The following is a 115,343-nucleotide window of genomic DNA, read 5'->3' as shown; positions in this document are numbered from 1 at the left end:
GCCGATTTTTTTGCCTTTTAAATCATCTTTTGATTTAACTTCGCCATTATCAGCTTTTAAAATATATAAATTTTCTGTATGATAATACGGTTTTGTAAAATCAACCGCTTTTTTACGTTCAGGAGTTGCACTCATAGCAGCTACAATCGCATCTATTTTACCGCTTTTTAGCGCAGGGATTAGCCCATCAAAGCTCATATTTATCATTTCATACTCAAAGCCAACTCTTTTACTAAGCTCATTAACCAAATCTATATCAAAACCAGCTACTTTAGAGTTTTCATCTATATATTCAAATGGTGGATATGTTGCATTTGTGCCAAATTTTAAGACTTCGCCTGCATTTGCATAACCAAAACCAGCCACTAAAATGGCAACAGATATAAGAAATTTTTTCATACTAATCTCCTTTTTTTAATGATTTAAAACTTTGTTTAAAAACTCTTTTAAGCGCTCATTACTTGGGTTTGAAAAGACATTTTTAGGTGAGTCATCGACTGCGATTTTACCGCCATCCATAAAAAAAATTCTATTTGCAACATTGCGTGCAAAGCCCATTTCGTGGGTTACTACTAGCATTGTAAGTCCATCACGAGCTACATCTTGCATGATAGTTAAAACCTCGCCTATCATTTCAGGATCAAGTGCTGAAGTTGGTTCATCAAACAAAATAACATCAGGATTCATCGCTAAAGCCCTTGCTATAGCGATTCGCTGTTTTTGTCCGCCACTTAGTTTGTGCGGGAAGGCGTATTTTTTATCGCTTAGCCCAACTTTAGCTAGAAGTTCATCAGCTTTATCATGCGCCTCTTTTGGAGTGTAAATTCCAGCTTTTATAGGCGCTAGAGTTAAATTTTCTAAGACATTTTTGTTAGCAAAAAGATTAAAGTGCTGAAAAACCATACTAACTTTTTGGCGAATTTTGTTAATGTCATTTTTCTTATCCATGATATCAATGCCATTTATCTTAATCGTCCCGCTAGTTGGCTCTTCAAGACGATTTATACAGCGTAAAAATGTGCTTTTTCCGCCACCGCTTGGACCGATTATCGCGATGACTTCGCCCTTTTTTACCTCGGTTGAGATATCGTTTAAAACGGTTAAATTTCCGTAATTTTTATATAAATTTTCTATCTTAATCATTTTGATTTAACCTTGTTTCTAAAAGTTTTGCTAAAAGTGAGAAAAATTTAACACTTATATAGTAAATCACAGCCGCAAAAAGTATCGGTTGAGTCGTAAAAAGCGTGGCTTGTAGGCTTTGAGAAAACATAGTTAAATCAAAAATTCCTATCATTCCAACAACTGAAGTCTCTTTAAATAAGCTTATAAACTCATTTGCTAGAGCTGGTAAGATGTTTTTTATAGCTTGAGGAAAGACTATGCTTTTCATCGAGTCAGAGTAGCTTAGTCCCATAGCTCTAGCTGCTTCCATCTGCCCTTTATCAACGCTATTTATACCGGAGCGAACTATCTCAGCAACATAAGCAGAACTGTTTAGTCCAAGTGCGATTATAGCGGCATATATGCTGTTTGACCACGTAGCAAAGACAACAAAGGCAAAAACCATCAGTTGTATCAAAATCGGCGTTCCTCTGATGATATCGATATACTCATCTATAAGGAAATTTATCGGTTTAATCTCAAGAAATTTAATAAATGCAAGGATAAATCCTAGAACAATTCCTATAAAAATACCGCCAAGAGTTAGCTCTAAAGTGGTGAAATAACTGGTAAAATATGAATATTTTTGCGCATCGCTTAAATCTCGCGGATATGTATAATAAACTGCTAAAACAACAATAACTATAAAAAATATAATTTTTAAGTAACGCTCTTTCAATGCCTTCCTTATAACTTAATTTAGACTAAAAGAATACTTAAATTTTTATATTTTTTTGCTTAAAAGCTCTTATTTATAGTAAGATTTTATGCAAATTTTGTTAGAATTGCTTCTTTTTAGGAGGATATATGAATTTTTATACTTATTTGGCGATTGCGATATATTTTATCATTTTGATTATCATAGGCAGATACTCTTATAACAAAAACGCAGGCATAAACGAATACCTGCTTGATAACCGCCGTTTAGGTCCAGTCGTTACGGCTCTTTCTGCAGGAGCAAGCGATATGAGCGGTTGGATGTTGCTTGGACTTCCAGGAGCTTTGTATGCAACAGGACTTGCAAGCTCGTGGATAGCGATAGGACTTACGATTGGGGCGTGGTGCAACTATAAATTTTTAGCAAAAAGACTTAGAGTTTATACCGAAGTTGCAAGCGATAGCGTTACGATTCCAGACTTTTTAGAAAACCGTTTTAAGGATAAAACTAAGGTTTTACGCATTATTTCTGGGCTTTTGATTTTGATATTTTATACATTATATGTAAGTAGCGGGATAATCGCTGGAGGCAAAACTTTTCATAGCTTTTTTGATTTAAATTTTGTATTTGGTGCGATTTTTACACTTGTTATAGTTGTTTTTTATACATTTTTTGGTGGTTTTAAAGCAGTTTGCATAACCGATGCTTTTCAAGGAATTTTAATGTTTTTAGTCCTTGTTTTAATACCTATAGTCGGATACTTTGCGCTAAATTTAGGCGATGGAGTTTCGTTTTTTAGTGAAGTTAGCCGCATTAGCGAAAGTGAAGGAAAAAATCATCTAAATTTATTTCAAGGGCAGACATTTTTAGGAATTTTAGGGCTTTTAGCGTGGGGATTAGGGTACTTTGGACAACCTCACATCATAGTTCGTTTTATGGCGATTAGAAGTTCAAAAGAGCTTGATAGCGCACGACGTATTGGCATAGGCTGGATGGCATTAGGTCTTCTTGGCGCGATTTTAAGCGGGTTAATCGGCTATGTATATTTTCATCAAATTTCAGCTCCATTAAGCGATGCTGAAACTGTGTTTTTAGCTCTTGGAAAGACTTTGTTTCATCCTTTTGTTGTTGGAGTTATTATTTCAGCAGTTTTAGCAGCCATTATGAGTACTATTTCAAGTCAGCTTTTAGTCAGTGCAAGTTCAGTTACAAAGGACTTTATCTTTGCTTTTTATCAAAAAGATGTAAACGAGAAAACGCAAACCTTAGTTGGAAGATGTGCTGTTGTTGTAGTGGCGATTGTAGCGACTGTTATTGCGTTTGCTTCAAATGATACAGTGCTAAATGTCGTTGGAAATGCTTGGGCTGGATTTGGTGCTAGTTTTGGTGCGGTGCTACTTTTTAGTTTGTATTCAAAAAATATGAGCGCGTTATCGGCTCTTGTTGGTATGCTTGTTGGCGGGATTACGGTTATCGTGTGGATAGTGTTTGATCTTTCAAAAGATGTTTATGAACTGCTCCCTGGATTTGTCTTTTCGGCTATTGCTATTTGGTTGGTTAATCGATACAACTCGATTTTAGATAAGATGGCAGATGAGCCAAATTTAGCACAAATTAGCGCTGAGTTTGAAAAAATGGAGAAAAGAAGCCATGAATGAAAGTATAAAATGTCCAAATTGTGGCACGATAATAGATATCTCACAAGCCTTTGCTAACAAAATAAAAGCCGAGCATGAGCTTAAATTTAAAGCCGAAGTTGAAAAGCATAGAGCTGAGTATAAAAAATACCGTGATGAACTTGTAAAAAAAGAGAGCGAGTTTGATGAGAAGTTAAAAAATAGCCTAAATTTAGAGCTTGAAAAAGAAAAAGCTAAGCTTGAAGATAGCTTGAAACAAGAGAAAATCAAGCTTAATGAGAGCTTGAAAAACCAAAAAGAGACGATAAAAAAAGAGCTTGAAAAAGAGAGTTCAAGTATCATAGAAAGCCTTAAAAAAAGCCTTGATGAGATGAGTGAGAAAAATATCTTGGCAAACAAACAGCTGCTTGAGTTTGAAAATTTAAAAAGAGAAAAAGCCCAGCTTGAGAGTAAATTCGAGCTTGAGTATGCTAAAAAACTAAATGATAGTTTAAAAGCAAACAGTGAAGTGTTAAAAAAGCAGATTTTTGAGGAAAATGAGCTAAAGTTAAAAGAAAAAGATATCGAGCTTGAACGACTTAAAAAAAATATAGATGAGCTTAAAAATGCCGCTCAAAACCGTTCCCAGCAGCTTCAAGGCGAGGCGCAAGAGCTTGCGATAGAGGAATTTTTAAAAACTAAATTTCCATTTGATAGCATAGAAGAGATAAAAAAAGGTGCAAATGGCGCTGACTGCACTCAGGTGATAAATACTCAAACTCGCCCAAACTGCGGTAAAATTTACTATGAGAGCAAACGCACAAAGAGCTTTTCGCCCGGCTGGATAGAGAAATTCAAAGCTGATATGAGAGAAAAGGGCGCTGATATCGGCGTTTTGGTTACTCAAACTTTGCCAAGCGATATAAGTGGCGTTGGGCTTGTTGATGGGGTTTGGGTTTGTGGATTTAGCGAGTTTAAGCTTATATGCGAAGCGCTTAGGCAAAGTATTATAGAGATAAATTTTGCAAAAAATGTCAGCGAAAACAGACATGGAAAAATGGAGCTTTTATACTCATATCTTACAAGCAACGACTTTAAACTACAGCTTGAGGCGGTTGTTGAGGCATTTAGCTCACTTCAAACTGAGCTTGAGCGAGAGAAAAATGCAATGGCTAGAATCTGGAAAAGCAGAGAAAAACAGATAGAAAAGGCAAAAGATAGCGCTATATCGATGTTTGGTAGTATAAAAGGCATAGCTGGAAATGAGATAGGCGAGATTAAAACGCTGGAGTTAGAATACATCGAAGATGAGAGCTAGTGATGGCTTTTGCATGCGGTTTATTTAGAAGCTTGAAATGCGCTAAATTTTAAAGGCAAGCTATGAAAAGCTAACTTTTGCCATTCTCTTTGCTGGCATTAGACAAGATTTAGAAATTTAAAGTTTTATGAGATTAACAACAAAAAAGCTATAAAAAGTAAATAAATCATTTATTTAAAAACGGCTATAGCGCGTAAAAATTACAAAAAAGCTTGGTTTGGCTCTTAAAATAGATGATAATTTTAGTCATGGATAATTGTAGTTTATAATATGCTAGAATGAATTGTGATGTAGAGGTGCAAATTTGGGTTTTGCTTGTGATGTAGAGATGTAAATTTGGGTTTTGCTTTTGGCGTATTTTAATGCAAATAGTAGTTTTTAGACAATATCAACGAAAAAATTTTAATAATAGCTTTTGATAAATCAATACTGCCTGTTTTGTTTGATTATATTTTTATACTTTTGCAACAAATCAACTTTACTGCTATAAAAACAAGATATAGCGATATCGCTTACATGTGAATTTAGTCTGATAGCTGGCAAAAATTATAAATTTTGCTTTAAATTTTATAAATTTTAAAGCGGGAAAAACGGGTAAGTAAAAATTTTAAAATTTTAAAAATTTAGTCTAAAAACTAGTTTAAATTTGCTCTTAATCGCGTGATTTTAAATTCTCAAACAAATAATATCATCGATAAATTTAGGAAAATGAATATGTAAATTTTAGCTATTTTAAAGCTTTGTTTTTATATAATCTCATTTCCAACATTTTTGGCGGGTTCATAGCTCAGTTGGTTAGAGCATCCGGCTCATAACCGGATGGTCCTAGGTTCGAGTCCTAGTGAACCCACCAGACCACCTTTTTAAACGATTTTCCACAATTATTTTCAATAACATAACACCAAGCAAGCACCATAACATCAAGCTTTTACCATAGTTTCTAGTTTTTATTATATTTTACGATATTATTGAGTTTTTGACTTTATTAGCTTACTCTAATAGGTTGCCAAATTATTAAAAATCTTACTAAACTCGGCTAAATGGTTCTTGTCTTTCATTATTATTTAAATTTATATAAATTCAGATGAAATTCTTTTAATTTTTGACACACTTGCACCAGAAAGTAAATTTGCGGTGCATTTAACAAAAGCTATATTTCAACGAAAGATTTAGCCTTGCTTATAATGATTTCTATTGCCATCATAGCGGCATCTTTAATAATACCAAGTGCAAATTTATTTTATACAAAAAACTTTTTTAGAACTATTTGCCTTTGCATACTCCCAACAAGCACTTAGCGATTTTAAAAACAATTATTGCTTATCCACACTTTTTGTTACGAGCTTTCGGATAACAAAATATCTGCCACTTTTTTGCATATAAAATATATCAACCAAAATAACTTGAAATCAGGATTATTCTCTAAATTTCACAAAATTATCAAACTAAAATAGTTCAAAAAAACATATTATAAATGATATATAAATTTTACTTTTAATTAAATATAACAAATTTTTGATTTTATATATTTAAAAGCTAAAACATAAAAATCTCTTAGAATTTAACTAGCACAACCAAAGCTACCTTAAACTAATCCCAACAAACATCTAAATTTACAAATCATTTAGTGAAGATATGGTGCTTTCATCAAGTGGTATATAAGATACAGTTGGAGTATGCGTAAGGCTTCCAGCGTCCATTTTAAGGTATGGCTCAACCACAGATCCGCTCAAAACTCTATCGCAAAGCCCACTTCTATCGATATCAACTTGCATAACTTTCATACCAAGAAAGCTAAATTTCAAGCACTTTACGCCTTTGACGCTAAATGAGCTGTTTTTAAAATCCACATTTGTCATATCTTTTATATTACGCGAGTAGCGACCTTGCGAGAGGTTATAGGTGATAACATCGCTTAGTGCGGTTTTTAGATCAAGCTTTGCACTAGCAACCAACGCATCATCTCTTGAAGCGCTAAGTCGCGGCAGAGCAACTGCTGCTAAGATGCCTAAAATGGCGATGATAAATATAAGTTCAATCATACTAAAAGCTCTTTTCATAACGCGCTCCTTAAGGCTAAATTTTAAAATTTGGTTAAATTTTACATAAAATTTATAAACCTTAAATTTGAGTATTATCAAATTTATTTAAAAATTTACTATAAATTTAATTTTAAGCTAAATTTAACTTTCCTGTAATATTTCGGTCAGAAGAGGGGTATATAATTTTATAAACATTTTTAAGGGAGAGTGATTATGAAAAAGATTTTAACTTCGGCTTTGGTAGCTGGTATGTTATTAAGCGTTGGTGCGACTAGCGTTTTGGCAATGGGTGGTGCAAGTGGCGCTAGGACTGATTATATCGTTGTAAACAAGCTTGGTGAGGTTGTGGTAAACCCATTTAGAATCGCACCTTTAACAGCGATAATCAAAGATGGCGGATATGTTTTAAAAGATGTAACAGTTACAATCGTGCCAAAAGAGGGCGGTCAAACTATCAGCTATCAAGTGCTTGACTCACGACTTAAAAACTATGGCGGAATTCCTGTATTTGGTCTTTATCCAGACTATCAAAACACTGTTAAAGTAAGCTATACAAAGCTTTTTAAAGGCGAACAAATCAAAGAAGAGGCAGAGTATAAAATTTATGCTCCAGCAGTTTTTGTAGATCCTGATGGCACATATTTGCAAAAAGGCGGCTTGTTTTCAAGCGTAGATGTTAAAAAGGTAGAAAAAGGCTTTGAAGATAGACTTTACTTTTTTAACAACTTAGGAAACAAATCAACCAAATCAGCAAAAGCAGTGTGGAACAACCCAACTGGCGGTGCGCTAGAGTGGAACCAAACTCCACTAGTTTTCATCCTTGATACAAAAGGCGAAGTTAGATGGTACTTGCTTCCTGTAAAAGACTTGTATGATATAGACTCAGCTTATAAAGCCGGCATTATGATGGGCTTTAAGCAAAATGCTGATGGTGCGATGAGTTGGGGCTTTGGTCAAAGATATGTTAAATATGATATTTTAGGTAGAGAAATTTTTGATAGAAAACTTCCAGCAAGCTACTCTGATATGTCTCACTCAATCGATGATGCAGATAATGGCAACTTCTACATAAGAGCAGCAGGATTTAACGTAAAACGCCCAGATGGCAAAAACGTTCACACAGTAAGAGATATCATCGTTGAAGTTGATACTAACGGAAATGTTTTGGATGATTGGAGATTGTTTGAAATTCTTGATCCATACAGAGATACAGTTTTAAAAGTGCTTGATCAAGGTGCAGTTTGCCTAAATATCGATGCTTCTCAAGCCGGTAAAACAATGAGCGCTGATGATTTAGCAGCACTTGATACAAATGATAAATTTGGCGATATCGTTGGAAGTGGAGCAGGTAGGAACTGGGCGCATGTAAATAGCGTGGATTATGATCCAGAAGATGATAGCATTATCATCTCATCTCGCCACCAAGATGCGATTATCAAAATTGGTAGAGATAAAAAGGTTAAGTGGATTTTAGGTTCTCACGAAGGCTGGAGCGATAGATACAAAAAATACTTCCTTCAACCAGTCGATAGCAAAGGCAACAAAATCAGTTGTGGCGAAACTGGCTCAAAATGTCCAGGTTATGAGAACGAAAAAGGCGGATTTGACTTTACATGGACTCAACACACAGCGTTTAAAATCGATGAAAAATCAAAAGGAGACATTATATATGTAAGCGCATTTGATAACGGCGATACACGCGGTATGGAGCAACCTGCGCTTGCTGAGATGAAATATAGTCGTTCAGTTGTTTATAAAATAGATCAAAAAAAGATGACAGTTGAGCAAATCTGGGAATTTGGTAAAGAAAGAGGACACTCAATCTACTCTCCTGTAACATCGCTAACTGAGTATCAAGCTGATAAAAATAGCGTTGTTAGCTACTTTGCAACTTCAGGGCTAAATATCGATGTTGTTAGCGGGCTTTTACTATCAAACCCAAGTCCGACAATTTTCGAGCATAAATGGGGTTCAACTGAGCCATCAGTTGAGATTCAACTTCATGATTCTATGGGATATCAAGCATTTCCATTTAGTGTAAATAAAGCATTTGGCACAAAATAACTCCTATAAAGACTCCTTTTTAGGAGTCTTTTTCACACCGGTTTTAATAACAAATTTTTATCTATTTTGCTAGAATTTAGCAAGGAGTAAAATTTGAAAAAATTTATACCATTTATATCAAGAAAAATTGAAGATTTTAGAATTTATACAACTTTGATTATTTTTTCTATCTTTGTAGCAGTTACAGGCGTGCTTAGTTACGTAGAAATCAAAGGCGAGATTTCAAAGCTTGGTTCGCAGTTTAGATACTCTATGAGCAAGGAGATAACTTTTAGCACAAATGAGTGGATAAAGACAAGGATGGAGAAAATTTACTCTTTTGCATCTATCGTAAGCCATACTGATTTTATATATGATGAAGCTAAAATGTTTGCGTACTTAAGGCAGATTAATCACAACAAGCTCTTTTTTGATCATTATCAAATTCTTTTTATAAATGCTAAGTTAGCATTCGATGGCAAAGAAATTCCCATAAGCAAAAAGGAATTTGATGAGATAAAAATTAGAAAATGGTATAAAGATACGATTGATAAAAATACCACTACCATAACTGTTTTTGAAAGACACGAGCTACTAAAAACAGAGGTTATAAATGTCTGCACGCCGATATATCAAGAAGATGAAATCACGGCAGTATTTTGTGGTATCATAAAAAAAGATAAATTTTTTGACAAGATTCGCCCTCAAATTCACGCCTTTGTTGATAATGCATATATTTTTGATGAAAATGGAGATGTGATAGCTAGCATTAAGGCTTTAAAAAGCCAAAAAGAGATAAAAAAAGCCTTTTTACAAGCAAAAAAGCTAGGTTTTAGTCAAGATGGGTTTTTATATAACTCAAATTTCATAGGCATAACAAAACTTCAAAGCCAAAACTGGTATATCGGAGTTTCGGTAAATGAAGCTGCTATAACTTCAAGCACGCTTCAAATTTTACTTAAAAATGGAGTTATGCTCTTTGCTCTTTTTATCTGCTTGATACTGTTTTCAAATTTTATCCACACATTTATAAGAAACAAAATTCTAAAAAAGCAAAAAGAGTATGAAGTTATCCTATCTCACGAGCTTAAGATGAGTGAAACTGGGGAGCTGATTTCAGCGATTTCTCACCAGCTAAAACAGCCACTAAACTCATCAATGCTACTTCTTAGTAACACTTTAGCTTTAAAAAACGATGGCGAGATAAGCGATGAAGAGCTTTTAGAAAATTTAGAACTTTGCATAAAGTCAAACAAGATAATGAACGAAACGATTGAAAATTTTAGAAATTTCTATAAATTTAACGATGATATAAAGGAATTTGATTTACAAGAGTGCATTAAAAACCTACTTGGTATACTTCACGTGCAGTTTAGTAGATACAACATTGCTATAAAGGTTGAAAGTTTTGATATCAAGATAAAAAGCAACGAGAGTTTTTTGCAACAAATTTTACTAGTCTTGCTTCAAAACTCAAAAGATGCGCTAAGCGAGAAAAACAGCGATAAACTCATAAGCATAGACGCAAAGGTAAATGATGAGATGGTTGAAATTTATCTAAGCGATAATGGCGCAGGACTTAGCAAAGCAAAGGCAAAAACGATTTTTAACAAGTATAAATCAAGTAGTAAAACTAACGGTAGTGGCATAGGTCTTTATCTTTCAAAGATAATAGCGCAAAACAAGCTCGGCGGGGACTTAAGCCTGTATAGTTACAAGCTTCCAACCACTTTTAAACTAATCATAAAAAAATATATGGAGAAATAATGTCAAATTTAAAGCTGCAAATTTTAAAAAACACTTCCATTTTAGTAGTCGAAGATGATGAGCTAACAAGGATTGCCATCAGTGGTGGGCTTAAGCGGTATTGTGAGGCATTTTATATGGCAAAAGATGGGCTTGAAGGTTTGGAAAAATTCAAAGAGCAAAGAGTAGATATCATAGTAACTGATATCCATATGCCAAATTTAAACGGGCTTGATATGATGAATGAGATTTTAAAGCTTAAACCAAGCCAAAATTTTATCGTCATAACCTCTTATGATACAGATGAAAATCTCTTTGAAAGTATCAAAAAAGGTGCGATTTCGTTTATCAAAAAACCGATTTTAATGGAAAATTTACAAAATTCTATCGTTATGACAGCGGTTAAAAACGAGGAGAAAATTCTAAAACTAAGCCCAAATGTAGTGCTAAATTTAAGCAAAGAAAAAATCTTTTTAAACGGTAAAGAAATTTATCTATCTCGCCTTGAAAATGCGATTTTTTGGCTACTTTGCTATAACATTTCAAGTTTGGTGAGTTATGAGATGATAGAAGACTACGCATATGGCGGAAAAAGTATCAAAAGTGGTACTATCCATACTGCAATCGCGCGGATTAAAAAGCAGCTTGATGACATTGAGATACTGAATTTATCATGTCTTGGATATATGTTAAAAACCTCTTAGCGTAGAAATTTGGTTAAAAGTTAAATTTAGTTTTTGCGTTTAAATGCAGATTTGTCTAATTTTACTAGCTAAGTTTATCTTTACTAAATTTAGCTAGTAAAATATAAATTTAAATCTTTAAATTTAGTTAAAATCACTTTTTCAAAGCATAAAATTTATAAAATACCTTAAATTTATAAGCGTTTTACTACTAAATTTAGCTTTTAAAATAGCGGTTTTAATCGCTTAACTCATCTTTGAAACGATTTTTTAAGTTATTATCTCTTGTCATGCTAAAAGATGCCTCATAAAAAAACAAAAGCACTATAGAAATCCCAACAGTCAAAGCAGCTGCAACCGAAATCGTGATAAAAGAGTTGTTAAAAAACTGCACGATGTGATGAACCTTATCATTTTCATTAGGCGATTTCATAAACAAAAAAATAGCCAAAATAGACTTATAAGCATAAAGTCCAGGAATCATCGGCAAAAGTGATGGAAAGGCAACAACTTCAATGGGCGTTTTTAGCTTTTTACCAAAATACACAGCACAAACTCCAATCCCAATCGAAGCAATCAAAGTCGCCCCCGCAAGGCTAAAAAATCCAGTCTTAAGTAGCATCAAACGAGTTGCATAACCAAGTCCACCAAGCAAAGAGCAATAAGCTAGCACATGTTTTGGCGGACAAATCGCATAAGAAAATCCAAGCCCAGCAATAGCGGCAAAAATCACATCTATTAAAAACTCAATCATAAAAGCCCAACTTTCACAATACTTAAAGTTATATAAACTCCAATCGCCATACAAATTATCAAAATACACGCATTTACGCCTCTGCTTAGTCCGATTAAAACATTTCTATCAAGTATATCAAAGATAGAATTTAAGACCAAAATTCCTGGAAAAAGATATAAAATGCTAGAGCTTAGCGCTTCAGCTGGAGTTGTGCTAATGCCAAGCGCAAAAGCTCCATAAGCCACAAAAGATGAGACAAAAGAGCAAACAAGATATATAATTCTTATATCAAATTTACGTTTTTCTAGCAAATGTTTTATGATAACGCCGATTAATGTGCTTAAAACAACAAATCCAACACTTCCAACATCTCCACCAAAAAGATGACAAAACGCGCCAAATGCCACACTCATAAACAAAAGATTTGGACCAAATTTGGTGTTTTTAGTCTCTTTGATTTTATTAAAAATACAAATTGCTTTTTTAAGTTCGATTTTTTCATCATGAACTAGCCAGCTAAGACTGCCCAAATCACTCACAATAGCCAAATTTATAGCATGCGCGCAAGTCTCTTTGATATAGGTTCGCCTATTTGTATAATCATCTAAATCAGTCACGCTAATGGTTACATTTTTTAACAAAACAAAAATACTAACATCAAAGCCATAAGCATGCGCTATACGCCTAATGCACCGCCTAACTCGCTCGTTGTGGCTACCAACACTTATCATTAAATCAGCATAATCTGCTAAAAAGTTAGTTAAATCTAATATATCTGGTTTCATAGGCGTAATTATATGTAAATTTGGTTGAATGTAGTTTAAAATTTAAAATAAAATGATTATAAATTTTATATGTTTGATATAAAATTTACTTTAATACTTTAACTTTAAATATAAATTTATTTTACGCATAACATCGAATTTATAGGATTTATGCGTTATATAAAAAAATAATAAAGCTTAAAAATGACTTATGTCATTCAAAAAATATTTAAAATACTATATAATTCCAACATAGATTTCATTAAAAGGAGACTTGAATGAATAGGCGAGATTTTATAAAAAGTGCTGCAGCGACTGCTGCTTGCTCTAGTGTAGGTATATCTCTTCCATCAAATCTTTTAGCCGCAGCAAATGAGGCTGAAAAAAGTTGGCGTTGGGACAAATCAGTTTGTCGTTTTTGTGGGACAGGATGCGGTATCATGGTCGCTACAAAAGATGGTAAAATAGTTGCTGTAAAAGGCGATCCAGAAGCTCCGGTAAATCGTGGCTTAAACTGTATTAAAGGCTACTTTAATGCTAAGATAATGTATGGAGAGGATAGACTTACAACTCCACTACTACGAATGAACGCAAAAGGCGAGTTTGATAAAAAAGGTAAATTTGCACCAGTTAGTTGGCAAAAAGCCTTTGATGTTATGGAAGCTCAGTTTAAAAAAGCTTATAATGAGCTAGGGCCAACAGGAATCGGCGTATTTGGCTCAGGTCAATACACCATCCAAGAAGGATACGTTGCATCAAAGCTTATAAAAGGTGGATTTAGAAGTAACAACCTTGATCCAAACGCGCGTCACTGTATGGCAAGTGCGGTTGTTGGATTTATGCAAACTTTTGGTATCGATGAGCCAAGTGGCTGTTTTGATGATATTGAGCTAACTGATACGATTATCTGTTGGGGCTCAAACATGGCAGAAATGCACCCGATTTTATGGTCAAGAGTAAGTGATAGAAAACTAAGTGATCCAGATAAAGTTAAAGTTGTAAATATGTCTACTTTTTCAAGCAGAACATCAAATTTAGCCGATATTGAGATTATATTCAAGCCTTCAACAGATCTTGCTATTTGGAACTATATCGCTCATGAGATAGTATTTAACCATCCAGAGATGATAGATAAAGAATTTGTAGAAAAACACTGTATTTTCGCGGCTGGTCCAGTAGATGTTGGTTATGGTATGAGACCAGATATTAAACACAAAAAATATTTAAAATCAGAGTTAGAAACTGCAGCTAAACAAAAGTCAAAAGTCCTAAGCCAAGATGAAGCAACAGCGCTTTCATACTTAGGCGTAAAAGCTGGCGATGTTATGGAGATGAAAAACGCTGGACCTTCGGCTACAAACCACTGGGAAATTGATTTTGCAGAGTTTAAAAAAGGACTTGAGCCTTATACGCTTGATTTCGTTGCAGCAGTTGCAAAAGGCGATGATAACGAGAGTTTAGAAGATTATAAAGCAAAACTAAAAGCACTAGCTGATCTTTATATAGAAAAAAACAGAAAAGTAGTTAGCTTTTGGACTATGGGCTTTAACCAACACACAAGAGGAACATGGGTAAATGAGCAAAGTTATATGGTTCACTTCTTGTTAGGAAAACAAGCAAAACCAGGCAATGGCGCATTTTCTTTAACAGGACAACCAAGTGCTTGTGGAACAGCGCGTGAGGTTGGAACATTCTCTCACAGACTTCCATCAGATATGGTAGTTGCTAACCCAAAACACAGAGAAATCACAGAAAAAATTTGGAAACTCCCAAAAGGCACACTAAATCCTAAAAATGGCTCTCACTTTGTAAAAATCATGAGAGATATAGAAGATGGTATAGTTAAATTCGCGTGGGTTCAAGTAAACAACCCATGGCAAAACACAGCAAACGCAAACCACTGGATAAAGGCAGCTCGTGAGATGGATAACTTTATAGTTGTAAGTGATCCATATCCTGGAATTTCAGCTAAGGTTGCGGATTTGATTTTGCCAACTGCTATGATTTATGAAAAATGGGGTGCATATGGAAATGCTGAGCGTAGAACTCAACAATGGCGCCAACAAGTACTTCCAGTAGGCGATGCGATGAGCGATACATGGCAGATGATGGAATTTGCTAAGCGCTTTACACTTCAAGATGTTTGGGGCGAAAAAGTAGTAGATGCAAAACTAACCTTGCCAAGCGTTTTAGAAGAGGCAAAAGCTATGGGCTATAAAGAGAGCGATACTCTTTATGATGTGCTTTTTGCAAACCAAGAAGCAAAAGCTTATAAAGCAGACGATCCGATAATGCAAGGTTTTGATAACACAGAAGTAAACGGCGATAGCAGAAATGTAAAAGGCAGCGATGGCGAAGTTTTCAAAGGTTATGGCTTTTTTGTTCAAAAATACATTTGGGAAGAGTATCGTAAATTTGGTTTAGGACACGGACACGACTTGGCTGACTTTGATACTTATCACCGTGTGCGTGGACTTAGATGGCCAGTTGTTGATGGTAAAGAGACTCAATGGAGATTTAACACCAAATTTGACCCATACGCTAAAAAAGCAGATGCAAGTTCAGACTTTGCATTTTATGGAAACCAAGGTGCGCTAACAAGAGGCGATTTGCTAGGTTCAAAAACACAAGATAAATTTAGCCTTAAAAATAAAGCTAAAATTTTCTTTAGACCTTATATGGAGCCACCAGAAACTCCAACTAGCGAGTATCCATTCTGGCTTTGTACAGGGCGTGTTTTGGAGCATTGGCATAGTGGAACTATGACTATGAGAGTTCCAGAGCTTTACCGTGCTGTTCCTGAAGCGCTTTGCTATATGCACGAGCAAGATGCAGCTAAGATGAAAGTTGCTCAAGGCGATACCGTTTGGGTTGAATCACGACGAGGCAAGGTAAAAGTCAAGGTTGATTTACGTGGAAGAAACAAGCCGCCAGTTGGTTTAGTATACGTTCCGTGGTTTGATGAAAACGTCTTTATCAACAAAGTTTGCCTTGATGCAACTTGTCCTTTATCATTTGAAACTGACTATAAAAAATGTGCAGTAAAAATTTATAAGGCTTAGAACGCTCATGACAAGACGAGAACTTCTAAAAAGCGGTTTTAAAGTTATAAGCATAGCTTTAGCGGGTGGATTTGTTTGGAAGATGGCTAGCAAAAACGACTATAAAGTCTTTCTTAGACCACCAGGTGCGTTAGATGAGGCTAAATTTAGTTCAAAGTGCATAAAGTGCGCACTTTGTGTAAAAGCCTGTCCATACGATACTTTAAAACTTGCCAAATTTGGTGATAATATGACGGTTGGAACTCCGTATTTTACTCCAAGAGAAATTCCTTGCTACATGTGTGAAGATATCCCTTGTGTGCCAGCTTGCCCGACTGGGGCGTTAGATTCTAGCTTAGTTAGCAAAGATGACAAGCTAGACGCAAACTCAATTAGAGTTGGCGTAGCAGTCGTGGATATGCAAAACTGTGTTGCATACTGGGGAATTCAATGTGATGCTTGTTATCGTGCTTGTCCTTTGCTTGATAAAGCGATTTATCTTGAGTATAAAAGAAACGACAGAACCGCTAAACACGCTTTCTTGCTTCCAGTCGTAGACGCGGCATTTTGCACAGGATGTGGTAAGTGCGAACACGCCTGTATCACCAAAAAAGCAGCTATTTTCGTGCTTCCACGCGAAGTTGCTTTGGGCGAAGTTGGAGACAACTACGTAAAAGGCTGGGAAAAAGATGGCGATAGTAAGCTTCAAAACGCAGACACTAGCGTAAAATTACAAGAGAAAAAAGCGATAAACTACCTAAATAGCGAGGAGTTTTGATGAAGATAAATATCATTAGAAGAATTTCTCAAGTAGCGATTTTGCTCTTTTTTATACTAGGAAATTTGGGAATTTTGCCTATTTTAAAGGGCGATTTAAGCAGTTCTATGCTTTTTGGTAAAATTCCTCTAAGCGATCCTTTTGCCGTGCTTCAAATTTATCTTGCTACTTTTAGCATAAACTCAGTTGCTATAACTGGAGCTTTGATAATCTTTTTAGTATACGCATTAGTCGCACCAAGAGCGTTTTGTGCGTGGGTTTGTCCGATAAATTTAATAACAGACTTCGCATACTTTATAAGGAAAAAACTTAGCTACTCAAAAGATAGAAATTTTCTAAATATCCCAAAAAGTTTTAGATACTATTTTCTAGCTTTAAGCCTTATTTTAAGCTTTGTTTTATCAATGCCAGCTTTTGAAAATATAAGTTTTATAGGCGTAGTTCAAAGAGGCATTATCTTTACAAATTCAGTTGCCATAGGCGTTATCTTTGCTATTTTTGTTTTTGATACATTTATAGTAGATAGAGGTATATGTTCTCGCATATGTCCGCTTGGCGCATTTTACGCTGTGATAGGCAAATTTAGTCTTATTAGAGTTGAACATATAGCGCAAAACTGTACTAAATGTATGGATTGTAAAGTTGTATGTCCTGAGGTTGATGTGTTAAAAATGGTCGGTAAAAACGATGGTTTTGTTGCGAGTGAATGCATAAGCTGTGGAAGATGTGTAGATATCTGCCAACACAATGCACTAAATTTTAGTATAAAAAATAATAAGGAAGGTTGATATGAAAAAGGTGTTATTAAGCACTATGGCGGTTGCCGCTTTATGGGCTGCACAAATTGATGATGCAAATATCGGGCTAAGAAAAGCAAATTTGCTAGATGAAAACAAAGTTAAATTAGTAGATGTGAACTACACAGCCGACGCTCCAGGTCTTGCGACTAAGTACACAAGATCTTTTGAAAACGCTCCACCGCTAATCTCACATGATTTAGAAGGTTTAGTTCCTATAACAAAAGATTTAAATATGTGTATTACTTGCCATATGCCAGATGTCGCTAAAGATGTAGGCGCTACGTCTGTGCCAAAATCGCATTTGGTGGATTTACGCACAGGAAAGTCTGATAAAGGTCAGCTTGATGGTTCAAGATATGAGTGTACTATCTGCCACGTTCCACAAGCTAACATGCCAGTTTTAGTTAAAAACGATTTTGATCCTAAATTTAGAGAAGAAAGTTCAAAAACAAGCTCAAATTTACTTGACATTTTAAACCAAGGCGTTAAGTAGGTTTTGAGTTGGATACGCAAAAAAGAGGGCTTTTTGTAAAGAGCAAAAAGCCCATAACTCCGCCATATTTTAGCTCTTTGTTTAACTGCATAGATTGCCATGCGCCGTGTGTTTTGGCATGCGATAGAAATTTGTTAAGCTATAATGGCGATATGGTCGAGTTTAAAGTGTTAAATTTAGGTTGTAATTTTTGCGAAGAGTGCGCAAAAGCCTGTATGCAGACAAAAAGAGGCGTGCTAGATCTTAAATTTAGTAGTCAAATTCAAGCCAGCGCAGTTATAAACATAAACTCATGCCTTGCGTGGAATGATACGATTTGTTTTAACTGCTTGGATTCTTGTAGGTTTAAAGCTATTGAGTTTTTAGGCGTTTTTAGACCTATGGTTAGCCAAAAGTGCGTTGGTTGTGGAGAGTGTTTATCGGCGTGTTTTAAAAATTCCATCACGCTAAATGCCATTTAAGGAGATGTTATGAGAGTTTTAATCTGTTTTTTTGCTAGTTTGAGTCTGCTTTTTTCAGCCGAGCTTTTAAACGTGATAGAAACAAATTCTAATGTTATGAATATAAATTTAAAAAAGAATTTACTCTATATCTCAACTGATGGCGGAGAAATGCAAATTTATGATTTAGATTCAAATCAGTTTAGCAAAAGTTTAACCATACCAACGATAAAAACATATTTTAGCGATGAGCAAAAGGCTAAAATTTTTAGCACAGATGAGTTAAACGGTGTTATAGCGATGTTAGGCGAAGGCGATTATGGTAAAAAAGTTTTATTTATATATAAAGATGAAAAGCTAAAATCGCTAAATTTAGAAAACCAAAGTATCAAAAAAGCACTATTTATCGATGATAAAACTATGGTTTTTGCAAGTTTGAGTAACGAAATTTACTTTTATGATTTAGAAACAAAGAGTGTAACTTACTCACATAAATTCTCAACTTCAGCCCTAAATGATATGGAAATCTCTTTGGATAAAAAAATCATAGCATTAGGTTGTGAGAGTGGGAAAGTCTATCTTTTCGATGTGAAGGCAAAAAAGATTTCAAAAACGCTAGATTTGCACAAAGATAACATTTATGATGTCGCTATCTCGCAAAATGGCGTTGTCGTGAGTGGTTCAGCAGATAAAAACGCAGGCTTAGTAGCTAATGAAAAAACAAAAATGCTAAATGCGACATTTTTAGTTTACGCCGTTGGAGTGAGTCAAGATGGCACAAAAGCAGCTTTTATGAGTGATGAAAATAGCGATATAACTATATTTAACACACAAAATTTAAGCACTATCGATGTAGTTAAAACAGAGCAAAGCACGATAAATGGCATACTTTTTTACAAAAACAATATGCTTATAAGCTCAGCATATGAAAAAGATATTAAAATTTGGAGATATTAAATGAACATTTCAAGCCTAGTTATAAATTTAAAAGATGAAAAGCTAGCAAATTCCTTGCTAGAAAAGATTGAAACGCTAAAAGAGTGCGAACTTATCGCCTCGCAAGATAAAAAAGTAGTCATTGTCGTAACCACGTCAAATACAGATGAGCAACTAGCGATATTTAAAACCATAGAACGCTTTAGCGAAGTCGATACTATAGGCATGGTCTATAACTATGAAGAGTTAGATGAAGATATAGAGATGATTAAAAACGCGCCAAAAACTAGCAAGGTTTTAGATGATGACTTTGATGCTAAAGATGTAAAATACTCAGGAAGTATGCACCAAAAGACAAGCTAAATTTAGCTCTCTAACATCAAATCAATATTTAAATATATCAAAAAATCATTAAAGCATGTCTGGATTATAAATTTTTATCGATAGAAGTAAGATTGCTAAATAGATTTTGACATTTGCGATTTATAGCTTAAATTTACAAAAGCATATAGGTAGCAATCATAAAAATGGTAAAAATAGCGACTATCGCGTACTTTTTACTAAACCTAAAAATAAGCTATTTTTTAGATGAGCGAGAAAATTTTCAAAAGTTTATAATGCTTGCATGCTAGAGCCAAATATCTATTTTTACAACCGCTTGATATTTATATACGCTATTTTTATGGGTATAAAACTTAGAATAACAGCAAGTTAGATAAACCAAAATGCAACTTGTAAATTCATAGAACAAGAGTTTTGAAACGATTATAATAAATTTAATATATAAAAACGGTAATTATTACGATGACAAAAGCCAAAAAGAAACTTTTGCCATGTTTGAAAAATTTATTTTAATATTTATAAAAAGAGATAAAATTCTCATCGCCTTTGCGCTATCGCTTTACTTCGTAAAGTGCATGAAGCGCACTTTTAATGACTATAATATATTTATTAAACTCTTAAAAACTGCACTTCATATGGAAGTTATCAACAATAATTTGATAAGAGTAAAGTTATTAAATTCTTAAGCTCAAACAACTGCATTATCTTTGCCAACATATGACTTAAAACCAAAACTACATATCACGCCAACACTTTTTTACTTGCTACTTTTTCACATCTTTTTGGTATAATCCCACTTTTAATTCCCAAACCCAAAGGAACAAATTTGAAAGTCCTATTTTACGCTTTTATAACAGCATTTTTTATAAGCGGTTGCTCTATTTTTTCGCTAACTTCAGCCAAACCACAGACCCCACTCGCGCCAGATGGCGAGTATCTAGCAACTATAGATAAATTTACCATCACAACTTCCACGCCCAAGCTCTACACTTACTTTTTTACTTACAAAGGCAAAAGCCTAAAAGCCATCTCACCAAAGTATTACTACAAAAGTAACGATATAGCCCTTATCAAGGTTAAAAACTCCATTATAACATCTATGCTTTTACTCAAACGAGAGACAAAAAACAAACCCCAAACTCTCACTCAACCAGCGCCTTATAAAAAAGAAAAAATCATAAAGAAAAAAGTAGCCCCATCTAAGATTTCCATACCAAAAACACAAAGCATAAGCTTTTAAACGCAACCATTATATGGCATTGCCAAGTATTTACCTATATTAACTATAATTTTACTATCTAAACTAAATAAGTAAAGCTAAGAACTTCCTTTCAAACCGAGGAGAGCAGCTCTCCTCAACCTCCTTTTAAGAGCATTTCAAAAAGATTTTTAACCCAAACACTACATTTAACATAATCTTAAAATTCTAAGTCGAATTTAGATCTTCCAAATTTACTCATATCTCAAAAAGTCCTAAAATAAGGCGATTTTAGTAAACATTCGGTAACATTTTGGTGATTTTACGGTAAATTTAAGACTATTTTAAGCAAAACTACCAAACTTTTATGTTACTATTACGAGAACAAAAACTTATTTAAAAGGAGTTCTAATGAAATTAGTTAAACTTAGTTTAGTTGCAGCAATGGCTGCGGGCGTTTTCGCTACAACAGCATCAGCTGTTCCACTAGAAGAAGCTATCAAAAATGTAGATGTTAGCGGATATACAAGACTTAGATATACAAGTGATGACAAAGATTCTACAAAAAATAACAGTGAATGGAATTTTAAAGGCGTTGTAAACGTTAAAACACAAATCGACGACAACTTCTTCGCTGTTGTTGGTGTAAGATATGATGATACAGATACTGCACAAAGCACAAGCGGTGTAAATGGTAACAAAGCTGCTTCAAACCCAAGCAAATTTGAAATAAGCCAAGCTTACTTTGGTTATAACATCGGTAACACAAGCGTAATGCTTGGTAGACAAGTTGTTGGTGCATTCTTCACAGACGATATGTTTGGTGATGGTATCAAAGTAGTAAACTCTGATATACAAGGTTTAACTCTTGCTGCATTATATATGGATGCACTAGAAGATGATGGCGATATTAGCACACTTGACCTTGGTGCAGTAGCTGGTAAAAAAACTACAGATCATAACCTTTATGGTGTAGCAGCTATCGGCTCTTATGATCCAGTAAGCTTCCAACTATGGTATGCAGTTCTTGAGGATGTTACAGATTTATTTGCTATAGAAGCAGCTGTTAACTTTGATGTTACAGAAGATATCGCTCTTGGCTTAAAAGCTCAATATGGTTTCTCTGATTTCGATGGCGATTTCAAAGCTGCTCTTCCAGTAGCTGATGATGCTGATATCTATGGTGTAGAGGCTAGTACATCACTATTTGGTCTTGACTTCACAGCTGGTTATGTAGACTTCAGCACAGATAAAGATAAAGCATCTTTAGTGTCATTTGAAGATCAAGGTTCATTCATAAGCCCAGGTGAAGAGTTACTAGACTATACACTATTCTTTGGTGAGAATGACTACTTCTTTGCAACAGCAGCTTATACTATACCAAATACAGGTGTTATGCTAGGTATTGATTACTTAGATGGTGAAAACAAAACAACAGCTGGTAAAAAAGATATGAAAGAGACTGTATATAGAGTAGAGTATGCAGCAACTAAAAAACTAAAATTCAAAACTTGGTATTCACAAGTTAAAGATGGCGATGATGATAACAACAGATTTAGATTTGAAGCTAAATATTCATTCTAATCATTTATCATAATCTGATAAAATCATGGGCGAGGTTTTCCTCGCCCATTTTAAATTTAACTACAAGGCATTTTATGGAACTATTTAAACTTTCACTTTTAGTATCTTTTTCACTCTTTTTATCGCTAAACGCAGCTTCATCAGATGAAAGCTATGTATTTGAAGCCAAAGGCGAATTTGCAAAAGAGCTTAAATCTTTGGTAGAAAAGTATTCTAAAGATGAAAACGTAACAGTAAATGTCTATGAAAACTCAGTTCCACATAAAGACAGTAGATTTTTAAGCACTGGTGTAGATAGAAACATAGACTACACAGCCAAAGAAGGCGAGAAAATTTATAAAGCAAACTGCTTAGCATGCCATGGCGAAAAAGGCGAGAAAAGAACTTCTGCCACCGCAAAAAGACTTTCTAAGATGAGTGGCGAAGAAATTTACTATTCATTTCAAGCTTATGTATCCGACTTAAGTCATGGTGGCGGTCAGCGGATAGTAATGGCTCCAATCGCAGCAAGAATTTCATCAAAAGAGCTTGGATATATAATCGCCTATCTTAAAGGTGAAAACGACTTTATCTTTAAAAATGATGATTTGCAAAATACAAATATTCAAAGAAACCCTACAAATCAAGGCACATATCTAAAATAACTAAAAGAATTTAGCCATTGCTGGCTAAATTCTTTCAACTCAAACCACAACTCAAACCACAACTCAAACCACAACTCAAACCACAACTCAAACCACAACTCAAACCACAACTCAAACCACAACTCAAACCACAACTCAAACCACAACTCAAACCACAACTCAAACCACAACTCAAACCACAACTCAAACCACAACTCAAACCACAACTCAAACCACAACTCAAACCACAACTCAAACCACTTTCCAAGAATTTCATAAAATTACAAAATTATTTTTTGATTTCTTGTTTTGAAAGCTGATATTTTTTGCTTTGACTTTATCTAGTTTTTGTTACCGCATTAAATTTATTCAATTAATTTTCAGCTTCAAACATTTTTGTTATAAAAATTAAAAAACGAAAATTTTATAACTCTTGTAACTTCTTTTCTTATATAATTTTCCACCTAAAAATTTTTAAAAGCCACGCAAGCCACGAAAGAAATTTTATAAAACTACTAAAGCGATTTTTTGATTTACTATTAAAAGAATCGATATTTTTCTACTTTAATTTGAGCCGTATTTTATTTTGTATTAAAATTAATTAAACAGCTCAATAATTTCTTTCTTGTTATATAAGTTTCCACCTAAAAATTTTTAAAAGCCACGCCAGAAATTATTTTTGATTAAATATGCAAAATATAATATTTTTTTAGCTTTGATGTTAAACCAAATTTAATTTTATGCATTAAATTTTTGAAAACAACTCAAACAACTCAAATTTTATGAAAAATATAAATAAAATCGTTTAAAATTTTTAAAATTCTCACAAAAAAATTAAGTTGTTAAAATAGTTATTGTTTTTCATACTATGATTAAAGTTAAATTTATTTCTGCGTTAAACTTAATTAACCAGCTTAATAAATTCTTTTTTCTTATACAAGTTTCTATCTAAAAATTTTTAGCCAACCAAACCAACCAAACCAACCAAACCAACCAAACCAACCAAACCAACCAAACCAACCAAACCAACCAAACCAACCAAACCAACCAAACCAACCAAACCAACCAAACCAACCAAACCAACCAAACCAACCAAACCAACCAAACCAACCAAACCAACCAAACCAACCAAACCAACCAAACCAACCAAACCAACCAAACCAACCAAACCAACCAAACCAACCAAACCAACCAAACCAACCAAACCAAAAATTTTTATAAAATTTACAGCTTTAGTTTTTTGCTTTGAACCATCTAACAAAATTTTATATTTTTGCTTTTCTACTAAAATTTAAACTTTTGTTTTAAAACAATTTTCATTTTAGTTGATAATATAAACTTAGTATTTTAAAGATTTTAAATCGATTTATTTTAAGATAACTGATATTGTATATTAAATTTAGATAATTAGTCTATAAGCTAAATTCTCTTACTTTGAATATTAAGCAAATTTATATAATTTAATATCGTATTTAAATTTTAATAAGCTACCAGCTTGAACTATTTTTTTGTTATACAGGCTTCTATCTAAAAATTTTTAAAAGCAACAAGAAGCAACAAGAAGCAACAAGAAGCAACAAGAAGCAACAAGAAGCAACAAGAAGCAACAAGAAGCAACAAGAAGCAACAAGAAGCAACAAGAAGCAACAAGAAGCAACAAGAAGCAACAAGAAGCAACAAGAAGCAACAAGAAGCAACAAGAAGCAACAAGAAGCAACAAGAAGCAACAAGAAGCAGATTATAAATCTACTAAAACATTTTTTTAATTATCGTTAAAATAGTTATTGTTTTTCATACTATGATTAAAGTTAAATTTATTTCTGCGTTGAATTTAATTAAACAGCTTGATAAGCTCTTTTTTCTTAAATAAGCTTCCACCTAAAAATTTTTAAAAGCCACGCAAGCCACGCAAGCCACGCAAGCCACGCAAGCCACGCAAGCCACGCAAGCCACGCAAGCCACGCAAGCCACGCAAGCCACGCAAGCCACGCAAGCCACGCAAGCCACGCAAGCCACGCAAGCCACGCAAGCCACGCAAGCCACGCAAGCCACGCAAGCCACGCAAGCCACGCAAGCCACGCAAGCCACGCAAGCCACGCAAGCCACGCAAGCCACGCAAGCCACGCAAGCCACGCAAGCCACGCAAGCCACGCAAGAAATTTTTAATAGAACATTGTGTGCAAAATTTTAATAAAATTAAAGCTTAACTTTTTGTTTTAAATGGTACACAAGATTGTATTTTTGCTGTATTATTAAAATCAAATTTTATTTCAAAACGGTTTGCATTTTTTGTTAAAAATAATATAAATTTATATACTATTTTTAAAATTTTATACTAAATTTACGCAAACTAGATATAATCAACCCAACTTTAACACAAAGGAATCATATGAAAAAAATACTTCTAGCAGGCGTTTTAGCAAGCACTTTACTTTTTGCTGCTGAGCATAAACACGAAGAAGAGGCTGTAAATTTCGATCCTAAGTCGGTAGAACATCTTGTTATACCTATGAATTTACTTAGCGAAAAAGGCGATGTGAGTGTTGGCGAGGTTGTTGCTGTTAAGACTAACTATGGCGTAGCGTTTTTCCCGAATTTAAAAGGCATTGAAGCTGGAATCCATGGATTTCATGTTCATACAAACCCAGATTGTGGTGCGACAGACAAAGGTCTTGGCATGAAAGCTGGTGGTCACTGGGATCCAACTGATACTAAAAAGCACTCATTTCCTTGGGATGATGCAGGACATAAGGGCGATTTACCAGCGCTTGTAGCTGATAAAGATGGCAATGCTATCTACCCAGTCCTAGCACCTAAAATCAAATCTCTTGATGAGTTAAAGGGTCATTCTTTGATGGTTCATGTTGGTGGCGATAACCACAGCGATCATCCAAAAGCACTTGGTGGCGGTGGCGCAAGACTAGTTTGTGGTGTTATAAAATAATTTAACCGCGCTAAACAGAGCATAACAATTTTAATTGTTATGCTCGCACGCAAAACTCGCACGCAAAACTCGCACGCAAAACTCGCACGCAAAACTCGCACGCAAAACTCGCACGCAAAACTCGCACGCAAAACTCGCACGCAAAACTCGCACGCAAAACTCGCACGCAAAACTCGCACGCAAAACTCGCACGCAAAACTCGCACGCAAAACTCGCACGCAAAACTCGCACGCAAAACTCGCACGCAAAACTCGCACGCAAAACTCGCACGCAAAACTCGCACGCAAAACTCGCACGCAAAACTCGCACGCAAAACTCGCACGCAAAACTCGCACGCAAAACTCGCACGCAAAACTCGCACGCAAAACTCGCACGCAAAACTCGCACGCAAAACTCGCACGCAAAACTCGCACGCAAAACTCGCACGCAAAACTCGCACGCAAAACTCGCACGCAAAACTCGCACGCAAAACTCGCACGCAAAACTCGCACGCAAAACTCGCACGCAAAACTCGCACGCAAAACTCGCACGCAAAACTCGCACGCAAAACTCGCACGCAAAACTCGCACGCAAAACTCGCACGCAAAACTCGCACGCAAAACTCGCACGCAAAACTCGCACGCAAAACTCGCACGCAAAACTCGCACGCAAAACTCGCACGCAAAACTCGCACGCAAAACTCGCACGCAAAACTCGCATTTTTAAATTTGTTAAAATAAAATTTGATTATCGCTAGCAGTTCTAAAATGAATATAAAAAAACTTTGATTAAACTAGTAAATTCTGCTAGTAAATTTGAGTCATACTAAAATTAGCTTAAAAATTTTAACTCCCCGCCTGCAAAACTTAAAACAACATAGTGACCAAATTTATCTAAACTAAACATTTTAAACAAGCAAGAAAAACAAAAGAAGTAAAAAATTTACAGCACGAAAGCGAAATTCTCATATAAAAACAAAAATAAAACCGTATTTTAAAAGCTTTTGGCTAGGCTTTGATTCTCTCGCACGCAAAAAAATAAGTTTTATACTAACCACAGTTTTATCTTTTAGAACATGCTATAACACAATAAAATTTATAAATTTACACACTTTATATTTACTAAATTTATTTTTAAACAATATTTTTATAGTATATATATCAAGAAAAACAAAATTTTTAAGCTATCTTTAAATATATTTATAAATTTAAAAGATATATTATTTAGCATATTTTGTAAAAATATCATTAATTTACATTATAAAATATAGCTAAAATTCAAAACAAAATGCGCTTTAAATTCATAAAGCGCGTGTTATAAAATTTGCTAAATTTAGCAAAATACCTAAATCGTTTTTATCTTAGCTATCTCATCACGAAGTGCGGCTGCCTTTTCAAACTCAAGGTTTTTAGCCGCCTCAAGCATCTGTTTTCTAAGCTCTTTGATGATTTTAGCTCGTTCAGTTGCTGGCATTTTTTCCATCTTTTTAGCTTTATTTAAAAGTTCAGCCGCATCATCAACCTTTAAGCTATCTTCTATATTTCTAGTTGCAGAGTGTGGGATAATGCCGTGAGCGCGGTTGTATTCATCTTGATATTTTCGCCTATTTTGCGTGATTTCTATAGCTTCTTTCATAGAATTTGTAATCTTTTTAGCAAACATCACAACCTTGCCGTTTAAATTCCTAGCAGCTCGCCCCATTGTTTGGATTAGGCTTGTGCGTGAGCGCAAAAAGCCCTCTTTGTCTGCATCCATGATAGCTATCAGGCTAACTTCGGGCAAGTCTAGCCCCTCACGAAGCAAATTTATACCGATAAGCATATCAAAGTCGCCAAACCTAAGTCCACGTATTAGCTCGTTTCGCTCCACCGCATCGATATCTGAGTGCATATATTTTACTTTTATGCCAAGCTCAAGATAGTAACGACTAAGCTCTTCTGCCATTTTTTTAGTAAGCACGGTTACTAAAACACGCTCATTCCTTGCTATAACTTCTTTTGCCATGTCGTATAAAAGTTCAACTTGATTATCACTATCTTTTATCGTGATTTCTGGATCAAGCAGACCTGTCGGGCGCAAAATTTGCTCATAGATATGCCCGTTTGAAAGATTTAGTTCAAGCTCATTTGGTGTAGCAGAGACAAAGAGAAAAAAGCCCCTTTTGCTGATAAACTCATCAAACATCAAAGGACGGTTATCAAGCGCTGAAGGAAGCCTAAAACCATACTCGACAAGAGTCTCTTTTCGGCTTCTATCGCCTGCATACATACCGCGAAATTGTGGTAAACTCACATGACTTTCATCGACTATAACTAGATAATCAACCCCCTTAACTTCATAGTAATCAAAAAGCGAGTATGGAGTTTGCCCTGGCGCTTGTCCTGTTAGGTGGCGAGCGTAGTTTTCCACGCCTTTACACATACCAGTTGCATTTAACATCTCTAAATCAAACTCAACGCGCTGTTTTAGGCGCTGCGCTTCTACTAGTTTGTCGTTTTCGTTAAAAAACTTTAACCTTTTTTCAAGCTCGACTTCTATCTCTTTAATAGCGATTTTTAGGCGGTCTTCTCCTACTATGAACTGACTTGTTGCATAAAGGATAAATTTATTTACACTACTTCCTCGTTTGTTTTCTAAAACATCGAAGTGATACATCTCTTCAAGCTCATCGCCAAAAAACTCTAAGCGTATCGCTTCATCGCTAAAATAAGCTGGATAGATGTCGATTACATCGCCATTTACACGAAAATCTCCTCTATCAAAAAAGCTATCATTTCTTTTATATCCCATATCGACAAGTTTGCGAAGTAGGGCTTTGGAGCTTAAATTTGCTCCAACTTCAAGGATTAAAACCATACCTTGATACTCGGCTGGGTTTCCCAAACCGTAGTTTGCAGAGACTGAAGCTATAGTTATAACATCATCAAAACTTAGCAAACTTGCAGTCGCAGAAAGTCTAAGTCTTTCTAACTCATCATTTATCGAGCTGTCTTTTTCTATAAACAAATCTTGTCTTGGTATATAAGCTTCTGGCTGATAATAATCATAATAACTTATAAAATACTCAACATGATTGCGCGGAAAAAAGCCCTTAAATTCGCTATAAAGTTGCGCGGCTAGGCTTTTGTTGTGAGTCATGATAAGAGTTGGCATATTTAACTCTTTTATAACATTTGCCATAGTAAAAGTTTTGCCGCTTCCAGTAACTCCAAGCAGAGTTTGGTAGTGGCTGCCTGATTTAACCGAATTTACTATGCCCTCGATAGCCTTTTTTTGGTCATCACTTGGGCTAAATTTACTACTGATTTCAAAATTTTTCAAAACTTTCCTTTGTATTAAGCACAAATTTGCTACAATCCTTAATTATATCAAATTTAGAGGTAAGATATGTTTGAAGAACAAAAAGTAGTTCCAACGCTTAGCGATAAAGTCAAAGAGTTAATAGCAAAATACAAAGATGCGCTTGCTCAAAACGAACAATTACGAAACGAAATAGTAGCAGTAAAAGCCCAAAATGAGGCACTTTCTGCAGAGTTAGGAAAACTTGAAGAGGATATCGTATTTAAAACACTAACCGAAGATGAACTTTATAAAGAGATAGAAAATATTTTAGAAAAATGAAAGAATTAGAAGTCCATATCACAAGTAAATCTCTTTTTAGATCTTATAACATAAACTTAGATGATGAGTTTGCAGTTACGTTTGAAAAAGAGTTGAACTTGCTTATGGATAGCACCAAAAGCATCGATGCTAAGGATTTACTAAAGGCATTTGTACAAAAAAGTTATGAGAGTTATGAAAGAACTAAAGAGCTTAAAGAGCTAATCGAAAAACTGGAGAACAATGAATGAAGAGGGCATTTACTTTAAATCAAGTTATTTTTATCGTTATTTTAGGCTTTATCGGGTATAAATTTATATATCCTAAATTTCTAGCAAAAACAGAAGATGTAACTTCGTCTTTTGCTTCTATTAAAGAGCTAAGCACCGCTATAAACGACATAAGGCAGTATTATGCTAAGTATGGTGAGTTTTCTACTATAGAGATTATGACATATGTTAGAAATTTTGAAAACAACAGCGCGAAGTTAGAATTTAACAAACCAGTAAGATACGGCATAAAACAATCTGAAGGCACACACTACTGCACGCTTTTTGAGGTTAAAGAAAGCGATAGAAACAAAGAGATAGTTTTAACTCCAACTGATGATGGTAGTAAAATTTGCAAAGACTTTATCGCTGATGATAGATATAAAGCTTTGCAAAAGGTAAATTTGGATTTTTAAAAGATATAGCTATCAAGTCCAAATTTCATCATAGCGCCGATACACATGAGGCTTAGAAGACCGCCAAAAGCACCAGCTACAACATCATCTAAAACTACGCCTAAGCCTCCTGGAACATCTCTATCAATTCGACCTATAATCGATGGCTTGCAAATATCAAAAAGCCTAAAAAAGATTAGTGAAAGCAGTATGGCTAAGTATGAGTGAGCGCTTATGCTTAAAGCTATCCAAATTCCAACAACTTCATCTATGACGATGATTGAACTATCGTGAATGCCGACTTTTTTCTCATATGCGTTTATGATGTTTATAGAGATTAAAGCTAGGACAATCGAAAGTAAAAAAAGTGTTTCTATAGTAAGAAATTTAAGAATGACCACGCCAACTATTGCTCCAGCGATACTTCCCCACGTTCCTGGGGCTGGTTTTATAAGACCTGTATAAAAAAAAGTTAAAAAAAGTTTTTGCATTAAAATCCTTAAGTAAGCGAGCTGGTTTGGTATAAATTCGCCAACTCTTTATAAAATTCCTCATAACTATGAGTCTCTAAAATACCGTTGTTTGGGAAAAGCTCATCATACATTTTTTGTAAATTTGCAAACCTGTTTGGAAAAAGTTCACTCAAAATCATAGCAGAAATTTCTTTTCTCATCAAGATTGCCGGAGGTAAAATGCCATTTCTTAAAAGCGTTCTTATAGTCGAGCTATGATATTTGATGTGGTGGTGTTGTCCGTGCGGGCAAGTTTTTGTGCTGACTATGGTCTTACACTTATCGCAGTATACATACTCTGGCATGACTAGAATTTCTAAATTTAAATCTTTTCTAATCCTGTCTATTATAGTGTAAGCGCGATTATCATCATAAAACATCCCTATACCGCCGTGATTTTGCCCAATCACCACCTTTGTAACGCCAAAGTTATATGCTGCTATGCACTCAAGCTCTGGGTTTTTATGCTCTGTAAATAGTGATGTGTTTTTTAATGGGACTATGATGATTTTTTCTGTAGTGATAAAGTTTTCAACAAAGAATTTAAGCGTTTTATACCTTAAATCAAAAGAAAGTCTATCCTCTTTTGAGCTTCTAATAAGAAAGATAACAAGCAAATCCGCCTTGTCGATTGTGATTCTAACAAGCCTTTCATGAATTCGGTGAAAAGGGTTTGCAGTTAGCATTAAAGCGGTGATTTTTTGTATATTTCGCTCTTTTTTTATCCTTGCTATCTCATCTTTTGCTTTTTTTATCGTATTATCAAAAATTTTCACCTTGCCAGATAAACAAAAGCTTCCAACGCAGTCTTTGCTTTCCTTGTTAAAGATAGAATTTGCTCCAAATATATTTAAGTGTTTCCATGATTTTTTATATTTAAAAGAGCTTTTTACTTTTATCTCGCCAACCACAACGCCATCTTTTATAAGATTGATTTTATCTCCTTTTTTTGCGCTTTTTACAACTTCTTGGTTGCGGTTGCCACCAGGCGAAAAGATAAAAGCATATGGCATGGGATCTTTTTTAAGATATCCAGTTAAGGTAACTTCTGCAATCTCATCTTCATCCATCAAAGAGTTAAAACTACCTAAAATTTGGTTTTCTATCAGCAAAAGCGTGCCATACGCCTCTTGATTTATAAAAATAGTTCTATTTTTTTCTATCGATTCCATACTTTTTCCTCTTTTCCCATAGGGATTTTCTAGAGATTCCAAGCCTTTTTGAAAGCTCGGTGTCTGGAAACACGCTTTGATACGAAGTGATGATATGTTTAAAGTACTCATCGATAGATAAAATTTTATCCTCAAAACCACCTTTGCTATCTTCTTTTAAAACCACTTGTTCAAACGGTATATCTTCACTAAAATTTGTCGTGCTAACTACAACTTGTTTTTTTTGTATGATAGAAAAAAGGCGCATTTTTTCATCGTATTTAAGTGTGTGGAAATTTATAAGATACAGCGGACAGCAGAAATTTTCATTTTCTAAAATTTCAAGCGAATTTGGCATATCTAAAAAGATAAATTTAAAAGATAAATTTAAATTTCTTGACATTTCAAAGAGAAATTTATCTGCTAAAATTTGATTACTAGATACTATAAAAAATGGAAATTTTGTATTTTTTATCTCAAATTCTTGCGAACATATAGATGAAAAGTAAAACTCAAAGTATTTAGAAAAAGATTTATTTATATTTTTTAACTTATCAAATTCTTCAAAATGATCAAGCTTTCTAACTAGTTCTTCAACCATAAATGGTTTTTGTATATAATCATTCGCACCCGCTTTTATAGGTTTTGAAACGTTATCGTTGTTGATATAAGTGATAAGTAAAATTATAATTGAGTCTTTAAATTTATCAATCACAGCGTAGATGTTTTCGCCAAATATATTTGTAGAAAGTAGTACCGCGTCCTTTTTGCCTGCATTTAACACATCTTTTATATCGGTTAAAATTTCACACTCATGCCCTAAAGAAGTAAGCTTGCTAGCTATGCTTTGAGCTAGATAAACTTCGTTTTCTACTATTAAAATTCTCATAAATTTTTCCAATCCAAATACTTCAAACTAGCCGTCGCCATAACAGCCACGCCCTCACTTCTGCCGACAAAGCCTAGCTTTTCTGTAGTTGTAGCTTTTACATTTACTCTATTTATGCCTAGAATTTGAGCTACATTTTTTGCCATCTCTTTTTTATAAGTTCCTAATTTTGGAGCTTGAGCCATGATGGTTATATCGGCATTTACAACCTCATAACCAAAGTTTTTAACTCTTTTTAGCGCATCTTTTAGTAAATCCGCCGAGTTTGCGCCTTTAAATTTAGCGTCCGTATCAGGATAAAACTCTCCTATATCGCCTAGCCCACACGCTCCTAAAATAGCGTCTGTAAGTGCATGAAGTGCTACATCGCCATCGCTGTGAGCGATAAATTCATACTCGCAAGGCACTTTTATACCACAAAGCATAAGTCCATCTCCAGCTTGAAATTTATGCACATCAAAGCCATTTCCTACAAAAATATCGCTTGAAGCAGGAGCTAAATTCAGTTTTTTTAAGTCATCTTTTGTTGTGATTTTTAAAGCTGTGCTTTCGCCTTTTACAAAGCCAAGTTTTCCGCCCACGCTAGCAACTGCCATGCTATCATCTGTAAAAATTTCATCTTTTAAAAGCGCTTTTTTAAGTAGACTTGTCTTGCTAAGTTGAGGAGTTTGGATAAGTTTAATCTCATCTCTATTTATAATTTTATCATTTAGGTAAGTTGTATCATAAACCCCTATATATGGGCTTACACAGTCAAATTCCAAAGCTTTATCTATGATAGAGTTTAAAAGAGTTTCTGAAATTTCAGCCCTTGCTACATCGTGGACTAAAACATACATTGAATCTATAAAACAAAGAGCGTTTTTTAATGACTCTTGCCTGCTTTTTCCGCCTTTGGCATAAAAAAAGCTATCATCATAACTTTTCATATACTCAAGTTCATCTGAGTTTGCAACTACTATGGTTTTGCTAAATTTATACTTCGTTTTTAGCCTATCTGCTACGAATTTCCACAGTGGATCATGACCTACTCTAAGCCACTGTTTCTTAGCGCTCATTTGCATACGAGTAGAGTCTCCAGCAGCAAGTATAACTAACGATATTTCACACAAAAGATATCCTTTTTTACGTAAGTGTTACGATATTATACAATAAAAATTTATTTTTTATCAAGATTGTAAATTTTGCTAAATTTAAGTTAAGTTTTCATTTAAATAAGATAAAATAACTCCTTTATAATGCAAATCTCTTAATTAAATGATATATTTAGTAAAGTTAAGTATAATTTGCAAGTTATTTTAGATAAATTTATGGAGAGAAAAATGAATAAAGAAGAAGTTTTAGAAAAACTAAAAACTGTCATTTATCCGGGCTTTGAGAAAAGCATAGTTGATTTTGGTTTTGTGAAAAATATAGAAATTGGCGATGAGGTGTTAGTCGAAGTTGAGATTGTTTCAAGCAAACCAGAAGTTGCTGATAAGCTTAGAGTCGATATAACAAAAGTTTTAGGAAAAAACGCACAAGTCATTATAAAACAACCAAAAATTCCAGAAGAGAAAAGCAACACTCAAAGTGGCAAAAACATCGCTCCGCAAATCAAACATTTTGTTATGGTAAGTAGTGGAAAAGGCGGTGTTGGCAAAAGTACAACAACTGTAAATTTAGCTATTTCTATGGCAAAACTTGGTAAAAAAGTTGGCGTTTTAGATGCTGATATTTATGGTCCAAATATCCCGCGAATGTTAGGCGAGCAAAACACTCAGCCGACTGTGGTTGGTCAGACTTTAAAACCGATTTTAACTCATGGGATTGAGATGATGAGTATGGGCGTTTTAATCGAAGAAGGACAAGGGCTTATGTGGCGAGGCGCTATGATAATGAAAGCAATCGAGCAGCTTTTACGAGATGTTGGCTGGAGCGATTTAGACGTGTTATTTATCGATATGCCACCAGGAACAGGCGATGCGCAAATTACTCTTGCTCAAAGTGTTCCAGTGACTGCTGGTGTGTGTGTTACAACTCCGCAAATCGTCGCACTTGATGATACAGCAAGAAGCCTTGATATGTTTGAAAAACTTCATATCCCAATCGCTGGAATTGTTGAAAATATGAGTGGATTTATCTGTCCAGATAACGCAAAAGAGTATGATATCTTTGGCAAGGGCGGTTCGGCAAAGCTGGCAAGCAAGTATAAAACTGAAATTTTAGGTGAAATTCCAATCGAAATTAGCATTAGAGAAGGTGGCGATAGTGGAAAACCGATAAGTTTTTACGAGCCAAATAGCGTTAGCTCTAAAAGATACGAAGGTGCTGCAAACAGACTTTGGGAAATTATAGAAAAAATCGATGCTGATGAGTTGGCAGATAACTCTGCGATTCAGCCAGATAACAGTGGCAAAGCGCACTGTCATAGCTAAGGAAAGTTGATGAAAAAGATAAAAAATAAAGAAGATTTAAACAAATTTGTTGATAAAATCAAATCCCAAGATGGCTATAAAGAGCCTATCGCGTGGGCAGTAGCAAGAGTAGAAAAAAGTTTTTTAGATGAAGAAAAAACGCTTTGTGCAAATTATGCTGTTATAAACTATAAAGAAAATTATGCAAGTTTTGCGGTGCTATTTTGGGCGTTACAAGAGTGTGGAATCAAGGTTGATACCAAAGGTAGCGAGTTTGTAGCTAAGCTAGATAGAGATGTTGTTGATAAGGTTTTAGAAATTTTTGACTTTTTGGTTGATGAAGTAGATGGAAATTCTCATAAGAATTTGCAAAATTTTATGACAATAGATGAAATTTTATCAGAAGATGGTGAAGATAACTTTTGTGCGACATTTATTTTTGAAGATAAAGCGCCAAAAAGCGTTGAGAGTGTGTATTTAAAACTATACTTGCTATCTTTGGGAAAAGTTGCGTTAAGAAGTCTAAATTTAGATGGCGCGTTTGGAGTTTTACCAAATGTAGCGTGGGATTTGCAATCAAAGCCAATCGAACTTGAGTGGCTTAAAGAAAACGAAATTTGGCTTAAGATGAGTGGGGCGTATCCAACTATCCTAAGCGTGGATAAATTCCCAAGATTTTTAAGTCATATAGTACCAAATGATAGCGTTAGAGTCCTTGATAGCTCAAAAGTTCGCTTAGGTGCGCATTTAGCAGATGGCACAACGATAATGCCAGGAGCAAGCTATGTAAATTTTAACGCCGGAACTACAGGTAAAGCGATGGTAGAGGGACGAATCAGCAGTAGCGTTATCGTAGGAGATGGAAGCGATATAGGTGGTGGAGCTTCTATACTAGGAGTTTTAAGTGGAACTAGTGGAAATGCTATAAGTGTTGGTAAAAGAGCGCTTTTAGGCGCAAACTCTGTAACTGGAATTCCTTTGGGAGATGACTGTATAGTCGATGCTGGCATAGCTATTTTAGAAGGAACTAAAATTTATATCTCAAGCGTGGAAGCCAAAAAACTTCAAGAGGCGAATAAAGAGTTTAAATTTGATAAAGAAATTTTTAAAGGTTTAGAGCTTTGCAACCTAAACAGTTTGCACTTTAGACAAGATAGCCAAAGTGGGAAAATAACAGCATCGTATAACAAAAAAACAGTAAAATTAAACGAAAATTTACACTGATAAAGCACTAGTGATTTAAGGAAAATTATGGTAGAAGTAAAGAGCTTAACGATGAGATTTGCCTCACAAGTTTTGTTTGAGGATATAAATTTAAAGCTTGATCGTGGCAACAGATACGGACTAATTGGCGCAAATGGCGCTGGAAAGTCCACATTTTTAAAAATTTTAAGTGGTGAAGCCGAATGCAGTAGCGGTGAGATATTTATCGATACTGGGCTAAAGGTTGGAGTTTTAGGACAAGATCAGTTTGCTTTTGAAAATTTCACTTTAAAAGATGCAGTTTTATATGGCAACAAACGCCTATATGACGCTATCAAAGAGAAAGAAAAGCTTTATATGAGCGAGGAGTTTACAGATGAGATAAACAACCGCTTAAGCGAACTTGAGATGATAAGTGCTGAAGAAGATCCAACTTATGAGTATGAAACAAGGTGTGAGAAAATACTATCTAGCCTTGGGCTGTTTGATTATGATAAGCTAATGAGCGAGATTGAAACTAGCGATAAATTTAAGGTTTTACTAGCTCAAGTGCTGTTTCCAAAACCAGATGTACTTTTCTTAGATGAGCCTACAAACAACCTTGATATCGATGCTATCGCGTGGCTTGAAAACGAGCTAAATCGCCATGATGGAACTTTGGTTGTTATAAGCCATGATAGGCACTTTTTAAACAGAGTCTGCACTCATATCTTAGATGTGGATTTCAAAAAAATCCGCGAATTTAGTGGCACTTATGATGACTGGTATATCGCTTCAAATTTAGTCGCAAAACAAGCTGAAATGGAGCGCGATAAGAAGCTAAAAGAAAAAGAGGATTTAGAGAAATTTATAGCTAGATTTAGCGCAAACGCAAGCAAAGCAAAGCAAGCAACAAGCAGGCAAAAACGCCTTGAAAAGCTTGATGTAAGTGATATCGCAACCTCTTCAAGAAGAGATCCAAGCATACTTTTTAGACTAAACCGCGAGATAGGAAACGAGCTAGTTGAGTTAAAAGAGATTAACAAAAGTTTTGATGACAAAGTTATCTTTAAAAACTTTAACTTTAAACTCGAAAAAGGCGATAAAGTTGCAGTCGTAGGCTCAAACGGCGTTGGTAAAAGCACGCTTTGTAAAATCATAACAGGTGAATTAAAACCAGATAGTGGAAGCGTTCACATAGGCGCAACTATCGAGCTTGGATATTTCGCGCAAGATACAAATAACAAAATTAAAGGAAATTTAAAACTTTATGAGTATCTTCAAGATGAGAAAAACAAAGATTTAGATGAGATTAGAAAATGTCTTGGAAGAATGCTTTTTAGTGGGGCTGAACAAGAAAAAGCCGTTGGCGCGCTAAGTGGAGGCGAAAAGCACAGAGTTGCCTTAAGTCATCTTATGCTTTTAAAACCAAATTTACTAGTTCTTGATGAGCCAAACAACCACCTTGATTTAGAAGCTATCATCGCACTTGGCGAGGCGCTTTATAAATTTGAAGGAAGTGCGATTTGTGTAAGCCATGATAGAGAGTTAATCGATGCGTTTGCAAACAGAATACTTCATTTAAAAGGCGATGGCGAGATAGTCGATTTTAGAGGAAGTTTTGAAGAGTATAGAGAGAGTTTAGGTGAAAATTAAAATAAATGGAGAGTTCGCTGAAGTTAGCGAAGGTTTGAGTGTTTTTGAGTATCTAGAGCAAAATGGTTTTTGCTTAGATAGAGTTGCTGTTGAAAAAGATGGCGAGATTTTATCAAAAACGCTGTGGAAAGCGACAAATTTAAGCGATGGTAAAAGTTACGAAATAGTCGAATTTGTCGGTGGTGGTTGAAAGTAAAATGCTAAATTTAGAAAAGCAGTTAAAACAAACAGATCTAAACTCAAGAAATCCAAAAGATGTAAATCAAGCGGTTAAAAACGCAAGAGTTGCCATACTTGGACTTGGTGGGCTTGGCTCAAATATCGCTGTTATGCTAGCTCGCGTTGGAGTGGCAAATTTGCTTTTAATTGATTTTGATACAATCGAAGCAAGCAACCTAAACCGCCAAATTTATACAACTGAAGATATCGGCAAGCTAAAAACGCAAGCGCTTAAAGAGCATATTTTAAAAATAAATCCTTTTGTAAATGCAACGACGCTAAATTTAGTCTTAAACAGGCAAAATTTAGATGAAATTTTAAAAGATGAGAGTATTATTTGCGAAGCGTTTGATAAAGCTGATACAAAGGCGATGATAGCAGAATTTGCGTCAAAAAATTTAGATAAAACTTTTGTTATGGGTTCTGGAATGTCTGGATATGAGAGTTCAAATTTGGTTAAAACTACTAAATTTGGCTTAAATATATATATCTGTGGCGATAAGAAAAGTGATATGAGTATCGGCATAATGGCGCCTCGTGTGATGATGTGCGCAGCTCATCAAGCAAATATGATTTTGCGAATTATCATGAAAGAATTTAAAGCTTAAAAAGATAAGGAAAAAGGTATGAAAGATAGTTTTATACTAGGGGATAAAGAGTTTAGTTCGCGGTTTATTTTAGGTTCTGGCAAGTTTGATCCAAGCCTAATCGATGCGTGTATAAAAGAAGCCAACACGCAAATCATCACTCTAGCGCTTAGAAGAGTTGGCGAAAGCAGGGTGGAAAATATCTTAAACTACATACCAAAAAACATCACGATTTTACCAAATACAAGTGGCGCAAGAAACGCTGATGAGGCGGTTCGCATAGCAAGACTTTCAAGAGAGCTAGGCTGTGGTGACTTTATAAAACTTGAAGTGATAAGAGATAGCAAATATCTTTTTCCAGATAACAACGAAACGCTAAAAGCGACTGAAACTCTAGCTAAAGAGGGCTTTGTGGTGCTAGCTTATATGTATCCAGATTTAAATTTCGCAAGGGATTTAGTAAATGCTGGAGTTGCTTCGGTTATGCCGCTAGCTTCGCCGATTGGGAGCAATCAAGGCCTAGTTATGAAAAGAATGATAGAGATTTTAGTAAGCGAGATAAAAACTCCAATCATCGTTGATGCAGGTATCGGACGTCCATCTCAAGCGTGTGAGGCGATGGAGATGGGATGTGCGGCTGTGATGGCAAATACTGCTATTGCTACATCAAGCGATATAGTTATGATGGCAAGAGCGTTTAAAAATGCCATTGTAGCTGGAAGAGAGGGCTATCTTGCTGGTTTTGGAAGTGTAAAAAGCAAAGCAAGCGCTAGCTCGCCACTAACTGGCTTTTTAAGGGATTAGTCGTGCAAAAAAGCGATCATATGGCATATCTTGAGGGTATGCAAGATATTGGTAGTGAGATTATGGATGAGGTTTTAGCCGCTCGCGCTGAGTTTGACTATGCTAAATTTAGCAAATTTGATGTTTTAAAAGCTATTGAAAAAGATGAGTTGAGTGTGCGTGATTTTGGAGCTCTTTTAAGCCCAGCAGCAGCTGAGTTTATCGAAGATATGGCACAAATCGCTCAAGCCAAAACAAGAGCTAAATTTGGAAATAATATCAACATTTTTACTCCACTTTACATCTCAAACCACTGTGATAACCACTGCGTTTACTGTGGATTTAGTTTGCACAATAACATAAAAAGAGCAAAGCTAGATGAGAGTCAGCTTAGGGTTGAGTTAGAAAACATTAAAAAGACAAATTTAGAAGAGATTTTAATCCTAACTGGCGAGAGCCAACGCTCAAGCGTTGAATATATCGGCAAGTCTTGCAAAATCGCAAGAGAGTATTTTAAAGTAATCGGAGTAGAAATTTATCCGCTAAATGTCGATGAATACGCGTATTTGCACGAGTGTGGGGTTGATTATGTAAATGTCTATCAAGAAACTTATAATCTAGAAAAATATAAAAAAATCCACCTTCAAGGCACAAAAAGAGTCTTCCCATACCGCTTTAACGCTCAAGAAAGAGCGCTAATGGGCGGAATGCGAGGGGTTTGTTTTGCTGCTTTGCTTGGGCTTGATGATTTTAGAAAAGATGCCTTTGCGACTGGACTTCACGCACATTTGATATCACAAAAATACCCTCACGCAGAAATCGGACTATCCTGTCCGCGCCTAAGACCGATTATAAACAACTCTAGGATTAACCCACGCGATGTGCATGAAAAAGAGCTTTTACAAGTGATTATGGCTTATCGCCTTTTTATGCCGTTTGCTAGCATTACGGTTTCAACTCGCGAAAGAGCTGGTTTTAGAGATAATGCTATCAAAATCGCAGCCACAAAACTCTCAGCTGGAGTTAGCGTAGGTATCGGTGGACATAGTGAAAAAACTGGCGATGATCAGTTTGAAATCGATGATATAAGAAGCGTTGATGAAGTATGCAAAAGCGTGAAAGATAGCGGTTTTTACCCACTTATGAGCGAGTATATCTATGTCTAAACGAGTTTTAGACTACTTAAAAGCACGGTAAAATGGCTAAAGTTGTAGCGATTTTAAATTTAGCGTTGTGTGATAAGCAGGTGGCGTTAAAGATAGAAAAGCTTTGCGAAGCAAGAGTTTGGGCGATAGTTTGTAGGGCAAAAGAGCTAAAAGAAGATGAGTATGAGAGGCTTTTTTTAGAGATTAGAGAAGTTTGTTCTAAATTTGGCGTGAAGCTTTTTTGTCATAATTTTATAGATGTAGCGCTAAATTTAGAACATAAAGATGTATGGCTACCGCTTGAAATTTTAAAGAAAAATAGCTCAAATTTGGCTAAATTTAAAAATATAACAGCCTCTATTCATAGCGTAGATGAGGCAAAGATTGCTCTTAGCTTGGGCGCAAATGCACTTTGTGTGAGCCATATATTTCCCACATATTGTAAAAATACACCGCCAAAAGGAACTAAGCTAATAACTAGCGTTAGAGAAGTTTTTGATGGAGAGATTTACGCACTTGGTGGGATAAATCAGCTAAATTTTAAAAATGCATTAAACGCTGGAGCAAACGCTGTTTGCGTGATGAGTAGTGCGATGAAGTGCGATGATGAGAGTGATTTTTTAGCTAAATTTATATAAATATTTTTATTAAATTTAGTGTATAAATTTAAGATGATGGTATAATTAAGTTTTAATAAATTTAAAGAAATTTTTAAATTTATTAAAGTATAATGATAATTATTGTAAAAAAGAAATGGATATAAATGTTAAATAATATCACCATTAAAAGCCAGACAAAAACTCGTATCAGACTTAAGTCAAAGAACTTTAACAAAGCGCAGATAAGGCTGATTTCATCTATTTTAGCTAAAGAAAATTTAGCCTTTAGGATAAATGAAAAATGCCACTCAGTTATCATAAATTTTAACCCTAAAAACATAAGCATAAACGAAATTCTAGCTATTTTCAAAGCTTTTGACGCTCCTAAAATAGAGCAAAAAACTGTGAGAAACAGAACTTTAGAGAAAAAAGAGCTTTCAAAGCCAGCTTGCGAAGTTTGTAGCAGCTGTAAAATCTCAACGCCCATTCCTTGGAAAAGGCGTCTTTTAGAGTTTGCTGTACTTAGCGTTTTTGCGGCGTATGTTTTTATAAAAGAGAGCATTTTAGGAGTTGCGGTTGCTTCAACCCCACTTTCGCTTGTTGGCATCGTCTCTTTAGTAGCTGCAATTCCACTTTTTAAAGAGAGTTTAGATGATGTTAAAAACAGGCGCTTTACGCTTCAAACTTTCATGACATTTTCGCTTCTTTTAGCTATCTTTGGCTCGCAAGCAACGGCGGCTTTTGAGATTATTTATATACTTCGTGGAAGTATGCTTTTTGAGGATTATACGGCTGAAAAGTCAAAAAGAGAGATTAGAAATTTAATCAAAAATGATGTTAAAAAAGCGTATAAATTAGAAGGCGATTTAGAAATCGAAACTGACTTAAGCTTGATAAAGCCAGGCGATATTTTAGCTTGTAGAAGTGGCGAGAAAATCCCAGTAGATGGGCTTATCGTAAGTGGACAGGCGCTGATTGATGAGAGTATTATAAATGGTAGAAGCGAAGCTGAGACTAAGACAAAAAATGATGAAGTTTTTGCAAATACATTTATAGAAAAAGGTAGAATCTTAGTCGAAGTTAGAGCAAAAGATGATGAGACTTATATCGGGCGAGTTATAAAAGAGGTAGAAAAGTCTTTGTCTGTAAAATCAGACGGCGAAATCGCAGCACAAAAACTAGCCGCAAGAACGCTTAAACTAGGCAGTTTGTTAACTGTTTTAACATTTGGATTAACTGGTTCTTTTGCAAGAGCGTTTGCGGTTATGATAGTGATGTCTTGCCCTTGTTCGACTGTTTTAGCAGCAAGTTCTGCAGTAAGTGCAGGTATTGCAAGGGGAGCAAAAGAGGGAATTTTAATCAAAGGTGGAAAATACCTTGAAGCAGTGAGCGATAGCGATGTTTTCTGCTTTGATAAGACTGGAACTTTAACAACAAAAGAGCCAGAAATCACAGATATTATAACAAAATTTGATGAAAAGACCCTATTTTCTCTTGCTTATATGCTAGAAAGAAGAAACACTCATCCACTAGCTGTTGCGATATGTAAAAAAGCTCAAGAGCTTGGTATAAGCGCTAACTTTAAAGCAAGCTCAGAAGTTTTAGCTGGTCTTGGAGTAAGTGGCGAGCATGATGGCGCTAAGATTTTAATCGGCAATGCAAAGCTTTTAAGAGAGTATAAAGTAGATATTTTAGAGTATCAAAAGGATTTGGCTAGATTATTAGATGAGGGCAAAAGCGTTGTTTTTGTTGCAAAAGATGGAAAGGCTATAGGCGTAATCGGCTTTAAACATAAAGTTAGAGAAAATACTCAAGATATGCTAAAAATGCTTAGAAAAAGAGGGGTAAAGCATCTAGTTTTACTAAGTGGCGATGAGACAAAAGTCGCTAGTGCTTTTGCTAGAGAGTATGGATTTGATGAGGTTTATGCAGATTTAATGCCACAAGATAAAGCTGAGATTATAAGAAATTTACGTAAAAAATATAACAAAATCGTCATGATAGGCGATGGGATAAATGACACCTTAGCGCTTAGCTTAGCTGATGTTGGAATTTCTTTTGCAAGTGGTGGAAGTGAGGCAGCTATAGAGGTTTCAAATATCGCTATAACTCACTCTCATCCGCTAGATGTGGTAAATTTATACGATATTAGCAAGCTTAGTTTAAAGACTGTAAATCAAAATTATTATATAGGTATGGGGACAAACATTCTTGGTGTAGCACTCGCTGCGGTTGGGCTTTTAACGCCAGTTCTAGCAGGAACAGTTCATCTTGCTCACACAGCAGGGATTATACTAAACTCATCAAAAATTAGCTTAAAAAAAGAGATAGGATTAAACGCAAAAGATGACAGAGTTGCAAAACAGTGAAATTTTAGAATTTGCGAAGTATTTTTCGCCAATCAGCCACACAAAAGGTAGACTTAGAGTTAGAGTAAGCCCTAAAATAAAGGAGCTAAAAAGCAATATCGATGAATCAAAAATTCACTCAAGGATAAAAAATATAAAAGGTATAAAAGAGCTAAAGACAAATTTACTTGTTGGCTCGATTACTATTTTTTACGACCATGAAGTTTTTCCGATGAGACTTTGGAATGACTTTTTAAATGGGCAAAATACTGATGAGCTAAGAGAGTATTTAAATCTAAAAGCAAAGGAGATAGTATGAACGATAACGAGTTTTTACAAGCTGCTATCAAAGATGAGCAAATAGCTTTTGCGACTTATGCAAACATAGTTCAAAAATTTGGCGATATCAAGCCATTTAGCGCTATTATGCAAACACAACTTAAATTTATACAAGAGCTTTCATATATGATAAAAAAGCAAGGCGAAGAGCCACAAGAAGCTGATCTTTCAGATATCGAAGAGGCTAAAAGTATAGAAGAGGCATACGAGATAGCTCTTGTGATAGAGAGAAAAACTATCAGATTTTATGAAAAAATGATATCAAATGTGCAAAACGAAGAGATAAAGGATCTTTTTTACAGATTGCAAGCGTCTTCTTATAACGATAATCTACCAGCTTTTAGGAAAAAGTTAGAAAAAAAAGATGAGATAAAAAGTGAAAATCAAGAGCTAAATTTAGGAAAAAATGGCGAAGAATTTGGACAAATTTTACAAAAATTAATCAACAAAGATATAAAGCCAAATGATTTTTTAAGCTTTTTAAACAGCTCAAATTTATCTCTTTTAGGTGGAGTTTTGGTTGGTGGAGTCGCAGCTTCTGTAATATCTCAAATAATAGATGATAAAAACAAAGATTTGTGATATAATATCAACAACAAGTAAAATTGATAATGGCTATGTCAAAAACATAGCTAAATTTAAAAATCAAGGAGTATGAGATGGCATTACCTATACCATTTTTAGCGGGCATTGCGCTAGGTTGCATCGGAGTCGTTGCTTTTAACAACAGAGGAAAAATCAAAGAGAAATTTGAAAATGGAATTTGCGAGTCAAAAGAGTGCGCAGAAGATGGAATTTGTAAAACTACAGAATTTGTAAAAGAGGGCTTTGAAAAGACAAAAGATGTCATTAAAGAAGGCGTTAAAAAAGGTAGAAGAGCTGTTAATGCGCTTAAAACAGATGATGATGAAGTCAAAGAAGAAGAGGTAGAGGCTAAAAAACGAACTAGAAGAAAAAAATCTGCTACTACCACTTCAACTAAAAAAAGAAGACCAGGCAGACCAAAAGTTAGTCCAGTTGCTGAGCCTGCGATAGAACCTGCAGCAGAAGCAGCAATAGAGCTTGCAATCGAACCAGCGAAAACACCAGCTCAAACACAAGCGGTTGCACCTACTGAGGAAGCGTGATGGATAATTCTATCTCCTTAACAGCAAGTAGAAAACCAGCCGATCATGTTGTTAGCGGGGCTATTTTTGCAGCTATTACGGCTGGTGGTTTGGGATATGCTAGCGCAAATCACAAAGATAAAAATGATGCGCTTAAAAATACGTTAAAACTTGCACTTCAAGGTGGAATCGCATCTGGAAGCGCTATAAGTTGTGCAAATGCTATAGCTACTAAAAACTATACTTTAGCTGCGATTAGCTTTGCTATCGGATTTGGTGGTGTTGTAGCTATAGAAAAATTGATAAAAACTAAAGAGGAGTTTATAATATGAGTAACCCATACATAAAAGATAAAAATTTCGCCGAAGCTGTTGAGAGCTTTTATAAACAAAATGAGCAAAATAAAAATAGTTTGGATAATAAACAAGTAGATACGCCAAATCAAGCAAATTCTGCTAATAACACAAACGCGTTTAATGGAACAAATCCAAATTCTCAAAATGGCGTTATCTCGCAGCTTTTTGGCTCAAATTTAAATACAAATGATTTCTTAAAAGGTCTTTTAATCGGAGCTGCTGCGACTTATCTTTTAACAAATGAAAAAGCACAAAGCGCTATTTTTAAAGCTATAGCAAAAGGCTCTGAGATGTTTCAAGCAGGACTTGAAGAGATGAAAGAAAGATTTGAAGATGCCAAAGCCGAGATTGACGAAAACAACTGAAATTCTACACCTTAGCAAAACAAGGCTTAGACTTAAAGTTTTTACAAATCTTAATGAGCTTAACAAGATAGAGTTTTTAAGGAATTTAGAGAATTTTTCTGGTATAGAAAAAGCAAAACTAAATTCTAAAATCTCTACCATAACTCTTCAGTTAAATGAAGAATTTAAGCTAGATAAATTTATAAGCTATTTTGATAAGCTAGATTTTGATAAATTTAAAGCTAGTGATGAGTTTTTAAGTGCTTGTGAGTGTTTTGGTAGCGAAAATCCTTCAAAATCACAAATGTACTTAGCAAGTCTTGCTCTTGGGCTAAATTTATTTAGCAAAAAAAGCAAAGCAACAAAAACGCTAAGCTATATTGCTTGCTCGCCCATACTTTTAGATGGCGCAAAAGATCTGTTTGAAAAGGGTCTTACTTCAAGACTTCTTGAAGCAATGGCGGTTGGGGTTTCGTTAGCTAGAAATGATTTTATCGCGGCAAATAGCACAAACACAATGCTTGCTCTTGGAGAATACATCGAAGAAAGTACTGTGCATAAAAGCGATGATTTAATCAAAGAGCTAGCCAAACCAAACATTGAAGAGGCTTGGATAGAGGTTAAAGAAAAAGGCAAAGTAACAGAGATAAAAACTCTGGCTAAAGATATAAAAGTGGGCGATATAGTCATCGTTGGCGCTGGTGATACTATAGCCATAGATGGGCATATAGTCGATGGTGAGGCGCTAGTAAATCAAGTAAGCATGACAGGCGAGGCGGTTTCTGTTAAAAAATCACGAGGCGATCGCGTCATGAGTGGAACTATCGTTGAAGAGGGGCGCATTCGAGTCTGGGCAGAACACGTTGGCGCAGATACCGCAACTCAAAAGATAAAACACTACATAACAGCAACTCTTAATGAAAAGTCAAAAATAGGACTAAAAGCAACAAAGCTAGCTGATAAGCTCGTGCCTATAACATTTGGACTTGCTGGAGTAAGTTATGCGATAAATAAAAGTATGATGAATGTCGCTTCTGTTTTACAAGCTGATTATTCATGCGCACTTAAGCTTCCAACTCCAGTTGCTTTTAAATCTAGCATTTCAAAAGCTGGAAAAAATGGAATCCTTATAAAAGGCGCAAAACCGCTTGAAAATTTAGCAAGCGCGGATACTTTTGTTTTCGATAAGACTGGAACTTTGACTTATGGAAATTTAGAAGTGGTTGAAGTGCACTCTTTTAACCCTAAATTTAGTGAAGATGACTTGCTAAATTTAACAGCAAGTGCTGAAGAGCATTATTTTCATCCAGTAGCCGAAGCTATAGTCGAAGCTGCTAAAGAGCGCGGGTTTGTGCATATGCACCACGATGAGGTTGAGTTTATCGTCGCACATGGAGTTAAAACTCATGTTAATAAAAAGCAAGTTATCATCGGCTCAAGACACTTTTTAGAAGATGATGAAAAAATTTCTTTTGTTGGATTTGAAGAAAAGATTAAAAAATCGATTAAAAATGGTCTAGCTTTACTTTATGTTGCGTATGGCGGAGAGCTTTTAGGAACTATTGGGATGTCTGATAGAGTTAGAGAAAATGCAAAAGATACGCTAGTTCGCCTTAAAAAACTTGGTGCAAAAGAGCTTATCATGCTAACTGGCGATGTCAAAGAAAAAGCAGATGAGATAGCAAAAGAGCTAGGCATTGATACGGTTTTTAGTGGGATGCTTCCAACTGGAAAGGCTGCGATTTTAGAAAAGCTTAAAAAAGATGGTAGAAAAATCGTTTTTGTTGGAGATGGGATAAATGACGCTCCAAGCTTAATGCAAGCTGATGTTGGTATAAGTATGCATAGAGGTGCCGATATAGCAAAGGCAACTGCTGATATATCACTTTTGGTTGATGATATTTGCGCAGTTGGCGATGTAAAAGAGCTAGCTAACAAGACTATGGATTTGGTTGAGCGAAACTTTAACATAACAGCGGCTATAAACAGTGCTATTTTACTAGGTGCTACTGCTGGGTTTTTAAGCCCAACAGCTACAGCGTTTTTGCATAATGGCACGACAATCGGGCTTTTGACAAACTCTGCAAATGGAGTAAACGTTTTTAAAAAGAAAAGATAGTTTAGTGCTAATTTAAAAAATTTTGGTGCTAAATTTTGTTGTCAGTTTTTTAAGTTTAAAATGGTATGATTATGATAATAAAAATCAAAAGGAGAGTCATGCCGCTTTTAATACCATTAGCAAGTGTGATAACTACTGTTTTTACAGTTGCTTTAGTTTATGAAACGGGAAAAAATGCAAAAAGAAAATTTGATAGAAAAAAAGCAAGACAAAGTAGGAGCAAAGGTCAAATTTGACATAGATACGCAAAAAGAGGTTGCAAAGATAGGTATGACAGCTTCGCTTGCTGTGCTTGTCGCGACATCTTTTAACCTAAAGCCAAAGATTTCAAAGCAGCTTCATGTTATCTCTGGAGCGACTTTGGTCGGCTTTTCTTTTTGGCATCATATGCTTTATCAAAACAAGACAGATACTAAAAATAAAAACAAAAAGCTAAGTGCAAAGAAATAAATTCTTTGCTTTAGCATTTAAAAAGGTAAAACAACACCACCGCTTGGAGTTTGTTTTACAACTTCATCATTAATCAAATTTTCATCATGTTTAGCATTGTTACTTTCTGCAAGCTCACTAAAAAGGGCGCTTGAAAGCTTTTCTATCATGTCATCGTATGTAAGTGAGCTAGTGCTAAATGGACTTTTATAAGTTTTTGAGATTGTATTTGTCTTGATAATTTTACCTTTTATATCTTTTAACTCATACTTTAAAGATGCTTTTGCCCAAAGCTTTGAGTAGTTTTTTTCTATATTAAATTTAGTGATTTCATAGCTTAAAATTTCATCACTTTTATCTTTAAACTTCTCATTTGTCAGATTAAAATCTTTTGATAAATTTATCTTTTGTTTTAGCTTTTTATCGATATCTTTTGCTATATTTTTCGCACTTTTATAGCTTTTATCTACGATATATTTTTCATTTATTATAGCTCCATCTTCTATAAAAATTTTTTTTGGTAAAACAAGTGTTTCGTTAGTATCGATTTTAGTTAAATTTTGCTCGCTTTTTAACTCTTTTTTATCTAAATTTGATGTTAAATTCAGGTCTGTTTTTAGACTGCTTTGATTAACATCATCTATAGAAAAATCAATCTTTGTAACACTTGGCGCACAAAAGCTAAAACTTACAAGCAAAGGTAAGGTAAAAAATAAAGCTATTTTTTTCATGTGCTTTTACCAAATAACGCTTTTGTTTGAGCCGATTTTTGAGATTTTGCTCTCATTTTCCCAAAATGCAAGCCCGCTTTTTATATCAGTTAGAGTTAGCTGGAAGTAGTAATCAACAATTTGCCTTTTCTTATCAATCCCAGCATTTCTTTGTATAATCTTTCCGCTTAAACTCATATCTGGAGCATAAAGAGTTCCTTTTTTTGCGACAGTATCTTGCTTAAACTCATCGTTTTCTCGCAAATCCCTAGCGATAAATGTCATATCATCTTCTGCTCCATTTGAGCTAACTGCTGTTGTTACGACGGCTTTTCCAGAGTTTAAAAGCTCGATTCTAATCTTTTTAGTAAGCAAGTCTGTGTCGATTAGCTGAGTTGTATCATTTACCATTGAACCCATAGCGATAACGTATCTGCCACCACCAGGGCGGTTTAGCGCGCCACTTCTAAGCAAACTTGTAACGGCATCTGTCGCTGCTTTTTCAAAGTCAGCACTGTCAATCCCCATGCTCATATACTCATTTTCGCCTGCTGGAATGCCACCATCTATATACTGCGTTTTTGGAGTGCAACCTGCAAAAAGCAAAGCTGCTAAAAGTGTTGAAATTTTAACTATATTTTTCATATTTTTCCTTATTTTCCTTGATACTCATAATAAGCTGGATTATTTCTAATCTTATCATCTTTGCTTGGGTAGTTTACTCTGATTTTAAAATCCACTGTGTCGATTGATGGCGAAATAGCATTAAGCACAACATCGCGTTTTGCCTCTACTTGAACGACTTTCCATTTTGATAAAATGGTATCTTTTACAAAGCCATCTTTATCTATCCAATCAACCCTGTAAGCTATCATTTGGTTCTTTTTTGTATTATTTTTAAGCACGGCTTGAGCCTGACTAAGCCCATCATCGCGCGTTTTTGACACAACACTTACTAAATCAAAATCATCCATAATATCTTCATCTTCTATGATGACATTATGCTGTGCAAGCCTTTCTGTTGGGCTTATACCACAACCTGCTAAGAGTAAAACAGCCAACGCTGAAAATATATATTTTTTCATATCCATCCTTTTAAAATTCTATTTTATCAAACTCGAAAAAACCCTTGGTTAATGATTTAAGATAAATGATTGTGTTTTTGTTTTTATCCGTTTGTAAATTTAGCAAAACCGCTCCGTTATCATCTTTTATCATAGCATTACCTAAATTTGGCACTCGCACGCTTTGGAAATTTGATGGCATTGTCGGTATGTAGCGGATATCGGCTTTTGTCGTTATAGCTGAGTAGATACCAAAAAGCATAGCCAAAGGATTTAGATCATCATAGCATCTTCCATAGCTATCACATCTTCTTTGCGATATTTGCGAGGCTGAGTATTGAAGAGCGGATTTAAACAGCGCTCTTAAAATTTCTTTTCTTATCAAAATCGGTGAAATTTTAGCAAATTCAGTTTGGATTATGGCATTCATATCGGCAACTTGCGATGTTTTTTGCCCATTTAGTTCTAAATTCATATAGCTTTGTTTTGGGCTAGTTAATACCGGCAAAGCGATGCCTGCGTGATAAACTTCATCACTAAATAAAAAAAGCGGTATGTGAAATACCTCTTCTTTAAGTCCAGCGCTTTGCCCATTTTCATAAATAAGCCAAATTTGAGGCTCTTTTTTCCCACTTTTTGCAAATTTAATATCTTGTTTGATGGCTAAATTTGATGGTTGCATCTCTAAGCTCTCTTTTAAAAGCTCATAGCCTTTTTTGTCATTTTCTAGCATAAAAAATAGCCCAGAAAGATAGGTTGCAAAGGGATTAATGAAATTTGGATAAATTGCTTGTATATTTTGCGTGTATATGTTTGAAAGTTTAGAAATTTGCGAGTCGCTAAAGCCGATTTGGTTTCTTGACTTTGCTTTATCATTTAAAAGATTTTGTGCTTTTAAAATTTCATCTACGTAATACTCTTTTGCCCTTTCTTGGCGGTTTAACGCTCTATTTAACTCAACTCTAGCATAATCAAATTTGCCTAAAGCCATAAAATTTAAAGCCTTATAAACATTTATCATAATCCGTTCATAAAATCTGCCATCATAATCAAGTGAATTGCTGTTTAAAAAAGTTCCACTAACCCCATCGCCAATGGAGGCAAAGAAGCTTTTTAAATCAACATCATTTTTATATCTGCTCTCTGCGATATCAAAAAAGTTGTTACTTAGTTCATACTCTTTGCAAATTCTAGCTCTCATACCAGCTTTTAACGCCACATATAAGACATCATTGCCATTTTCTATAGCTTTTTTATCATCATCAAAGCCGCAATCTCTTTGCAAAATTTGCTGGTTGTAGCTTTGAATATCGCTTTCATAGCCAGATATTGCAGCACAACCGCTAAAAAATAGTGCTAAAAGTATTGTAAATATTATATTTTTCATAACTTATTTTAACATATCTTTGGCAAATAACGGTAAAGCTGTGAAACTAAAACCATCATTTAAAAAAGCATGACTAAATTCATAAAGCGATTTAAACTCAGTAGGTGAGAGCTCAATACTTCCAACCATTCCAAACTCATTAAATTCTTTTAAAACGCTTAAATTTTCCTTTTCAAAAAAGTGTTCAAACCTGCTAATTAGCGCAAAAGGCGCAAAAAAGCAAACACTATCTTTTATCTCATAATCTAAAAGCTTTGCCTTGTCTATGGCTAAATTTACACTTGAACTATACGCTCTTACAAGCCCACCAGTTCCAAGCTTAATCCCACCAAAGTATCTTACAACCAAAACTGCTGAGTTTATTAAACCAGCCCCTCTAAGCGAGTTTAAAGAGGGCGCTCCACTTGTTCCTTTTGGTTCGCCATCATCGCTTTGATTTTCTATGATTTGATGATATTTGTTGTAGTATCGATATGCCCAGACTATATGAACTGCTTTTGAGTGTTCATCTTTTAGCTTTTTATGAAGTGTTTCAAACTCGCTAAATGGGCAAAGATATGATAAAAAGGTTGATTTTTTAATCTCTTGTTTGTCTGTATAGATTTCATCGATTGTTTGTAGCAACATAGTCCTTTGAGGTGAATTCTCACCTCAAATTTTATCAAAATTTACTAAATTTACTCTTTTCTTTGATTAGCATCTGGAGTAAATAGCGGTTTTTCTAAAAGTTTAAAGTCGCCGACAAACTTTTGTCCCTCATCACTTGTTATCCATTTGATAAACTCAGTTGCATTTTCATAATCAGCCTTAGCACAATGCTTTGGATTTACTGCGATAACTGAGTAGAAATTTTTAAGGTTTTTATCGCCTTCGCTTACGATAACCATGTTGTTTTTACCTTTTTGGTTATCTTCGTATTTGATAAATGTCCCACGATCGGTTAGAGTAACGCCTTTTTGCTCTGATGCGATGTTGATTGTCGCTATCATGCCTTGACCTGTTTGGTTATACCACTCTTCTTTTTCTGGAGTTTGTCCAAATACGCTTTTCCAAACAGAAAGCTCTTTGTTGTGAGTGCCGCTTTTATCGCCTCTGCTAAAGAATTTGATATCATCTTTTTTAATAGTTTCAAAAATCTGTTTTAAATCTTTTCCTTTAAATTTATCAGCCAACGAACTATCAGCAACTAAGATAAAGTCATTATACATAACTGCGGTTCTATCGATGCCATAGCCATCTTTTACGAACTCTTTTTCAACTTTTGGAGAGTGAACGAAAAGTATATCTGCATCGCAGTTTTTACCCATTTCAAGGGCTTGTCCTGTTCCTACTGCAACCCATTTTATATCAACGCCAGTTTTTAGCTTATAAATCGGTGCTATAGCATCAAGAAGACCTGTGTTATCGGTGCTTGTGGTTGTTGCCATTAATAAATCGTTATCTTTAGCATTTAAGCTAAGAGCCGTGATAAAAGATAGTGCTAGTAAAGCCAAACTTTTTTTCATTTTTTTTCCTTTTTAAAATATTTTATGCAATTTTAGCATATATAAAATAAATATTTAAATTTAGATATGAAAATTAAGCACATTTTGATAGAAATTTAAATAGACTAAAAAATATTTTATTTGAGGTATAAATTTGGATTTTATTTTAGATGGTATTATGGGGGCTTTTCATCTGCTTTTTAGCTTTGATGAAGAGACGTATTCTGCTATTAAAGCTACTGTTTTTACATCTAGTTTTTCAGTTGTCATAGCCTTGCTTATAGGCATGCCGCTTGGTTTTTGCTTGGGGTATTATGAATTTCGTGGGCGAAAGATTTTAAAGCTTATTAGCGATACGGGATTAGCGATGCCAACGGTTGCTGTTGGATTGATACTTTATGCGCTTTTATCGCATCGTGGGCCACTTGGCTCATTTGGACTTTTATTTACCTTAAAAGCTGTGATTATAGGTCAAATTTGCCTATCGTTGCCCATTGTTATCTCGCTTACTGCAAGTGTGATTGAAAATATGGGCAAAAAACACGCACTTTTACTAAAAAGTTATCATCTAAAAGGGTATAAAAAAGTGCTAACCATACTTTTTGAAAACAGATACTCTTTGATGGTAGTTTTAGCCACTGCTTATGGGCGAATTGTCGCTGAAGTGGGCGTTGCGATGATGATAGGTGGAAATATTAAATGGTTTACAAGAACGATTACAACTGCTATCTCTCTTGAGACAAACAAAGGGCAATTTTCTATGGGAATCGCCCTTGCTTTGGTGCTTATACTGCTTGCATTTTTAGTAAATTTAGCTGTTTATGAGCTAAAAAGGCTAGATAGATGAGAATTGAGAATTTAACTCAAATTTATGGTTTAAATTTGGCTTTAGATGTAAAAAATTTAGAGATTGATGAGAGTGCTATAACGGCTTTGATGGGAAATAACGGAAGCGGGAAAAGCACGCTTTTACGTATAATTTGTGGGATAGAAAAGCCAAAAACTGGAAGCATTATCTCGCATACTCCTAAAGATAAGATGTCGATTTTACTGCCTGAGCCTGTGCTTTTAAAACGAGATGTTGGAAAAAACTTTAAATTTGCTCTTAAAAATAGTGGATTTGAGCGTGAATTTAGCGCTAGAGTTGGCGAGGCGCTTGAGCTAGTTGGGCTTGATGAGAGCTTTTTAAAAAAGGATTATTACGCGCTTAGTAGCGGACAGACACAACGAGTGGCATTTGCTATAGTTTTAGCGCTTAGAAGCAAGTTGATTTTGCTTGATGAGCCGACAAATAGTGTTGATTTATCAACTGCTAAGCTTTTTTCAAAGGCGATTGAGTATATGAAAGAGCAGTATAAATGTGGCTTTATCATCGCCAGTCACGACGAAAAGTGGTTAAGTGCAATCGCTTCAAATAGCATTTTTCTATATAATGGAGTTGTGAATAAATTCGAGCTTAAAAATATCTTTAATGCAAAAGATTCTTTTATAAATTTTGGACAAAATTTAAGCTTAAAAACTCCTTTAAATTTGGCTAAATTTGAACAAGTTGCGATAGATTTAAGTAAAATAAATTTAAGTAAAACTCACAAAAATGGCTATTTAAAAGGTATTTTACACTCGGTTTCTATGATATATAAAGATGATTTGCTTGTAAAGATTAAATTTGGAGATTATTTAATTAAGGCGGTCGTGGATAAAAATGAGTTTAAAAACTCGCCACTTATCACGGCTGATGAAATTTATTTTAGTATAAAAGATGACGCATTTTTAGGACTTAAATAAATTTTGGTATAATAAAACAAAAAAGGTTTTATCATGATACAAACTTGTCTTTTTCCTGCTGCTGGTTATGGAACTCGTTTTTTACCCGCTACAAAGGCACTTCCTAAAGAGATGCTTCCGATTTTAACAAAACCACTTATTCACTATGGCGTGGAAGAGGCGCTTGAAGCTGGTATGACAAATATGGCGTTTGTTACTGGGCGCGGAAAGCGTGCTTTGGAGGATTATTTTGATATCAGTTATGAGCTAGAACACCAAATTTCAGGCACTAGCAAAGAGGGCCTTTTAAAAGATATTAGAGAGCTTATGGATGCGTGTAAGTTCTCATTCACTAGACAAACAAAGATGCTAGGCCTTGGAAATGCGATACATACTGGGCAAAATTTGGTTTCAAATGAGCCTTTTGGCGTGATTTTGGCTGATGATTTGTGTATAAATGAAAATGGCGATGGTATTATGAAACAGATGATGAAAGTTTTTGAAAAGTATCGTTGCTCTGTGGTTGCTGTAATGGAAGTAAATGGCGATGAGATATCAAACTATGGCGTAATTAGCGGTCGAAATATCGAAGATGACGTGCTAATAGTAAATAATATGGTTGAAAAACCAGCCAAAGAAGATGCGCCAAGCAACTTAGCTATAATTGGTCGCTATATCTTAACTCCAGATATTTTTAATATTTTAAGCCAGACAGAACCTGGTAAAAATGGCGAAATTCAAATCACAGATGCGCTTATGAAACAAGCAAGCGATGGGATAGTTCTAGCGTATAAATTTAAAGGTAGGCGCTTTGACTGTGGCTCTTTAGCAGGGTTTGTTGAGGCGACGAATTATTTTTATGGATTAGAAAATGCTAAGAAATAGCCTTAAATTTAGCTTAGTTGATAAGGAAAAGCTTAAAGATAGTCGCGAAAAAATCTTAAAAGAGATAGAAAGTGGCGAAATAGGATACTTCCATCTTTCAAAAATCGCTAAAGATACCATTTTGCAAACAAGAGAATTTGTGCAAAAACATAAATTTAAAAATTTAGTCGTAGTTGGTATGGGTGGCTCATCTTTAGGCGTTAAAGCGGTTGTTGGACTGCTTGAAGAAAACTATCCAAACTCGCCTAAAATTTACTTTTTAGATAATCTTGATAGCTATAGTTGCAAAAAAGTTTTAGATAATATAGTTTTTAAAGATACGCTTTTTATAATCTCTTCAAAAACCGGCACGACAATCGAAACTATATCGATATTTAAGTATATTGTGGCTAAATTTAGCGTTTTAAATTTGGGTGAAAATTTTATTTTTATCACCGATAAAGACTCGAGTTTAGAAAAATTTGGTAAAGAGTGCGGGGTGGAAATTTTTCATATACCACAAAATGTTGGCGGAAGATTTAGCGTGTTTAGCGCTGTTGGGCTAGTGCCGTTTGAGATGATGGGGTTTGATACGCTAGCTTTGATTAAAGGCGAAGAAGCTTGCAAGAGTGATTTTTTAAAAGATGATTTTATACTTCAAAAAGCCTATCACTACGCAACTCATAGAAATGCAAAGATAAATGTAGTTTTTAGCTACTTGGATAAATTTGAGTCTTTTAACCAATGGTATGTTCAGCTGTGGGCTGAGAGTTTGGGTAAAAAAAAGATCTATGAAAGAGTCGGTCTTACGCCTGTTGGGCTAATCGGAAGTAGGGATCAACACTCGTTTTTACAGCTTATTATGGATGGCATAAAAGATAAAACGGTTACTTTTTTAAGCGTAAAAGCCTCTAAAAATAGTGAGAAAATTCCAAATTTAAAGTTTGCTTATATGGGTAGCTGTGATTTTGTAAATGGAATGGGTATCGATGAGGTTTTAAACTACCAAGCACAAGCGACTATGCAAGCTGTTGTAAATGAAGGTGTTAGCGTTGATAGCTTAGAATTTGATACGCTTGATGAGTGGCATGTGGGATATCTTTTGTCTTATTATGAGTTATTAACTAGCGCTGTGGGCGCAATTTTAGGCATTAATACTTATGATCAACCAGGAGTTGAAATCGGCAAACGAATACTTAAAAATATTATTTTAAAAGGGTAGTTTTCTATCGGTTTATTATATAAGAGTAGAATTTCCTAAGTTGAGTTATAAAATATAAATTATTAAATAAGAATTATTTTCTTTTAAGAATTTATATGCTATAATTTTACAAAATATAAATTAAAGGAGACATTATGTCAAATGTTATTGCACAACTAAACCAACTTCAAGCGGATGCGTTTGTTTTAAACGTTAAATTTCACAACTATCACTGGAATGTAAACGGAATTCAATTTTTCTCAATACATAACTACACAGAGAGTGCTTATAATGAGATTTTCGAGCTTTTTGATGAGATGGCAGAAAGAGCAATCCAACTTGGCGGAAAAGCATTAGTTTGCCCTAAAGAGCTAATCGAACTTGCAAAAGCTCCAAAAGTTGAAAAAGATAGCTTCTGCGGTAAAGAGGTAGTCGAGCTTATAAAGGGTGATTTTGAGTATTTACTAGCTGAGTTTAGAAAACTAGCTAAATTTGCTGATGAGGCAAATGATAGAGCAACAGGCGCAATTTGTGATGAGTATATCGCAAAATATGAAAAATCAATCTGGATGCTTAAACAAACTCTAGCTTAATTTTAAAAGATTAAAATTTGGTGTGATTTTCACACCAAATTTATATAACAAATTTAGCCTCTTTACCATCTTCAGCCATTTTTAGCTTATCATCTACATTTTTAAGAACATCTTTTAAAGCGATATTTTTATCGATTAATTCTATTCCAATGTTTAACTTCGCACTGTCTTTGTTGTAAAATAAAGAATTTATATCTCTACTGTTTTTAGTATTTGCTATAAGCAAATTTGCTATGTTTATAATGCTAGTTTCGCTTGAACTTGGGCAAAGAACCAAAAGCTCGTTTCTTCTCATAAAATACACTACATCATCGCTTCTAGTTGTGTTTTTAATGATATCAATCGTTCTTAAAATCAACTCTTCATCAATCCTAGCACCAAATTTTTTCAAAAGTTCATCATAATTTCCAATCGAAATCAAAAGCAAACCAAGCTTACTTTCATCTTTTACGCCATTATTTATATACTTATCTATATCTTTTAAGGCTTGCTTTCTGTTTGGTAGTTTTGTTGTTTCATCAACTGTAACTATGCTTCCATATTTTTGGTTTAGATACAACAGCTCTTTTTGTTTTTGTTCTAAATTTGCTGCTAGAATTTTGTTTGATTCGCTTAGTTCGCGGTTTCTTTGTAAAAGCAAATCAAGCATTTCATTTAGCGTTCGTATTAAAGTATCGTTACCATTAGGCGATATGCTTGTTAGCTCATAGGCTTCTTTTGGAGTTTTTCCTGAGCTTATGAGTGAAATTTGTCTAAGTAAAACTTTATCTTGCCCAAGTACTTGAGAATCCATCCAAAATATCAAAAAGTCAAGCAACATCTTTGCCTTACTAAGATCTTCACTAACGCTATCACAAAGCAAAACCATCTCTTTTATAAACATTTTTTGGTTTTGTTTATGCGTTTGCACCTGTTTTTCATAGATGTGATACTCATCAATAATTTGATTTATATCTTCAAATTGTTGTGAGCTGTATTGCGCCATATCTTTAAAAAACGCTTGAAGTTCAAAATGCGAAAGAGAGTCATTAGCAAGCTTTCTGCCAAGTGTGTTTACTAACTTTATGTAGTTGGAATTTCGTTTTTCTATCTCTTTTGCTTTTGTGTTATAAAATTCCATTTTGCTTCCTTTTTTAATAATTTTACCAGCCATTATATCACAATTTTATCTTTAAATTTAGTATTTATTTACATCCATTCAAGAACTTGATTTATCTCGTTTGCTATAAAAATTTTGATATTTTTCTCTTCTAGTGGCTTTGATGGTGCGATAATGGACTTAAATTTTTGCATTTTGGCCTCTTTAACTCTTGCGTCAAGGTTAAAAACATCGCGAATTTCGCCATTTAGACTAACTTCGCCTATAAAAGCACTTTCTTTGCTTATAGGACGATTTTTAAAACTTGAAACAATCGCTGCGACCACAGCCAAATCAGCCGCAGTTTCACTTATCTTAACGCCACCAGTAACATTTACAAAGACATCATAATGCCCCAAAGCTATGCCGATTTTTCGCTCAAGCAAAGCCAAAATCATATCCAAGCGGTTTCTATCATATCCAGTTACGCTTCGTTTTGGATAAGCGCTTTCGCAAACTAAAGCTTGAATTTCAACGCTTAATGGGCGCGAACCTTCCATTATGATAGTTATCGCACTTCCTGCTATGGCTTTTCCGCGAGTAAAAAATTTACTTGCTATATCTTTTGCGCTGATTAGCCCTTTTGCGCTCATTTCAAAAATTCCAACTTCACTAGTTGAGCCAAAGCGGTTTTTAAAGCCTCTTAAAAGTCTAAGTTCTTTGCTTGCATCACCTTCAAAATACAGCACCACATCAACCATATGTTCAAGTATTCTAGGACCTGCGATTGAGCCTTCTTTTGTGATATGACCTATGATAAAAACGCAAATTCCACGCTCTTTAGCGATTCGCATAAGTTCAAAAGTTATCTCTCTAACTTGCGAAACAGAGCCTGGCGCTGATGCGATTTGTTCGCTAAAAAGGGTTTGTATGCTATCGATGATAAGAATTTTATACTCTTTTTGAAGCAGCTCATTTTTGATATTTTCTAGTGAAATCTCAGTTAGCAAAAATAAATTTTTATTAACAGCATTTAGCCTATCTGCTCGCATTTTTATCTGACTTAGACTCTCTTCACCACTTACATAAAGCACGTTTATATTTTTTTTAGCTAAATTTGAGCCGATTTTAAGTAGCAAGGTTGATTTGCCAATTCCAGGACTTCCGCCAATTAGCACAAGTGAGCCATCGACTATCCCGCCACCTAAAACAAGATCAAGCTCCGTATCATCGGTGCTTATGCGGTTGATTTCTTCGATTTTTATATCGCAAATTTCTTGAGCGCAACTGTTTTTTTGAACTACTTTTGATGTTTTTTCTATAAATTCAATCTGCTCTTTATTTAACTCTACAAAACTATCCCAAGAGCCACATTCTGGGCATTTTCCCATCCATTTACTTTGCCTGTTTCCACAAGCTGAACACTCAAAAACTAGCTTAGCTTTTGCCATCAAAAATCGCTTCTAAAATATCTTCTATAAACTCATCAGGACTAAACTCAACCAAATCATCCATACTCTCGCCAATTCCAACATATAAAATAGGCAGTTCAAGCTCTCTTGCTATGCCAAAAAGTGCACCACCTTTTGGTGTTCCATCAAGTTTTGTTATGATAACTCCATCTAGTTTTACTATCTGGTTAAATGCTTTTGCTTGTGTAACGCCGTTGTTTCCTTGTGTCGCGTCTAAAATGATGATTTTTCTATGAGGAGCTGATGGCATTGCTTTGTTTGAAATTCGCACTATCTTATCAAGCTCTTTGGCTAAATTTGTTTGATTTTGAAGTCTGCCGGCAGTATCGATTAAGACATTATCAAAACCTTTAGCAACAGCCGAAGTTATCGTATCATACGCAACTGCCGATGGATCATGACCTTGATTTGTTGCAATTATGGGAATTTCTATTTTTTTAGACCATTGACGAAGTTGTTCAATCGCTCCTGCTCTAAAGGTATCGCAAGCGCCAAGGATAACCTTTTTGCCTGATTTTTTATATAAATTTGCTAGTTTTGCAACAGTTGTTGTTTTGCCAGCTCCATTTACTCCTAAAATAAGCTCAACAAAAGGCTTGAAAGGCTCTAAATTTGGCTTATCGTAGATAAAATATGTCGAAATAACGCGTTTTAAATCATCTCTTTTAACTTCATCTGTTGGCGGCAGATAATAAATTATCTCTTCAACTATTTCATAATCCACATCAGCTTCTAAAAGCATCTCTTCTAAAAGTTCTTTGGAAATTTTGCTATTTTGCGGTTTTGCAGACTTTATCGCATCAAGAGTTTTTCCAAGCCCTTTTTTTAAAAAACCAAACATTAAAGTACCTTTTGTATATCTTTATCAAGCATTTCTTGTGCAATCACGCCAAAATAGTGTCTTGCGTACTTTCCATCTGGATAGTAAAGCACCATATATGGTATACCGACAATTCCGCCAAGAGTTTTGGCAAATGTATCGTTTGATGAGCCTATGCTGATTTGGTATTTTATCTTTTTATCGGTTATAAAGCTATTTATTTCATCTAAATTTTTATCTTCCATCAAAACACCAACCACTTTTAGCTCATCTTTGTACTTTTCTTGTAGATTATTTAAAGACGGAATTTCGGCTAAGCAAGGCGGACACCATGTCGCAAAAAAGACAAACAGTGTTGCAGTGGAGTTATCGGCTATATTAAGTCCTGACTCTGTTTTTTCTATACTCATAACGCCACCATCTGCAAAATTTAGCGTAAAAGGAGCGTTTGTGTTTTGAGTAAGGACTGCTTCGCTGGTTTGGGTTAAATTTGTATCGCTATCACTTTTTTTATCATCTTTATCGCCACATCCTGCAAAAAAAAGTAGTAAAACGGGTATGAGTATATATTTTAGTTTCATAAAGTACCTTGTAATCTTTGAATTAATGTGAAATTATACAAAAACATAATAAAATAACCGTTAAATGGAAAATTTAAACAAAAAAGATATATTTCGTAAAAATGCAAAAAAAGCGCTTAAAAATGAGCTCAAATTTAGCGCAAAAAGCAAGCACTATACTATGTTAAAAACTCTTGAAGAGGTTATAAAATTTACAAATTCTAAAAGAATTTTGCTTTTTATGCCACTTCCTTATGAGCCAAATTTACTCACTTTAAGACGCAAATTTACATTAAAGTATCAAATTTATATACCGTTTATGCAAAATGTTAGCTTTAAAATGGTAAAATTAAGAGCTCCTTTTTACTCATCTCATTTTGGTATTAAAGAAAATAAAAACCAAAATGAGTATAAAAAAAGGATTGATTTGGCTGTGATTCCCGTTATTGGAGTTGACGGAAAAATGGCAAGGATAGGTCATGGAAAGGGATATTATGATATCTTTTTTAGCAAACTTAAATATAAGCCTATTATGGTATTTGTGGAGATAAAAGATATGTTTAGTAAAAAAATTCTTTCTCAAATCCACGATATAAGAGGTGATTTTTATATAACTCCAACAAAAAATTATATATCAAGAGGAAAATATGATAGAGATTATTGCAGGCTTAGGAGCCGGTGTAGTGGGAGTTGGCGTAGGGTATCTGTTCGCTAAAAAAATTAATGATGCAAATTATAGCATTTTCATCGAACAAGCAAAAGCAAAAGCAAAAGCGATAGAATTTGAAGCTGAAGGTGTGCTAAAAGATGCGAAGCTAACAGTTCAAGAGGCTGAATTTGAAGCTAAAAAAAAGTATGAAGACAAAAGTATAAAACTTCAAAAAGAGTATGACTCTAAATTTGATGAAATAGGCAAAAAAGAGCAAATTTTAGGGAATGAAAAAGAGATTTTAGAAAAGGTCAAATCAGAAGCAGAACACTCTAAAAAAGAGGCAAAACGAACTTATGATGAAGGTATAAATCTTAAAAAAAGCTATGAGTCTAAAATTTCTGAAGCTATTAGAGTTTTAGAGCATGCAGCAGGACTTACTGAAGAAGAGGCCAAAAGAGAGGTTTTAAGAAGAGTTGAGGAAAAATCTCGTGGCGATATCGCTCACATCGTTAGAAAATACGAAGAAGAGGCCAAAAGAGAAGCTAAGAAAAAAGCAAACTATATCATCGCTCAGGCAACGACGCGTTTTGCTGGAGAGTATGCGGCTGAACGACTTATAAATGTTGTTGATATTAAAAATGATGATTTAAAAGGTAGAATTATAGGTAAAGAGGGGCGAAATATTAAAACCCTTGAGATGGTTTTGGGAGTTGATATCATTATCGATGATACACCTCACGCGATTATTTTAAGTAGTTTTAATTTATACCGAAGAGCTATCGCAACTCGTGTGATTGAACTTTTAGTTGAAGATGGACGAATTCAGCCTGCTAGAATCGAAGATATCCATAAAAAAGTAAGCGATGAGTTTGAAGCAAGTATCGCAGAAGAGGGCGAAAATATCATTATGGATTTAGGGCTAAATGGCATGCATCCAGAGCTTGTAAAACTTATCGGAAAGCTTAAATTTAGAGCAAGTTACGGACAAAACGCTCTTGCACACAGCCTTGAAGTAGCACACCTTGCAGGAATAATCGCAGCCGAGACTGGCGGAGATGAAATTTTAGCTAGAAGAGCTGGAATTTTGCACGATATTGGAAAAGCGCTAACCCACGAGTATGAGGGAAGTCACGTGGACTTGGGAGCTGAAATTTGCAGACGCTATAAAGAGCATCCAGTTGTTATAAACGCCATTTATGCTCACCATGGACATGAAGAGGCTGAAACTGTGGAGTGCGCGGCAGTTTGCACCGCAGATGCACTAAGCGCGGCTAGACCTGGAGCTAGACGAGAGGTGCTTGAGAGTTTCTTAAAAAGAGTTTCTGAAATCGAAGAAATAGCAACAAGCAAAGAGGGTGTAAAATCAGCCTATGCGATAAATGCAGGGCGTGAAGTTAGAGTTATAGCCAATGCAACGCTAGTAAATGATGATGAAGCGGTGCTAATCGCAAAAGAGATAGCTGAGGGAATTCAATCAAGCGTTCAGTATCCTGGCGAGATAAAAGTAAGTGTTATAAGAGAAACTAGAGCTGTTGATTACGCTAAATAAGGAATTATATGAAAAAAATTTTAATTGCTATCTTTTTAATCGCTCTTAGTTTGCACGCTGCTAAAGAGGAAATTTTGTTAAATTCTGCAAATGCTTATGTGCTAACTATGCAAAAAATTTCTCATAAAAATGCTTTAGTAGAGCGCGCGAAGGCTATTTTGATATTTCCAACTGTAAAAAAGGTTGGATTTATCATAGGTGGGCTTTATGGTGAAGGTGTTGTTATGATAAAAAATGGCTCATCATGGAAGATAAATAAAGCTGAGATAACAAACGCAAGTATCGGCTTTCAAATAGGCTATGAAGATAACTATGTCGTGCTTTTTGTGATGAATGATAAAACGCTTCAAAGTATGTTAAAAGCCGAGATGAAGCTTGGAGCAGATGCAACGGCGTCGATTTGGAAAGCAAGTGCTAGTGTTGGAAGTATAGATGTTTTTGATAAAGATATATATGCTTATATGAGTAAAACTGGCGCTTTTGCTGGAGCAAGCTTGGGTGGGTTTGTTTTAAATATCGATAAAAGCGTTGTTTATAACCATAACAGTTATGGTTATAAAAATTTGCTTGATGTTATTGAGAGAGATTAAAGTTTATGCAAGATATGCTAACGTCTTTATCGACTTATGGGTATTTGATTTTGTTTTTTTACACGCTTGGTGGCGGAATGGTCGCTATTATAGCGGCTGGAGTTTTAAGCTTTGCTGGAAAGATGGATTTAACGCTTTGTATCCTAATAGCCGCAGTTTCTAATACTCTTGGTGATACTTTTTTGTTTTATATCAGCAGATATAGCAAAAAAGAATTTGCTCCATATCTTAAAAAACAGAGGCGAAATTTAGCGTTAGCTCAAATTTTGTTTAAAAAACATGGCGATAAGATAATTTTGATAAAAAAATACATCTATGGACTAAAAACTCTAGTTCCAGTCGCTATCGGGCTTACAAAATACTCCTTTACTAAATTTAGCATTATAAATGTCATAAGTTCCATTATTTGGGCGGTTTCACTTGGGCTTCTTAGCTACTATGCGGGTGATTTTTTAATGAGAATTTTTGAATTTATCAAAATTTATCCTTGGGTTATGCCTATTATTATTGTAATTTTACTTGGCGCTATTGTGATTTATTTTAAAAAAGCTACCAAAAAATCAAAAAAAGCAAGCCTTTTGTGATAAAAAGAGCCAAATTTACTTTTTAAATTTATATTTTGAGTGAAAATATACTAAATTTAGAAAAACTATAATTTTTGTATGAATATTAAAATTTAAGTAACAAATTTAGCAAATGTTTTATAAATTTTTATATTACACTTTTATATAACTTTTAGGGGTTATTAAATACAATTGTAAATAAATTTTAAAGGGAAGATATGAGAAAGATTATCATAGCATTGGTTGTGCTTGTGGCTGTTTTTATAGGCGGAAGCTACTATTTTTCAGGACTTGTTTCTGAAAGATACGAGGCATTTGAGTCGCTAAATTCTAAAAATTTAAGCGTAAAATCAGAACAAACAAGAGGAATTTTCTCTACAAAAAACAAATCCGAAATAACTATAAAAAAAGAGATGTTTTCTGATATTTTAGGACTGAGCGAGGAAGAAAACGACTTCGAAGATATAAGTTTTGAGATAGATTCAACTACTTCAAATTCACTATTTTCTGTTATATCTGGGCTAGAAACAACTGGAAGTGTTAAGCTTGTATCTCATAAAGATATCGCTAAAAACTTATTTGGTGGTGATGAGATAGCAACTTTTAAAACGATTGTTTCTGGTAAAAATACAACAACAAACATTAAAACTAATGAGCTAAATTTTGTTCTTAATAATAGCGATGAAGATGTAAAGGCAAATTTAAAACCAGTTAAAATCACAGTAAAGTTAAACGAAAATCAAGATTTAACTTATGCTGATTATAGTGTAGAATCAGCTACTTTTCATGGTAAAGATAAAGATGGCACAGAAGCTGAGTTTGCTATAGATAATTATTTTGAAGCACTTGAATACAACAACCCTCTAAAAATCGGGGCTATAAATGATTTTAAATCTTATATAAAATCGGCTATAAAAGATATGGATATAAAAGATGTAGTCGAGCTTAAAAAGCTAAAAATCGCTATAAAAGATGCTCAAGATGATACTAAGATAGATTTGGGCGATATAAAAATTTACTCTCTTAGCAAAAACGTAGATGAAAATTTAAGTATTGCGATGAAGCTTGATATAAATGATATATATTTGCTATCAAAAGGCGAAGAGATAAAACTAAATAAATTTAACTATGATCTTGTGGCACAAAACATACCTGCTAAAATTTATGATTTTTTCTTAGACGCTTATAGCGGCAAAGACATTAGTGAGCAAGCTTTAATAGAGATTGCAATGCTTGTTGTATCGAACAATCCAGTTGTAAAAATCGAAGATATAAGCTTTTATAAAGATGACAAGCTATTTCGATTAAATGCGGATTTGGGAGTGAGTGGATTTGATGGTAAAAACATTTTTGCACTTCCGCAAAAAGCATTTTTGAGTGGGTCTGTTAAATTTGATAAAAGTTTTTTAGATGAGATAAAGGTAGACAAAGATGCCGCTAAAAAGCTGCTTGATAGTGGAGTTGTTATTGAAGATGGCGAGAATTTTATATCGAATTTCAAATTTGATTCAAATTTAATGGATGTGATTATGAATGACAAAGTAAGATTAAGCGAACTAGAATCTCATGTTTTAGGTGTAAACCAAAATGCCGATGATGTTTATATGGTAGCTAACTATCTATATACTTTAGTTTCAGACTTATCGGCGTTTTATACATCACAAGGTAAATTTGATGAGAAGATAACCAATATGACAAACTTGCCGCTTCTTGAAATTTCTCATAATAAATTTGCTCTTATAACATCTGGTATGAGTTGTTTTGAGATTTCTACTATAGACGATGCTAACAGCACGGAAATCATCGTAGAGGTTGGAGTGGATAAACACGAAGAGTTTTGTCAAGAGATGTATAAAGATAGCGAAGTTTCTAAGCTTTTAGAAAAACCACTAAAACTTAGGTAGTTTTGAGCTAAAGCAAAACGATACTTAAGGCAAGATACGGTTTTGCCGGCTTTCTGTTGTACTTAACTGCGAGCGAAGAAACGTTTGTAATGATTTTAAAAAGTAGAATTTAGTCGTCTAGTGGCGGCTAAATTCATTTGGTTTAGCATCTGCTTTGTCGTGTTCCATCTGGATTTATGATATATAAATTTAGCAAATACGTTTGGCTGTTTGTTTTATTATATTTTGTTTGCAACTTAAACAATTTTCTTTTTTGCTACATTTTAAATTTATGCTTTTTATATATAAATTTATCAGGCTGTTTAATTTTTCATTGCTTCATGACTTTATATCTTTACTATAGCTCTTTAGTTTACTTAAGTTTTTTTAGTTTTTATAATTTTTCCAAAAACTTTTTTTCAAATTTTTATTATAAATATCTCTTGACTATCATCATTCTAAAGCCATTTTCTACTCAAACCCATTCTTTCTCTATCTTTTTGTTTTTGCTGTTTGCCTTAACATTTTTATTTTCTTAACTCTAAATTCTATACTCACTTTAATCTTGCACAACCCACATCGTTATATTTACTCATACTACTATGGCGATTAAACATCTTCTATTTTCCTACCACTAACTCTAAATTCAATATTTGCTTCGCTTTCCTCACTCTTGCTCTGTATGTACTTACACAGCTTTTATGCCATAATTTTGCTGGTAGGCTTTCACCGCTCACTCCACCTCTGTATTTTACTTACACAACTATGGCAATTAAACATCTTCTATTTTCTTCTATTTTCCCACCTCTAACTCTAAATTTTCTCTTATCCTATCCTATTTCTTGCATATATTTTTTACTATTTTTTTAATCAAACATCTTTCTATCTTCTTTATATTTCAACCTATAGCTAAATTTAAATACAATATTTACTTTACTTCATACACTCTTATCCTACATCTTTTCACCACTTAACCTTAAAAAAAACTCTAAATCCAAATTTTTTTATTTCTAATACTCTTTGTTATAAATTCTATATTTATTTCCACCTCTCTAACCCATAAACTCATACTTTATCTAACTCTTATCTTTATTATGCAATGACTATAAATTCCCAACCTATAACTCTAAATACAATATTTACTTTACTTCCTACACTCTTACCCTACATCTTTTACCTTCCCTCAAAAAAAACTCTAAATCCAAATTCTTTTATTTACTATACTCTTTATTATAAATTTGATATTTATTTCGACATTTCTAGCTCACAAACCCATACTTTACTCCTTAACCATAAATCCCAAATTCTTCTATTTTCTTCACCCCTTAACCCCAATTCCACCTCTTTATCTTTTTTACAATAGTTTTAAACTTTAACCATAAACCCAACTTCTTATCTTTCTACATAATAACCCTAACTCTTTATCTTATTCACTCTCAACTTAAACTCTCTATCTTTTCCATTTTGCTTCCATCTCTACATCATACATCAGCTTTTTTACCTTCTTTTACTTTTTCCACTTAATATCCTCTAAATCTTTCTGCACTCTTTCCTACCCCTTAATATTCATTTCCACCTTACTAGCCACAACCCCATACTTCACTTCTAACCCCATACTCCACCTCTTTATCTTTTTACAATAACCACAAACTTTAACTCTAACTCTAACTCTAACTCTAACTCCTTATCTTTTTTGTTCCTAACTCTAACTCCAAACCTTAACCCTAATCCTACCTCTTTATCTTTTTACGCAATAACTTCAACCCCTAACCCTAACTTTCCTTACATTACTATTGCTTTTATCATCTCATCATATATTTTTACCATATTTTATTTTTTTTCACTTTTTCACTATTTTTTTATTGTAATTAAGCTAGTTTTAAGTGTTGCTTTTATATACTTTCATTTCCGCTTCAAAGAAAGCCAAGATTTTAAAACTCTTAACTTTCTTATCTCATCTATGTAGATGAAGCTTTTTACATTAAATCTAATAAGATTAATGTTACTAAGATTATAAAGATAAAGAAGCATGTTTTTTAAATTATAATTGTTAAACTATAAATTTTAAAGTCAATCTTTGAAATCTAAACAAGTGATCGATTGAGCCACTTTTTAATTTTATTAAAAAGAAAAACAATTAAAACTAATAAAGTTTTTATGATTAAAAACTTCATAATTAAATCCAAATTTAGGTTATAGCAGTATATGCTTTTTAAGTAAAATACTCAATAACTTTAATTTGGTCATTTGCTAAATTTACACCAACACTTTGTGTTGGTGTGCTTTAGTATTTGTTACTTTAGCACAGACTTTGTTTGTGCGCTAAAAGTAAATTAATATGGAGAGTTTGATCCTGGCTCAGAGTGAACGCTGGCGGCGTGCCTAATACATGCAAGTCGAACGGAGAATTAAGAGAGCTTGCTCTTTTAATTCTTAGTGGCGCACGGGTGAGTAATATATAGCTAACCTGCCCCTTAGAAGAGAACAACAGTTAGAAATGACTGCTAATACTCTATACTCCAACTAAACATATGTTTGGTTGGGAAAGTCTTTTCGCTAAGGGATGGGGCTATATTGTATCAGTTTGTTGGTGAGGTAATGGCTCACCAAGACTATGACGCATAACTGGTCTGAGAGGATGATCAGTCACACTGGAACTGAGACACGGTCCAGACTCCTACGGGAGGCAGCAGTAAGGAATATTGCGCAATGGGCGAAAGCCTGACGCAGCAACGCCGCGTGGAGGATGACACTTTTCGGAGCGTAAACTCCTTTTGTTGGGGAAGAATAATGACGGTACCCAACGAATAAGCACCGGCTAACTCCGTGCCAGCAGCCGCGGTAATACGGGGGGTGCAAGCGTTACTCGGAATCACTGGGCGTAAAGGGCGCGTAGGCGGATGAATAAGTCTTTTGTGAAATCTAACAGCTTAACTGTTAAACTGCTTAGGAAACTATTTATCTAGAGTAAGGGAGAGGCAGATGGAACTGGTGGTGTAGGGGTAAAATCCGTAGAGATCACCAAGAATACCTATTGCGAAAGCGATCTGCTAGAACTTAACTGACGCTGAGGCGCGAAAGCGTGGGGAGCAAACAGGATTAGATACCCTGGTAGTCCACGCCCTAAACGATGTATACTAGTTGTTGCTTTGCTAGTCAAGGCAGTAATGCACCTAACGGATTAAGTATACCGCCTGGGGAGTACGGTCGCAAGATTAAAACTCAAAGGAATAGACGGGGACCCGCACAAGCGGTGGAGCATGTGGTTTAATTCGAAGATACGCGAAGAACCTTACCCGGACTTGATATCCAACAAATTCTTTAGAGATAGAGAAGTGCTAGCTTGCTAGAATGTTGAGACAGGTGCTGCACGGCTGTCGTCAGCTCGTGTCGTGAGATGTTGGGTTAAGTCCCGCAACGAGCGCAACCCACGTGTTTAGTTGCTAACAGTTCGGCTGAGCACTCTAAACAGACTGCCTACGCAAGTAGGAGGAAGGTGTGGACGACGTCAAGTCATCATGGCCCTTATGTCCGGGGCGACACACGTGCTACAATGGCATATACAATGAGAAGCAATATCGCGAGATGGAGCAAATCTATAAAATATGTCTCAGTTCGGATTGGAGTCTGCAACTCGACTCCATGAAGCCGGAATCGCTAGTAATCGTAGATCAGCCATGCTACGGTGAATACGTTCCCGGGTCTTGTACTCACCGCCCGTCACACCATGGGAGTTGATTTCACTCGAAGTCGGAATGCTAAACTAGCTACCGCCCACAGTGGAATCAGCGACTGGGGTGAAGTCGTAACAAGGTAACCGTAGGAGAACCTGCGGTTGGATCACCTCCTTTCTAGAGTACATATGTATATTTCTCACAAGATATACATTAAGAAAGAACGACACTACTAAATCAAATAGTAAAAACAAAGATAGCGATTATTTATCTTTGAAAACTATTTGTGGTAAGAACTAGTTAGATAGTTATTGTACTAACTAGTTCTTAAGAGCTTAACACTCTTAGTAGTTTCTCTCAATCGCACTTGTTTAGTTTTGAAAGATTGACGCCCAGATATGTTAAGGGCCTATAGCTCAGCTGGTTAGAGTGCACCCCTGATAAGGGTGAGGTCATAAGTTCAAGTCTTATTAGGCCCACCACAAACCAAAGATTTTATAATCTATGTTGAGTAGTAGATAAAAAGAAATTAATAATAGAATAGAAGTTTATTTAAGTCTTTTAAATTTAATTGATTAAGTCTAAGAATTTGGAAGAATTTTATAAATATTTTTGCAAACTATTTTTTCGCTAAACAAGGAACACGAGCAAAAACAAATGAGCAAACTTATGTTTGTGACTGCAGTTTGAAGCAAAGTGTAACAAAGTTTAGTAGAAAAAAGAGAAAGCAAAAATGGGGAATTAGCTCAGCTGGGAGAGCGCCTGCTTTGCACAAGAAAAAGCAAACTTCTTTGCTTTTTAGGATTTGTCGTTGTGAGTGTAACGAACCGACAAAGACACTGCGTGTATAAAGGATAAGTCTTAGCATAGGTAAAGATAGAATTGGGGAATTAGCTCAGCTGGGAGAGCGCCTGCTTTGCACGCAGGAGGTCAGCGGTTCGATCCCGCTATTCTCCACCACCACGTATTATAGAAGTATTAAGTATATAGTTTAACATAATCTAAAAGATTAAAAATCTAATTAGAGAGTTTATCTAAATTTAAAGCTAACTTTAAATTTATTAAGATACAATTCGAACTTTCTAATTAGACTTTTAAGTCTAATGTTATTTAACTTATCATTGTTAATAGTCACAAACAAGTTTTAATAAAATAAAACAATTTTACAGGATCTTGTTAAAGGTTGTAATAATATAACTTTGTAAATTTTATCTCAAACAAATCTGTTATCCCAATAACTACTAAGAGATAAAAGAAGTTTAACCATCACAAAAGATTTAGTCTTAAACTTACTAAATGCTTTGGTTAATGCTTTCCGTCTTGGGTTATAGATTATAACTATATTAAATTACATCAAGTAATTTATCTTTAACAAGGAAGTGATGCAAATTAGAATATGAAACATATTTAAAAATAAATTATTACTCTGCAAATTTACTATCTTCTAAATCTATATTTAAAAGATAGCTTGTGGTTAGACTATACATTAGTTTATCATTTATGAAAAAACTTTAGTTTTAAATAAATGTTTATACTTTAGGTAGGTCAAGGGAGTGTTTACACTCCTTGCCGCAAGGACTAGCTTTGCTAGTCTGTGGAGTAAAGAAAAGGTAAGCTACTAAGAGCGAATGGTGGATGCCTTGGTTGGTAGAGGCGATGAAGGACGTACTAGACTGCGATAAGCTACGGGGAGCCGTCAAGAGGCTTTGATCCGTAGATTTCCGAATGGGGCAACCCAATTAACAGCAATGTTAATTACCTATATGGAGCGAACGTGGGGAATTGAAACATCTTAGTACCCACAGGAAGAGAAATCAATTGAGATTACGCAAGTAGCGGCGAGCGAACGCGTAAAAGGGCAAACCACTAGTTTACTAGTGGGGTTGTAGGACTGCAATATGTATAAAAACATGATAGTAGAATAATCTGGAAAGATTAAGGATACAGGGTGATACTCCCGTATACGAAATCATCTTTTTAACTAGCAGTATCCTGAGTAGGGCGAGACACGTGAAATCTTGTCTGAAGCTGGGTCGACCACGATCCAACCCTAAATACTACTACCAAACCGATAGTGCACAAGTACCGTGAGGGAAAGGTGAAAAGAACTGAGGTGATCAGAGTGAAATAGAACCTGAAACCATTTGCTTACAATCATTCAGAGCACGATTCTTTATGACGTGTGATGGACTGCCTTTTGCATAATGAGCCTGCGAGTTGTGGTGTCTGGCAAGGTTAAGGAAACCCGGAGCCGTAGCGAAAGCGAGTCTTAATAGGGCGACAAGTCAGATGCTGCAGACCCGAAACGAAGTGATCTATCCATGAGCAGGTTGAAACCGGTGTAAGAGCCGGCGGAGGACCGAACCCGCTGACGTTGAAAAGTCTTGGGATGACTTGTGGATAGGGGTGAAAGGCCAATCAAACTTCGTGATAGCTGGTTCTCTCCGAAATATATTGAGGTATAGCGTTATGTAGTAACTATGGGGGTAGAGCACTGAATGGGCTAGGGCATATACCAATGTACCAAACCCTATCAAACTCCGAATACCCATAGCGTAATCATAGCAGTCAGGCGGCGAGTGATAAAATCCGTCGTCGAGAGGGGAACAACCCAGACTACCGACTAAGGTCCCTAAATCTTATTTAAGTGGAAAACGATGTGAAGTTACTGAAACAACCAGGAGGTTGGCTTAGAAGCAGCCATCCTTTAAAGATAGCGTAATAGCTCACTGGTCTAGTGATTTTGCGCGGAAAATATAACGGGGCTAAAATAAGTACCGAAGTCGTAGACTTGACACATTAGTGTCAAGTGGTAGGAGAGCGTTCTATTCAGCATTGAAGGTGTACCGGTAAGGAGCGCTGGAGCGGATAGAAGTGAGCATGCAGGCATGAGTAGCGATAATTGGGGTGAGAATCCCCAACGCCGAAAACCCAAGGTTTCCTACGCGATGCTCGTCATCGTAGGGTTAGTCGGGTCCTAAGCAAAGTCCGAAAGGGGTATGCGATGGAAAATTGGTTAATATTCCAATACCAATTATTATGTGCGATGGAAGGACGCTTAAAGTTAATGGAGCTAACTGATGGAATAGTTAGTCGAAGGAAGTAGATTGAGTTGTAGGCAAATCCGTAACTCTTTATTCGAGATCTGACAGGCAAACAACGCTCTTCGGAGCTGCGTTTGAATCCATGATACTATCGAGCCAAGAAAAGTTTCTAAGTTTAGTAATAATTGCCCGTACCGTAAACCGACACAGGTGGGTGGGATGAGTATTCTAAGGCGCGTGGAAGAACCCTCTTTAAGGAACTCTGCAAAATAACACCGTATCTTCGGTATAAGGTGTGCCTCTTTTGGTGAAATCCCTGCGGATCTAGCTAGAAAGGTTACAACAAAGAGTCCCTCCCGACTGTTTACCAAAAACACAGCACTCTGCTAACTCGTAAGAGGATGTATAGGGTGTGACGCCTGCCCGGTGCTCGAAGGTTAATTGATGGGGTCAGCAGCAATGCGAAGCTCTTGATCGAAGCCCGAGTAAACGGCGGCCGTAACTATAACGGTCCTAAGGTAGCGAAATTCCTTGTCGATTAAATATCGACCTGCATGAATGGCGTAACGAGATGGGAGCTGTCTCAAAGAGGGATCCAGTGAAATTGTAGTGGAGGTGAAAATTCCTCCTACCCGCGGCAAGACGGAAAGACCCCGTGGACCTTTACTATAGCTTGACACTGCTACTTGGATAAAGATGTGCAGGATAGGTGGGAGGCTTTGATTATATGACGCCAGTTATATATGAGCCATTGTTGAGATACCACTCTTCTTTATTCGGGTAGCTAACTAGCCTAAGTATATCCTTAGGTAGGACAATGTCTGGTGGGTAGTTTGACTGGGGCGGTCGCCTCCCAAAATGTAACGGAGGCTTACAAAGGTTGGCTCAAAACGGTTGGAAATCGTTTGCAGAGTATAAAGGTATAAGCCAGCTTAACTGCAAGACATACAAGTCGAGCAGAGACGAAAGTCGGTCTTAGTGATCCGGTGGTTCTGTGTGGAAGGGCCATCGCTCAAAGGATAAAAGGTACCCCGGGGATAACAGGCTGATCTTCCCCAAGAGCTCACATCGACGGGAAGGTTTGGCACCTCGATGTCGGCTCATCGCATCCTGGGGCTGGAGCAGGTCCCAAGGGTATGGCTGTTCGCCATTTAAAGCGGTACGCGAGCTGGGTTCAGAACGTCGTGAGACAGTTCGGTCCCTATCTGCCGTGGGCGTAAGAAGATTGAGGAGAGTTGACCCTAGTACGAGAGGACCGGGTCGAACCAACCACTGGTGTACCAGTTGTCCTGCCAAGGGCACCGCTGGGTAGCTAAGTTGGGATGTGATAAGAGCTGAAAGCATCTAAGCTCGAAGCCAACTCCAAGATGAATCTTCTTTTAAGTTCTCTAGTAGACTACTAGTTTGATAGGCTGGGTGTGTAATGGATGAGAGTCCTTTAGCTGACCAGTACTAATAGAACGTTTGCTTATCTTTTTTAAGCATCACTTCCTTGTTAAGGATAAAACTTGCTTTGTCTTTTTTCTACTATGCGGCGTTAGATTACGCTTCACACTTCGGTTACGAACTTTAAGTTCGCTCCCTTGTGTTTGCTTATCTGCCTTGCCTAGCGAAAAAATACTTCGCAATTTATTAATAAAAACAAGAGATAAAATTGTTTTTATTAAAACTTAGACTATTAACTAAGATAGAACACATTACAGTGTTTAATAAGAGAATTGAGAGAAAAGTTCTTTTATTTAACACTGTCCGTGACTATACAGATGAGGAAACGCCTTGTACCATCTCGAACCAAGAAGCTAAGCTCATCGTGGCTGATGATACTCTCTCTTACTGGGATGTTGGGAAAGTAGGTCGTTGCGGACTTTGTTAATCTTTTTATACAAATAATTAAATCAAAAAAGTAAAATATGACAATGTTAATAATAAAAATATTAGTAAATCTACTATTTTTATAATACAATACTAAGCTTCTTTACTAGTCTATGCTTGTAATATCTTTAAAATTCTCTACTTTATTTATTGTGATAGTTTGGTTATAACTGTAAATCTAAAATATCTTTACAATTCTCTTTCCTTGCTGTTTATTTGGTATATTAAAAGTGATATTAGAGTTTATATATTTGTGTGCTTATAAGATATACTTGCTTTTAACATTAAAATCTTAATTTAGAGCTTGTTTATAAGAAGTTACATCTTGAGGTAAATCTAAAATATCTTTACAATTCTCTTTCCCTGCTGTTTATTTGGTATATTAAAAGTGATATTAGAGTTTATATATTTGTGTGCTTATAAGATATACTTGCTTTTAACATTAAAATCTTAATTTAGAGCTTGTTTATAAGAAGTTACATCTTGAGGTAAATCTAAAATATCTTTACAATTCTCTTTCCCTGCTGTTTATTTGGTATATTAAAAGTGATATTAGAGTTTATATATTTGTGTGCTTATAAGATATACTTGCTTTTAACATTAAAATCTTAATTTAGAGCTTGTTTATAAGAAGTTACATCTTGAGGTAATTTATATATTTTATAATATCTCTATGTTTAAAACAGTTTAATCATATAGTTAATATAAATTTGGTATTTTTTATCAAATTTGACTAAAAATTTGATTGATAGTATTAAGATAAGCTAAAGATTTTTTCTTGTTGATTTAAGTAAAATTTGCTATGGCTTTTTTAAATTATATTCTCTTTATTAGTATACGTTCTTAATTAATACAGATTGTATCTTTATATGGCTTATTTTTATTAATACAGACTGTCTACTTTAATATAGTTTTTTATCGTTGAAGTTTAAATTTGTGCTTTTTTAAGTATAGTAAACAATTGATTAAGTCTAGTTAGAGATTTTATAAGTTCACATTCTAGGATTTTATTTTATAAAGAGTATCTTGCAAATATTTAAAATGCTTGATAATAGTTAAAAAATTATAGTAGAGTGAATAATTATGGTAATTAAAGTAAACACATAAGCACAAGAGAAGGCTAGAGCTAAGCTATGATGGTATAGATGTGGTATTAAAAGTGCAAAAGAGATTAAACTTTTTATGCTAGATTAAAAAAACTGTTTAAGATAAAATATCTAAAAGTGTAAATGTTATAAAGCAGTGGTTTTTGCTAGACTATAGTATGATGTTAAGTTTATATTTGATTGATTAGATTATTAGATTAAAGTCAAGAGCTTATATAACTTTTACTATATCCTTACTGTTTATTTGTATATTAAAAGTGATATTAGAGTTTATATATTTGTGTGCTATGTATCTTAAATAAATTAATCTTAATAAAGCTTTATTATATAAATTATCATTTGAATAGGTATAAACCTAAAAGATGAGTTATTGAGATTTATTGTTGATTAAATTTATAAGATTTCCTACGTTATGCTAGTTTATTGCAAGGTTATTTGGTTTTTAAACTATCAGCTCCTCATCATCAAAAGATATTCGTTATTGTAGTGTTGGTTAGTTTCTAAGTAAAGTCTTTGATTGTAAATTAAAATCTTAAAATTATTGAATTTTTTTAAATAATATAAGTTTTAAAGATTTAAAAGTATGTTAAATTTAGTTAAAGAATGGAGCTTGAAACTATAAAATGAATACAAAATAAAATCATAAGTATTGATATAGTAATAACTACTTACTATCTTTAAATTTGAGCAAAATTAATAGTTTAAATCAACATAAAAAGATTTTTCTTACAGTTATCTTAAGCAAATCAATTTAAGTAAAATTTTATCTATAGTGAAATAACACTAAAATTGTAATTTAGAGCTTGTTTATATAATTTTTGATTTATTTTTGGTATGATAATTTTATAAAGATATTGGATTTATTCTAATCCTTAGAAAACTTAAGCATTCTTTGGTATTAAAATATTTTTAAAATACTTCCTACAAAATCCTAGAGCATAAATTTGTAAAATCTCTACTAGACTTAATTAACTATTTACCGCAAAATACTTTATGATAAAACATATCCAAAACTAGTTTCTAAGTAAAATACATTAAAGCTTTTAGGTTTATACCAAACACAAACTGATAAATTTAATATCATAGAAATTTACTACTATAGTTATAACAAATCACATAGCGTAAAATACTTTATGATAAAACATATCCAAAACTAGTTTCTAAACAAAATATATTAAAGCTTTTAAATTTATACCAAACACAAACTGATAAATTTAATATCATAAAAATTTACTACTATAGCTATAACAAATCACATAGCGTAAAACAAAATAAAACAAACTATTTTTTACATATTAATATACAAATTTATCCAAGTCAAAAGATAAATTCAAACTATTTTTATAATAATGAGATAAATTTATCGGATATTAACCATTAATCTATATAATAAATAATATTTATAAAAAAGGATAATTATGAAATTTATTTTAAAGTTAGCATTAATCTTTGGTGCTTTAACAACATTTGTGTTTGCAGCTGTTAATATAAACACAGCCACAAAAGATGAGCTTATGAGTTTAGAAGGTATAGGAGATATAAAAGCAGAAGCTATTATAAAGCACAGAGAGGCTACCCCTTTTAAATCAATTGAAGATATTAAAAGTGTAAATGGCATAGGAGATAAAACCTTTAATGCTTTAAAATCAGATATAGATATAAAAGGCGAAACTACTGTTAAAGAAAAAGCTAAAAAAAGTATCAAAGAAAAAAGCGATAAGTTGATAAAGTCAGCTGATAAAAAGGTCAAAAAAGCTAAAGAAAAGAGTGAAAAATCAAAAGATAAAGCAATAAATGATAGCAAAGCTAAGATAGATAAAGCAACTAAGCTTGATACAAAAGAGAAGTAGATAAAAATATAAGTCATATATAGGTTGCTTATACTGTAAAATCATATATGGCTTAGCTGCTATATATGAGGTTATTAGCAAACTATATACATAGTTGTATGGTGGGCTAAAAATTTAAATAAATTCTTTAGTTTGTTAAGTTATATGTTAAAGACATTTGCAAATAGTTGAGTTATATCTTAAAAGATAGCTATATAGTTAGATAAAAGATATCTGCATAAGCTCTTTATACTATAATGGTAATAAGTGGTTGTATATCTAGCTGATTAAAAAGGCTTGTTTGATATTTTTGATATTATGCTTAGCTACAAGGGCTAATAAACACCATAAGTTTATAGTAGCAAGTTTAGTCAAAATATATCAAAAGATAGTTGCTGTATAAACTTATATGATAGCCCAAATAAAAATGTTAATGCAATTTACTTTGGCTTACCAAAATTAATAAACAGCTATATGCTTTTATATAATAGTTGTAGTAGTAATGCGCTTATACAGTAGTTTTAATAAATGCAACATATAGTTTCAAAATATCTGGTATAAGCTATGGTAATTAAACAGTAACTAGTTGATTAAGTAAGCCTATTTAAAAATCTTAGATTTTGCAAATTTGCTATCTGGGATTTTATAGAGAGTGTCTTGCAAATAGCTAGCAGCTTGCTATCAGATATTAATCAATACGTTGTGAAGTTAATAAAATATTTTCATGGTGGATAAGTATTTTGTCCTAGTTGATAGCATATCTTGTTTTGCAACGCTAATAAGTGTTTTTAGGTAGCTAAAATAAAAGGCAACCAACATATCTAGCAGGTGTAAAGGTTGTATTAAATTAAATAAATTCATATAATGTTTCAGTTTTTTAGGTAGTTAAATAAATTTGGCTTGTAAAAATAGCTTAGCTTTTTATACTAAAACTTAAATTTAGAAATGATTATAAAAATGTAGAGTTTTATTTATATTAAAATACTGCCTTTAAATTTGTTTGATTTTAAAAGGTGTAGTTTATAGTGGCATATATTTATATAGTTAAGCTAAAGAAATTTATAGATTATAGGTGCTAATTTTATATAAAGCTAAAAAAGTCCGTTCTATCTTAAAATCATTATATAGTTTGATAGCATAAAAAATTCTTTAGTCTAGTGAGGTATTAAATTTACATCTTGCCTGTTTCAGATAAATTATTTAAATAAATTAAGTTTAATAAATTTGATTATAAAATATTTATAAAATTTTAATTTCAAAACGTAAGAGTTTTATTTGAAAGTGAAATTTGATAAATTATTTCGTAGTTTTTGTTTTAAGTTTGAGCCGTGTAGGGTGTGGTAAAAATAAAATTTTGTTATCATAATATTATGCAAAAAATAAAATAGAATAAAAAAGCAAATTTAAAAATCCACCAGTATCATAAAATCAATATATCAACAATAAATTTAACTAAAAACATACAAAGGGTATAGAACATATAAACTTTAATTAAATTTAATATTTTTGTCACCTTTTTAAATTTACTGAAAATTCTATGAAAATATCATACAATATTAGAAAAATTTAAAGGGTGAGTGTGAAAAATATTTTGATTTTAGGTGGCGGTTATGGTGGTCTAAAGTGCGCTACGACTCTACAAAAAAAGCTAGAAAACGAAGATGTTAGCGTCGAACTTATCAGTAAGCACGACTATCACTATCCAACAACGCTTTTGCACAAGATTGCCGTTGGAACGTATAGTGCTAGAAAGGCTAGGATATTTTATCGCCATCTTTTAAAGCGCAAAAATTTCAGTTTTTTTAAAGATACAATAACTAAAATAGATATCAAAAACAGGCAAATTTCTGGCGAGTTGGCCTGTTATAAATACGATTATTTGGTGATTTCGCTCGGATTTGAGCCAAATGATTTTAACTTAAAAGGTGTAAACGAATACGCTTTTAAACTCTCTACGCTTAATGAAGCTTTAAGACTAAGACATCATATCGAAACGAAATTTAAAGATTACAGATATCACATGGATGAAAAAGATCTCGTTTTTGTGGTATGCGGGAGTGGATTTACTGGAGTTGAATTTGCGGCTGAGCTTGCAAATCACGCTAAGAATTTGTGCGAAATGTGTGGGATAGATAAAAAGTTGGTTAAAATTCATTTAATTGGGCGTTCGGAGCATATTTTGCCTATGTTTAGGGCGGATTTAAGTCAAATAGCAAAAGAAAAGCTTGAAAAACTAGGAGTAAATGTCGTTGCTGGAAATGTTATAGAGTGTCAAAAAGATGGCGTTGTGATAGAAAATGCAGATAAATCAACCTATGAAATCAAGGCAAACACCGTGCTTTGGACGGCTGGAGTTAAGGGAAGTTCGGTTATAAAAGACTCAAATTTAGAAACTAGAGCTTCAAGAATCGAAGTAAATGAGTTCTTGCAACTGCCAGGATATGAAGATGTGTTTGTGCTAGGAGACTGCGCGATAGCAAACGATCGCGATATCATACACGCGCCAACAGCACAACTTGCCTCACAGATGGGCGAATACTGTGGTTTAAACCTTATAAAGTTGGTTAATGGCGAGGAGCTTAAAACTAAATTTAAGTTTAAACATCGAGGAACTGTTTGCTCTATCGGTCACACAGATGCCATTGGAATGGCATTTGGCAAGGGAATAACTGGCGAGCCAGCAGCGTTTTTGAAAAATTTTATAGAAAATAAGTGGATTTTTGGCGTGGCTGGGTTTTGGAATGTGCTTAAAAAGGGACAATTTAGGTTTAGAAGCAGTTATTAAATTCATCTTGATTTGCTTTTAAATTTATTTTACAGATTGCTTATAAATTGTTTTAATAGATAAATTATAAAAATATAAAGTTATATAAATTTAAAATGTTATTTTGAATTTATTATAAAGTAATGCGGCGTGGTTTTGTAAAATGCAAAATTTAGCTTTAAATTTAGTTAAATATCGTTATTTTGCTTGTTGTGGCTGGGATGATTTTAAAAGTTTGATAGTAAATTTAGTAAAATAAAAACGGTTTGAAATAAGGCTAAATTTAGCGTTTTGAGATTTTTATTAGTTGTGTAAAATCTTGTTTTTTATGTAATTTATAAATTTAAATTATCTAAAGTGCGTTCTTGGCTTATTGCATTTGATATGATTTTAGAAATTTCATCTGCGTTTGCAAATCTTCAATAATGATGGTTTCTAAGTTCTTCTGGGATTTTTAAATTTATTAGTATTATATAGCAGATAAGTTTTGCTTGTTTGTGTAGGTGATATTAAGATATAAAATATTGCGCAAATTTAATATCTCGCATGTTGTGTTTTTATATGATATTTAGCGTTTTTTTGCTCCGCTTAATGTGGTTAAATTTCGCGCAGTATTAAAGGTTTAACGCGATTTGTGATATCTAAAAATTGTTTAGTAGCCTACATCATATAGCAGTGCTAATCGTAAAAATAAATTTTAGCACTACTTCATTTGTATTATTTGTGAGCGTATTTGCTTTGCGTAATTATCAAAGTCCATTTATTTTTAGCTATTTGGTTTTTAAAATTAGTTAGAAATATTTTAAAAATTTATATTCTGCCTTTCAAAGTCAAATTTAACTATGCTTTTTGCTATAATTTTAAAATAAAAGGAGGCTAAAATGAGTAAGATAACAGATGAGATGATTAAAACTATTGGCTGTGAATGCGAAGTATTTGAAGCTGGACTTGATGATGATATGTTGGTTATGAAGGCGTATTTTAAGGAGTTAGAGCTTGGCAAAAAACGCGGATTTATGCCTGTGATTTTAAGTGTAAGTGACACGCTTTTAGAAGCTTTACAAGATACTTTGTCGCTTGATAGTCCAAAAAGCGTTTTAAGCGCTAAAATGCCAAATGCTAGAGCTGAGTTTACTAGATATTTTAATGAAATTAAAGATAACAAAGAGGTGATTGGCAAATTTAAAAGTAGCGCTGAGAGCCTAAATCAGCCTATTAGTATTTGGAATCACGAAACAAAGCTTACAAAAAAGTTGATTTTAGCTAAAATTCCTGTGAAAAATCCTTGGGAGATTTTTGCTTATTTGCCATTTGGTGGGTGGAACAGTTGCCCAGATGCGCTTACTATGATGGCGGTTGCTAAGCTTTGGTTTGAGAAATATGGTGCAGTGCCATGCGCGATAAGTAGCGATGAGCTTGAGTTTTTTGTCGGCGAAAATCCGCCAAAACTAAGCAAAGATGAGCTTCTTCGCCTAGCTTGCGAGCATCATTTTTTCTGCACAGATCGAGTTGAGCAGTGTAGCGAAGATGGCACGATTGGCTCGCTTGCTAAAGAGTTAGAAGGTTCGACATTTTGGTATTTTTGGTGGGATTAAAATACTAAATTTAGGCATAAAAAAGCATTTTATAAAACAAAATTTATCCATTTATAAATAAAATAATTTAACAAAGCAAATTTTAATTGTCATTTATAAATGGATTTTATGAAGTTATATGCGTTTTGCTTGTTTATATTTTGGGTTTTATGGGTCAAATTTATTTTTAAAAGGCTCAAGACAAATTAAAAACTTTTAAAGGGGTTTTTAACTACTATGCTGTCGATGAAAAACAAATACATATACCGTTCCCGAATTTCTGAAAAGAAATTTTGTGAAATTCTCAAGTATTTTTGCCTTGATTTAGAAGCTGTAAAGATAGCTAAAATTTGTAATACTTCTAGAAATTCTATCAATAAAATTCTAAAAGATATAAGAATTTTAATGGCACAAGAATGCGAGAAAATTTCTAAATTTGATGGCGAGATAGAAATAGATGAAAGCTACTTTTTACTTCGCTTTGCTAGTAACTGTAAATAGAAGGAGCTAAAAGAGTAAGAGGCAAAAGAGGCATAGGTGCAGCTAATAAACAACTAGTATTTGGTATGTTAAAACAAGAATGGTAAGGTCTATACACAAGTAGTTAAAAACTGCAGTGCAAGTGAGCTAGTGTCAATATTAAGAGAGTTTAGTGAGCTAAATGAGAGTATTATTTACTCTGATAGTTGCAGAGCTTATGATGGTTTAGTGGATTATGGAGCAAAAGCTCATTACCGTATAAAACACTGCAAAAATGAATTCGCTAATGGTAAAAATCACATAAATGGTATAGAGAATTTCTGGGGTTATGCAAAGCATAGGTTAAGTAAATTTAAAGGCATAAAAAAGATAATTTTATATTGCACTTAAAAGAGTGTGAATTTAGGTTTAATAACAGAGAAAACTTATATCAAATTTTACTTAAATTGATAAGAGAAAATCCGCTTAACTTGTTTTGAGCCAATTTAAATTTCTATCCTAAATTCTTAACTATACTTTTTTATAAAATTAAAATTATTTATTAAATATTAAAATAATATAAAAATAAATAATTTTAAATGCAAAGCATTATGACAAAATTTTTAAGCTAGTTATCTTGTCGATGTTTGATTAAATTTTTTAATGTATTAGCGCTTTTTATAAATTTTAGACCAAATACTCAACCACTTTTACAACTTTTTCACCTTCTTTATAAACCCTTGCGACTCGCCTAGAAACCGCGCAAACCACCTCATAATCAATGCTTTCCCACCGTTTTGCGACATCTGTTGCGCTTAGTAAACCATCACCAAAAATAACAACTTCATCGCCCATTTTAACATCAAGCTCATTTGGCACTTTTACCATGCATTGATCCATACAAACTCGCCCAACAACATCACACAAAACACCGCTAATCAAGACTTTTGGCTCTTTTTGCGAGCGTAAAAATCCATCGGCGTATCCTATAGAAATAGTCGCGATTTTCTCACTTTGACTCGTGTGGTAAGTGCAACCATAGCTTATAGGCGAGTTTGGCGGTAGGGTTTTGACATTTGCAACTGTGGTTTTAAGGCTCATAACCGTCTTTAAATCAAGATTTAAATTTGGCGCTGGCAAAAAGCCATAAGCGCAAATTCCAGCCCGCACCATATCAAACTCACACTCTTTTTTACCAACCATCGCTATAGAGTTTGATACGTGTTTTGTGTAAATATCTAGTTTATCGGCTACCATTTTGTATCGTTTGAGTTGCAAATTTCTAAACTCATCATCATCGGCTTGTGCAAAATGCGTGAAAAGTCCGACTATTTTTATATTTTTTAAATTTGAGATTTTTTCTATTTCGCTAATGGCTAAATTTGCGCTACTTTCGTCATTTACGACAAATCCTATCCGCGACATTCCAGTGTCTAGTTTGATATGCACCTTGACTTGATTTTCGCCCAAAATCTCGCTTAAATCTTTTGCCATTTCGTAGCTAAAAACAGATAGTTCGATGCCATTTTTAGCCGCTAGTTGGCAGTTTTTAGTATCTGTATAGCCAAGCAAAATTATAGGGAGCTTTATACCATTTTCTCTTAGCTCCAGCCCCTCTTCAAGTCTAGCCACAGCAAGATAATCAGCTCCAATTTTTTCATAAAATCGCGAAATTTCAACGCTTCCATGTCCATAAGCGTTTGCTTTTACTACACCACAATACTTCGTTTTTGGCGATAAAAAGGACTTAAGAAGTAAAAAGTTGTGTTTTAGGTTATCTAAATTTATCTCAGCCCAAGTTACAAATTTTATATCAGAACTTTTCATAAGATTATTTGCCATGTCCTTTTAGTCTTTTATGTGTTGATAACTGCTCTTTAAAATCGATACTAAAAGCCGCTCCAAAGCCTAAAACTAGACTCATTTGAGTTGGGCTAAATTTAAAAATTCTAAAATCACTTAGCTTTGTTAAAAACCCAGCCGAACTTCCAAATTTTACTTCAAAAAGCTCGTAAATTTGCCCACTTCTATCATCATTTTCTTGAAATTTCTCAACTTCAAAGCTGCCATAAAGGCGTTTTCTGCCAAAAACAGTTTTGCTCTTGCTCTCATCTTCGATAAAAAGCAAAGAGGCGATTTTGCTGGTTTGTAAATTTTCAAAGTGCAAAGCAACAGGGCTTATGCAGATATAAAAGTTATACTCATCATCTTTTACAAATGGCGCGTAGCTAGCTAGTGGCTCACCGTTTTGATTTACGCTTGAAATCACAAGCGAACCAAGCGAGTCTATAAGCTCTTTTGCAGCTTCTAGAGTCTCTTTTTCATCTATATTTTTCATCTATTTCCTTTAAAATTTAAATTTAATCAAATTATACTCTTTGTCAAACCTAAATGTTAGCAAATTTTGTAAAATTCCAAAAAAGCACATAAAGGTTATAAAACTACTCCCGCCATAGCTAAAAAATGGCAACGGAACACCTACAACTGGAGCAAAACCGATAGTCATGGAGATATTAACAGAGGCGTAAATAAATATAAGTGAAGCTAGTCCGGTTGTTACAACTCTGGCTAGATAATCGCCTTTTAATTTATAGTTAAGCGTTAGAAGATGTATGATTAAAAGTGCGTAAATTCCCATTAAAAAGAGGTTTCCAACAAAACCAAAGCGTTCGCTGTTATAAGCAAATATAAAATCACTCGTTGAAATCGGTAAAAATTTAAAGTGAGTTTGAGTCGCTTCATCGCGTGGTTTTCCGCTCATGCCGCCATTTCCTATAGCGATGATGGACTGTTTTACGTGGTAGCTTGGCTCTTCTGATATAAAGTCGATTATGCGTTTTTTTTGATAATCATGTAAATTTTCATACAAAACTGGCGACGCAGTTCCTATAAGTATAAAAAGCGTAAGCCAAATCTTTTTATTAACTCCGATTATAAAAAGCACAGCATATCCAGAGAGTAAAAGTATGAGCGCGCTTCCTAAATCTGGCTCTTTTAGTATCAAAACAAAAGGAAGTAGTATATAAAAACTTATCTTTGCAAAATCCTTAACTCCATATCCGTTTTGTGGCGGTGGGGTTTGTTTGATAAGATATCCAAGCATTAGGATAAAGGCTGGTTTCATTATCTCGCTAGGTTGGATTGTGAAATGAACAAATGGAATTTCAAGCCATCTTTGTGCCCCAAGCTTGCTTACTCCAAATAAATCAACGCTGATTAGTAAAAATATATTTATCCAATATATAAATGGTATTAGCCAGTCAATCTTTCGGATAGGAAAAAGAAAAAATACAATAAATACTAAAAATCCTATGCTAAAATAGACATATTGTTTCATCGCTAAAATTTGGTTTGCTTCAGATACTAAAACGTGTGATAATATAATAATAGGAAGCACTAAAAAAGGCTGAATAAAATCAAAATGTGTTAAAATGCGTTTGTCAAAAAGTATCAAAAATTTACCCCAAGTTTTTGAGCGAAATTATAACAGAAAAAGGTATAAATTTGGATGAAATTTATGTAGATGAAATTTTAAGGCTAGATCAAATTCTAAGTAAAAAGCTTAATATTTCAAGAAATCAAGTAGCAAATTTAATAAAAGATGCAAATGTAAAAATAAATGATAAAACTATCTTAAAATCGTCATTTACGCCTAAATTTAATGATAAAATAACTATAAATTTACCTCAAATTTCACCACTTAAACAAACTCAAAAAGTGGATTTTGATGTAGAGATTATATATGAAGATGAGGATATTTTAGTTATAAACAAGCAGTCAAATTTAGTCGTTCATCCAGCTCCAAGCGTTAAAGAAGCGACTTTAGTTGAGTGGTTAAAAGATAAAAACTATATGCTTTCAACTATAAATGGCGAGTTTAGAGCAGGTATCGTTCACCGCCTTGATAAAGGCACAAGTGGCGCTATGGTTGTAGCTAAAAACAACAAAGCTCACGCAGCTTTAAGCAAGCAATTAAGCGATAAAAGCATGGGGAGAATTTATCTAGCGTGTTTAGATCTGCCTTTAAAGCAAAATTTACTTATCGATAAACCCATAGGAAGAAACCCAAATAATAGGCTTAAAAAGGCGGTTATATCGGATGGAAGAGTTGCAAAAAGCGCATTTTTAAATATCTATAGTGATGCTGGGCTAAACTTAGTAGCAGCTAAGCTTTTTACTGGTAGAACTCATCAGATAAGAGTTCATCTTGCAAGTATAAATCGCCATATTTTAGGCGATACTTTATACGGATTTAAGAGCGAAAATGATAAAATTCCACGCGTTATGCTCCACGCTTATTTGCTCTATTTCACGCACCCAACCACGGGCAAGAGAGTTGAATTTGTAGCAAATTTATGGAGTGATTTTTTAAATTTAATAGACAAAGATAAAAATAAGGAGCAAATTTATGAGCAAATTTTACCAGATACTATCAGCGGCGGTTTTAGGGATTGTGATGGCTGGATGTGTCTCAACATCACCTAAGCCATCTTCGATTATTGATGCTTCTTTGCCAGTTGTTAATAGCATTAAAACGATTAGCTCTACGCATTCAATCGGACTTGAATGGCAAAATCCAAATGATATAAATGTAGATGGATACTATATATGGCGAAGCGAGCAAAACCAGCCAGCGCAAGTAGTAGCGCAGATAAAAGATAGATTTTCTACTCACTATGTAGACTTAAAACTTGCGCCTCAAACAGTATATAGATACTATATGCAAACTTATAGCAAAACAGGAGTCTCAAACAAGGGCATAACAGTTAGTGCAACAACTGCAAAAGCTATTGAAACTGTATCGTTTGCAAAGGCTATCTATGGGCTTCCTGAACGAGTTAAGCTTATATGGAGACCGCATGCGGATTTAAGAGTTGGTTCATATATAATAGAGCGTAAAAAAGCCGATAGCTCAAGCTGGAGCCAGATAGCTGAAGTAAAGGGAAGATTAAACGCTGAGTATATCGATAAGGGCGTAAAAAGTGGCGAAAGGTATGATTATAGAATCGCTGTAAAAACACTTGATGGCGAGGTTTCAAAACCGAGTATGACACTATCTGCGCAAACTAAAGAGCTTCCAGATGGAACAACAAATTTAAAAGCCACAATAGACCAGCCTAAAAAGATAGTTTTAACGTGGGATAGCCCAGCAAATGATAGTTTTGATTATTATCAAATTTACATTTCTCGAAGCGAGTATTTGCCATTTGTCCCATTAGCTAAGACACAGAGTAACTCTTATGAGGATTTAATTAACTCAAATGGTGCAAAAAGATACTATAAAGTTACCTTTGTAGACAAAGACGGGCTTGAAAGCAGAGCTCAAGATGTGCCAGTTATGGGTCAGACTTTGCAAGCGCCACCGGCGCCGATTTTAAATGAGCCAATTATCTCTAACAATAGCGTTGTTTTAAACTGGAGCACAGGCGTTCAAACCGGTAAATATAGCGTAAAACGAAGCGGTGGCGGAGGCGAAAAGACAATTAGCGATATAACTCAGACAAGCTATGTTGATAGTGATGTTCAAAAAGGAATGAAGTATTATTACCGAGTTTATAGCGTTGATGGTTATGGCATAAGCTCAAGCGATTCAAACGAAGTTAGTATAGTTTTCTAACCGATGCCAAATTTCATAGCAAGTAGTATAAAAGGGCTAAATTTGCCCTTTAAAAAAGATAATGTTGAGTTTTTAAAAATTGCAAAAGGAAGAAATATAGACTTTTTGCTAACTAAAAGTGGCAATGAAGAGTTTTTTATCGCTATTAAAGAAAAAGATAATAAATTTGTCATAAAAGGCGAAAAGCTAACAAGACCTGCTAAAGTTGGGCTTTTGCAAAAGGCTTTAGAAGTTTTTAAAGATGAGTTTTGCGATGGCATTTTAAGTGAAGCTTTTGCTGTTAAGAAAAACTCACTTACGCAAAATAAAGATATAATCAAAAGCGAAAAAGAGGCGCTTGAAGAGCTAAATTTGGCTAAATTTGATGAAATTTGCATTGAAGTTGGTTTTGGTTCTGGAAGACACCTTTTATATCAAGCACTAACAAATCCAAACTCGCTTTTTTTAGGCATTGAAATCTACAAACCAGCAATCGAGCAAGTTGCCAAACTAGCGATAAAAGAAGGTCTTGAAAATATCATTTTAACAAATGGCGATGCTAGAGTTTTTTTAAGTCTAGCAAACTCAAACACGATATTTAAAATTTATCTTCACTTTCCAGTTCCATGGGATGATTCGCCACATAGAAGGGTGATTTCGGCTGAGTTTTTAAAAGAGGTTCAAAGGGTTTTAAAAAAAGAGGCTAAATTTGAGTTAAGAAGTGATAGTAGGGCTTATGTTGACTTTTCTGTGATAAAATTTTTGGATATGGACGAGGTTGAAATCTCTGTTTATAAAAATAGAAATTTAGAAGTTTCTAGCAAGTATGAAGATAGATGGAAAAGGCAAGATAAGGATATTTATGATGTTATCTTGACAAATTATCAAATTTCTTTAAATTTAGATAAAGATAATGAGATGGAATTTGATAAACTAAATCCTAGAAAAATAGCTTTAAATTTTAAGAACGAAACGCATAAATTTAGCGATTTTTTCGTTCATTTTGAAGATATTTATAAATTTAGCGACGATGAAATTCTTTTAAAACTATCTTTTGGTGGCTTTGATACGGCTGAAAATAGATTTATTTATATTTGCAACGAGAGTTCAAGCTACTTTATAAACAAGCCTTTAAAAACAGAAAAAAATCTTAAAGCACATCAAAAAATTGGGGAGTTGCTTAAACAATGGCAGATATAATAACTGCAAAAAACTTATCCTTAGGTTATGAAAGAGATAAACCAGTTATAAAAGGTGCGAGTTTTATGATAAATACTAATGATTTTATCATCATAACTGGCGAAAGTGGAAGTGGAAAATCAACGCTTTTGAAATCTTTTTATGGCGGAATCGATATTTTAGGTGGAGAGCTTGATGTCTGTTTTTATGACCTTAATAAAATCGCTACAAGGCATTTAAGAGCACTTAGGCAAAAACTTGGCATTGTTTTTCAAGATTATCGTTTGATAAATGAATGGACGATAGAAAAAAACGTTATGCTTCCTTTGATGATAATGGGATATGATAAAAATACTTGTAAAAAGCAGTCTGAAAATTTACTAAAGTATGTAAAACTAGGACATAAGATAGGAAAGTATCCGCTTGAACTTAGCGGTGGAGAACAGCAACGAGTCGCCGTAGCAAGGGCGATGTCGCATAATCCACAGCTTTTGTTGTGTGATGAGCCAACTGGAAATTTAGATGAAATTTCAAGCGATATGGTTTGGGACTTTTTAAAAGCAGCAAGGGATTCTTGGGGGGCTTGTGTTATCGTTGTAACGCATAGAGCGCCATCGACTTTAAAATTTGACTTTAGACATTTTGAGATAAAAGAAGGAAGAGTTATTGAGAGGCATTAAGACTCATTTTGGCGTTATTATTTCGCTTGTTGCGCTGCTTTTTTCTATGCAGTTTGGATTTTTTGTAAATGATTTGATAAAAAATTATGAATTTGTTATGAAAAACGAATATAACATAATTTTAGTTTCTAAAAAAGAGCTAAACAAAAGCGATATTAACGCAACTATTAGCGAGGTTGCAGACTTAGAAGCAATTAGTACTAAGCCTATGCTAAAACGCTTAGAAAGTAAAATTTCAAAAAATAGTCTAGATAAACTAAGCCAAACTTTGCCCAAGTTTTATAGTGTTAAGTTGCAGTTTTTTCCAAATAACGATGAGCTAAAAACTATCTCAGAAAAGCTTGAAAAGCTAGATGGTATAAGTCGTGTTGAAGTCTTTGCAAAAGCCCATGATAATGTGTATAGAGTTTTGGTTTTGATGAAAAATTTAGTATATATATTTTCATTTTTAATAACCGTTTTAGGTCTTATGCTTATGCTAAAACAGATGCGAATTTGGCTTTACGAGCATAAAGAAAGAGTTGAGATAATGACTCTTTTTGGAGCTCCGTTTTTTATAAAAAGCTTTGTGCTTTATAAAATGGCGATTGTTGATAGTATTATTTCTACCATAATCGTTGTGCTTTTTTACCAATTTTTGCCAAATTTCAGCTTTTTTCAAGAGACTATGAACATCATCGGAGTTAGCACACAAACGATAGTGCTTCCTGAACAAGGGGCTGTTTTATTTGCTTCATCTTTGATTTTATCGCTACTAATTGTCACATTAGTGATGTTTGGGATAAAACGAGGAAGTGGTAGATGATAAGGGTTTTTTTAGCCATTTTATTTTTTTTTAGTCTAAATTTATGCGCTTCATCTCAAAGCACAAAAGATAAGATTAAAAATACAACCGAGTCTATGCAAACAAAGCAAAGTGAGGAAAAACAGCTCTCGCAAAAGGTCGAAGAGCTTGCAAATTTAATCGTTCAAAAGAAAAAAGAGGTAAAAGAGGCCGGCAAAAAAATCGATGAGCTTAGCGGGTATGTGCTAAATTTATCTCAAAAATACCAAGAAGAAGAGCTTGAACTTACTAAACTAAATTCACAAAACGCACTTTTGCTAAGCTCGCAAAAAGAGCTAGAAGATAAGATTATATCTTTGATAGCTGATGATTTTTCTTTTGATTTAGTGCAAAATGATGATGTTAAGACTACGCAAAATTTAATCTCAAATGAGATTTTTGATACTTTAAGCGTGGTTTTAAAAGATGAGCTTGAAAATTTGTTAACAAGTTATGATAAAACATCTAAGTCTATAACCGAACAAAGCAAGAAAATCACCACAATACAGCAAAATTTAAAAGAGTATAACGATAAAAAAGCTGAGCTTGCAAAAGAGAAAGAAAAGCATGAAGTGGCTGCTTTAAATTTAAACAAAAACCGCGAGCAGTATATTTTACGACTTCAAAAACTTCAAAAAGAAAATGATGAGTTAAGAGATACGCTAGAAAAACTTAAAATTATAGATGATAAAGAAGAGAGAGCCAAAGCAAAGGCTGCTGAAGAAAAACGGTTAGCAAAGCTAGAAGCTAGTAAGAAAAAACAAGTTAGTCAAAAAGATAAACAAATTTTATCATCTGATGAAGAAGATATAGAGATAGCTGATGAGGTACGAGATGTAAGAGTCGATGATATCGATAAAAAGGTTAAGCAGTACGGCTCAAGTTATCAAGCAAGTAGGGTCAAAAAATACAGTGGGGCAAAGACCATATCGCCACTAAAAGATGCGTTTGTAAAGCGTAAATTTGGTAATTACACAGATCCGGTTTATAATATAAAAATTTTTAATGAATCAATAGTCCTTGGTTCAAAAAGCAAAGATACGCAAGTTTATAACATCTTGCCTGGAAAAGTTATCTTTGCTAAGGAAACTGCGGTTTTAGACAAGGTTATCATCATGGAAAACGGTAGCGGAATTCATACCATTTATGCGCATTTAAGCCAGATAGCGCCGACTATAAAAGTTGGAAGTTATATAAAAAAAGGTTATGCTATAGGTAGGATTAGAGATGATTTGACATTTGAAGTCACTCAAAAAAATTATCATATAAATCCACTAGAGCTAATATCACTTAAATAAATTTAAAAAGTTAGTATAGTTTAAAGAGTTTTTAGATAAAATCATAGATTACAAGGAGAACAAACATGGATAATAAAAAGAGAATTTTGGTTAAATTTTCTGGTGAAGCATTAGCTGGAGCTAATGGGTTTGGTATTGATAGTAGTATTTTAAAATTTATAGCTGGCGAGATTAAAAATCTTGCAAGTTCTGGCGTTGAAATCGGTATAGTTATCGGTGGTGGAAACATCGTGCGAGGCGTAAGTGCCGCAGCTGGCGGGATTATAAAACGAACAAGTGGCGATCATATGGGAATGCTTGCAACTGTTATAAACGCTATTGCTATGAGAGAGGCGCTTGAGAGCGTTGGAATGGATGTTAGGGTTCAAAGCGCTATAAAAATGGAAGCGATTTGCGAGACATTTATCATAGGTAGAGCAAAAAGACATCTTGAAAAAGGCCGCATAGTTATCTTTGCAGCAGGAACTGGAAATCCTTTCTTTACAACAGATACGGCCGCGACTTTAAGGGCTATTGAAATCGAATCAGATATGATAGTAAAAGCTACTAAAGTTGATGGAGTTTATGATAAAGATCCTAATAAATTTGAAGATGCAAAACTTTTAAATAGATTAAGTTATGAAGATGCTTTAAAAGATGATATTAAAGTTATGGATGATACAGCTATCGCACTTGCAAAAGATAATGCACTTCCAATCGTGGTTTGTAATATGTTTAAAACAGGAAATTTACTAAAGATAGCAAATAACGACTTATCGACTTGTTCTGTTGTAAAAAATTAAAGGAGAATGTATGAAAAGAGCTGAAGAGATTATGGCAAAAGCACTAAAGGTTGTTGATGGAGATAGATATAAACTATCTTTAATGGTTGCTAAAAGAGCAAACCAAATTCACGCTGGTGCTGAGGTTTTGCTTAGTGGCGTTGATACTAGAAATATGAAATTTGCTGACATTGCACTACTAGAAATCGCAGAAGGAAAAATAGTTTTAGATGGAATTATTGAAGCAGATAAATGATATCCATATCGAAGACTTCTTAGAAGAGGTCGTTAGCACTAGAGATATAGATTCGGCTAAAGAGCTACTTTTTAGCATAAAAGAGCCAACCGACATGCTTAGAAAAGGCGTAGAGATATGCGTGGAAAAGCATGATGGTCAAGTTAGAAAAAGTGGCGAGCCGTATTCTATCCACCCCATACTTGTCAGCTGCATAGTTGCATTTATGGGAGGGGATGATGATATGGTAATATCAGCTTTAATGCACGATGTTGTTGAAGATACAGACTGTTCGCTTGAAGAGGTAAGAGGCGTGTTTGGCGATGGAGTTGCTAAGCTTGTTGAAGGCTTAACAAAAATCGTAAGCATAAGAGAGGATAAACTTGCTCCATCAAGCGACAAGAGTGCTAAGCTTAGGACTTCGGCTCTAACTTTTAGGCGAATGCTTTTAATTTCTATTGAGGATGTTAGAGTGCTTGTGGTTAAGCTTTGTGATAGACTTCATAACATGCTTACTCTTGATGCTTTACGCCCAGATAAACAACAAAGAATAGCAGAAGAAACACTTGTAGTTTATGCGCCGATTGCGCATAGGCTTGGAATTTCATCTATTAAAAATTTGCTTGAAGATTTAAGCTTTAAGTATGTTATGCCAAAAGAGTATGAAACTATCGATGGTTATATAAACGAGCATAAACAGCAACTTCAGATGAATTTAAACAAATTTAGCCTTAAAATAACAGAACTTTTGCTAACAAATGGCTTTTCAGAAAACAGCTTTGATATCCAAAAAAGAGTCAAGCACTACTACTCGATTTATCTAAAAATGCAAAGAAAAGGCATCTCTATACAAGAAGTTTTAGACCTGCTTGCAGTTAGAGTGATATTAAAAGAGGTAAAAGATTGTTATATGGCATTAGGGATAATTCATACGAATTTTAACCCACTAATTTCACGCTTTAAAGACTATATCGCACTTCCTAAACAAAACGGTTATCAGACAATCCACACAACAGTTTTTAACGAAAGTATGATAATAGAAGCACAAATTAGAACTTTTGATATGCATAACACCGCAGAATACGGCGTTGCAGCTCACTGGAAGTATAAATATAGTGGTTCGATTAACCCTAGACTTGACTGGCTAAGTGATATTAGCATGAAAGATATCAGCGATAGCGAGTATGCGGTAAATGACGATGATGAAAGCCCAGAGGATCTATACGAGTATGCAAAAGATAGCTTGTATGCCGAAGATATAGCGGTTTATTCACCAAAGGGTGGGATTTTTACACTTCCTAGAGGTGCTACGGCGCTAGATTATGCTTATGAAATTCACTCTCAAGTTGGATTAAAAGCAGTTGAGGCTTATGTAAATAGAGTTAAAGTTCCGCTTTTAACAGAGCTTAAAAATGGCGATATCGTTCATATCATAACAGGAAATGAGCCAAGATATAGATGTAGTTGGCTAAATTCGGTAAAAACAGGCAAAGCAAGAGCTACGATAAAAGGCTTTTGTAAGCAAAAATTAAGAGAGCTAAACACAGAAGTTGGCATAAAGATACTATCTGCTATTTTTAACGTTCAAGATATCACGACCTTATCGTGGTTAGAAAGTGAAAATTTACATAGAAAAATAGGTAGAGTTGCGTATGACTCTGAGTATTTAAAAGATGTGGTAAATGCGCTTAAAAAGTACATAACAAAAGATAGATTATTTAGCTTAAATTTTGCAGATAAATATGTCGTTAAAAAACAAAAATTTGATAATTTAGTGATTTATTCAAATCACAAGATAAATGATGTTGAATTTGACTACTGCTGTAACCCAAAAAGAGGCGATGATATAACTGGATTTAGAAACGGATATAGCGTAACAGCACATCATAAATTTTGCGAACGAGCGGCAAGTTTGATGAAAAATGGCGAAGAGATGATTTTTGTTAAATGGACAAGAAACGCGCCACATCGCTATAAAATGATACTAAATTTAGAGAACAAACGCGGCTCTTTAGCGCTATTTTTAAGTTATCTTGTAAGGCTTCAAGTTGATTTAGTTGCAATAAAACTTAGTGAAAATAGCGAAACGAAATCAGACTTTTTTGAGATAATTATAGAATTAAATGAAAATTTAGATGTAGGAAATATCAAAACAAGACTTAAAGAGAGATATAAAATAGTCGAATTTGCATCTTTAAGCGACGCATATAAATAAAGGAGAAATTTATGGGTGATATACAAGCTGTTTTAAGGGAGCTTCGTCGAGGCGTAGCAGAGATAATAGATGAAGAAAGAGTTGAAACTCTGATTAAAAACTACTACGAAAAAGGCGAGAATTTCTATATCAAAATCGGCATGGATCCTACTGCTGCTGATTTGCACCTTGGACATACTGTAACTCTTCAAAAAATGGCATTTTTGCAACGTCATGGGGCTATTATCCAGTTTTTAATAGGCGATTTTACAGCACAAATAGGCGATCCAAGTGGAAAAAGTGAAACTAGAAAAAAGCTTGATAAAGAGACAGTTTTAAAAAATGCAAAGACTTACGAAGAGCAAGTTTTTAAGGTATTAGACCCGACTAAAACTATCATTATGTTTAACTCAAAATGGGCAAACGAATTAAGAGCTAGCGATATGATAGAGCTTGCTAGCACATATAGTGTAGCTAGAATGCTAGAAAGAGATGACTTTACTAAGCGCTTTAGAAGTGAAACTCCTATCTCTATAAGTGAGTTTTTGTATCCGCTTATGCAAGGATATGATAGCGTGGCTATGAAGTGCGATATCGAGATGGGTGGAACTGATCAGAAATTTAACCTACTGATGGGAAGACACTTGCAACGAGTTTATAACGTTGGAAAAGAGCAAGCTGTTATCATGATGCCTTTGCTTGTAGGGCTTGATGGCACAAACAAGATGAGTAAATCTTTAGGAAATTATATCGGTGTTACAGAAGCGCCAAATGATATGTTTGCAAAAACTTTAAGCATAAGCGATGAGTTGATGTGGGAGTGGTATAGGCTTTTAAGTACTAAAACTCTTGAAGAGATTGATGAGCTAAAAAGTGGCGTAGAAAGCGGTAGGCTTCATCCAAAAGCTGTAAAAGAGGCTTTGGCGATGGAGATTGTAGCTAAATTTCATAATGAAGAGAGCGCTATAAAAGCAAGAGATGAATTTAACAAAGTCCATAGTCAAAACCAGCTTCCAAGCGATATAGCTGAGTTTAGCGTGCAAGGTCCGGTTTGGGTAGTAAAAGCACTGCTTGAGTGCAAACTTGCTAGTTCAAGCAGCGAAGCAAGGCGCCATATAAGCGCAAACGCAGTTAGCATAGATCAAAACAAAATCACAGATGAACAACTACAGTTAGAAAAAGGTGAGTATATCCTCCAAATAGGCAAAAAGAAATTTGCGAAAGTGAAGGTGGTCTAATGAATAGCATAAAGATAGGTAAACATGAGCTTAAATATCCGATTTTTCAAGGCGGAATGGGTCTTGGTATAAGTTGGGATAGATTAGCTGGAAATGTTAGTTTAAATGGCGGATTAGGTATAGTAAGCTCTGTTGGAACTGGATATTATGAAAATAGAGCGTATTCTAAAAAAGAGATAAATCAAAAGCCATTAGGAAGTGAGAATTTCTACTCTACTGAGGGATTGCACGCTATCTTAAAAAATGCTAGAAAAATTTGTGGCGATGCACCACTTGGGATAAATATAATGTGCGCGTGTAATGATTACTCAAGAATGGTAAAAGATGCGTGTGAGGCTGGTTTTAACGTTATTATAAGTGGCGCTGGACTACCTACAAATTTACCTGAGTTTACACAAGGGTTTGATGATGTTGCGCTAGTTCCTATCGTATCATCTGCAAAAGCGCTTAAAATCATCTGTAAAAGGTGGCTTCAAAGATATAACAGAGTCCCAGATGCGGTTGTTCTTGAAGGTCCATTAAGTGGTGGACATCAAGGATTTACTTATGAGCAGTGTTTTGATCCTGAGTATCAATTAGAAAAACTTATCCCACAAGTTAAAGCAGAAATAGCAAATTTTGGAGATTTTCCGCTTTTAGCAGCTGGTGGAATTTGGGATAAGCACGACATAGATAAGGCGATATCTTTAGGTGCTGATGGCGTTCAGATGGGAACTAGATTTATAGGAACTTACGAGTGCGATGCGGCGCCAGAGTTTAAAGAGGTGATTTTAAACTCGACAAAAGATAGCATTAAACTTATAAAATCTCCTGTTGGATATCCAGCGCGTGGCGTTCAAACAAGGCTTTTAGACTTAGTAGATAAAAGAGAAGGTCCAAAAATTCAATGCATTAGTAACTGCGTAAGCCCATGCGAGCGTGGCAAAGAGGCAAAAGTTGTTGGGTATTGTATAGCTGATAGACTTTATGATGCTTATGCTGGAAGAAAGGATTTGGGGCTATTTTTTACAGGAGCAAACGGATATAGACTCAATGAGATTATAAGTGTTAAAGAGCTTATGGAAAAACTTATAAATGGCGAAGATAGTTAAGCTTTTTTTGATAATTTTGTTTGCCTTATCACTAAGTGCGGCAGAATTTGACAGAGCATTTTCAAATTTTGATAAAAGCTTTTCCAATGCAAGTTCGATAAATAAAAAGAAATTTCATAACGAGCTAAAAGATATCTATCTTCAAACCTCTGTGAGTAAAAATAGAGTCGATAGAATCGAGGTTTTAGAAAGATTAGTTCATTCATCTAAGGCTTTAGGATATAATCACAAAGGCTATGAAAATGAGCTAAATGCACTAGGCGGAAGCTACAAAAAATATCTAAATTCGCTAAATTCAACAAAACAAAATGATAAAAATGCGCAATTACTAGCAAACGTTCCTAAAAAATTAGAACAAAAAGAGCTTGCAAAAGCAAACAAAAGTGTAGAAAAAAAACAAGAACCCATTAAACAAGAAATACAAAAAAATAAACCCAAAGTAGAACCAACTAAAGCCGTAAAAACACAAGCTAGTAAAAAACAGTCAAATAGCGTTAAAACCAAAGAGAAAAAACAGGCTAAAACCATAGATAAATCGCAAAAATTAAAGCTTTTAAGTGTTGAAAAAAGTAGTGATGGGATAGTTTTGAAATTTAACCGCGAAGTTAGTAAAGATGAGCAAAAGCTTTTTGCTTTAAAAGGTGAGTTGTATAGAAATGTTTTGGATTTTAAAGCTATAAATAGTGCAAAAACAGGCAAACTGACAAATCATATAGTAGATGAGATACGCATAGCTCAGTTTAGCGAAACTACGACGCGCGTTGTCTTTTCACAAAAAAAGAAATTTGACTTAAAACTAACAAATGATGAGAATGAGCTAAATATCGCTATTAAAGGTGGCGAAAACAGGGCGCAAGCCATATCAAAAACAGCCAAGACAAGCGGCAAAAACGAAAAACCAAATTACGCTAAAAATAGGATTATAGTAATCGACCCAGGACACGGTGGCAAAGATCCAGGAGCTATGGGAAATGGACTAAGAGAGAAAGATATCGTTTTAAGTATCGGTAAGAGTCTTGGCGTGATTTTAAAAGAGCGAGGTTATAAAATTTATTTCACAAGAAGCACAGATACGTTTATAAATTTAAAAAACAGAACATCATATGCAAACAAAAAAAATGCAGATATGTTTATATCAATCCACGTAAATGCTGGACCAGACTCAAAAGAGGGCGAAAGGCTTGCTGGTATAGAGACATTTTTCTTAAGTCCTGCTAGAAGCAACAGAAGTAAAAATGCTGCCGCACTTGAAAACAAGGGAGATTTAGAAGATATGAACCACTTTTCTCAACAAACTTTTTTAAATTTCTTAAACAGAGAAAAAATCATCGCTTCAAACAAGCTTGCCATAGATATACAAAAGCATATGTTAAACAGAGTTCAAGATAAGTATAAAGTAAAAGATGGCGGCGTTAGAGAAGCGCCATTTTGGGTGTTAGTTGGTGCTACTATGCCTGCGATTTTGGTTGAGAGTGGGTATATTTCTAACCCAAATGATAGTAAAAATTTAGCCAAAAAATCATATCACAACGACATAGCACTAGGCATAGCAAATGGCTTAGACGCGTATTTTGCTAAAAATAATTAGTAGATAAATATGCAAACTAAGATTGATTTTAAAGATGGCGTTGCTTTTTCGCCTCGTTTTGATGATATTTATTTTAACACTATTGCCCCGCTTGAGGAGGCTAAATTTGTCTTTTCAAGCAGTATCGATGAAATTTGGCAAAAGCAAGATAGCTTTATCGTAGCTGAAGCTGGGTTTGGCGCTGGGCTAAATTTTTTAACTCTTTGTAAAAAATTTAAACACAGTGATAAAACTTTACACTTTGTAAGCATAGAAAAGTATCCGCTAGATAAAAAAAGTTTAACTAAAATTTATGAAAAACTTGGAGCTTTTAAAAATTTATCAAAACGGCTTATCAAGCTCTATCCAGCGCAGATATCTGGAGTTTATAGAATTTATTTTAAGAAAAATATCATCTTAGATCTATACTTTGGCGATATAAAAGAGGCGTTGGATAATTTAGACTTTAAGGCTGATATTTGGTTTTTAGATGGTTTCGCGCCGTCTAAAAATCCTGATATGTGGGATTTAGAAGTTATGCAAAAAGTTGCAAGGCTATCTAAATTCGGCAGTATTTTAGCGACTTACTCAAGTGCTAAATTCGTGCAAAACAACCTAAAAGAGGCTGGTTTTGAAGTAAACCTTGTAAATGGATATGCTAAAAAAAGGCAGATGATAAGAGCAGCTTTAAAGCAAAGTTATGAGCTAAAAAACATCTGGTTTTCTAGACCACTTACCGATAAAGCTGCAAAAAAAGTGCTTATAATAGGCGCTGGTATCGCTGGGATAGTGACTGCTTTGAAATTTAAAAAAGCTGGTTTTGATGTAGTTGTCGCAGAAAAAGAGTCTAAAATAGCAAGCAATGGAAGCGGAAACTACACGGGCGCGTTGATGCCTCTAATCACGCAAAAAGGCGTAATGCTAGGTAAGATGCATCTAAATTCGTTCTTGCAAGCGGTAAATTTTTATAAAAAATATATACCAAAAAAGCTAGCTAAATTTAGTGGTGCAAAAGAATTTGCATTTAATCAAACGCTTATTAAGCGCTATGAAAACTGCGACGAGTTTTTTAAATTTGATAAACTCGACTCTCCTTATCCAAGTATTTTTATAAAAGATGGCGCTACGATCAGACCGCGCAAAACTTGTAAATTTGCATCCAGCGAGCTTAAAATTTTGCTAAATTACGAGTTTGTAGGATATAAAAATAGCGAGAATGGATATGATGTAAGCTTTGCAAATGGAGTGAGTTTGCAAACTCAAATAATAATCTTTGCTATGGGAAGCCACAGCGAGGAGCTTTTTGGTGGCGGGTTAAATCCAAAGCTAAATTTAGACGCTCATTTACAAATCAGCTCAGTTAGAGGGCAGGTTACGTGGATAGAAAAACGAGTTGATACCAAATTTCCACTTAGTGCAAAAGGCTATGTTTGTCCTGCTATAAAGGGCGTTCAAGTAGTTGGCGCAACTTATGATAGGTTGCTTTATGAAGATAGAGCAAGACGCATTGACGATGTTAAAAACTTAGAGAGCGTTGAGGAGTTTTTGGGTGAGAAAAAGGTTAAGATTTTAGGCTCAAAGGTCGGATATCGTTCATATAGTGGCGATAGATTTCCGCTTATTGGCGCGTTGCATGATAGTTTGTGGTTTAGACAAAATTATGCAAATTTAATGTGGACTAAAAATCAAAACCATTTAGCTCCAAAACACTTAAAAAATATCTATATAACAGCAGCTCATGGCGCAAGAGGGCTATCAACTGCTATCATGGGAGCAGAGTTGTTGCTTGATTATGTTTTAAATCGCCCGCTTTGTGTAGATAAAAGCATAGCTGATGAGTTAAATCCAGCAAGATTTTTAGTAAGAAAACTTAAAAAAGGCATGGTAAAATGAAAAAAATTCTACTTTTTATATCGCTTGGATTTTTGATATTTATAAGTATATGGGCGCTTTTTGGTAAGTCTAGTAGCGAATTTTTAAGAGATGTGAAGATAATCTTATTTTTCGTGATACTTCTAGCTTATATCATCTCTTTGGTTGCCATTGCAATCGGCGAAAAAGACGTGGTAAAACAGCCGTTTTTATACGCACTTGGCGTGGCGGTTCTTGCTGGTATAAGTAGTGGTTTGCTAGTATCAAAAAGCTGGTTTTTGGTGCTTTTGGTGGCTGGTGTTTATGTGGCGGTTGTGCTTTATTTGCAACTTAATAGCAAAACTTTCTCAAACAAAACTTATGAAGATAATGTTTAAATTTAGCTTTATTTTATGGGGTTTGTTTTTGTGCTTAAATCTTTTAAATTTACTAAATTTATTTAAATTTAGTGGAGTTTTTTACTCTATGGTTTGGTTTGCTTTAAGCTTGGTTTTTTGCTTTTTTATATGGAGAGCATTTAAAAATAGCGCAGTTTTATCAAGAGTTTTACTCTTTATAACTGCTTTTATAAGCACTTTTTTTACCGCATATCTTTACTATGGTTTTGTTGATTTAAACTCCTTTTATTTTGCTTTTTTATCTGCTATAATCGCTCTTAGCCTAACTCTTGGAGTTGGAGTTTTAGCTTAAAGGATTTATGATGTATCTAAAAGATGAGTTTGTCTGGAGCGATATCCCTAAAACAGATGGCGCTAAAATCGCGGTTTTAACACCACAAAGCGATAATGACTTTATCGTTAGAAAGATAGTTTTAAAAAGTGGCGGTTTTATGCCAAATCACATTAACAAAATCCAACATCAACAATTTGTCCTAAAAGGCGAAGCAAAAGTTATCATAGATGGTAAGGAAATTCACGCAAAGGCTGGTGAGTTTCTCTATATCCCAGGTGGCGTTTCTCACAGTTATGAAGCCTGTTTTGATAAAGACTACGAGTTTTTGTGTATGATACCAAAAAAAGATGATGAGATTGAGTTTTTATAAATTTATTTAATTTATCATAGCAGTCATTTTGCTACCGGTTAAAAATTTAAAAATGATAAAGCGCGAAATAGATAAATCCAACAAATTTGTTATAAATTTAAGGTAAAGAGTCGTTAAATTTTTATATTTAAGCACTTGCTATATAACATAAAAATACATTAAAAAAGTTAGTTTATAACACAGATAGTTTAAAAGCAAAGCATTGATTTTAAAAGTTTTATAAAGTATTTATTTCAAAAAATCTAAATTTAATCTTTTTTTGGAGGTATTTACCTCCAAAATTTACTTATACATCTGTTTATATGGACCAAATCTATGTTGCTCGATACTAAAGTTATCATCATAGGGCGCAACATCCATATCAAGCGGTTTTATGCTTCTATCTGGAAAGTCAGCCTCTCTATCTGCCTTGATTGGGCGAGGTTGAGAGTTGATATACGAAGCAACATCGAATGCCTCTTCGTCGCTTAGAGTTGGATTTCCTTGTGGCATTGAGTGTTTTATATACTGAGCTGCTTTTATGAGCCTATACATACCAGCGCCAGTGTTATAACTATCATCTCCCCAAAGTGGCGGATAGATGTAGTAATCACCTGTTTTATAATCTGGATTTTGCAAACCTTCGCCATTTTCGCCATGACAGGCAACGCAGTTTGCTTCATATACGATTTTTCCTTTTTTAGGACTAGCAGCTCTAGGTAGTAAATTTACTTTACCAAGACCTTGACCTTTTATGTTTGCACCTACTGGAATTCCTTGACTAAGCCAATGCATATATGTAACCATTGCTCGCATTTCTGGTGAATTTAGTGGAAGCGCTTTTCCGTTCATACTTCTTTGCATACAGCCATTTATCCTATCTTCTATGCTTACGACTTTATCGCCTCTTGCGTTAAACTGAGGAAAACGCGCAACTATGCCGACAAACGAGCTTTGAAACTGCTTTGTGCCTGCGCTTGCATGACAGCTTGAGCAAGATAGGTTGTTTCCTGCGTAAGCTTTTTTGCTATCTTTTGCGTTTGGACCGATGTAGTTGTGGGTTTGGGTTATTAGCTGATATCCGTAGATAACAGCCTTTGCATATGGAGAGTCTGGAAGTTTGCTTATATCAAGCGCACCTATTTCATCTATACCATCTGGAAATTTCCACTCTTGCGTTGGTAGATTTATACCAGTTTCATTTTTAAGCTTATTTTTTGCGGTGTCAAAGGCAAAAAGCGATGCTGAAAACGACATAAAAAGCATAGTCGTTAAAGCCAGATAACTAAATTTCATATCTTCTCCTTGATTAAATTTATTTATTATACTTCAAAAATGATTTGATTTTTTTAAAGAAAAAAAGTAAGTTTTAAATTTTAAGGTAAGTAAAATATTTTTAACCTGTTATCAAAATTTAGAGTTAAATGTGATAAATTTGGTTGTATTTAATGATATTTAAAAAGCAAATTCCAGCTTACATTAAGCTGGAATTTATATGTTTATTTATAGTTTTTAATAGCTTCTTCAAGTATGTTTTGAGCTGTTGTTATATCACCAAATTCTTTGACTTTGACCCATTTATTTGGCTCTAACATCTTATATGTTTCAAAGAAATTTTTAATCTTATCAAGAGTGATTTTTGGTAAATCCTCTAGCGTTTTTATACTCTCATATCTTGGATCGATTTTAGTAACTGGAACTGCTAAAAGTTTCTCATCCATTCCAGCTTCATCTTCCATAACCAAAACGCCAATTAAACGGCAAGGTATCACGCTTCCTGCTTGAAGTGGATACTCGTTTAAAACCAAAATATCAGCAGGATCGCCATCATTTGCTAGCGTATTTGGGACAAAACCATAGTTTGCTGGATAAAACATCGCTGAGTAAAGCACGCGATCAACAAAAACAGCGCCACTTTCTTTATCTACCTCATACTTTATGTTTGAGCCATAAGGAATTTCTATAACTGCGTTTATCTTGTCTGGGTTTGAGCCTACTTTTATCTTTTTAATATCCATTTATTCTCCTTTTATTATCGCTTTTACTATTAACTCATTCATATCAGCAACTATCTCTTCGACAGTTCGCTCGCCATTTATGTTTTGATAAATTCCTTTATCTGTGTAGAATTTACGAATCGCAGCTATAGGCTCAAGATAAACTTTCATCCTGTTTTTAAAGACCTCTTCGTTATCATCAGCTCCTCTAGCACGTCCCAAAACTCGATCTTTAGCCACTTCTTCGCTAACATCAACCTCTATAACAGAGATTAGGTGTATGTCTGTGTTTAGCTTTAAAACTTCATCTAGCTTGCTCATCTGCTCAACGCTTCTTGGATATCCATCTATGATGATATAGTCGTTTTCTGTGTTTTTGATAGCCGAAACTATCGCATTTACTACGATTTCAAGTGGAACTAAATTTCCATTAGAGATAAAACCATCGATAGTTTTTCCTAGCTCGCTTCCGCTTGCAACTTCAGCTCTTAGCAAATCTCCTGTTGAGTAGTGAGTTACGCTTTGATTCATCTGCGCAATCAAGCTTGCATCTGTTGTTTTACCGCTTCCTGGCGCGCCGATGATTAAAAATAAATTTTTCATTTGCCTTCCTTTTCTCTTAATCTTAGTCCTAACTCTCTTAACTGCTCGCTACTAACTGTGCTTGGAGCTTTTGTGAGCGGGCATTGTGCTTTTTGCGTTTTAGGGAAAGCTATGACATCGCGAATGCTAGCAGATTTTGTAACTAACATCATCAATCGGTCAAAGCCTATAGCGATTCCACCGTGTGGAGGCGCACCAAAGCTAAGTGCATCAAGCAAGAAGCCAAATTTCTCTCTTTGCTCGTCTGGCTCGATTTTAAGCAGTTTAAAGACTTTTTCTTGAATCTCTTCTTTATGGATTCTTATGCTTCCACCACCTAGCTCAACGCCATTTAATACAACATCATAAGCGATACTTGTGATATCTTCTAAATCTTCTTCATCAACGTTGTTTGGCATTGTAAATGGATGGTGCATTGCAGAGTAGCTTCCATCATCGTTTTGCTCAAACATAGGGAAATTTACAACCCATAAAAACTCAAGTCTGTTTTCATCGATTAGCCCAAGTTCATTCGCAAGGAAAATTCTAAATCTTCCCATATAATCAAGCACGATTTTTTTAGCTCCAGCGCCAAAGAACACAACATCGCCAACTTCTAAATTTAGTCTTTGGCTTAACTCATCAAGTGCAGCTTTATCATCATCAAAGAATTTAACCAAAGGACCTTTTAAGCCATCTTCTTTAACTTGAATAAATGCTAACCCTTTTGCTCCAAATTTGCGAACATACTCTTCAAATCGTTGCATTTGGCGTTTTGAAAAGATAGTATCGCCACCAGGAACTCTAAGCGCTTTTATGCGGTTTTTCTTAGTGTCTTTTGCGATATTTGTAAAAATGGCATTATTACATCTTGCAAACAAGTCTGCAACATCGACAAGTGGCAACTCATAACGCAAGTCTGGTTTGTCGCTACCGTAGTTTTCCATCGCATCTTTATACTCCATTCTTCTAAAAGGAGTTTTTATCTCATGACCGCACGCTGCAAAGATATCTTTTAAAACCTCTTCGCCAACATTCATAACATCTTCTTGAGTGTTAAAACTCATCTCGATATCAATTTGTGTAAATTCTGGCTGACGATCTGCTCGCAAATCCTCATCGCGAAAGCATTTTGCGATTTGAAAGTATCTATCAAAGCCACTACACATTAAAAGTTGTTTAAAAAGCTGTGGACTTTGAGGAAGCGCGTAAAAATCACCCGGATAAACTCTACTTGGAACTAGATAATCTCTTGCTCCTTCTGGAGTAGCACGAGTTAAAATCGGAGTTTCAACCTCTAAAAAGCCCATTCTATCAAGTGCGTTTCTAGCTGCTATTGCCGCTTTTGAGCGCATTTTAAAACGGTTATAGGCATCTTCATTTCTAAGGTCTAAAAACCTATATTTAAGGCGAATTTCCTCGCCAACATTTTCATCTCCTATGACAAATGGCAACGGTTTGCTCTTGTTTTCTATGATTATCTCATCTGCTACTACTTCGATTTCACCGCTTTTAAGCTTTGGATTTACAAGTCCTTCGCCTCTAGCTCTTACTTTTCCTCTTGCTTTTAAAACAAACTCATTTCTAACTGAATTTGCTATATCATAAGCATTTTTGTTGTCTTTTGGATCGCAAACTAGCTGTACAAGTCCGCTTTTATCTCTTAAGTCTATAAAAATGACACCGCCGTGATCTCTGTATGAGTTCACCCAGCCGCAAATTTCTACCACTTTGCCTATTTCATCTTTTGAAATTTCTGCGCAATAATGACTTCTCAAATTTACTCCCTTTTCAAAGTTAAAAACTACATTATAGTTAAATTTTGCTTTTATAAAGCTAATTTTCTATAAAATTAGAGGATGAAAAAAGAAAATATTAATATTCATAAAAATTTAAAAATTATCGGACTTGTTGCAAAAAATGGCGAAAATATAGCTGTTATAGAGGAATTTTTTGCTTCAAGAGGTATTGAAATTTTAGTTGAAAAAAATAGCGCAAAAAAGATAGGCAAAAAGGGCTTTAGATTAGATGAAATTTGCAAAAAGACAAATTTTATAATAAGCCTTGGAGGAGATGGCACATTAATCTCAACTTGCAGGCAAGTAGTTGGCAAAGATGTCTATGTTTTAGGCATTCATGATGGAACGCTTGGGTTTTTAACAGATATTAAAATGAACGATATGCAAAGCTTTTTTACTCAGTTTTTTGCTGGAATTTATGAGATAGAAAGACCTTTAATGCTTGATGTTGTTTTTAAGAAAAATGGCGGCAAAAATATTAAAAGAGTCGCATTTAACGATGTTGTCATCACAAGAAATACAATCTCATCGATGAGCAAAGTCGATACCTATCTAAATGGAAAGTATTTTAACACATACTATGGAGATGGCGTTATAGTAAGCTCTCCAGCTGGCTCAACTGCTTATAATATGAGCGCAAATGGACCGATAATCTATCCTTTAAGTAACGTTTTTTGTATCACTCCGATATGTTCGCATAGTCTAACACAACGCCCGCTCGTGCTTCCAAATGAGCATGAACTAAGTTTTAAAAATGTAGATGAAAACGAAGTTGCTATCGTAATAGATGGGCAAGATGTTTTTGATATGAATAAATTTGATGAGGTTTGTATACATCTTGGAAATACTCACGCGAATTTAATCAGGCATTTAAACAGAGATTATTTTAGCGTTTTAAAAGAAAAACTACACTGGGGACACAACGGAGGCAAGGCTTGATAGAAAGACTTTATATAAAAAAACATATAACATTTGATGAGTGCGAGCTTGAGTTTAAGCCAGGGCTTAGCGTGTTTACTGGAGCTAGTGGAGCTGGAAAATCTGTGCTGATGAGTGCGATTTTAGCTGTGTTTGGGCTAAGTGAAAGTGATGCAAGCGTAATTGAAGCTGATGTTGGGTTTGAGTTTGATATGGGCGAGTTTGGCATAGAAAGCGAAGAGATTAACGCATTTAAAATGGTTAAAGAAAAGAGCGTTCGCTACTTTATAAACAACCAATCAATAGCTAAAAAGAACCTAAATGAGATAGCAAATCAGCATATAAAATACCTAAGTGTGAAAAATGTCGATGAGTTTGCAAACGAAAAATTGCTAAATTTACTTGATATTTTAGCTAGTAAATCAAACCAAAAACATAGTGAGAATTTAAGTAAATTCAAGAGCGTATTTGATGAGTTTACACGCACAAAAAAGGAGCTTGAAAAGATTGAAAAAGATGAAATCAGACTCGAAGAGTTAAAAGAATTTGCTAAATTTGAGATAGATAAAATAGAACAAATTTCGCCAAAAAGTGGCGAATTTGAAGAGCTTATGGAGATAAAAAAACGCCTTAGTAAAGTAGATAAGATAAATGATGCATGGCAAAAAGCTTGGATGATTTTTGAGATTGAGCCAAAGGTGGTTGATGCGCTTAGAATCAGCGAAATCGATAGTAGCTTTTTTGAAGATGCCATGAATGAGTTAAGAGCTAAAAAAGAGGGGCTGAATTTAGACGAGCTTGAAGAGCTTAATGTAGAGAAAATTCTTGATAGAATAGAGGCTTTAAGTTGGCTTGAGAAGCGATATGGTGGTATTGACGAGGCTTTAAAAACTCTTGCTCAAAGAAAAGATGAGTTAAGGCGCTATGAAGATATCGAGTTTGAAAAAAGCAATTTGGAGAAAAAATTTAAAGAGTTTAAAAAAGATGTTGTAAATTTATCAAATTTGATAAGCGATGAGAGAAAAAACGCAAAAGAGAATTTAGAAACGTCTATAAATTTTTATCTAAAAGAGCTTTATATGCGAAACATAAAAGTGATGTTTTTAGAAAAAGATATCGATAAGTCTGGAAAAGATGAGATAGTATTTCAAATCGATGGCACAAATTTAAAAAATTTAAGTTCTGGTGAGCTAAACAGACTTCGTTTAGCCTTTATCGCAAGCAATGCTGATATAGTCGGTTTTGGCGATGGAGTTATCATACTTGATGAGATTGATGCGAATTTAAGCGGAAAAGAGGCGATGAGTATCGCTGATGTACTTGTAAAGATATCGAAATTTTATCAAATTTTTGCCATTTCTCATTTGCCACAGCTTAGCTCAAGAGCAAATTCGCATTTTCTTGTTGTGAAAAATGGTAACACATCATCGGTTCACAATCTAGATGAAAATGAGAAAATAACCGAATTAGCGAGGATGATCAGTGGCGAAGTTATCACTCAAGAAGCTATGGAATTTGCTAAAAAATTGCGAAATTTTTAAAATTTGCTTAAATATAGTCTAATTTAAGTTTTATTATTTTATTTTTTGCTAAAATAGTAAAATGCTATTTTAAGTTATAAAAATTTATTTATTTTTAAGAAAGCATATATCAAATTTAGGTTACTAGATGATTATAGACACCCATTGTCATTTAGATGATGAAAGCTTTAGTAAAGATTTAGAAGAAGTTATCATAAGAGCAAGGGAAAATGGTATCCAAAACATCATAATCCCAGGCGCTGATATGAATGATCTTAAAAAAGCTAGAGAAATTTCATACTCATATGATGATGTATATTTTGCAAGTGGCGTTCATCCATATCACTGCCATGACTTTGATATCTCATATCTAAAACATGTAGCAGAGGATAAAAGATGCGTTGCTATAGGTGAGTGCGGGCTTGATTATTACAGGCTTAAAAGCGACTTTGCCACAAAAGAAGAGCAAGAAGCTGAGAAAAAACTTCAAAAAGAGGTTTTTATAGCCCAGATTAATTTAGCAAAAGAGCTAAAAAAACCGTTGATTGTTCATATAAGAGATGCAAACCAAGATAGTTTTGATATATTAAAACAGCACGCAAACGAGCTAGTTGGCGGAGTTTTACACTGTTATAACTCGAGTGAACTTTTGCTTGAGCTTAAAGATAGTGGGTTTTATTTTGGTATTGGCGGCGTTTTAACTTTTAAAAATGCAAAATCTTTAGTGGAAATTTTACCTAAGATTCCACTTTCAAATTTACTTATCGAAACGGACGCGCCGTATCTTTCGCCAGAACCAAACAGAGGCAAGAGAAATGAGCCTAGTTATACTAAATTTGTCGTTGAGAAAGTAAGTAATTTATTAAATTTAAACATAAGTGAGGTTGAGAAAATCACAACGGATAACGCAAAAAAACTTTTTAAAATTTAAGGAGAAAAATGAAGCTTTTTATAAACTTTATTTTAACAGCTGTTTTTGCAATTTCTTCATTTGCTAGCGGTAGCGATAGTGCTACAAATTTGGTAGTTGAAGAAATTTTGAGAGAATTTAAGATACAAGATACGCAAAAAAACAGAGATGTTATAAATTCGATAAATGATAACATAAAATCAAATGATATATTTGATTTTAAAACTATTATTGAATCCAGACCAGAAAATGTATACATTATAAAAGAAGAGCTTGATAAGATAGATGCGCCAGAGTTTTTGCTATATTTAGCAATGGTTGAATCTGAGTTTTTAAACAGAGCAACTTCTCATAGAAAAGCTGGTGGAATGTGGCAGTTCATGACTGGAACCGCAAAGACTTTTGGGCTAAAAGTTGATAAGCATGTAGATGAAAGAAGAGATCCATTTGCTTCTACTGATACGGCTTTTAAATACATTGATTTTTTAAATAACAAATTTGATGATAAATGGTACGTTTCTTTAATGGCGTATAACTGTGGCGACGGCTGTATGCGAAAGGTCATAAGAAGTGCCAAAACAGATGATTTTAGTTCTATTTTAGCAAACAAACACACTCCACGCGAAACAAGAAATTTCATCAAAAAAATTATAAAATACACAATCATTTCTAAAAGAAGCGACTCAAGAAGAGTTCTTGCTAACTTAAAAACTGATTATAAACTTCAAAAGATTAGGGTAAAAGGCGGAACCGAACTTGCAAGCATAGCAACTAGCATTGGGCTTAGCGCTGATACTATGAAAAAGTATAATCTGCATATAAAAAACAGCAAAGTTCCAAACTACAAAGGCGGATATCATATCTATATCCCAGAAGATAAACTTCAACTTTATGCGCTTAACTACATAGGAAAAGAGATAAGAGGGGCTAGATTTATAAACAAAGACTATAGAACTCACACGGTAGCTAAAAATGATACTTTAAAAAGCATTGCTGATAAATGGGGAGTTAGTGTTGCTGGAATTAAAAGTGAAAATAAGCTAAAAGGTGATAAAATTGCACAAAACCAAAAGCTTAAAATTCCAGTTGAAAGTGACGTTGCATCTGTTGATATGAAAAAATATATTGTAAAAAGTGGCGACACTTTAACGGGGTTGGCTAAAAAATTTGATGTAGATATCAACGAAATCGTTGCTACAAATGATATAAAAAACAGAGAACTAATGGCAGGAGATACGATTGTTATACCATAAAAATGGTCTTTTTATAGCTATACTTGCTATATTTTTTATCTACGGTTGCTCATCAAAAGCACCTATTTCGCAGCCTAGCTATAAAAGCAAAACTCCAGCCACAATGAGACCATATAGTGTAAATGGTAAAACTTACTATCCGACTATGGTTGAGGTAGGAGATACCCAAAAAGGGCTTGCTAGTTGGTATGGACCAAATTTTCATGGTAAAAAAACATCAAATGGCGAAACATATAACATGCACGCTCAAACAGCAGCGCACAAAACATATCCGATGAATACTATGGTAAAAGTTACAAATTTAAATAACGGCGAGAGCGCGGTTGTAAGGATAAATGATCGTGGGCCTTTTGTAAGTGGGCGAGTGATTGACTTATCAAAAAAGGTAGCTTCTGATTTGGGAGTTTTAGCTAAAGGAACGGCTCCGGTTAGGCTTGAGGTTGTTGGATTTGGCGGAAAAGAGATTTCTAAAACAGCTCCTAAAAACCAAAGAGTCTTTGAGGGTGGAAATTTTATGGTTCAAGTCGGTTCATTTAGGCGTTATGAGGGTGCTAGAGTTTATAAATCACAATATCACGGAACAGCAGGATACAGTACGATTATAAAAGAATTTCAGCTGGATGGAAGCCCTATATATAGAGTTTTCTTAACAGGATTTAGAAGCGAAGATGAGGCTAGAGACTTTGCAAAAAGTGGACATATAGATGGCGCATTTATAGTTAGGGAATAAAATGATAGTTAAAAACAGAAAAACAAAAGAGACAGATATCACAGTTGAGTTAGAAATTTATGCAGAAGGTAAATCTAACATAAAAACTGGCATTGGTTTTTTTGACCATATGTTAGAGGCGTTTTCTAAGCACTCTTTGATAAATTTAGATATCAAATGCGATGGAGATTTGCATATAGATGGGCATCACACGGTTGAAGATGTTGGCATTGTTTTAGGAATGGCGTTAAAAGATAGTATTTATCCTTTAGAAAAAGTTGAGCGATATGGAAATAGCGTTGTTGCAATGGATGAAGCGGCGGTTGAGTGTGTGCTTGATCTTTCGAATAGAGCTTTTTTGGTATATGATAGCATTAAAGATGGCATGATAGGCGACTTTGATGTTGAGCTAACGCAAGAGTTTTTTAGAGCTTTAGCCTTTAACGCTGGCATTACTCTTCATATAAATATGCTTAGAGGCGAAAACAAACATCATATAGTTGAAGCAACTTTTAAAGCATTTGCAGTTGCACTTAGAAGAGCTTTAGCTAAAAATGAAAAAATTGGAACTCCTAGCACAAAAGGCATTTTATGATAGATATAATTTTTCTTGATGTTGATGGCTGTATGAGCGATGGTGGGCTTTACCACTCAAATAGTGGCGAAGAGATGAAAAAATTTAATGTAAAAGATGGATTTGCTATCGAGCAATGGTCAAAAATGGGTAAAATCGTAGCCATTATCACAGGGAAAAAATCGCAAATAGTAGAAAAAAGAGGCGCTGAGCTTAGCATAAAGTATGTTTTTCAAGGCGTAAAAGACAAACTTGAAGTCGCAAAAGAAATCCTTAAAAAAGAGGGTTTAGAGCTTTCAAATGCTGCTGCTATAGGTGATGATTATAATGATATGAAGCTTTTGAATGCAGTTGCTTTAAGTTTTAAACCAGCAAATGCAATGCCTCTTGTACAAGCAGACATCACACTTAGTAAAAATGGCGGAGATGGCGCTGTTAGAGAGATGATAGAGATGATAATAGATAAAAATGATATGCGCGAAATTTGGATGCAGAAGTGGTTATAAGAATTTTTTACATCGCGATTGCTATTTTTAGTGTTGCGATGGTTATTTTAAGCGTTCAAACTCCATATTTTAGTGATTTTTTTAAAGAGGACTTAAGCGTTGCAAATATGGAGATGACAAAAATAGAAGATTTTGAAGTCTCAGAAAACAAAATAACAGGAAAATTTAGTTCAGATAGTGGAGTGAGATATAAAGATAGAGATGAATTTAACGGCTTTTTAGGAGAAATTTTAGGTGATGATGTAAATCATACCCTATCTTCAAAAAAGGCTATTAGAAAAAATGATGTTTTAACCTTTTTTGGTGATGCAAAATACAAAAACAGCGATAATTTAAACTATATATCAGATGAAATCATCTACAATACCAAAACAAAAATTGCACAAAGTAATATGCCTTTTGTGATGACACAGTATGAAAATAAGGTTGTTGGTGCAAATTTAAAGTATGATTTAAACAAAAAGCAAACTTTTGCTACAGGAGTTCATGGATGGTTTCAAACAAAAGAAAAAACGGATTAATAATCTTAGCATTAGCCTTTGCACTTGGGACTTCAACGCTTTTAGCAGAGCAAGTTGAGGTAACTGCGGATAACTTTTTTGCCGATGAGGTAAAGCAAGTTAGCGTTTTAACGGGCAACGTGCATGTTAAAAAAGGCGCTTATGATACGCTTGATTCTAACAAACTAACAATATATTTTGATAAAAACAGACAGCCAACAAAATATGTCGCAAGCGATAATGCAAGGTTTAAAATTCTTATCAACAACTCCCATTATAACGGTAAAGGCGACACTCTAACTTACGAGCCATTAGCCCAAACTTACTTGCTTAGCGGCAATGCTTATATAAACGAAGTTGAGACAAAAAGAGAGGTTTTTGGCGATAAGATTACTATAAACCAACTTAGTGGCAAGTATGAAGTTCAAAGCTTTAAAGATGAAAAAAACAAAGAGAAAAAGCCAGCTAAGCTTATTTTTCAAATCGAGGATAAAAAGTGATAAACGCACTTAGTGCAAATTTTATAACATCATCGCCGAATTTAAACAGTTGCGATAATTTCAGTGTGAGCGAAGTGGCGTTTTTGGGGCGTTCAAATGTGGGTAAAAGCAGTTTTATAAACGCACTTGTTGATCAAAAAAACTTAGCAAAAAGTAGCTCAACTCCAGGAAAAACCCAGCTTATAAATTTCTTTGAAGCCAAATTTGGTGGCGAAGATGACTTTAGAACTACTTTGATTTTTGTGGATTTACCGGGATTTGGATATGCAAAAGTTTCAAAAAAAACTCATGAAATTTGGAAAACTTCACTAGATGAGTTTTTAAAAAAAAGAGAAAACATACGTCTTTTTGTCCATCTAATCGACTCAAGGCAGTATGATTTAGATATAGATAAAAATGTCGATGAGTATTTAAAAAGCTTTTTAAGGCCAGATCAAAAGATTTTAAATTTCTACACAAAAAGCGATAAACTAAATCAAAGCGATAGATCAAAGGTGCTTAAATTTGATAAAGATGCTAAATTTGTATCAACTTTGAAAAAAACAGGGATAAAAGAGGCTAGAGAACTTATAGTAAATGGAGCTTTGGGTCTATGCTAGAGTTTAGAAAGGCGAGTTTAAAAGATATCGCTTCCATGCAAGAGCTTGTTAAACTTGAGGTTGAAAAGGGCGTTATACTACCACGAAGCAATGATGAAGTCGCTACTAGTATCCGTTCATATACGCTTGCTATTTTAGATGGTGAGTTGGTTGGCTACTCTGCTTTATATATTTATTCTGTTGAATTGGCTGAGATTAGAAGTTTGATTATAAAAGATGGTTTGCGTGGCAAAGGCATTGGAAAAGGGTTGGTTAAAGAGCTTTTAAAAGAGGCATTAGAATTTGATATCAAAAAGGCTTTTGCACTAACTTATCAAAAGGCTTTTTTTGAAAGCATCGGGTTTAAGGAAATCTCAAAAGAGGAACTTCCTTATCAAAAAATTTGGGCAGATTGTATCAAATGCAAACATTTTCCAGTATGCAACGAAATCGCAATGATATATACTTTCTAAAAAATGCGATGTTTGTTATCTTGATAGTGAGTTATCAAGTTATAGCATCGCTTTTTCAGAG

Annotated in this window: 109 protein-coding genes, 3 tRNA genes, 3 rRNA genes and 1 pseudogene (2 of these 116 only partly in view); 84 read left to right on the top strand and 32 right to left on the bottom strand. The window is 34.4% G+C overall.

All coding sequences use genetic code 11. The annotated features are described in order from the left end of the window. The 3 genes in view from CGEO_RS07625 to CGEO_RS07615 are tightly spaced (at most 15 nt apart) and all read right to left on the bottom strand, a layout consistent with a single transcriptional unit that may run on beyond the window. A protein-coding gene (locus CGEO_RS07625; RefSeq protein WP_075531743.1) for a basic amino acid ABC transporter substrate-binding protein crosses the window boundary here: on the bottom strand, positions 1-399 show its 5' portion. 330 nt of this gene lie to the left of the window's left edge; only the first 399 of its 729 coding nucleotides appear in the window; its start codon is at positions 397-399; its stop codon lies off the left edge, out of view. Positions 400-414: 15 nt separating this feature from the next. Continuing rightward, positions 415-1,143 carry an amino acid ABC transporter ATP-binding protein gene (locus CGEO_RS07620; protein WP_075494753.1) on the bottom strand — a complete coding sequence of 243 codons (729 nt, stop codon included), beginning with the start codon at positions 1,141-1,143 and terminating at the stop codon, positions 415-417. Continuing rightward, positions 1,136-1,843: an amino acid ABC transporter permease gene (locus tag CGEO_RS07615; RefSeq protein ID WP_075494752.1), complete on the bottom strand. Its 708-nt coding sequence runs from the start codon at positions 1,841-1,843 to the stop codon at positions 1,136-1,138. The genes CGEO_RS07620 and CGEO_RS07615 overlap by 8 nt, the downstream gene beginning before the upstream one ends. 128 nt (positions 1,844-1,971) lie before the next feature. Here CGEO_RS07615 and putP point away from each other — a divergent pair, with 128 nt between their 5' ends. The 3 genes from putP (at position 1,972) to CGEO_RS07600 (ending at position 5,609) form a co-directional block, all read left to right on the top strand. Beyond that, entirely contained in the window at positions 1,972-3,480 is a 1,509-nt protein-coding gene (putP, locus tag CGEO_RS07610; protein WP_075494751.1) for a sodium/proline symporter PutP, read from the top strand. Further along, positions 3,473-4,756: a DUF2130 domain-containing protein gene (locus CGEO_RS07605; protein ID WP_075540173.1), complete on the top strand. Its 1,284-nt coding sequence runs from the start codon at positions 3,473-3,475 to the stop codon at positions 4,754-4,756. Before putP ends, CGEO_RS07605 begins: the two co-directional genes overlap by 8 nt. Positions 4,757-5,532: 776 nt before the next feature. Beyond that, positions 5,533-5,609 (top strand) — tRNA-Ile (locus CGEO_RS07600). A gap of 760 nt (positions 5,610-6,369) precedes the next feature. Here CGEO_RS07600 and CGEO_RS07595 read toward each other — a convergent pair. Continuing rightward, on the bottom strand, positions 6,370-6,816 hold the full coding sequence (locus CGEO_RS07595) for a type II secretion system protein (protein ID WP_075494749.1): 447 nt from the start codon (positions 6,814-6,816) through the stop codon (positions 6,370-6,372). Between the two features lie 195 nt (positions 6,817-7,011). Between CGEO_RS07595 and CGEO_RS07590 the strand changes: the two genes are divergently transcribed. From CGEO_RS07590 to CGEO_RS07580, 3 genes are all read left to right on the top strand, one after another. Beyond that, positions 7,012-8,862, top strand: coding sequence for an aryl-sulfate sulfotransferase (locus CGEO_RS07590; RefSeq protein WP_075540174.1), 1,851 nt, complete (start codon positions 7,012-7,014; stop codon positions 8,860-8,862). Between the two features lie 93 nt (positions 8,863-8,955). Continuing rightward, complete coding sequence (locus CGEO_RS07585; protein WP_075494747.1) at positions 8,956-10,608, top strand: sensor histidine kinase; 1,653 nt, start codon at positions 8,956-8,958, stop codon at positions 10,606-10,608. Then, a complete protein-coding gene (locus CGEO_RS07580; protein ID WP_075540175.1) occupies positions 10,608-11,291 on the top strand; it encodes a response regulator in 684 nt (227 codons plus the stop codon). The genes CGEO_RS07585 and CGEO_RS07580 overlap by 1 nt, the downstream gene beginning before the upstream one ends. A 217-nt stretch (positions 11,292-11,508) precedes the next feature. Here the strand turns inward: CGEO_RS07580 and CGEO_RS07575 are convergent, their stop codons facing one another. Together CGEO_RS07575 and CGEO_RS07570 are read right to left on the bottom strand one after the other, a co-directional pair. Continuing rightward, positions 11,509-12,024, bottom strand: a complete 516-nt coding sequence (locus CGEO_RS07575) for a threonine/serine exporter family protein (RefSeq protein WP_075494745.1) — start codon at positions 12,022-12,024, stop codon at positions 11,509-11,511. After that, positions 12,021-12,791, bottom strand: a complete 771-nt coding sequence (locus CGEO_RS07570) for a threonine/serine exporter family protein (protein ID WP_075494744.1) — start codon at positions 12,789-12,791, stop codon at positions 12,021-12,023. Before CGEO_RS07570 ends, CGEO_RS07575 begins: the two co-directional genes overlap by 4 nt. Positions 12,792-13,048: 257 nt before the next feature. On the opposite strand from CGEO_RS07570, the gene napA reads away from it, so the two are divergent. The 10 genes from napA to CGEO_RS07520 all read left to right on the top strand — a co-directional run bounded on the left by napA (position 13,049) and on the right by CGEO_RS07520 (position 23,026). Continuing rightward, positions 13,049-15,832, top strand: coding sequence for a nitrate reductase catalytic subunit NapA (napA, locus tag CGEO_RS07565; protein WP_075494743.1), 2,784 nt, complete (start codon positions 13,049-13,051; stop codon positions 15,830-15,832). 7 nt (positions 15,833-15,839) lie between these two features. Then, the gene (gene napG / locus CGEO_RS07560) at positions 15,840-16,589 is read left to right on the top strand and encodes a ferredoxin-type protein NapG (RefSeq protein WP_075494742.1); all 750 of its coding nucleotides are present in this window, start codon (positions 15,840-15,842) and stop codon (positions 16,587-16,589) included. After that, a complete protein-coding gene (gene napH, locus CGEO_RS07555; RefSeq protein ID WP_075494741.1) occupies positions 16,589-17,377 on the top strand; it encodes a quinol dehydrogenase ferredoxin subunit NapH in 789 nt (262 codons plus the stop codon). The genes napG and napH overlap by 1 nt, the downstream gene beginning before the upstream one ends. A 1-nt stretch (position 17,378) precedes the next feature. Further along, on the top strand, positions 17,379-17,882 hold the full coding sequence (locus CGEO_RS07550) for a nitrate reductase cytochrome c-type subunit (RefSeq protein ID WP_075494740.1): 504 nt from the start codon (positions 17,379-17,381) through the stop codon (positions 17,880-17,882). Positions 17,883-17,890: 8 nt separating this feature from the next. Then, on the top strand, positions 17,891-18,343 hold the full coding sequence (locus tag CGEO_RS07545) for a 4Fe-4S dicluster domain-containing protein (RefSeq protein ID WP_075531748.1): 453 nt from the start codon (positions 17,891-17,893) through the stop codon (positions 18,341-18,343). 9 nt (positions 18,344-18,352) lie between these two features. Further along, complete coding sequence (locus CGEO_RS07540) at positions 18,353-19,279, top strand: WD40 repeat domain-containing protein (protein ID WP_075540176.1); 927 nt, start codon at positions 18,353-18,355, stop codon at positions 19,277-19,279. Further along, positions 19,280-19,621 (top strand): chaperone NapD, encoded by a 342-nt coding sequence (locus CGEO_RS07535; RefSeq protein ID WP_075531750.1) that lies wholly within the window; start codon positions 19,280-19,282, stop codon positions 19,619-19,621. Between the two features lie 805 nt (positions 19,622-20,426). Next, on the top strand, positions 20,427-20,840 hold the full coding sequence (locus tag CGEO_RS07530) for a hypothetical protein (protein WP_075531751.1): 414 nt from the start codon (positions 20,427-20,429) through the stop codon (positions 20,838-20,840). A gap of 369 nt (positions 20,841-21,209) precedes the next feature. Beyond that, positions 21,210-22,382, top strand: coding sequence for an OprD family outer membrane porin (locus tag CGEO_RS07525; RefSeq protein WP_075494735.1), 1,173 nt, complete (start codon positions 21,210-21,212; stop codon positions 22,380-22,382). Between the two features lie 74 nt (positions 22,383-22,456). After that, positions 22,457-23,026 (top strand): c-type cytochrome, encoded by a 570-nt coding sequence (locus tag CGEO_RS07520; RefSeq protein ID WP_075540177.1) that lies wholly within the window; start codon positions 22,457-22,459, stop codon positions 23,024-23,026. Here the strand turns inward: CGEO_RS07520 and CGEO_RS07515 are convergent. The 3 genes from CGEO_RS07515 to CGEO_RS10090 all read right to left on the bottom strand — a co-directional run bounded on the left by CGEO_RS07515 (position 23,005) and on the right by CGEO_RS10090 (position 25,156). Then, positions 23,005-23,256 carry a hypothetical protein gene (locus tag CGEO_RS07515; RefSeq protein WP_172658129.1) on the bottom strand — a complete coding sequence of 84 codons (252 nt, stop codon included), beginning with the start codon at positions 23,254-23,256 and terminating at the stop codon, positions 23,005-23,007. The two genes, CGEO_RS07520 and CGEO_RS07515, sit on opposite strands and share 22 nt — an antisense overlap. Before the next feature lie 707 nt (positions 23,257-23,963). Next, on the bottom strand, positions 23,964-24,266 hold the full coding sequence (locus CGEO_RS07510; protein ID WP_172658128.1) for a hypothetical protein: 303 nt from the start codon (positions 24,264-24,266) through the stop codon (positions 23,964-23,966). 617 nt (positions 24,267-24,883) lie between these two features. Continuing rightward, complete coding sequence (locus tag CGEO_RS10090; protein WP_216833218.1) at positions 24,884-25,156, bottom strand: hypothetical protein; 273 nt, start codon at positions 25,154-25,156, stop codon at positions 24,884-24,886. 238 nt (positions 25,157-25,394) lie between these two features. Here CGEO_RS10090 and CGEO_RS07500 point away from each other — a divergent pair, with 238 nt between their 5' ends. After that, positions 25,395-25,949 (top strand): superoxide dismutase family protein, encoded by a 555-nt coding sequence (locus CGEO_RS07500; protein WP_075494732.1) that lies wholly within the window; start codon positions 25,395-25,397, stop codon positions 25,947-25,949. A 30-nt stretch (positions 25,950-25,979) separates the two neighbouring features. Here the strand turns inward: CGEO_RS07500 and CGEO_RS07495 are convergent, their stop codons facing one another. Together CGEO_RS07495 and uvrB are read right to left on the bottom strand one after the other, a co-directional pair. Continuing rightward, positions 25,980-26,639 (bottom strand): hypothetical protein, encoded by a 660-nt coding sequence (locus CGEO_RS07495; protein ID WP_172658126.1) that lies wholly within the window; start codon positions 26,637-26,639, stop codon positions 25,980-25,982. A 633-nt stretch (positions 26,640-27,272) separates the two neighbouring features. After that, on the bottom strand, positions 27,273-29,249 hold the full coding sequence (gene uvrB / locus CGEO_RS07490) for an excinuclease ABC subunit UvrB (RefSeq protein WP_075540179.1): 1,977 nt from the start codon (positions 29,247-29,249) through the stop codon (positions 27,273-27,275). Positions 29,250-29,315: 66 nt separating this feature from the next. Between uvrB and CGEO_RS07485 the strand changes: the two genes are divergently transcribed. From CGEO_RS07485 to CGEO_RS07475, 3 genes are read left to right on the top strand one after another with little or no spacing between them, the layout of a single operon-like run. Next, positions 29,316-29,549, top strand: coding sequence for a hypothetical protein (locus CGEO_RS07485; protein ID WP_075494730.1), 234 nt, complete (start codon positions 29,316-29,318; stop codon positions 29,547-29,549). Continuing rightward, on the top strand, positions 29,546-29,779 hold the full coding sequence (locus CGEO_RS07480) for a hypothetical protein (protein WP_075494729.1): 234 nt from the start codon (positions 29,546-29,548) through the stop codon (positions 29,777-29,779). The genes CGEO_RS07485 and CGEO_RS07480 overlap by 4 nt, the downstream gene beginning before the upstream one ends. After that, complete coding sequence (locus CGEO_RS07475; RefSeq protein ID WP_075494728.1) at positions 29,776-30,213, top strand: hypothetical protein; 438 nt, start codon at positions 29,776-29,778, stop codon at positions 30,211-30,213. Before CGEO_RS07480 ends, CGEO_RS07475 begins: the two co-directional genes overlap by 4 nt. Here the strand turns inward: CGEO_RS07475 and CGEO_RS07470 are convergent. The 4 genes from CGEO_RS07470 to CGEO_RS07455 are packed head-to-tail and all read right to left on the bottom strand — an operon-like array spanning position 30,210 to position 33,856. Further along, positions 30,210-30,683, bottom strand: coding sequence for a phosphatidylglycerophosphatase A family protein (locus CGEO_RS07470; RefSeq protein WP_075531754.1), 474 nt, complete (start codon positions 30,681-30,683; stop codon positions 30,210-30,212). The two genes, CGEO_RS07475 and CGEO_RS07470, sit on opposite strands and share 4 nt — an antisense overlap. 8 nt (positions 30,684-30,691) lie before the next feature. After that, positions 30,692-31,876, bottom strand: coding sequence for a sulfate adenylyltransferase (locus CGEO_RS07465; RefSeq protein WP_075494726.1), 1,185 nt, complete (start codon positions 31,874-31,876; stop codon positions 30,692-30,694). After that, positions 31,854-32,744 carry a DNA-binding transcriptional response regulator gene (locus CGEO_RS07460; RefSeq protein WP_075494725.1) on the bottom strand — a complete coding sequence of 297 codons (891 nt, stop codon included), beginning with the start codon at positions 32,742-32,744 and terminating at the stop codon, positions 31,854-31,856. The genes CGEO_RS07465 and CGEO_RS07460 overlap by 23 nt, the downstream gene beginning before the upstream one ends. Continuing rightward, positions 32,741-33,856: a bifunctional 2-C-methyl-D-erythritol 4-phosphate cytidylyltransferase/2-C-methyl-D-erythritol 2,4-cyclodiphosphate synthase gene (locus CGEO_RS07455; RefSeq protein WP_075531755.1), complete on the bottom strand. Its 1,116-nt coding sequence runs from the start codon at positions 33,854-33,856 to the stop codon at positions 32,741-32,743. Before CGEO_RS07455 ends, CGEO_RS07460 begins: the two co-directional genes overlap by 4 nt. A 210-nt stretch (positions 33,857-34,066) precedes the next feature. Here CGEO_RS07455 and CGEO_RS07450 point away from each other — a divergent pair, with 210 nt between their 5' ends. The 17 genes from CGEO_RS07450 (at position 34,067) to CGEO_RS07370 (ending at position 48,373) form a co-directional block, all read left to right on the top strand. Beyond that, positions 34,067-35,161: an Mrp/NBP35 family ATP-binding protein gene (locus CGEO_RS07450; protein ID WP_075494723.1), complete on the top strand. Its 1,095-nt coding sequence runs from the start codon at positions 34,067-34,069 to the stop codon at positions 35,159-35,161. A gap of 9 nt (positions 35,162-35,170) precedes the next feature. Then, positions 35,171-36,364, top strand: coding sequence for a tetrahydrodipicolinate N-succinyltransferase N-terminal domain-containing protein (locus tag CGEO_RS07445; protein WP_075494722.1), 1,194 nt, complete (start codon positions 35,171-35,173; stop codon positions 36,362-36,364). A gap of 27 nt (positions 36,365-36,391) precedes the next feature. Next, positions 36,392-37,978: an ABC-F family ATP-binding cassette domain-containing protein gene (locus tag CGEO_RS07440; RefSeq protein WP_075540180.1), complete on the top strand. Its 1,587-nt coding sequence runs from the start codon at positions 36,392-36,394 to the stop codon at positions 37,976-37,978. Further along, positions 37,968-38,168, top strand: coding sequence for a sulfur carrier protein ThiS (gene thiS / locus CGEO_RS07435; protein ID WP_075494720.1), 201 nt, complete (start codon positions 37,968-37,970; stop codon positions 38,166-38,168). The genes CGEO_RS07440 and thiS overlap by 11 nt, the downstream gene beginning before the upstream one ends. Then, positions 38,158-38,805, top strand: coding sequence for a sulfur carrier protein ThiS adenylyltransferase ThiF (gene thiF, locus CGEO_RS07430; protein WP_242647960.1), 648 nt, complete (start codon positions 38,158-38,160; stop codon positions 38,803-38,805). Before thiS ends, thiF begins: the two co-directional genes overlap by 11 nt. 18 nt (positions 38,806-38,823) lie before the next feature. Continuing rightward, positions 38,824-39,588, top strand: coding sequence for a thiazole synthase (locus CGEO_RS07425; protein ID WP_075494719.1), 765 nt, complete (start codon positions 38,824-38,826; stop codon positions 39,586-39,588). A 20-nt stretch (positions 39,589-39,608) separates the two neighbouring features. Beyond that, on the top strand, positions 39,609-40,733 hold the full coding sequence (gene thiH, locus CGEO_RS07420; RefSeq protein WP_075540196.1) for a 2-iminoacetate synthase ThiH: 1,125 nt from the start codon (positions 39,609-39,611) through the stop codon (positions 40,731-40,733). Between the two features lie 32 nt (positions 40,734-40,765). Continuing rightward, positions 40,766-41,350 (top strand): thiamine phosphate synthase, encoded by a 585-nt coding sequence (locus tag CGEO_RS07415; protein ID WP_075531756.1) that lies wholly within the window; start codon positions 40,766-40,768, stop codon positions 41,348-41,350. A 125-nt stretch (positions 41,351-41,475) separates the two neighbouring features. Further along, positions 41,476-43,680, top strand: coding sequence for a heavy metal translocating P-type ATPase (locus tag CGEO_RS07410; RefSeq protein WP_075540181.1), 2,205 nt, complete (start codon positions 41,476-41,478; stop codon positions 43,678-43,680). Continuing rightward, positions 43,658-43,978: an HMA2 domain-containing protein gene (locus CGEO_RS07405; RefSeq protein WP_075540182.1), complete on the top strand. Its 321-nt coding sequence runs from the start codon at positions 43,658-43,660 to the stop codon at positions 43,976-43,978. Before CGEO_RS07410 ends, CGEO_RS07405 begins: the two co-directional genes overlap by 23 nt. Further along, positions 43,975-44,580 (top strand): ferritin family protein, encoded by a 606-nt coding sequence (locus CGEO_RS07400; protein ID WP_075494715.1) that lies wholly within the window; start codon positions 43,975-43,977, stop codon positions 44,578-44,580. The genes CGEO_RS07405 and CGEO_RS07400 overlap by 4 nt, the downstream gene beginning before the upstream one ends. A gap of 77 nt (positions 44,581-44,657) precedes the next feature. Beyond that, the gene (locus CGEO_RS07395; protein WP_075540183.1) at positions 44,658-45,125 is read left to right on the top strand and encodes a hypothetical protein; all 468 of its coding nucleotides are present in this window, start codon (positions 44,658-44,660) and stop codon (positions 45,123-45,125) included. Continuing rightward, complete coding sequence (locus CGEO_RS07390) at positions 45,125-45,436, top strand: hypothetical protein (RefSeq protein ID WP_075494713.1); 312 nt, start codon at positions 45,125-45,127, stop codon at positions 45,434-45,436. Before CGEO_RS07395 ends, CGEO_RS07390 begins: the two co-directional genes overlap by 1 nt. Then, the gene (locus CGEO_RS10085) at positions 45,433-45,825 is read left to right on the top strand and encodes a YtxH domain-containing protein (protein ID WP_106381572.1); all 393 of its coding nucleotides are present in this window, start codon (positions 45,433-45,435) and stop codon (positions 45,823-45,825) included. The genes CGEO_RS07390 and CGEO_RS10085 overlap by 4 nt, the downstream gene beginning before the upstream one ends. Beyond that, the gene (locus tag CGEO_RS07380; protein ID WP_075494712.1) at positions 45,794-47,923 is read left to right on the top strand and encodes a heavy metal translocating P-type ATPase; all 2,130 of its coding nucleotides are present in this window, start codon (positions 45,794-45,796) and stop codon (positions 47,921-47,923) included. The genes CGEO_RS10085 and CGEO_RS07380 overlap by 32 nt, the downstream gene beginning before the upstream one ends. Positions 47,924-48,021: 98 nt before the next feature. Next, positions 48,022-48,159 (top strand): hypothetical protein, encoded by a 138-nt coding sequence (locus tag CGEO_RS07375; RefSeq protein ID WP_165589854.1) that lies wholly within the window; start codon positions 48,022-48,024, stop codon positions 48,157-48,159. Next, on the top strand, positions 48,098-48,373 hold the full coding sequence (locus CGEO_RS07370) for a hypothetical protein (protein ID WP_075494711.1): 276 nt from the start codon (positions 48,098-48,100) through the stop codon (positions 48,371-48,373). The genes CGEO_RS07375 and CGEO_RS07370 overlap by 62 nt, the downstream gene beginning before the upstream one ends. Before the next feature lie 17 nt (positions 48,374-48,390). Here CGEO_RS07370 and CGEO_RS07365 read toward each other — a convergent pair whose 3' ends face one another. Genes CGEO_RS07365 through tupA form a run of 6 tightly spaced genes read right to left on the bottom strand, consistent with a single transcriptional unit; the run spans position 48,391 to position 53,018 of the window. Then, positions 48,391-49,083: a hypothetical protein gene (locus CGEO_RS07365; protein ID WP_075540184.1), complete on the bottom strand. Its 693-nt coding sequence runs from the start codon at positions 49,081-49,083 to the stop codon at positions 48,391-48,393. A 6-nt stretch (positions 49,084-49,089) separates the two neighbouring features. Then, on the bottom strand, positions 49,090-49,707 hold the full coding sequence (gene lpoB, locus CGEO_RS07360) for a penicillin-binding protein activator LpoB (protein WP_106381573.1): 618 nt from the start codon (positions 49,705-49,707) through the stop codon (positions 49,090-49,092). A gap of 8 nt (positions 49,708-49,715) precedes the next feature. Next, positions 49,716-50,147, bottom strand: a complete 432-nt coding sequence (locus CGEO_RS07355) for a YcfL family putative periplasmic lipoprotein (RefSeq protein WP_075494709.1) — start codon at positions 50,145-50,147, stop codon at positions 49,716-49,718. 10 nt (positions 50,148-50,157) lie between these two features. Continuing rightward, positions 50,158-51,513, bottom strand: a complete 1,356-nt coding sequence (locus CGEO_RS07350) for a COG3014 family protein (protein WP_075540185.1) — start codon at positions 51,511-51,513, stop codon at positions 50,158-50,160. A gap of 3 nt (positions 51,514-51,516) precedes the next feature. After that, on the bottom strand, positions 51,517-52,137 hold the full coding sequence (locus CGEO_RS07345) for an IMPACT family protein (protein WP_242647991.1): 621 nt from the start codon (positions 52,135-52,137) through the stop codon (positions 51,517-51,519). A gap of 53 nt (positions 52,138-52,190) precedes the next feature. Continuing rightward, a complete protein-coding gene (gene tupA, locus CGEO_RS07340; protein ID WP_075540187.1) occupies positions 52,191-53,018 on the bottom strand; it encodes a tungstate ABC transporter substrate-binding protein TupA in 828 nt (275 codons plus the stop codon). Positions 53,019-53,151: 133 nt separating this feature from the next. On the opposite strand from tupA, the gene tupB reads away from it, so the two are divergent. From tupB to CGEO_RS07315, 5 genes are all read left to right on the top strand, one after another. Then, positions 53,152-53,844 (top strand): tungstate ABC transporter permease TupB, encoded by a 693-nt coding sequence (gene tupB, locus CGEO_RS07335; protein ID WP_075494705.1) that lies wholly within the window; start codon positions 53,152-53,154, stop codon positions 53,842-53,844. Beyond that, on the top strand, positions 53,841-54,782 hold the full coding sequence (tupC, locus tag CGEO_RS07330; protein WP_075494704.1) for a tungstate ABC transporter ATP-binding protein TupC: 942 nt from the start codon (positions 53,841-53,843) through the stop codon (positions 54,780-54,782). The genes tupB and tupC overlap by 4 nt, the downstream gene beginning before the upstream one ends. 33 nt (positions 54,783-54,815) lie before the next feature. Beyond that, positions 54,816-55,646: a UTP--glucose-1-phosphate uridylyltransferase GalU gene (gene galU, locus CGEO_RS07325; protein WP_075494703.1), complete on the top strand. Its 831-nt coding sequence runs from the start codon at positions 54,816-54,818 to the stop codon at positions 55,644-55,646. Then, a complete protein-coding gene (locus tag CGEO_RS07320) occupies positions 55,633-56,847 on the top strand; it encodes a glucose-6-phosphate isomerase (RefSeq protein ID WP_075531764.1) in 1,215 nt (404 codons plus the stop codon). The genes galU and CGEO_RS07320 overlap by 14 nt, the downstream gene beginning before the upstream one ends. A 134-nt stretch (positions 56,848-56,981) precedes the next feature. Beyond that, the gene (locus CGEO_RS07315; RefSeq protein WP_075494701.1) at positions 56,982-57,419 is read left to right on the top strand and encodes a Dps family protein; all 438 of its coding nucleotides are present in this window, start codon (positions 56,982-56,984) and stop codon (positions 57,417-57,419) included. 40 nt (positions 57,420-57,459) lie between these two features. Here CGEO_RS07315 and CGEO_RS07310 read toward each other — a convergent pair whose 3' ends face one another. The 4 genes from CGEO_RS07310 to CGEO_RS07295 all read right to left on the bottom strand — a co-directional run bounded on the left by CGEO_RS07310 (position 57,460) and on the right by CGEO_RS07295 (position 61,370). Then, on the bottom strand, positions 57,460-58,539 hold the full coding sequence (locus CGEO_RS07310; RefSeq protein WP_075540188.1) for a diguanylate cyclase domain-containing protein: 1,080 nt from the start codon (positions 58,537-58,539) through the stop codon (positions 57,460-57,462). 68 nt (positions 58,540-58,607) lie between these two features. Then, a complete protein-coding gene (gene radA / locus CGEO_RS07305; RefSeq protein ID WP_075531765.1) occupies positions 58,608-59,948 on the bottom strand; it encodes a DNA repair protein RadA in 1,341 nt (446 codons plus the stop codon). Then, positions 59,935-60,810 carry a signal recognition particle-docking protein FtsY gene (gene ftsY, locus CGEO_RS07300; protein ID WP_075494698.1) on the bottom strand — a complete coding sequence of 292 codons (876 nt, stop codon included), beginning with the start codon at positions 60,808-60,810 and terminating at the stop codon, positions 59,935-59,937. The genes radA and ftsY overlap by 14 nt, the downstream gene beginning before the upstream one ends. Then, positions 60,810-61,370 carry a TlpA family protein disulfide reductase gene (locus tag CGEO_RS07295; protein ID WP_075494697.1) on the bottom strand — a complete coding sequence of 187 codons (561 nt, stop codon included), beginning with the start codon at positions 61,368-61,370 and terminating at the stop codon, positions 60,810-60,812. Before CGEO_RS07295 ends, ftsY begins: the two co-directional genes overlap by 1 nt. 64 nt (positions 61,371-61,434) lie before the next feature. Here CGEO_RS07295 and CGEO_RS07290 point away from each other — a divergent pair, with 64 nt between their 5' ends. The 14 genes and pseudogenes from CGEO_RS07290 to CGEO_RS07225 all read left to right on the top strand — a co-directional run bounded on the left by CGEO_RS07290 (position 61,435) and on the right by CGEO_RS07225 (position 83,408). Continuing rightward, on the top strand, positions 61,435-62,064 hold the full coding sequence (locus CGEO_RS07290) for a 5-formyltetrahydrofolate cyclo-ligase (protein ID WP_075540189.1): 630 nt from the start codon (positions 61,435-61,437) through the stop codon (positions 62,062-62,064). Further along, the gene (rny, locus tag CGEO_RS07285) at positions 61,997-63,550 is read left to right on the top strand and encodes a ribonuclease Y (protein WP_075494695.1); all 1,554 of its coding nucleotides are present in this window, start codon (positions 61,997-61,999) and stop codon (positions 63,548-63,550) included. Before CGEO_RS07290 ends, rny begins: the two co-directional genes overlap by 68 nt. An 8-nt stretch (positions 63,551-63,558) precedes the next feature. Continuing rightward, positions 63,559-64,140: a lipid-binding SYLF domain-containing protein gene (locus tag CGEO_RS07280; RefSeq protein WP_075494694.1), complete on the top strand. Its 582-nt coding sequence runs from the start codon at positions 63,559-63,561 to the stop codon at positions 64,138-64,140. A 5-nt stretch (positions 64,141-64,145) separates the two neighbouring features. Continuing rightward, complete coding sequence (locus CGEO_RS07275) at positions 64,146-64,724, top strand: DedA family protein (RefSeq protein WP_075540190.1); 579 nt, start codon at positions 64,146-64,148, stop codon at positions 64,722-64,724. Between the two features lie 197 nt (positions 64,725-64,921). Further along, the gene (locus CGEO_RS07270) at positions 64,922-66,607 is read left to right on the top strand and encodes a DUF945 family protein (protein WP_075540191.1); all 1,686 of its coding nucleotides are present in this window, start codon (positions 64,922-64,924) and stop codon (positions 66,605-66,607) included. A gap of 2,314 nt (positions 66,608-68,921) precedes the next feature. Next, a 16S ribosomal RNA gene (locus CGEO_RS07265) occupies positions 68,922-70,437 on the top strand. 228 nt (positions 70,438-70,665) lie between these two features. Continuing rightward, positions 70,666-70,742 (top strand) — tRNA-Ile (locus CGEO_RS07260). 402 nt (positions 70,743-71,144) lie between these two features. Beyond that, positions 71,145-71,220, top strand: a tRNA-Ala gene (locus tag CGEO_RS07255). A 648-nt stretch (positions 71,221-71,868) separates the two neighbouring features. Then, positions 71,869-74,780 (top strand): 23S ribosomal RNA (locus CGEO_RS07250). Between the two features lie 271 nt (positions 74,781-75,051). Then, positions 75,052-75,170 (top strand): 5S ribosomal RNA (rrf, locus tag CGEO_RS07245). Together the 16S, 23S and 5S rRNA genes with 2 tRNA genes alongside form the textbook arrangement of a ribosomal RNA operon. 2,530 nt (positions 75,171-77,700) lie before the next feature. Beyond that, a complete protein-coding gene (locus CGEO_RS10360; protein ID WP_075495470.1) occupies positions 77,701-78,132 on the top strand; it encodes a ComEA family DNA-binding protein in 432 nt (143 codons plus the stop codon). 1,558 nt (positions 78,133-79,690) lie between these two features. Continuing rightward, on the top strand, positions 79,691-80,896 hold the full coding sequence (locus CGEO_RS07235) for an NAD(P)/FAD-dependent oxidoreductase (protein ID WP_082259009.1): 1,206 nt from the start codon (positions 79,691-79,693) through the stop codon (positions 80,894-80,896). An 860-nt stretch (positions 80,897-81,756) separates the two neighbouring features. Further along, positions 81,757-82,470 (top strand): DUF4253 domain-containing protein, encoded by a 714-nt coding sequence (locus CGEO_RS07230; protein WP_075540622.1) that lies wholly within the window; start codon positions 81,757-81,759, stop codon positions 82,468-82,470. Between the two features lie 219 nt (positions 82,471-82,689). Then, a pseudogene (locus CGEO_RS07225) lies at positions 82,690-83,408 on the top strand (IS1595 family transposase). Positions 83,409-83,595: 187 nt separating this feature from the next. Here the strand turns inward: CGEO_RS07225 and alr are convergent. Genes alr through CGEO_RS07210 form a run of 3 tightly spaced genes read right to left on the bottom strand, consistent with a single transcriptional unit; the run spans position 83,596 to position 86,362 of the window. Continuing rightward, positions 83,596-84,735 carry an alanine racemase gene (gene alr, locus CGEO_RS07220; RefSeq protein ID WP_075540569.1) on the bottom strand — a complete coding sequence of 380 codons (1,140 nt, stop codon included), beginning with the start codon at positions 84,733-84,735 and terminating at the stop codon, positions 83,596-83,598. 4 nt (positions 84,736-84,739) lie between these two features. Further along, entirely contained in the window at positions 84,740-85,246 is a 507-nt protein-coding gene (locus CGEO_RS07215) for a HugZ family pyridoxamine 5'-phosphate oxidase (RefSeq protein WP_075494975.1), read from the bottom strand. Between the two features lie 9 nt (positions 85,247-85,255). After that, positions 85,256-86,362, bottom strand: coding sequence for an FtsW/RodA/SpoVE family cell cycle protein (locus tag CGEO_RS07210; protein ID WP_075494973.1), 1,107 nt, complete (start codon positions 86,360-86,362; stop codon positions 85,256-85,258). Between the two features lie 50 nt (positions 86,363-86,412). Between CGEO_RS07210 and CGEO_RS07205 the strand changes: the two genes are divergently transcribed. The 16 genes from CGEO_RS07205 to CGEO_RS07130 all read left to right on the top strand — a co-directional run bounded on the left by CGEO_RS07205 (position 86,413) and on the right by CGEO_RS07130 (position 102,484). Continuing rightward, on the top strand, positions 86,413-87,393 hold the full coding sequence (locus tag CGEO_RS07205; protein WP_075540570.1) for an RluA family pseudouridine synthase: 981 nt from the start codon (positions 86,413-86,415) through the stop codon (positions 87,391-87,393). Next, the gene (locus tag CGEO_RS07200) at positions 87,317-88,525 is read left to right on the top strand and encodes a fibronectin type III domain-containing protein (protein ID WP_075494969.1); all 1,209 of its coding nucleotides are present in this window, start codon (positions 87,317-87,319) and stop codon (positions 88,523-88,525) included. Before CGEO_RS07205 ends, CGEO_RS07200 begins: the two co-directional genes overlap by 77 nt. A gap of 3 nt (positions 88,526-88,528) precedes the next feature. Next, a complete protein-coding gene (trmB, locus tag CGEO_RS07195) occupies positions 88,529-89,704 on the top strand; it encodes a tRNA (guanosine(46)-N7)-methyltransferase TrmB (protein WP_075540562.1) in 1,176 nt (391 codons plus the stop codon). After that, entirely contained in the window at positions 89,692-90,363 is a 672-nt protein-coding gene (locus CGEO_RS07190; protein ID WP_075494965.1) for a cell division ATP-binding protein FtsE, read from the top strand. The genes trmB and CGEO_RS07190 overlap by 13 nt, the downstream gene beginning before the upstream one ends. Further along, positions 90,350-91,168 (top strand): permease-like cell division protein FtsX, encoded by an 819-nt coding sequence (locus tag CGEO_RS07185; protein ID WP_075494963.1) that lies wholly within the window; start codon positions 90,350-90,352, stop codon positions 91,166-91,168. Before CGEO_RS07190 ends, CGEO_RS07185 begins: the two co-directional genes overlap by 14 nt. Then, the gene (locus tag CGEO_RS07180) at positions 91,165-92,484 is read left to right on the top strand and encodes a murein hydrolase activator EnvC family protein (protein ID WP_075494961.1); all 1,320 of its coding nucleotides are present in this window, start codon (positions 91,165-91,167) and stop codon (positions 92,482-92,484) included. Before CGEO_RS07185 ends, CGEO_RS07180 begins: the two co-directional genes overlap by 4 nt. 65 nt (positions 92,485-92,549) lie before the next feature. After that, positions 92,550-93,266, top strand: coding sequence for a UMP kinase (pyrH, locus tag CGEO_RS07175; protein WP_075494959.1), 717 nt, complete (start codon positions 92,550-92,552; stop codon positions 93,264-93,266). A 10-nt stretch (positions 93,267-93,276) separates the two neighbouring features. After that, positions 93,277-93,501, top strand: coding sequence for a DNA-directed RNA polymerase subunit omega (locus tag CGEO_RS07170; RefSeq protein ID WP_075494957.1), 225 nt, complete (start codon positions 93,277-93,279; stop codon positions 93,499-93,501). Then, positions 93,476-95,695, top strand: a complete 2,220-nt coding sequence (locus CGEO_RS07165) for a RelA/SpoT family protein (RefSeq protein ID WP_106380143.1) — start codon at positions 93,476-93,478, stop codon at positions 95,693-95,695. Before CGEO_RS07170 ends, CGEO_RS07165 begins: the two co-directional genes overlap by 26 nt. Positions 95,696-95,706: 11 nt before the next feature. After that, on the top strand, positions 95,707-96,912 hold the full coding sequence (gene tyrS / locus CGEO_RS07160) for a tyrosine--tRNA ligase (RefSeq protein ID WP_075531906.1): 1,206 nt from the start codon (positions 95,707-95,709) through the stop codon (positions 96,910-96,912). Continuing rightward, positions 96,912-98,003, top strand: a complete 1,092-nt coding sequence (locus CGEO_RS07155) for a nitronate monooxygenase (RefSeq protein ID WP_075494952.1) — start codon at positions 96,912-96,914, stop codon at positions 98,001-98,003. The genes tyrS and CGEO_RS07155 overlap by 1 nt, the downstream gene beginning before the upstream one ends. After that, entirely contained in the window at positions 97,987-99,591 is a 1,605-nt protein-coding gene (locus tag CGEO_RS07150) for an N-acetylmuramoyl-L-alanine amidase (RefSeq protein WP_075531907.1), read from the top strand. The genes CGEO_RS07155 and CGEO_RS07150 overlap by 17 nt, the downstream gene beginning before the upstream one ends. 9 nt (positions 99,592-99,600) lie before the next feature. Then, the gene (gene mnmC, locus CGEO_RS07145; protein WP_075540563.1) at positions 99,601-101,463 is read left to right on the top strand and encodes a bifunctional tRNA (5-methylaminomethyl-2-thiouridine)(34)-methyltransferase MnmC2/FAD-dependent 5-carboxymethylaminomethyl-2-thiouridine(34) oxidoreductase MnmC1; all 1,863 of its coding nucleotides are present in this window, start codon (positions 99,601-99,603) and stop codon (positions 101,461-101,463) included. Continuing rightward, entirely contained in the window at positions 101,460-101,819 is a 360-nt protein-coding gene (locus tag CGEO_RS07140) for a hypothetical protein (RefSeq protein ID WP_075540564.1), read from the top strand. The genes mnmC and CGEO_RS07140 overlap by 4 nt, the downstream gene beginning before the upstream one ends. Then, positions 101,803-102,132, top strand: coding sequence for a hypothetical protein (locus CGEO_RS07135; protein WP_075531909.1), 330 nt, complete (start codon positions 101,803-101,805; stop codon positions 102,130-102,132). The genes CGEO_RS07140 and CGEO_RS07135 overlap by 17 nt, the downstream gene beginning before the upstream one ends. Before the next feature lie 10 nt (positions 102,133-102,142). Then, the gene (locus CGEO_RS07130) at positions 102,143-102,484 is read left to right on the top strand and encodes a cupin domain-containing protein (RefSeq protein WP_075494942.1); all 342 of its coding nucleotides are present in this window, start codon (positions 102,143-102,145) and stop codon (positions 102,482-102,484) included. Positions 102,485-102,766: 282 nt separating this feature from the next. On the opposite strand, the gene CGEO_RS07125 is transcribed toward CGEO_RS07130, so the two are convergent. From CGEO_RS07125 to aspS, 4 genes are all read right to left on the bottom strand, one after another. After that, positions 102,767-103,759, bottom strand: a complete 993-nt coding sequence (locus tag CGEO_RS07125; RefSeq protein ID WP_242648003.1) for a c-type cytochrome — start codon at positions 103,757-103,759, stop codon at positions 102,767-102,769. A gap of 203 nt (positions 103,760-103,962) precedes the next feature. Then, positions 103,963-104,481, bottom strand: a complete 519-nt coding sequence (gene ppa / locus CGEO_RS07120) for an inorganic diphosphatase (RefSeq protein ID WP_075531910.1) — start codon at positions 104,479-104,481, stop codon at positions 103,963-103,965. Next, positions 104,482-105,063 carry an adenylate kinase gene (locus CGEO_RS07115; RefSeq protein WP_075494938.1) on the bottom strand — a complete coding sequence of 194 codons (582 nt, stop codon included), beginning with the start codon at positions 105,061-105,063 and terminating at the stop codon, positions 104,482-104,484. Then, on the bottom strand, positions 105,060-106,820 hold the full coding sequence (aspS, locus tag CGEO_RS07110; RefSeq protein WP_075494936.1) for an aspartate--tRNA ligase: 1,761 nt from the start codon (positions 106,818-106,820) through the stop codon (positions 105,060-105,062). Before aspS ends, CGEO_RS07115 begins: the two co-directional genes overlap by 4 nt. Before the next feature lie 81 nt (positions 106,821-106,901). Between aspS and CGEO_RS07105 the strand changes: the two genes are divergently transcribed. The 12 genes from CGEO_RS07105 to CGEO_RS07050 all read left to right on the top strand — a co-directional run. Beyond that, the gene (locus CGEO_RS07105; protein ID WP_172658125.1) at positions 106,902-107,780 is read left to right on the top strand and encodes an NAD(+) kinase; all 879 of its coding nucleotides are present in this window, start codon (positions 106,902-106,904) and stop codon (positions 107,778-107,780) included. Further along, on the top strand, positions 107,777-109,300 hold the full coding sequence (locus CGEO_RS07100; RefSeq protein WP_075540565.1) for an AAA family ATPase: 1,524 nt from the start codon (positions 107,777-107,779) through the stop codon (positions 109,298-109,300). The genes CGEO_RS07105 and CGEO_RS07100 overlap by 4 nt, the downstream gene beginning before the upstream one ends. Before the next feature lie 127 nt (positions 109,301-109,427). Beyond that, positions 109,428-110,210, top strand: coding sequence for a TatD family hydrolase (locus CGEO_RS07095; RefSeq protein ID WP_075494930.1), 783 nt, complete (start codon positions 109,428-109,430; stop codon positions 110,208-110,210). 8 nt (positions 110,211-110,218) lie between these two features. Continuing rightward, positions 110,219-111,442, top strand: a complete 1,224-nt coding sequence (locus tag CGEO_RS07090; RefSeq protein WP_082259002.1) for a lytic transglycosylase domain-containing protein — start codon at positions 110,219-110,221, stop codon at positions 111,440-111,442. Next, entirely contained in the window at positions 111,429-112,172 is a 744-nt protein-coding gene (locus CGEO_RS07085; RefSeq protein ID WP_075540566.1) for a septal ring lytic transglycosylase RlpA family protein, read from the top strand. The genes CGEO_RS07090 and CGEO_RS07085 overlap by 14 nt, the downstream gene beginning before the upstream one ends. 1 nt (position 112,173) lies before the next feature. Then, positions 112,174-112,746 carry an imidazoleglycerol-phosphate dehydratase HisB gene (gene hisB, locus CGEO_RS07080; RefSeq protein WP_075540567.1) on the top strand — a complete coding sequence of 191 codons (573 nt, stop codon included), beginning with the start codon at positions 112,174-112,176 and terminating at the stop codon, positions 112,744-112,746. Next, positions 112,743-113,231, top strand: coding sequence for a KdsC family phosphatase (locus tag CGEO_RS07075; protein ID WP_075540568.1), 489 nt, complete (start codon positions 112,743-112,745; stop codon positions 113,229-113,231). Before hisB ends, CGEO_RS07075 begins: the two co-directional genes overlap by 4 nt. Beyond that, positions 113,222-113,752: an LptA/OstA family protein gene (locus CGEO_RS07070; protein ID WP_075494922.1), complete on the top strand. Its 531-nt coding sequence runs from the start codon at positions 113,222-113,224 to the stop codon at positions 113,750-113,752. Before CGEO_RS07075 ends, CGEO_RS07070 begins: the two co-directional genes overlap by 10 nt. Further along, a complete protein-coding gene (locus tag CGEO_RS07065; RefSeq protein WP_075494920.1) occupies positions 113,722-114,231 on the top strand; it encodes an LptA/OstA family protein in 510 nt (169 codons plus the stop codon). Before CGEO_RS07070 ends, CGEO_RS07065 begins: the two co-directional genes overlap by 31 nt. Beyond that, positions 114,228-114,830, top strand: coding sequence for a ribosome biogenesis GTP-binding protein YihA/YsxC (gene yihA / locus CGEO_RS07060; RefSeq protein ID WP_075494918.1), 603 nt, complete (start codon positions 114,228-114,230; stop codon positions 114,828-114,830). Before CGEO_RS07065 ends, yihA begins: the two co-directional genes overlap by 4 nt. Then, on the top strand, positions 114,824-115,282 hold the full coding sequence (locus tag CGEO_RS07055) for an N-acetyltransferase (RefSeq protein ID WP_075494916.1): 459 nt from the start codon (positions 114,824-114,826) through the stop codon (positions 115,280-115,282). Before yihA ends, CGEO_RS07055 begins: the two co-directional genes overlap by 7 nt. Next, positions 115,249-115,343, top strand: the 5' end (the start) of a protein-coding gene (locus CGEO_RS07050) for a hypothetical protein (RefSeq protein WP_242647974.1). Its footprint extends 394 nt past the window's final position; 95 of the gene's 489 nt are visible here — the first part of the coding sequence; it begins with the start codon at positions 115,249-115,251; its stop codon lies off the right edge, out of view. The genes CGEO_RS07055 and CGEO_RS07050 overlap by 34 nt, the downstream gene beginning before the upstream one ends.

Source organism: Campylobacter geochelonis (genome assembly GCF_013201685.1).
In the GTDB taxonomy this organism is placed as follows: domain Bacteria; phylum Campylobacterota; class Campylobacteria; order Campylobacterales; family Campylobacteraceae; genus Campylobacter_B; species Campylobacter_B geochelonis.
The sequence above is the reverse complement of the archived record's forward strand: the minus strand, read 5'-3'. Positions and strand labels throughout refer to the sequence as shown.

Bases quoted from the DNA above. Each gene is read 5' to 3' on its own strand.
- CGEO_RS07520 (WP_075540177.1), top strand. From the start codon at position 22,457: ATGGAACTATTTAAACTTTCACTTTTAGTATCTTTTTCACTCTTTTTA.
- mnmC (WP_075540563.1), top strand. From the start codon at position 99,601: ATGCAAACTAAGATTGATTTTAAAGATGGCGTTGCTTTTTCGCCTCGT.
- CGEO_RS07320 (WP_075531764.1), top strand. From the start codon at position 55,633: ATGCTAAGAAATAGCCTTAAATTTAGCTTAGTTGATAAGGAAAAGCTT.
- CGEO_RS07190 (WP_075494965.1), top strand. From the start codon at position 89,692: ATGGCAGATATAATAACTGCAAAAAACTTATCCTTAGGTTATGAAAGA.
- ppa (WP_075531910.1), bottom strand. From the start codon at position 104,481: ATGGATATTAAAAAGATAAAAGTAGGCTCAAACCCAGACAAGATAAAC.
- galU (WP_075494703.1), top strand. From the start codon at position 54,816: ATGATACAAACTTGTCTTTTTCCTGCTGCTGGTTATGGAACTCGTTTT.
- CGEO_RS07310 (WP_075540188.1), bottom strand. From the start codon at position 58,539: ATGGAATTTTATAACACAAAAGCAAAAGAGATAGAAAAACGAAATTCC.
- CGEO_RS07445 (WP_075494722.1), top strand. From the start codon at position 35,171: ATGAAAAAGATAAAAAATAAAGAAGATTTAAACAAATTTGTTGATAAA.
- CGEO_RS07580 (WP_075540175.1), top strand. From the start codon at position 10,608: ATGTCAAATTTAAAGCTGCAAATTTTAAAAAACACTTCCATTTTAGTA.
- CGEO_RS07135 (WP_075531909.1), top strand. From the start codon at position 101,803: ATGAAGATAATGTTTAAATTTAGCTTTATTTTATGGGGTTTGTTTTTG.
- lpoB (WP_106381573.1), bottom strand. From the start codon at position 49,707: ATGAAAAATATAGTTAAAATTTCAACACTTTTAGCAGCTTTGCTTTTT.
- CGEO_RS07370 (WP_075494711.1), top strand. From the start codon at position 48,098: ATGCAAAAAGAAAATTTGATAGAAAAAAAGCAAGACAAAGTAGGAGCA.
- CGEO_RS07075 (WP_075540568.1), top strand. From the start codon at position 112,743: ATGATAGATATAATTTTTCTTGATGTTGATGGCTGTATGAGCGATGGT.
- putP (WP_075494751.1), top strand. From the start codon at position 1,972: ATGAATTTTTATACTTATTTGGCGATTGCGATATATTTTATCATTTTG.
- alr (WP_075540569.1), bottom strand. From the start codon at position 84,735: ATGAAAAGTTCTGATATAAAATTTGTAACTTGGGCTGAGATAAATTTA.
- CGEO_RS07095 (WP_075494930.1), top strand. From the start codon at position 109,428: ATGATTATAGACACCCATTGTCATTTAGATGATGAAAGCTTTAGTAAA.
- CGEO_RS07460 (WP_075494725.1), bottom strand. From the start codon at position 32,744: ATGAGAATTTTAATAGTAGAAAACGAAGTTTATCTAGCTCAAAGCATA.
- CGEO_RS07500 (WP_075494732.1), top strand. From the start codon at position 25,395: ATGAAAAAAATACTTCTAGCAGGCGTTTTAGCAAGCACTTTACTTTTT.
- CGEO_RS07395 (WP_075540183.1), top strand. From the start codon at position 44,658: ATGGCATTACCTATACCATTTTTAGCGGGCATTGCGCTAGGTTGCATC.
- tyrS (WP_075531906.1), top strand. From the start codon at position 95,707: ATGGGTGATATACAAGCTGTTTTAAGGGAGCTTCGTCGAGGCGTAGCA.
- CGEO_RS07480 (WP_075494729.1), top strand. From the start codon at position 29,546: ATGAAAGAATTAGAAGTCCATATCACAAGTAAATCTCTTTTTAGATCT.
- CGEO_RS07350 (WP_075540185.1), bottom strand. From the start codon at position 51,513: ATGAAAAATATAATATTTACAATACTTTTAGCACTATTTTTTAGCGGT.
- radA (WP_075531765.1), bottom strand. From the start codon at position 59,948: ATGGCAAAAGCTAAGCTAGTTTTTGAGTGTTCAGCTTGTGGAAACAGG.
- thiH (WP_075540196.1), top strand. From the start codon at position 39,609: ATGGCATATCTTGAGGGTATGCAAGATATTGGTAGTGAGATTATGGAT.
- CGEO_RS07275 (WP_075540190.1), top strand. From the start codon at position 64,146: ATGCAAGATATGCTAACGTCTTTATCGACTTATGGGTATTTGATTTTG.
- CGEO_RS07230 (WP_075540622.1), top strand. From the start codon at position 81,757: ATGAGTAAGATAACAGATGAGATGATTAAAACTATTGGCTGTGAATGC.
- CGEO_RS07270 (WP_075540191.1), top strand. From the start codon at position 64,922: ATGAGAAAGATTATCATAGCATTGGTTGTGCTTGTGGCTGTTTTTATA.
- CGEO_RS07590 (WP_075540174.1), top strand. From the start codon at position 7,012: ATGAAAAAGATTTTAACTTCGGCTTTGGTAGCTGGTATGTTATTAAGC.
- CGEO_RS10085 (WP_106381572.1), top strand. From the start codon at position 45,433: ATGAGTAACCCATACATAAAAGATAAAAATTTCGCCGAAGCTGTTGAG.
- CGEO_RS07280 (WP_075494694.1), top strand. From the start codon at position 63,559: ATGAAAAAAATTTTAATTGCTATCTTTTTAATCGCTCTTAGTTTGCAC.
- tupA (WP_075540187.1), bottom strand. From the start codon at position 53,018: ATGAAAAAAAGTTTGGCTTTACTAGCACTATCTTTTATCACGGCTCTT.
- CGEO_RS07440 (WP_075540180.1), top strand. From the start codon at position 36,392: ATGGTAGAAGTAAAGAGCTTAACGATGAGATTTGCCTCACAAGTTTTG.
- CGEO_RS07390 (WP_075494713.1), top strand. From the start codon at position 45,125: ATGGATAATTCTATCTCCTTAACAGCAAGTAGAAAACCAGCCGATCAT.
- CGEO_RS07115 (WP_075494938.1), bottom strand. From the start codon at position 105,063: ATGAAAAATTTATTTTTAATCATCGGCGCGCCAGGAAGCGGTAAAACA.
- CGEO_RS07450 (WP_075494723.1), top strand. From the start codon at position 34,067: ATGAATAAAGAAGAAGTTTTAGAAAAACTAAAAACTGTCATTTATCCG.
- hisB (WP_075540567.1), top strand. From the start codon at position 112,174: ATGATAGTTAAAAACAGAAAAACAAAAGAGACAGATATCACAGTTGAG.
- CGEO_RS07465 (WP_075494726.1), bottom strand. From the start codon at position 31,876: ATGGAATCGATAGAAAAAAATAGAACTATTTTTATAAATCAAGAGGCG.
- CGEO_RS07365 (WP_075540184.1), bottom strand. From the start codon at position 49,083: ATGAAAAAAATAGCTTTATTTTTTACCTTACCTTTGCTTGTAAGTTTT.
- CGEO_RS07105 (WP_172658125.1), top strand. From the start codon at position 106,902: ATGAAAAAAGAAAATATTAATATTCATAAAAATTTAAAAATTATCGGA.
- CGEO_RS07380 (WP_075494712.1), top strand. From the start codon at position 45,794: ATGCCAAAGCCGAGATTGACGAAAACAACTGAAATTCTACACCTTAGC.
- CGEO_RS10360 (WP_075495470.1), top strand. From the start codon at position 77,701: ATGAAATTTATTTTAAAGTTAGCATTAATCTTTGGTGCTTTAACAACA.
- CGEO_RS07315 (WP_075494701.1), top strand. From the start codon at position 56,982: ATGTCAAATGTTATTGCACAACTAAACCAACTTCAAGCGGATGCGTTT.
- CGEO_RS07475 (WP_075494728.1), top strand. From the start codon at position 29,776: ATGAAGAGGGCATTTACTTTAAATCAAGTTATTTTTATCGTTATTTTA.
- rny (WP_075494695.1), top strand. From the start codon at position 61,997: ATGATAGAGATTATTGCAGGCTTAGGAGCCGGTGTAGTGGGAGTTGGC.
- CGEO_RS07170 (WP_075494957.1), top strand. From the start codon at position 93,277: ATGAAAAGAGCTGAAGAGATTATGGCAAAAGCACTAAAGGTTGTTGAT.
- CGEO_RS07425 (WP_075494719.1), top strand. From the start codon at position 38,824: ATGAAAGATAGTTTTATACTAGGGGATAAAGAGTTTAGTTCGCGGTTT.
- CGEO_RS07355 (WP_075494709.1), bottom strand. From the start codon at position 50,147: ATGAAAAAATATATATTTTCAGCGTTGGCTGTTTTACTCTTAGCAGGT.
- napA (WP_075494743.1), top strand. From the start codon at position 13,049: ATGAATAGGCGAGATTTTATAAAAAGTGCTGCAGCGACTGCTGCTTGC.
- napH (WP_075494741.1), top strand. From the start codon at position 16,589: ATGAAGATAAATATCATTAGAAGAATTTCTCAAGTAGCGATTTTGCTC.
- CGEO_RS07155 (WP_075494952.1), top strand. From the start codon at position 96,912: ATGAATAGCATAAAGATAGGTAAACATGAGCTTAAATATCCGATTTTT.
- CGEO_RS07470 (WP_075531754.1), bottom strand. From the start codon at position 30,683: ATGCAAAAACTTTTTTTAACTTTTTTTTATACAGGTCTTATAAAACCA.
- CGEO_RS07570 (WP_075494744.1), bottom strand. From the start codon at position 12,791: ATGAAACCAGATATATTAGATTTAACTAACTTTTTAGCAGATTATGCT.
- CGEO_RS07200 (WP_075494969.1), top strand. From the start codon at position 87,317: ATGAGCAAATTTTACCAGATACTATCAGCGGCGGTTTTAGGGATTGTG.
- CGEO_RS07525 (WP_075494735.1), top strand. From the start codon at position 21,210: ATGAAATTAGTTAAACTTAGTTTAGTTGCAGCAATGGCTGCGGGCGTT.
- CGEO_RS07605 (WP_075540173.1), top strand. From the start codon at position 3,473: ATGAATGAAAGTATAAAATGTCCAAATTGTGGCACGATAATAGATATC.
- ftsY (WP_075494698.1), bottom strand. From the start codon at position 60,810: ATGTTTGGTTTTTTAAAAAAAGGGCTTGGAAAAACTCTTGATGCGATA.
- CGEO_RS07180 (WP_075494961.1), top strand. From the start codon at position 91,165: ATGATAAGGGTTTTTTTAGCCATTTTATTTTTTTTTAGTCTAAATTTA.
- CGEO_RS07295 (WP_075494697.1), bottom strand. From the start codon at position 61,370: ATGAAACTAAAATATATACTCATACCCGTTTTACTACTTTTTTTTGCA.
- CGEO_RS07415 (WP_075531756.1), top strand. From the start codon at position 40,766: ATGGCTAAAGTTGTAGCGATTTTAAATTTAGCGTTGTGTGATAAGCAG.
- tupC (WP_075494704.1), top strand. From the start codon at position 53,841: ATGAGAATTGAGAATTTAACTCAAATTTATGGTTTAAATTTGGCTTTA.
- trmB (WP_075540562.1), top strand. From the start codon at position 88,529: ATGCCAAATTTCATAGCAAGTAGTATAAAAGGGCTAAATTTGCCCTTT.
- CGEO_RS07535 (WP_075531750.1), top strand. From the start codon at position 19,280: ATGAACATTTCAAGCCTAGTTATAAATTTAAAAGATGAAAAGCTAGCA.
- CGEO_RS07165 (WP_106380143.1), top strand. From the start codon at position 93,476: ATGGAATTATTGAAGCAGATAAATGATATCCATATCGAAGACTTCTTA.
- CGEO_RS07400 (WP_075494715.1), top strand. From the start codon at position 43,975: ATGAACGATAACGAGTTTTTACAAGCTGCTATCAAAGATGAGCAAATA.
- CGEO_RS07410 (WP_075540181.1), top strand. From the start codon at position 41,476: ATGTTAAATAATATCACCATTAAAAGCCAGACAAAAACTCGTATCAGA.
- CGEO_RS07405 (WP_075540182.1), top strand. From the start codon at position 43,658: ATGACAGAGTTGCAAAACAGTGAAATTTTAGAATTTGCGAAGTATTTT.
- CGEO_RS07150 (WP_075531907.1), top strand. From the start codon at position 97,987: ATGGCGAAGATAGTTAAGCTTTTTTTGATAATTTTGTTTGCCTTATCA.
- CGEO_RS07090 (WP_082259002.1), top strand. From the start codon at position 110,219: ATGAAGCTTTTTATAAACTTTATTTTAACAGCTGTTTTTGCAATTTCT.
- CGEO_RS07290 (WP_075540189.1), top strand. From the start codon at position 61,435: ATGGAAAATTTAAACAAAAAAGATATATTTCGTAAAAATGCAAAAAAA.
- CGEO_RS07595 (WP_075494749.1), bottom strand. From the start codon at position 6,816: ATGAAAAGAGCTTTTAGTATGATTGAACTTATATTTATCATCGCCATT.
- CGEO_RS07055 (WP_075494916.1), top strand. From the start codon at position 114,824: ATGCTAGAGTTTAGAAAGGCGAGTTTAAAAGATATCGCTTCCATGCAA.
- CGEO_RS07620 (WP_075494753.1), bottom strand. From the start codon at position 1,143: ATGATTAAGATAGAAAATTTATATAAAAATTACGGAAATTTAACCGTT.
- pyrH (WP_075494959.1), top strand. From the start codon at position 92,550: ATGGATAATAAAAAGAGAATTTTGGTTAAATTTTCTGGTGAAGCATTA.
- CGEO_RS07140 (WP_075540564.1), top strand. From the start codon at position 101,460: ATGAAAAAAATTCTACTTTTTATATCGCTTGGATTTTTGATATTTATA.
- CGEO_RS07550 (WP_075494740.1), top strand. From the start codon at position 17,379: ATGAAAAAGGTGTTATTAAGCACTATGGCGGTTGCCGCTTTATGGGCT.
- CGEO_RS07065 (WP_075494920.1), top strand. From the start codon at position 113,722: ATGGTTTCAAACAAAAGAAAAAACGGATTAATAATCTTAGCATTAGCC.
- napG (WP_075494742.1), top strand. From the start codon at position 15,840: ATGACAAGACGAGAACTTCTAAAAAGCGGTTTTAAAGTTATAAGCATA.
- CGEO_RS07130 (WP_075494942.1), top strand. From the start codon at position 102,143: ATGTATCTAAAAGATGAGTTTGTCTGGAGCGATATCCCTAAAACAGAT.
- CGEO_RS07375 (WP_165589854.1), top strand. From the start codon at position 48,022: ATGCCGCTTTTAATACCATTAGCAAGTGTGATAACTACTGTTTTTACA.
- CGEO_RS07485 (WP_075494730.1), top strand. From the start codon at position 29,316: ATGTTTGAAGAACAAAAAGTAGTTCCAACGCTTAGCGATAAAGTCAAA.
- CGEO_RS07125 (WP_242648003.1), bottom strand. From the start codon at position 103,759: ATGAAATTTAGTTATCTGGCTTTAACGACTATGCTTTTTATGTCGTTT.
- CGEO_RS07575 (WP_075494745.1), bottom strand. From the start codon at position 12,024: ATGATTGAGTTTTTAATAGATGTGATTTTTGCCGCTATTGCTGGGCTT.
- CGEO_RS07540 (WP_075540176.1), top strand. From the start codon at position 18,353: ATGAGAGTTTTAATCTGTTTTTTTGCTAGTTTGAGTCTGCTTTTTTCA.
- CGEO_RS07215 (WP_075494975.1), bottom strand. From the start codon at position 85,246: ATGAAAAATATAGATGAAAAAGAGACTCTAGAAGCTGCAAAAGAGCTT.